The sequence below is a fragment of the Paenibacillus sp. RC334 genome, from assembly GCF_030034735.1.
GTDB lineage: Bacteria > Bacillota > Bacilli > Paenibacillales > Paenibacillaceae > Paenibacillus > Paenibacillus terrae_A.
In genome coordinates, this window is record NZ_CP125370.1 from 689,867 (window position 1) to 805,209 (window position 115,343).

Consider the following 115,343-nt stretch of genomic DNA (forward strand, 5'->3'; position numbering starts at 1 on the left):
TATGTCGGTTGATAGCTGGACCCTTTATCTTGAAGTTGTAAGGGAACAGTTACTATCGCTACTAACATAAAGCTGGTTACTAAAAAGGTTAACAGTATTTTACACTTCATCTTTATCCACCTCATTAATGATATTTTTGTAGGCTTTCTTTGTATCAGATGACGCATAATCATGATAAGACTCAAACAGGCTCATACATTTAATTATATGCGATTTATTATTGATTAATGTAGATTTTTCCAAACAACTAAATAAAAATTTGAAGCCATCAGTAAATTTTCCTTTGGTCAAATAATAGGCTGATAATTCCTTGGAAAAATGTATAAAGCGTTCTGTTATGAATCGTTGAGTATAAAAACTTTCAACTTTTTGTTGCTCCAGATAAGATGAAATATCTGCTTCGAATTGCTTTAGAATATCATCTACATCAAAATGATATCGGTTAGCAGCCTCAAGGATGTTATCAAGCGCGGGAAGAACCTCATCTTTTCTTGAAGAAATATAAGCTACATAATCGGGAAGCACGTTCCTGTCGCCCGAAAGAAGCTTATTTACATACATATTTACTACTGCCCAATCCTCATAATTCTTTTTCCATTTCAAGGTTTCTTCATCCGTATCCGTTACCCAGCTTAAATTAGCATACTTTTTAATATGATAAAATGCCTGTTCGTAATCTCTTCTTTCGCCACAGGCTTGCATTCGAAGTAAATGTGAGAAAGCCCAGTAAGCAAACAAAGGGAAGCTTGGCTCCTTTGAATTTTCTTTTTTTGCTCGATGTTGCTGTTTGCTCAATTTGTATTGAATCTCAGCCTTTTCTCCCAAAGCTTTAGCGAATAATTCTACTTTGTCCCATTTACGCAACGAACGATATGTATTCGCTAAAGCTTTTAGCCCATCTAGCTGATCTAGTTCGTCTAAACGATCAACGTAGGTTCCAAACTGCACGGCTGCTTCATAGTTTTTTTCTTGGTTATCCCCTTGCCTGCTCTGAAACAGACGGTACTGACATAGAGCCAAGCGCTCCGAGTGCTGCTTATTCTCACTTAGAGCCACGTTTTCATAAAGTATAGCCGCTGCCTCATACAAACCGTCTTCAAATAGTTTCTCAGCCAGTTCAAATAATGGAGTAGCATAGCCCAACTTATCCAATAACATATTCACGACTTGCTGAATACAATCCAATTTATTCAATTTTGCACAACTTTCCAAAAAAGGACTCATTCTTCGCCAGTTGGGGTCGGCATCGGCCAAGTACTCAGAAATATAGTGCTCATAATAATAACCAATAGGGTGTCCCATTGTTTCTGTGATTCGATCCAATTGGTAGACTGAGAGCTTGCGATTTCCATTGACGAAGCCGCTAATTGTGCCGGGATTCATATTGCATGCCCTGGCTAAATCGCTAACACCTAATTTTTTTTCTTTCATGTACTTCATCAGTTCTGTGAGTATCGTGGTTGTATTGGACAAAATAAACCACCCCTTTAAATAAATAGGATATCAATCATTTTAAAATAAGAACATCAAAATCAAATGGTAAAATGTCAGTTTCGGAAATGAGTATACCATCTTTTGGGATATTTTTGTATACCTTTCAATGGTTTACTTTATATATACATAATAATTTTTGGGATTTTTCGAATTCAACTAATCTTACGGCGTTTGGTAGTGCATCGGTCCATTTGAATCTGCAACAGCGATCGTAAGATCAAATGGAACGCGGAGCGGCCACAGCCATACAATATTTCATCTGAATGTCAAAGGGGATGATTATGTTGGCTACCTTCTCGGCCGCCCTTCAAGTGAAAAAGCGGATGGCCAAGCGAGTCTTAAAAATGTCCGGTGTCCACGGCATCGGCGTAGGGTATAGGGACCCTGCTCGTCCCAAAAGGGGGGCCGCTGTCATTGTGTACACAGATCGGCTGGCCACGGCCTCTACCGGACTTCTGTCGGCCACAGCACTAGGCAAGCAAACGAGCGTTCCTGTCCGGATTGTAAAGTCTGGAAAGATGAAAGCCCATGCTACGGACTACATGACGCGTATACGCCCGGTCATCGCCGGCTACAGTGTCGGAACGATTGAAGGCTCCGGTACGACCGGGCTGATCGTTGCCCCAACTGGAGCGCCGGCTACACGTTATCTTTTCAGCAATAACCATGTACTCAATCCCTCCAATACTGACAATCGGGGGGCTACGCTTCAGCCAGGCGGAGCCGATGGGGGGACGGATACCCGAGATCGTATAGGGCGGTTGTATCGTTATATACGCCTGAACCCAACAGGAACCAATTTCATTGATGCGGCGCTTTCCTTGCCGACCCGCAACAGCTCGCTTAATCCGCGTTACGCTACGATAGGAGTTGTCCCGGGTCATGTGACCGCTTATCGTGTAGGAGAAAAATTCAAAAAGGTGGGGCGCACGACCGGATTGGTGAATGGTACGGTAGAGTCCGTCTACACGGATCTGCAAATTAATTACGGTGGAAGCTTGGGGCTGCTGACCTTCCAGGATCAGACTGTTATTAGAGGCACTACCCCTGTATCGCTGCCAGGGGATTCCGGCTCTGTCTGGCTCAGACAGTCGGATAATTATGCGGCTGCGGTCAATTTTGCAGGCACGGCAGACGGTCGTCTGTCCATTGCTTTCCCGGTACAGTGGTTCATGCAGGCGTTTAACACACGGGTAGCCCGCCCCGTAGGGGCAGGCAAGGTGCGCAGAGTAGATACAGGATCATCCCCACGCTCTTATACAAGACAGCTCACCAGCGAGGAATTGGCACGTTTGAAGCCAAGAACAACGCGGATTAAACAGAGCTAATACCCCGCAAGTGAAATCATAGTCGCTTGCTTACAAGCCAATCGTAAAGCTGCGTGTGAACGGCTTCGCCAACTCATCATAATCCCGAAGCTCGATCGTAAAGGTGTAGCTGTTTTGCGACTGGCTGGCGGATACAGTACCGCTGATCGTTCCGGTAAAGCGGTCGAGTGTCAGCCCGGTAGGCAGATTGCCGCTTTTCAGTGTCCAGTCGTAGAAGGGGACCCCACCCTTGGCTGTCAGTTGTTGGCTGTAGCTTTGTCCTTTGACGGCTTTGGGCAAGGAGGCTGTGACGATTTCCGGTTCGAGGAAAGGTGTCAGCTTGCGGTTCAGCTTCCAGCCTGCTTTCTCGGCTATGAGCAGCGTCAGCTTGTTCAGCATCCAGCGGCGTACCGGGAATTCTGCCACCCAGCCTGCGCTTTGTCCGCTGAGACGGTCCCAGTATTGCCGATCCGCCGGGATGTGATAGCTTCCATCTAGCGGAACCCGGACGCCTTGGTACGCTTCAACGACGGAGTCGGCACCGCCGCTACTGTGGTAAGTATTCATTCCCACCCATGAATCACTGAAGGCGACGGCATGGCCGAACTCGTGCATAATGAGGCCATATACGTCTGTCACCTGAGTCAGATCGGTTTTGTACCAGTCGTCGTCATTCAGCGAGGTGAATACCTGAGCATCTGGATAAAAATCCAGTGCGGTTCCCAACGAACGATGAATGGGACCAGGAACGCGGACGCCGTTTTTCGTGTGGTAATAACCACTGTTACCAGGCCATCCAGTCGAATAAGGGCCGTCGATACCGCGCAGGAAAATCCATTCTCCATTATAAGGGGCGTTATTCGTGCCAATCGTATGCCCGTTCCAGTCGTTGTTGGGAATATAGTTGCGTTCAGCTCCAGCGGGAACAGTATCGAACGGCTGGACATCGAAGAAGTAGAACCAGTCCTTAATCGCCTGTTCGGCCGCCTTACGAGTACCTGGATCGTCAAAATAGTGATTGACCGTATCGTAGCGATAATCGAACACCAATGGGAATTTGGTATCCTGATTATCGTCCTGATCCCATACCCGGATCGGAATGGTATGGGTCCGTGTGGCCCCCGCGCTGTCTGCAATGGTGAGATACAACGTATAGTGCTCAATCTCGTCCGGGCCACCGTTGCGGTCAGGTGCAACCTCCAGCTTAAAATCCTTTCTCTCGGATGCATTGTTAAAATTTAGCACCTTCGTAGCGCCAGTGGCAGATAACGTACTGGGCAGATTCATCATAAGCCGGGACGTTCCCTGCGCCTTAAGCGTGATGCTGATCGGATACGCCGCACTGGCAGGGGGCTTCACGGTCAGGTTGATGAACGGATTGGCGATATAGCCTTGCCAATCCACCAGTTCAACGCCGTACCAGTTAATAATCCGTCCGAAGCGGTCAATCACCTCGGCATCGCTGCCAATTGCTTGCGGGGATACGGCGGAACCCGAGACTTGTGCGGTTTCTGTTTCAAGGAGAGCCTCATTTATCGAAGCAGAAGCAGTACCGCATGAATCACAGTCAACACTTGCCGACAGGGGTGGTCTTGCATGTTCTTTACACATGGCGGAATCCTCCTCATAAGCCGGACGGCCTCTAAAACGGGCAGCAACAAGGCTTCCACGTGAGCCGCCCGCCTTTTTTACTCAAATGAATAGGGCATAAAACCATTCATAGCTTGAATGATTCACGATACAAATCATTCACGGCACGAATCATTCACAACTTAAAAAGTTAATGGTATAAAATAATTACATCCGCTTAATCTGCTCCTTCAGCATACGAACTGGATACCATTTTAGGGTCTGCAACAGCGTTGCTTACCGAGGCCAAACTGCGAATCTCCTGAGCTGTCAGCGCTCTGTTGTAGATGATCAGCTCATCTACTGCCCCGTTCAGATAAGGATCATCAAACTGGGATTTTCCAATATAGTTCCGGTCCGTCAGCCCAAGGCTGGACGGCTTTAACGTCATGTTCGTATTTCGCGTCGCTTCTATACCGTCTACATACATAATTCCCGTGTTGTCCGACAGTGTCACGGCCACATGTTTCCAGACCCCTGTCGCCAGTTCCGGGGCATTTAACTGCTGTTCCTCCCCGTTACCCGAGACGGTGATGGCAAAGCGCATACCTGTCCCTTCGGCCTTGGGTGCCAAAAACATATACCGATCCGTGCCTGCCCCAAAATCAAACAGGCGGGCCCAGCCGTTATGGGTGTTCACCCGTACCCAGGCCGCAATCGTAAAATCGTTAACGCTGCTGACCAGACCACCTGGCAGGCTGGCATAGGTGGCTGTTCCGTTTAAGAGCAGAGCATTGCCGTTCCGTCCAACGCCCCACGAGCCGCCGTTCACATTAGCTTGCTGCCCATTGCCTGACAAATCGGCTGCGGTAGATCCGCTTGTTTCATTAAAATCATATTGGGCTACAACGTCTCCGGCTGGAGTCGGATTACCTGAGCCTGTCTGAATACGGATATCGTAGGAGGCCGCCGTACCGATATTCAGTCTGACCGTAGCCGATGAGCCGTTAACAGCTGTGACGGAGCCGGTTTTCGTTCCGTCTACGAGCACGTCATACGTACCTGCGGCCAGTCCGGTCAAGGTCAGGATGGTGGAGTGGGCTGTGCCCGTTGTTGTATTTTTCAGCGTCAGACGGACGTTATTTTTGGATTTGGCCACGATAGCCGAGGTGTATTGGTCCCGATTCAGTTCCAGACTCAGCTTTTGGGAGATCAGATGCAGCCGCTGGAATACACCGTCCTTGGGAGTGATCGTATAGTTGTTACCGCTTTCTGTAACGTCACAGCCATAGCCATACAAGCCGAAAATGGGATCGACAGCAATGTCCGAGCTTAGAACTTTAATTGCTCCGAACAGCCCCAAATCCGCTTCCCCGGACATGCCGCGCCAGCCGTTGAAGAGCGGACCGCCGTCCAGACCAAGAGCACCGTAATTGCCCTTTCCCGCCTGATACGTCCACGATACCGCGCCGATATTGGCTGGATCGGAGCTGATCTGTCCCGAGTTAATCGCCCCGATGTTAGCGAGCTTAGCGGCATAGGACAAGCGTTGATCCACTTCGGGCTTGGATGAATAACGGCGTGTCCAGTCATCCATCGCGTAGCCTGCCAGCGAGGTGGTGTACTGGAAGTTCCACCAATTTTCCCCGGTAATCGTGACCGGATCGGCGTAGTAGTACCACACAGGCATATGTCCGCGTGCGGCGCGTGTTTTGGCGTTGATTTTACTCATCATCGTCGTATTGCTGTTCATTTTGGCGAGCGTATATACCGCTTCCTCACCTGTATTGTCATAGTTATACTCGGAGCCGTAGGGATAGGTGGTGTTTTTGAAATTGTTGTACTTGGTAGCCATTTTGGCGATCAGGTCGTTAGCCTCGGTGGTCAAGCCTTCTTCCTGTAGCGCTTTAATGATATCCGGCGTGGTCAGTTCACCCATGAGCCCTGTGTTCCAGTTGTAGGCGACAGGGCCTTCATACAATGCCTTGAAAATACGATAAGCGCGCAGCAAATACGTGTTTTTGCTATTGCGGTAGCTAATCAGGTTCGGATACAGCTTGGCGAGCTTATACATGCTGAAAAACGTGTTGTAAATATGCGGATAGGCATAGCCCCGGTACGTCGGTGTTGTGTTGGGCTGCGGCATCAGGAAATCGGGAACCAGATAATCGGTATGATGGCCTTCCATCAGATTTGTCCAGACGGCAACCTCCAGATAATCATCGACTGCTTTAATCTCGGATGCCACGGGCTTCTGAACGTTTCTCTCAGCCAGGAACTGGCCATGGGTTAATCCCCAATCGTCACCCCAACCCCAGTAGCCTGCAAAGCTGTTGCGCTTGGCCTTATATTGCATCATCCAGTCGTCAAACACCTTGTCCCGCAGGTCGCCCGGCATATTCCATTGGGTGCTGTTGACCATGAAGGTAGAGTGGCGCTGAAGTGCAGCATCGACTGGCTCGATGGCATAGAATTGGAGAACGGTTTTTTCGCCGTTACCGTAGTTCACGGTAATATTGTTGTGCCCCAGTCGTCCCAGTGTAAGTTCATATATTTTATGGTTTGTAGGGGCTGTTTCCAGATAGCTGATGGTCGTTTCGGACGGGTATTGCGCTGTGACAGAGGTAATGGATTTGCTGGTATGCAGATCGAATTTAGCCTTGAGATTCGTCGGGAAAATCATGCCCGGAACCACGGTCACATCCACATGTCCCTCGCTGTACAGCCTGTCCTTCACGGCCTGCTCGTCCGCTACCTTGTAAAATTTAAAGGCATACGTTTTGCTTTCGCCTGGAGCCAGCGACAGACTGGTGTTGGAAAGATAGCCACGGTTGGTGTTCTTGATGACATTGGAGTGGATATAGAACACATTTAGTCCTTCGGACCAGCCGCCTTGCTCCATAGCCCACGTGCTGCCCGGGTGCTCCTCGACTCTCCAATGGTCCTGATATTCGAGACTTGCGCCTGTAGAGGAATCAGGGGCTAGCAGTAGATAAGGCCCGATGCCGCTAGGCCGTCCAGCGGTAATAAAAGAGCTGTTATGCCCTACAAAGGAGTGGGAAAGTACCCTTGTTTCATAGATTTGTTCGTTATTGCCGCCGGACCAATACTCGTTAAACGGCAGCGGAAGCCCCCAATCTCCGATTTCCAGCGTTTGATTGGAAGTGTTCGTTACTTTCATCTGCCAATGCAGGTAATCGTTGACCAGCGAATACGTTTCATTTAATGTAAAATTACGTATTCCCTGATTGTTTGACGAATTTTGATACGATACCTGAACACTACTGCCGGATGAGGTGATCGTCCGTGCATCCGCAGAGTTGCTTGTCCATGCCCGAGTCCACGCCCCGTTACCGAGACGGTAGGTAAACATGAGTTCACCAAGCCACTGATGATCTGCCGTATTTTGTTTGGGTGCGTTGGAGCTGTTCATGACATAGTTCGTATTGAATGTGTCTCCTACCAGACGTAAGGAAGAGATATCCCCGTAATCTCCGACCGAGATGGAGAACATATTATTAGATAGCTGTACTGCCATGCTATCAACCCCCTTAAAAAAAGGTTCGTGAGTATACTCACAACGTTAATATATGTGGCAGAAATGCTTTTGCTACGCTATGTGTGGAGATTGATAGAAAATAGATTCGTATATTAGGGTACAGGAACGATAGATTGTAATAGTGGCTAGGTGGCGGGTTTCATTCGTGAAATTTCGAATCAGACCAATCTGCTCAGTTAGGAGCTAAAGGGGTTTGTTAACAAAATCATTACCTACGAAGAATAAGAGCTACCTGATTGTAGAAAGCTTAGGTGTCGCGCTGGGTAGCGCGGCTTTTTTCATTTTACAGGTACGTGTATAAAGCCATTGTTACTGCGGTGCATCATCATATAAACTAGACATATGTCGGAATAAGCACTCAGAAGGTGGAGATAGCTATGGAAATTAAGATAGAGTTGCCGAAAATTCCTTCAGACTTACCTGTATTAACCGATGAAATGTACTCCTTACGATCCAAGGATGAATTTAACACGGGGTCTGTAGAGGATATGACCATGGATAATGTGGAAGCTACCAGGGTTTCGTTTGAGAAGATGACTTTTAAAAATGTTACGGTTATGGAATCGTCATTGCCGGAAAGTGAATGGACAGATGTTATTTTCGATAAATGCGACCTGTCTAATATTAACTTTTCCGGTTCCTTTATTCACCGGGTAGAGTTTAGAAATTGCAAACTTCTCGGAACAGACTTCTCCAGAAGCAGACTCCAAAATGTTCGTTTTCTGGATTGCTTAGGGGATTATTCAATGTTTCGCTTTGCCAATTTCAAGCAGGTTGGTTTTGAGGATTGTTCATTGATAAGCTCCGACCTTTATCATTTGACGCTACAAAAAACCTTTTTTACCCGTTGCAATATGGATCAGGCCATGCTGTCGGGGTCCAAGCTCAAGGGGATTGATCTGAGCGATTGCGAATTTGATGGGCTACAGGTGGATATCGAAGACCTGGACGGGTGCATGATCTCTCCACATCAAGCTTCGTCTTTTGTGGGGCTGTTAGGGCTAGTGATTAAATAAGGGGGATCATTATGTTTCAGTATCAGGAGCAGCAATATGAGGGCATTGATTATAGCGGGAAAGATTTAAGGGATGGTGAACTTATTCGTTGCACCTTTGAACGTTGTACCTTTACGAACGGTTCGTTGGAGGAAATCATGACCAGCGAATGTCGTTTTATCGAATGTGATTTTCAAGGGGCACTGTTGAACGGTTCTATTCATACTGAATCGGCTTTTATAAATTGTAACTTTATTGAAGCCAATCTGTTCGTCTCCAAATTTAGCAATTGTAAAATGACGGGCTCAGACTTTTCAAAAGCAAAAATAGACGGCATTACGCTCGTTCAGGGCGATTGGTCTTATACCAATTTGCGGCAGGCCCGGCTGGAAAAGCAGGATTTGAGAGGAGTACGCTTTTATGAAGCCGATCTCTCGGATGCCAATCTGCAGAAGGCAGACCTCAGAGATTGCGACCTGACCAGAGCTATTTTAGCTCATGCCAAGCTACAGGGAGCCGATTTACGTGGTGCTACTATGGATGGAGTCGATTTTAAAGCACTTGTTGTCAAAGGTGCACGGATGGATCGGGACCAGGCGTTGGCGTTCTTACGTTCATATGGTGCGAAGGTCGATTGAGGCGAAGATTCCACTCATTTTTTAATACTATCCCAAGCCTGGCGCAGACGGTTAATGCCTTCAATCATTTGGTGTTCCGTTAAATGGGCAAAAATAAAACAGGCGGATGGGGGACCTGGCGTCAGTTGGTAATCGGCTGCATCACGCCATGTGACTCCGAAAGACCGGGCCGCCTGCATCAATTGCTGATACTGAGCAGGCTCATGCTTCCAGACCGCATAGGCATGCAGGCCGCAGTCAGTCTGATGCCAGTGAAACAGTCTACTCAACTGCTGCATTTCGCGCTGGAACACCTCGTAACGTGATCTGTACATCCGGGTCATCCGGCGCAGATGGCGAACAAAGTCGCCGCGTATCATAAAGCGTGCCAGTGCGCGCTGTTCCAGACGGGCAGGCGGCAGAGGGTCATATAGCCGTTTGGCGGCTGTTAGCGCTTGAGTCAGTGCAGCGGGCAGAATAGCGTAGCCCAGTCGAAGACTGCTGAACATGCTTTTGGAAAAGGAACCGACATAGATGACACAATCCGCGCGATCCAGTGCTTTCAGCGGTTCAATCGGTCGTCCTGCCCAACGGAATTCGCTGTCATAATCATCTTCGATAATCCACGCGCCTCTGGACACCGCCCATTGCAAAATATGTTGACGGCGTGCTAATGGCAATACAGCTCCGGTTGGAAACTGTCGTCCCGGTGTAACAAATAGTAATCTGGAATCCCAATCCTGCGGAATAATTCCTTGTTGATCCAGCTCAGCAACTTGCACCTGTCCGCCCGATGCGGTAACCGCACGGTGAATACCGGGATAACAGGGATTTTCCAGCACGATGGGATCTTGCTCATTAATAAGCAACTGGCATAATAAGGTGATCACTTCCATGGAGCCACTGCATAATACGACTTGATCTGGGTGGGCCATAATTCCCCGCGTTCTTCCAACATGCTGACAAATCGCTTCACGCAACCATTCATCGCCATTCACGGGTGCTGTCATCAAGGCAGACGAAGGCTTTTGCAAGTCTTTTCCAGCGGCAGCCGTTGCGCTTTTCCATGCGGTCAGTGAATTGCCTTCCAACACCACTTCTCCTGCCTGAAAAGAAATCAGGGGTTGTTGAGCCGCATCTTCATTTACACCAGAAGCAGAAGACGGCCGTGACTCTCTTTCCATCTGCATAATCCGTTGTCCCCATGTGGACAGAGCTGGGGGTGTTTGTTTAACAGAAGGTGCTTGCCGGGTCTGCTTATCAATCGATGATGTGTTGGGTAGCAACGCGGTTTGTTCAATGACAAAAGTCCCTCTGCCTACCGCGGTTTCCACATACCCTTCTGCCAATAGCATATCGTAGGCTTCTGCAACACTGCCCCGCGAAATTCCATACATCACAGCCAGATCACGACTTGAAGGCAGGCGCGTACCGCTGGCAAGTGATCCGTTCAGAATTCCTTCCCGAAGAGCATGATACAAGGCCAAATATTTATGATGATACAGTTGAATAGCACGCTGATAAGCAATCGTAATATCCATAACCTTCTCCTTCCATTGGACTACTCATTTTCGATCATATTGGATCTATTCATTGATCCATCTTCAACATAATCTGAAATGTATCGCTGGTCAATAGACGAAAGGAGCATGATCCATGAGAAGAAAAGAATTTACGGTGGCAGAAGAAGAGGAAATAGAGCTATTTCTGAGCGAGGTCAGCTTCGGTTTTCTGGGTATGAACAGCGAGGATGGGTTCCCGCGGGTTGTACCCTTGAATTTTGCTTATGGAAATGGTGTTTTTTATATTCATGGCAGCCGTGCCGGAGAGAAGATGGAACGGATGATGGAGGACAACCGGGTTACTTTTTCCGCTGCCAAAGAGTATGCGCTCATCCCGTCTTATTTTACGGATGAACATATGGCATGTCCGGCGACATCATTTTTTAAAAGTATTACCGTGCGAGGTCATGCGGAACAGGTAGTGGAACTGGAAGAAAAGGCATCTGCCTTTTCCATTTTTATGAGTAAGCTGCAACCGGAGGGCGGCTATGAACCTATCGATGCCAGCGATCCCCGGTATGCTTCACGTCTGAAAGGGGTCGCGCTGATCAAGATTGTACCGGATGAGTGGACCGCCAAATTCAAATTCGGGCAGAATGTTAAAGAGCAGGAACGTCAACAGATTATCGACGGTTTGCAAAACCGAGGGCGGGATGATGATCTGACAACCATTGAAATGATGCGCAAATATTGTCCTCACCACTGATCCGGCGTCATCATTCTTGCTTGCTCACGGTCTAATTGGTTAATACTACCTTAAAGGGAGATGCCCTTATATTTTCAAAACCTTCATTTCTTCTGTATTAGGACTTTGGAAGGACAGGCATATATCATCCTCAAGCCCGTTGTTCTTACCGCAAGGGAACCTTATAATACGATAGATTTGTGGAGTAAGGGGGCAAGGACCGTGACGAGAGCAGGAGTCAGAAGTCGGGAAGGTCGACGGTTGTTACTGGAGGCGGGGGCTGAGGAGTTCGCTCAGACCGGTTTTTATCAGACCAAGGTAAGTTCGATCGCGGCGCGTGCGGGATTGACGCAGCCGGATTTTTATATTCATTTTGAGAGTAAGGAACAAATGTATGAGGAGCTTGTTGAGAGCTTCCGAGTGTTGGTGAATGAGACGGTCCAATGCATGAAGGTGGAACCGGATCAAAGCCAAGCTGAAATTTTGAGCCGGGGGCTAGTGTTTCTGGAATCCGTTTTTCGTATGTTATCCAATAATTCGGCGATAACCCGTGTCGGATTTTACCAGGCGTCGGACTCGGTGCGTATCAAGGCAGAAATGGCAGGTCATATTAAAAAGCATCTGCTTGCGGCACAACGATGGGGTTCTTGCCGTGAGGAATTGGACCCGGAGCTGACGGCGGAATGCGTCGTTGGTTTGATTGAACGGTTGACGTTAACCAAATTGCTGACTGGACGCGAAAGTCCATCCGTACTTGCCAAGCAGACGCGAAACCTGCTGTATCACGGCATGCTGGCGCATGGAGGATAACGGAACCAAAGCGAAAGACCTACATTTGGGCGGGAGGCGCGGCATCTGTACCTATCATGGTTGGCAACATACGCATAAGATGCTTTTGTAAACCATGAAGGGAGGAATCAGTATGTCTGGAGTAGGCGCTGGTTATGGAGCTTTCACATCTACAGGAGCGATTCTGGTACTTTTCATTTTGCTCGTTATCATCTCTAAAGCATTCGTTATCTAACTCGTTGTTAACAATCTGAATTGAATTCAGGCGATGTATTTGTAATCAACGGAGGGAGGAGGAATTTGAGATGGGTGAAGTAGACAGAGGTTGTGGCGGTGGTGGCTACGGCATGTGGACTTCCACTGGTGTTATTCTGGTACTCTTCATTTTGCTGGTTATCATCACTCGCACTATTTTTATCTAAATTATATATTTCATGGGCTTGAGCGCCGATGCTTCGCGCCTATGAACATGCAAGTCAAAACAGGAACCGTCTCTAATAGGAGCGGTTTCTTTTTTTCTCCAAAGTTAACGTTGACGTTAACGTTAGATAGGCGTAGTATTTATATATAAACTTTTTCATAAGGTGGGTGTCATGGTTACGTATAAAATTGACGAGGTCGCCAAGCAATGCGGTTTGACCAAGCGAACCATTCGTTATTATGAGGAAATCGGTCTGTTGCCCTCCCCGCAGCGCAGCGAAGGGAATATGCGGCTGTATACGCAGGAGGATGTGGATTTACTGAAAAAAATTGTGAGTGCCAAGGAAGTGCTTGGTTTCTCCCTGCAAGAGCTTCAGCGTTACATGTCCGCTGCGGAAATGCTCAAGGGTCAGCGGGAGGAATATCGTGAACGAACGGATATCCTGCATCCTGTTGAGCGCCGGGCCATGTTGGAGGATATGGAGGTAACACTGAACGAACAACTGGAGCTGATGGAGGGTAAAATCAACAGCATCCGTATGCTCCAGACCGAGCTGGAGGAGCTGCGGGTCAGGGTTCGCGAACGAAAGGTTCTGCTTGATAAGGAGCTTGGCAGCGACCCGTCATAAGCGAATCATTTTACATTTAGATTTGGAGGTTACATCCTACTATGAGTTCACAACACGCATTACCTGATGAGTTAAAGTTACCTGATGAGTTAAAAAAACAGGCAGGCTTGCTGTCTCAGCCCAAGGCGGTATGGGCGGTTGCTTTTGCCTGCGTTATTTCATTTATGGGACTGGGATTAGTCGATCCTATCCTTCCGGCCATCGCCGATCAGCTTCATGCCACCAAGAGTCAGGTGTCACTGCTGTTCACCAGCTATAATCTGGTGACAGGCGTAGCTATGCTGATTACGGGCGTAGTGTCCAGCCGATTGGGTGTCAAATGGACGCTGCTGACCGGGATATTGTTGATTATTGTGTTTGCCGGGTTGGGAGGTACAGCCGATACGGTTGGCGGGATTGTGGGCTACCGGGCAGGCTGGGGTCTGGGGAACGCTCTGTTTATTGCTACGGCGCTATCTGCCATTGTTGGTCTGTCCACTTCGGGAACAGCCAAAGCCATTATTTTGTATGAGGCGGCCCTGGGTCTCGGGATTTCGGTCGGCCCGCTGCTTGGCGGTGAGCTAGGCTCCATTTCTTGGCGCGGTCCGTTCTTCGGTGTAGCTGCGCTGATGGTGGTGGGATTTTTGTTCATTACATTTATGCTGCCTTCGATTCCGAAGCCTAAAAAGCGCGGTTCGATTGCTGATCCGTTCAAAGCGCTCACTTATCCGGCCCTGCTAACGCTGGGCATTGTGGCTTTGTTGTATAACTTCGGATTTTTTACGCTGATGGCGTATTCTCCATATGTGATGCATTTGGACGAGCACGGTTTGGGCTATGTCTTTTTCGGCTGGGGGATTATGCTGGCCTTTACCTCGGTGTTTGTAGCACCGAAGATTCAAGCACGCTTTAGCGTGGTATCTTCCATTAGTGTCATGCTGACGCTGTTTGCCATTGATTTAGGCGTTATGGCGATAGGAACAGTCGCAGGCTCACCGAAGACCGTCATTGTTGCGGTGATCGTGGCTGGTATTTTTCTGGGGATTAACAATACATTGATCACAACGGCTGTGATGCAGGCAGCTCCGGTGGAGCGCTCCACGGCATCTGCGGCTTACAGCTTTATGCGTTTTTTGGGTGGGGCAATCTCGCCGTGGCTTGCAGGGAAGCTGTCCGAGTGGTATACGGCGGAAACTCCATTTTATTTTGGCGCATTGATGGTACTGCTGGGTGTAGTGGTACTGATCGTACGTCGTCGACATATGCAGGATATACAGATTGATGCTCACTAAGAATGAACTTCTGAGGAGGAAAAGAGTATGAGCGAATACAAGCATATTCTGGTTGCGATCGATGGTTCGGAACACGCTATGAAGGCGTTGGAGACAGCCAAAGCGCTGTCCAAACAGCTTCAGGGTGAACCGCGTCTGACCGTATTGCATGTGAATCCGGCTTTATCCATGAATGAGCCCCCGGTTGGGGTGGATGTGGATGAGCGAATGGAGGAGGAAGGGCGTCATATATTGGAGCCAGCATCCGACTTTTTGAAGGACGAGGGTATTTTGTACCGTATGCTGACGGGTCATGGTGATCCGGCGAGCATCATTTGCCAAAGTGCAGAGCAGGAGCAGGCGGATCTGATCATTATGGGAACACGGGGCAAAGGGCTGGTTTCCGAAATGATCCTGGGCAGCGTCAGCCATCATGTGATCCAGCATGCACCTTGCCCTGTGTTGACGGTAAAATAAACGGTAAAAAAGCCTGTCTGAAAAGGGACGGAGATACGCATGATGCGTATACCTCCCCAGATCAGCCGGGCTTTTTTAGTAGTGATATCAGCGAAAAATTTTCCGAACCCACTTGAGTTTATCCCCGTAAGGCGGGAATAGAAGCTTGTTGTTGACCTTGGAGTTTTTCTTCATGATACTTTTGGTGTGAGAGAAGAGATCAAAGCTATATTTTCCATGGTAACCGCCCATACCAGCTGCTCCAACGCCTCCGAAGGGCATATGAGGGTTAGAAATATGAGACACCGTATCGTTCACACATCCACCTCCAAAGGACAGGCGGGTAAGCACTTCATGTTCAACCTGTTTATCTTCTGTAAATAAATACAGTGCCAGTGGCTTCGGATGATCCATTACCGTTTGGATGGCCTCTTCCAACTGTTCAAATTCCAGCATCGGCAGAATCGGCCCGAATATTTCATCCTGCATCGCAGCATCTGACCAGGATTGGGACTCCAGAAGGGTAGGTTCAATATAGAGGTCTTCCCTAAGCGTTGTGCCACCAAAGCGTATATTCTCTCGATCCTGCTCAATCATAGCAGCCAATCGGTCAAACTGTCGCTCATTAACGATACGGCCGTAATCGCTGCTTTGCTGAGCATCCTGACCATAAAAGCTTGTAATTGCAGCTTTCATCTGCTCCATTAGTTCCTGCTGAACCTCTTTATGGACAAGCACATAATCAGGGGCAATGCAGGTCTGACCCGTATTCATCATCTTTCCCCAAATAATACGTTTGGCCGCAATCTCAATATTCGCGGATTGATCCACAATGACCGGGCTTTTTCCTCCCAGCTCCAGAGTGACAGGTGCCAGATTTTTGGACGCCGCCTCCATGACAATTTTGCCAACCCCCACGCTCCCCGTAAAGAAAATATAGTCAAAAGGGGCGTTAATCAACGCGGATGTGACCTCCTTTTCGCCTTCAATCACCCGGATATAAGACTCATCGAAGGTTTCACGTATCAGCTTCTTGATGACGGCGGCAACGGCAGGTGTATTTTCGGATGGCTTCATAACGACCCCATTCCCTCCGGCGATGGCACCAATGAGCGGCTCAATTAACAATTGAAATGGGTAGTTAAACGGCCCGACGATTAGTACCGTTCCGTAAGGCTCCTTGTACATATAGCTTTTGGTTAGAGGATGATAAATAGGTGTTTTCACCTTTTGGGGCTTCATCCATCGCTTGAGGTGCTTTGTCATATAACGAATACTGTCCAGAGTAAAGCCGATTTCCGTAGTGTAGGCTTCAAATTCATTTTTGCGTAAATCCTGATACAAGGCGGTCATAATCGGTTGCTCATAACGTTGGATGGCATGGGTCAACTTCCGTAACTGCTCTAGCCGAAACTCAACACTGCGGGTTTGCCCACTGTGAAAAAATTGGCGATGCTGCTGTAAAATGTGGCTGACCTGCTCTGATGTTAGCTGCTCCATAAAGTACGTACCCTCCTATTCATCCTTTCTATTAAAGGCAGTCCCGCTCCAGCGTTGTAACTAGGTTTTTCAATAACTGTATCGAATCCTCCAAGGCTAAAAAATAATGATGCTCCGTGCCTCGTTGTTCCAGTTGGACGACTCCCGCATTCTTCAGAAGCTTCAAATGGTGGGAAACGGCAGGTCGTGACAAAACCAAATGCTGCGTAATATCGTTGACGGTCATTTTGCCATTCTCTGAAAGTAACAGCAGAATATCCTGACGGTGCGGTTCGCTTAAAGTCTGAAAAGTAGGAATGCACGCTCGAAGCAGCTCGATTGCTTGTTTTCCCATACTATAGTATCTCCTTAAATGTTTAATCATTTAAACCTAATGGAAGGAGTATAGTCTTTTTGATGTGAGTATTCAAGTCGAGCAAAAGAATAACATACAAAATAACACTAGATACAAAGAACCACCGGATACAGGTTCTTTCGCCTGAATAATATCAACCGGCGGTTCTTTATGCCTAGTATGAAATTCTCGCCATGGTCATCCATTGTTTTTTGTCGGTTAGCTATGATGTTTCGTAATACAGTTCAAATGTAATGGTGCATGGGATTGGTGATGTTATACCTATGTAGGATAGCAATCTGTAGTTATAGCATTTTTTTAAGCTGGGATATACGGGCTTGGGAAACCTCAAGTATCTTTGCATATTCGTGCTGTGCTGCATTGGGTTGCTTTTGCATCAATTCTTTTAGGCTTTCGATCATCTGTTGCGTTGATCGACGCAGACGTTTGGATTGCTTCAATGGCCTTTCCCTGTTAGAGAAAGTCGATTTGGACGGCCTGGTGATAGGGCTGAAATTCGTACCATTTTTCAAATCACGAATACATTCCCCACAAATAAAGCTGTCTCTAAAATAAGTCAATTGCTCCGCCGAACCACACATTTTACATGTCACCCCGGTATATTTTCGTAAGGCGAGAATACCCGTTTCCTCATCAGCAAAAATCTCAACAGGATCACCCATCTTGTAATCCATTGAAATTCGCATCTCTTTGGGAATGACGATACGACCTAACGAATCTAAGGGACGTGTCATACCTGTACTTTTCAAATGATAACCTCCTTTTTTATATCCTTATAATACTAAATAAAGAGGAGAAAAAAAATAGGCTTAGAGAAGCAATCGCATATATTAAGTAAACTGTTGAAAAGTATACAAAAAAATTCTATAAAATGGTATACTTTTTTGTGGAAAAATAATAATTTTAGCACAGCTTGCGTCTAATACCAGATTGAAATCGGATTTGTGCCACAGAGCAGTAACGTAACTTTATCCTATGAACGTTAAAGGGGTTGTTTATTGTGAACCATACAATCACGATTCGAGCAGAGCTTGATACATACATGAAGACAAACGGACTGAATATTACCCGACTTGGACGAACAGCAGGACTGTATTCAGCAAATGGCCGATTTGTTAATGGACAATCTGGTGTATTCCTTGTTGTAGTTTAATGTGGCGGAAGACTTCTTCAAAGACGGTAAACATGCGGCGGCAGCCATCCTTTACGAGAGCGTGGCGATCAGTGAGAGAAAGCAATATTCGGAACGACTGGCCCTTTGCCAGTATCGTTTGTTTACGATTAACATCGGAGATGACCAAAATCAAAACTTTGAGGCAGCATGCCATTTTCATCCCTTTGTAGAGCGGCTTGATGAAATAGACCAGCTTGATGCGCTGAAAGGCCTGGCGAATGTGTATCGTTCCTTGCGTCAGTGGGGGAAGGTTGATAAGACAGTCCAAAAAATGCGGGATAAAGCCAAAATCCAATACTCCCTAGACCATCGTCAGAATAAGCGAAAGAAAAGGGAAAATGAAAAGAAAACAAGGGGGCCATTGTTTGGATACATCGCCTATGCTGATTTGCTATGCGCAAGTGTCTGTGAAGCACATGGAGATTATGAGCAGGCATTACAATATACTTACGCTTACGCTGATTTAAGCTGGGTTAAAGAGACGGACGAGGATACGCAGCATTGGATAAAGTTGTTCCAGCATTGGGCACAAGTTAATATCTATGTAAATAAGCTTTTATCTGGAGATGTAAGTGTGCTCTCTGATTATGTGGAGTATATTTGTACGTCTGTGGTTAATCGGAAAAAGAAATGGTTACAGAGCTTTTGAATATTATGACGGCTGCTAACCGCTATTTCTCATTACTTTGCACTCTTTTCTATGAAAACTTATACTTATAGTTAAAGCTAACTTTAAGAACTACAATAAAAACGAGGAGGGGAATGACTATGTACTCCATCAAAGAAGTTCAAATCAAGAGTGGATTGCCTGCATCAACACTTCGTTATTATGAAAAAGAGGGTATATTACCTGATGTCGGTCGGGATGAAGGCGGGAGAAGAGTATATACGGATAAACAAATCGACTGGATCAGGTTTGTCATGGCTATGAAAGATACCGGGATGACGATTGAAGAGATTAAGGCATACCTTGAGCTTAATGCAAAAGGCGAAGCCACCGTGCATGAAAGAAGAGATCTTCTCGTAGCTCATAAGAAAAAGGTAGAAGAACATATGGCCCAAACACAACACAATTTGGAGAAAATCATTCAGAAGATTGCCTACTATGATCAAGTTGTTATGGGAAAAAGCTTCTCTTAACCAAGCATTTGATGCAAAGGTAAAAAAGCCAAAGCCGTTTGCTTAAAAAGCAAACGGCTCTTCGGAGGGAGCAGGGCACTATATATTTCTGGTAACCTCATACGCATCCCAGACAGCGTACATAATATTTTGTACTTGCTTGGCATCACCGATTAAGTAGGCTTCGGAAACGTCATTTTGGATGTCTTCATAAAGCGATTGTTGAGGAGTATATCCTACAGCTAGAATCGCTGAATCGGCCTTTAGAATCGTTTCTTCACCATTTTTGTTTTTAAGAACAAATTCTTGATCGTTGGCATCGACAATTTTGGCGTTGGTCAGGAGATGGATATCCTTAAATGCAACAAGGTCACGCAGCATATCTTCATTTGCATGGCACAGGGGTCCGCTTACGGTTAAAATATCTTCTTGCATTTCCACCAAGGTTACTTTTTTACCTTGATCAGCAAGCCAGAGTGCAGTTTCGCATCCCACAAGCCCGCCCCCGACAATTACAGTGGAAGCACCGGGATCTTTTTTCCCAAGCAGAACCTCTTCTGCGGAATACACCTTGGTAGATGTACCGATGGAGAAGGTTTTTGGAGAGGAGCCGGTAGCAAAAATAACGGCATCTGCTGCATATTCCTTTACGGTAGTCCGGTTAACCTCGGTGTTCAATCGGACGTCAACTTTTAAATCCTTTAGTTCCCCTTCGTACCAGGTCGCAAGTAAATGATCGTCTTCCTTGAAGTCTGGAATTCCGCCCGGGATTAGATTACCTCCCAATCGGTTATTTTTATCAAATAAGGTAACGTGATGTCCCCGAATAGCAGCTACACGGGCAGCTTCACATCCTGCCGGCCCTCCACCAATCACCAAAACTTTTTTGGACTGGTCTGCTTTTCCAAGTGCGTAGTCTTTTTCTCTGCCGCAAGCCGGATTAACGGCACATGAAATCGTTGCAAAAGATGCCAATCGGCCCATACAGCCCTCCTGGCAGGAGAGGCAGGGACGAATCTTTTCTATTTTCCCAGCCTTGATTTTATTGGGGATATCAGCATCAGCTAACAATGGTCGACCAAGTGCAATCATATCGGTTTTTCCTTCGCGTATAGCCTTGCTGGCCAAATCTGGATTATCCAATCTGCCAGCAGTAATCACAGGTACCTTTAGAATGGTTTTTAAAATTTTGTTGTAAGGAAGATAAAGTCCTTTTTCCTGATACATGGGTGGATGTGCCCAGTACCAAGAGTCGTAAGAACCGACATCCCCATTGAAAGCATCATACCCGGCTTCCTCTAATATTTTGGCAGCTTCAATCCCCTCTTCAATATCCCTTCCCTGCTCCTTAAACTCTTCGCCTGGCAATCCGCCCTGACGCCAATCTTTAATAAAGCTTTTGATGCTGTATCGAAGAGATACCGGGAAATCCTGTCCACATTCGGCTTTGATGGCTTGAACGATCTCTATGGCAAATCTTAAGCGGTTTCTCAGACTTCCTCCGTATTCGTCTTTCCGATGGTTAAAGAAAGAAATCGCAAATTGATCCAATAAATAGCCTTCATGAACCGCATGGATTTCAATACCGTCAAAGCCTGCCTTTTTGGCAATAGCTGCGGATTCCGCAAATTTTCTGATATAGGTGTGGATTTCGTCAATGGTCAGTTCACGACAAGTTACATCGGGAAGCCAGCGATGAGGAATGGGAGAAGGGGCGACAGCCGTTTTACCAACAATTGAAGGGATACTTACCCGGCCAAATCCTGCAGATAATTGTAGAAATATTTTTGCGCCGTATGCATGAATCCGCTCCGTCATCATTTTACCCGTTTTAACGAAATTCAAGGGATTTAGAGTAGGACAGGGCATGGACGGCAGGGCACATTTCTCAATTTCATTTTCAACCATCGTTACACCTGTAATGAGTAGACCTGTCCCACCTTTTGCCCGTTCAACATAATATTCGACGCCACGTTCATTAAAGGTACCATCGGCATCACAAAGCCCACCAGGACCCATGGGAGCCATTACAAAGCGGTTTTTAATTTCCAGTTTTCCAATTTTCATAGGCTCGTATAAAATTTGATGTTCTTCTTTCATAAGAATACCTCCTAAGTATGGATCATTCGTTTAACTGAATACATTCACCGAATGGATTCAGTATAGAATAGGAGCAGGTATTATTATGTGATTGTTTTCACAATTAAACAAAATAGCATTTCCTATTATAATTAAGTAATATGAACAGGGCACCTGAGAAAGAGAAATACTTACAATAGAGAGGGAGAGTAAGTGAGTGTCAAAAAAACAATTGAATGGACGCAAGCTGCAAAGTCTGCAGACTAAAAAAAATATATACAACAGTACATTAGAGCTCATGCATGAAAAGAGCCTGGAAAAAATTAAAATTGAGGATATCTGTCGGAAGGCCGGCGTGTCAGTAGGGTCATTTTATAATCATTTCAAGACTAAAAGTGATATTTTGGTAGAGATGTATGCACAGGCGGATGGCTACTTTGAATTGAAATTTAAGAATGAACTACCATCAGAAAGTATTATGCAGGATCTTATTCAATATTTTGAGGTTTATGCGGAATATAATCAGAATGTTGGTTTAGAGACGGTGCAACAGTTATATACAAGTAATAACAAGCTTTTCATTACTAAGGGTCGTGATATGCAAAATATACTTCAACAGATTATAGAGAGAGGGCAAGCCGTGGGAGAGTTGGATCAAAGCATGACATCCGAAGAGATAACAGACTACTTATTTATTGCAGCTCGTGGGGTCATGTACAACTGGTGTCTTCATGATGGCGACTCGGATTTAATTGTAAATATGCGTGAATATATGAGTCGTCTGATCACGATCTTTAAATAAAGGAATTGATTTTATCCTAGTCACAGGGACGGTTCACCACACGCTTAACGGGTAAAAGGTAATACTAGGGCAATAATGCTGGGTTGACTCTCACGCCACGTGAGGCTGTAGACTGCGTAACAAGGGAGGTGAAGCGGAATGGCTTACACGGTGAAGGAAGTATCCGGTCTGTCGGGAATCAGCGTACGAACATTACATTATTATGATGAAATCGGATTGCTGAAACCGCACCATGTCGGGGATAACGGGTATCGCTATTACGAACAGGAGCAACTGTTGAGACTACAGCAGATTATGGTATACAGAGAGCTGGAATTACCATTATCCGACATTGGCGACTTGCTGGAGCAGACGAAGGAAAAAACGGCCGAGGTTTTGTTGGAGCATCGAAGCAAGGTGCAGAACAAAGTCTTCCGCTTGCATACTCTCCTACAGACCATCGACGAAACGGTGGCTCATGTGAAAGGAGAACAGACGATGAAACCGGAGCAATTGTACCAAGGGTTTGACCCGGAAAAGCAGGAAATGTATGAACGTGATCTGACGGAACGTTATGGTCATGAGGCTGATGAAAAAATTCAGGAGAGCAAAACAGCAACGAAGAACTGGTCCAAAGAGGATTATTTGGATTCTCAGGCAGAGGCGGATCAAATTCATCGGCAGTTGGCAGAAGCTATGAATAAGGGATTGAAGCATAACAGTGAAGAAGTACAGGCTTTGATCCGCCGCCATCTCCAATGGGTAAGCAGATTCTATACACCTACAGCAGAGATTTATAGCGGGCTGGGAGACTTGTATGTGGAGCATGAGGACTTCAGAAAAATGTATGAAGGATATGAACCCGGATTGGCTGAGTATTTGCGAGACGGGATGAAGGTGCTGGCCGAACGTGAATTAAGCTAACTCAACAGCTGGTGGGAAAGGCTGCGAGAAGAAGTATAAAAAGGGATGAACAGCAAGCTAATTTAATGGCTTGCTGTTCATCCCTTTTGCGTGTAAAGCAGTTTTACATGCTGCTGTGTGTCGCTCTCATGCCTTGCTGACTGTTGTTACCGTAGTGTTGCATGTTACCGCTGCCTGCATGTTGCTGCCCAGTTGCACCCATGTGTTGCGGAAAGCTTTGATTCATGTGGCTTCCCATACCATAGGAGGACGGTTGCATACTACGGGAGGCGTAGTTATCGCCAAAGCCGGGTTGAGTCATTTGGCTGCTGGAGCGGATGGTGTTTTCCAACTGACTACACAATTGAATGACTTGCTGGCATTGCTGCACAGCTTGTTGATGGTGCTGGATTGCGGTTTGGATCATTTGAGCTGCATTACGTTCACGTTGCACCAGATCCTCTAGATTGGATGCATTTTGTTGCTCCTGTTGCAGTAACTGCTGATACATGGCAGTTCCTTGCTGTGTTTGTTGTACCAATTGCTGCATAATTTGTTCACATTGACGAAGCTGCTGTTGTGGAGCCATGGTGTTGTTGTACATTGTCATCAATCTCCTTCACCGGATGGTTTTGGGTTCCAGACCCTCATATATTGTGGCGAAGGAAGACGATGATTATACGCGGATTTTGATTACAAACTGGCTACCAGAATAGCCGTAAATTCCTCTAGGAATACACGATCTTCGTGGTCAAAGCGGGCTTTTAGCGGGCTGTCAATGTCCAGCACTCCCAGCAGTTCCCCGTTCTTGATGAGGGGGATGACGATTTCGCTGTTGGAAGCCGCGTCACAGGCGATATGGCCCGGGAACGCATGGACATCTTCTACGACAAGGGTCCGTCGCTCTACTGCGGCTGTACCGCATACACCGCGTCCCAGCGGAATTCGTATACACGCAGGCTGGCCCTGAAATGGACCGAGTACAAGCTCGGTTCCATCATAGAGATAGAAGCCGCTCCAGTTAATATCCGGCAGAAAATGACCAAGCAATGCAGAAGCGTTCGCCAGGTTTGCAATAGTATTGGGTTCATCATGAATGAGTGCCCGGAGTTGTCCAAGAACCGATTCAAATTGTTCGTGACGTGTGCCTTCGTAAGGGATAGCCTGAAACATGTAGTCCACGCTCCTATCAGTGAATTTTTTACCATTATCTGTTGTATATGTGGGCAGAAAAAGGTAATTCTGCAAGCTACTTTTACCATTGGTTAATTAATTTAAGATATAACGATTGTATATATTCAGTCAAGAGGAAAATACATCTGTAACCTTTTCAGCGACCTTCGTACTCTAATCTTTGTACAGCGTAATTTCAGGAGAAGAACAAGAGTTGTCAGGTATGAAAAAGGTACATAGTTCAATCAGCTCAGGAGTGGTGGCCAGTCTGATTCTGACGGTAGTCGTACATTTTATGAAAAGTGGATCGCCTTCGCTGCTTGGTTTCTACAATTCAAAAGGGTTGCCACTCATTTGTTTCCGGCTTGTTTCCTATGGGTAAAAACAATATAACGATGTTGGCTTAAGCCGGGAAGGAGCTACAACCATGCATGCAGATGTTCAAAATTTGTTTATCCGTATACAGATGCTTTCCTATGCACATCAAAACGATTTGACAGTGAGAGATATCCAACCTGTACTCGAAGAACGCGGATACCGCGTAGGAGAACGCGAGGTCAAGCAGGAGCTGGAGAACCTGACGCAGGAAAACTTCCTGACCCCGCATGGAGATTTGTTCAGCATTACGGGCGCAGGGATCGAGGAATTGAAGGAAATTCAGTCGATGCTGGGCGTATTGTACAAGGATGTTGTGAAGAAACCGGCCCGTGCCTCCTCCTAAAGTGGCATTGGAATGCAGAGTATAGTCAACATTCATGTCTGCCTAACTACTTGGAAATGAGCGACTCAAAACATACCCTCCTGTCTCATGGATGCCGGATCGGCGCATTTGTGGAGCAGGGGGGGGGGTGTTTGCGTTTGTTGGAGGGGTATGCTTAAATGTAGCGTATATTTATTGTCACTTTGATGCTGGAAGGATGATTGAACATGTGTGCATATGCATGTAAGGGGCATATACCACCTCTGGAAAGCCTGCGTCTTCGGCTGCGAAAGATGGAAACCGGGGATGCGGCCACGATGTTTGCCTGTTGGTCTGACCCGGAGGTTCACCGTTATATGAACCTTACGGGGATGTCCGGGCGTGAGGATGCAGAGGATATGATCGAGCTGTTGAATGAGCTGGCACAGACGGAGGATGCGTTGCGCTGGGGCATAGAGCTGAAGGAGAACGGGAAGCTGATCGGCAGCTGTGGCTTTAATTATTGGCAGACCGAGGGAGCCTATAAAGCCGAAATCGGCTACGAGCTGGCTAAGCCCTATTGGAGAAAGGGCTATATGTCGGAGGCGCTGCGGCTGGTGCTGTCTTTCGGGTATGACACGATTCGGCTGAATCGGATGGAAGCGCTGGTGGACCCGCGAAATACAGGATCGCAAGCCCTGTTGTCCTCTATGGGCTGGACGCAGGAAGGGCTGTTACGGCAAGTGCAGCATACGTCTACAGGCTTTAAGGATATGCTGATGTACTCCTTGCTGCATGAAGAATGGCTCAGACTGGAGGCGAAGCGAAATGCTGTTTCAGTATAACGGAGGGTCGTCGCCGCTGCACAGGCTGGGGCCATTAAGTAAGTTGATCCTGGTGGGATGCTTTAGCCTGCTGTCGATGGCATGGGATTCAACACTGCATGAAGCTGCGCTGCTGGTTGTACTGATCGCTGCGGCTTGGTTTGGGGCAGGCTTAACGTTGGCACGCCAGCTTCGGGCTATGTCATTTCTGATTGGTTTGGGCATTCCGTATTTTATATTGTCTATTCTGGCGATTCGGGAAGGACATATCGTGGCAGCTTTGGGGCCGATCTGGATTACAGCGGAAGGGCTCGATATCGCAGGGGCGTTGACGCTGCGCATTTTTGTGCTGTTTTTGGCCTCGTATATTTATTTATCAACAACAGATCCCCGAGATTTTGTACAGGCTTTGAATCTGCGTTTGCGTGTCCCTTATCGGTTTGCGTTCGGTATTTCGGTGGCGCTGACGTTTCTCCCCTTATTGGAAGAGGAAGGACGTACCATAATGGCGGCACGGCGTGTACGTGGACAGGAACCGCCGCGTGGGCTGCGGAATCGGCTATCCTGGTGGGGCGGGTATGTCGGTGCTATGCTGGTGAATGCCGTGAGGCGAGTTCAGCAGACGGCGCTGGCGATGGAGGGCAAAGGCTTTGGAGCATATGCAGACCGGACTTATCTTCGCATGTTGGATCGTCGTCGTTCCGGCTATGTATGTGCTGTGGTTGCTGTATTAGGTACTGCTGTTTTATGGTGGAGCTTATAGGGAGCAGCCTCTTTTTTTGCCCTTATTGTCAACTCGTATAATAAATTATGGTTGACAATAAGGGCATGTGTGAATACATTTAGAAAGTGGTAATTTATATTTGGAGAGGAGATAGGGAATTACATATGAAGGAATCTCGTATTTTTGCAAGATTTACGACGCTGGATATTGTACTGATGGCGATGCTGGCAACGTTGAATGGAGTCATGACCGTTTATTTGTCGATGATTAACAAAACATTAAACAGTCTGGGAGGGCCTATCGCGACTTCCTCCATTGTCGGGCTGTACATGATATATGGTTTGCTGGCCTATTATATTATTCGTAAGCCGGGTACGGCGGTAATTGCTTATTCATTCGGTGCAGTGGTGCAGTCCTTTATGGGCTCAGTCTACGGAATCGCTTCTATTATCGCGGCTGCGGTCTGCTATATGATTGCCGCTGAACTGGTATTTGCTGTACTGCGCCATCGACGCTGGAATGCCGTTTCGTTGATGCTGGCAGGCGGGGCTATGGTTCCGTTGTGGTTTATCGTGGCAGCCAATATGTTCGGCTATATGCATTGGGGCTGGAAGGTACTGACGATTACACTGGTCGTGCGCATCCTGAGCGGCATTGTATTGTGCGGTCTGCTGACCAAGATGTTGGGCGATGCGTTGAATCGGACAGGACTGTTAAAACGTTTTGAGTTGGGACGAGCTTCACGTGCGTAGCATTTGCCAAGAGCGAGGCCGTATTCTTCAAGAACAGGGATAGAGGGTATTTCGGTTATGAATGAATTTAGCGATTATGGTTCTAGATGTAAAATAGCCGTGTCCATGAAGGATTTTGGCTATCGGTATGATGGTCAGGCGGAACCCGCGATACAGGGCTTGACGCTGGACATTGCGGTGGGTGAGCATGTTGCGATTGTCGGGGCCAGCGGAAGTGGAAAGTCTACGCTGTGCCAGCTTCTCCATGGCGGATTGTCCCGTTCGGGTGAAGGTGAACGGACTGGGGGGCTGACCGTATACGGGATGGACCCGGACACGGCTGATCTGGCGGCTGTCGCCTCTACCGTCGGCGTCGTGCTTCAGGACCCGGATGCCCAGCTGGTGCAGGGAATCGTCGAAGACGAGATTGCCTTCGGGCCGGAGAACCTGCGCGTGCCTCCGGCGGAAATAGCGCAGCGCCTGACGGCTGCGCTGGAGGCCGTCGGCCTTGCCCCCGAGCGCGGCTCCTTCGTGCGCCGCCTCTCGGGAGGCCAGCGCCAACGCACCGCTATCGCTGCGGTGCTGGCGCTGGAAGCGCCGCTCGTCGTGTTCGACGACGCAGCGGCGCAACTGGACCCGTCGGCTGGACGCGACTTCGCCCTGCTATGCCGGCGGCTCCATGCCGCAGGCCGGACGGTGGTCACCGTGTCCGGCCGCATGGACGATGCCGCGCGTGCAGCGCAGCGCGTCATCGTGCTGGAAGGCGGGGCTGTGCAGCTGCAAGGCCCGCCCGACAAGCTGCTGCGCGAGCATGGCGCGCAGTTGGCCGCCTTGGGGCTGCTGCCCTCTCCCGCAGGGAGGGGAGGCGTGCCCCAAGGGCCGGGGGCGAAGCCCGGCCTGCTGTTGTTGGAGGTGAAGGGGTTGGCCTTCACCTATCCCGGCAGTAGCCGGGCAGCGTTGGCAGGCGTGAGCCTTGCCCTTGCACCCGGCGAACGAGCCGTGCTGCTGGGCGAGAACGGCTCCGGCAAAACAACGCTCGGCAAGCTGCTGATGGGCCTCCTGCCTGCACCCAAGGGGTGCATGTGGTGGGAGGGTCAGGATATGGCGAAGCTGCCGATCCACCAACTGGCCGCCGGGATCGGTTATGTGTTCCAGCAGCCGGAGCATCAGTTTGCGGCTGCAACGGTGTGGGACGAATGCTTGTACAACGTCCGCGTCAAGCTTGGATTACGGGCTGGCGAGCCGATTCCTGCTGCGTATGAGGAACGGGCGCAGCGATTGCTGATAGCCGCCCGACTGGATCACAGGCTGGATTCCTCTCCGTACCTGCTGAGTGGCGGTGAAAAAAGGCTCTTAAGCGTAGCTGCGCAGTTCATTCTGCCCAAAAAGCTTTACATTTTGGATGAGCCTACTGCCGGAACGGATTATGAAGGAGCGAACATCCTGCTTCGCATGTGCGCTGAACAAGCGGACCAGGGAGCAGCCTTCCTGATCATCACCCACGATATGCAGTTCGCTGAAAGCTTTGCCAGTCATGTTCTGTGCATGGAAGAGGGTCGACTCTATAAAATGGAAAATAGTGAGATTTATCATACGATTACAGTTGACAAAATTTAAGTATATGTAGACAATAATATATATACATCGTACAAAACAGGCGGCCTATATAGGCCGCCTGTTTACGATTATGCAGTGCGGGTAATACCAATCCTGTGCAGTCGAATTGTACAGGTGCAACACAGTTTATACAAGGAAAGGATTTGTGATTTGCTTGGGAAAAGATAAACCCATGAAGCGCGGGCTCGTGCTGACCGGTGTTCTGTTGGCCACCTTTCTGGCCGCGATTGAGGGAACCGTCATCGGTCCTGCCGGACCGACTATTGTTAGTGAACTGGGCAGCGTGAATTTGCTCAGCTGGATTTTTACGGCCTATTTGCTGACGATGGCTGTAACCACACCTATTTTCGGCAAGCTTAGCGATTTATTTGGCCGCAAACCGATTTTTCTGATCGGCTGTTCATTGTTTGTACTCGGTTCTTTGCTTTGTATGCTGGCTGGTAGTATGGAGCAGCTTATTTTGTACCGGGCTATTCAAGGGATTGGAGCGGGCGGCGTGATTCCCGTTACCTTTACCATTATCGGAGATATATACAAAATGGAGGAACGCGGCAAAGTTCAGGGAATGATCAGCTCGGTATGGGGGATTTCTTCCCTAATCGGGCCTTTGCTGGGCGGTTACGTGGTCACTTATTTTGGCTGGGAATGGATTTTCGGTTTTAACGTCCCTTTTGGACTGCTTGCAATGTTCTTCATCGCTCGTTACCTACGGGAGCAGGTAGCCAAGCGCACCGCGCGCATCGACGTGCCGGGAGCTGTTACCTTTACCATTGGAATGACGGCCCTTTTGCTCGTATTGGCACTGGGTGGACAATATATCGGTTGGGCTTCTCCTGAATTGCTGGCCTTGGCTGCCGTTGCTATTTTATTCCTGATTCTGTTTTTGGTTATCGAAAAACGCGCTCAGGAACCGATGGTGCCACTAAAGCTGTTTCGGATACGGGATATCGCTTTTTCCTGTGCCGCAGCACTGCTGGTCAGTTCTCTGCTGATCGGGCTGACCAGCTACCTGCCGCTTTGGATTCAAGGAGTACACGGCGGAGATGCCGCTTCATCCGGTCTGGCACTGGCTCCAATGTCAGTAGGCTGGCTGTTTGGTTCCATGATCGGGGGACGCATTTTGCTGACTTTAGGTTCGCGTCGAACCTCATTAGTCGGACTGACCCTGATTGTATTGGGTGCCTTCGTGATGACCTTGATGGGCGAAATGGCACCGATCTGGCTGCTGTTCCTGTCCACATTATTGTATGGATTGGGCTTTGGCTTCTCCATGACCGTGTTTACGATTATTGCCCAGTCTTCGGTCGGGTTCCAGTTGCGTGGTGCATCTACAGCATTGAATACGTTCCTGCGCACACTGGGACAAACGATTGGTGTCGCAGCCTTCGGTTCATGGCTGAATTATCGCATTGCTGCCCAGACAGCAGATGGACAGCTTACACAGCAGGGGGTTACGCAGGAAGATATTAACGGCCTGCTTGCACCTCATGCCTCACAAAGTTTGAGTGACAAGACTGCTGGCTTGCTCCGTTCTGTGCTGGAAAACAGTCTGCATTCCCTGTTCATCATCATGGTTGTTATTGCAGTCATTAGCTGGTTTGTCGTTCTTGGACTTCGGAACCGTCCACCGGGTACGGAAGAAGAAGCGAGCAAGCCTGCAAAGGCGGCACAGGGAGGAACTGCATAGGAATAGAGAAATCGCAGATCGTTTCCTTGTTACATGTGGCGCTTGCCAACAGAATGTTTATTGCTTGTATAGCGGTATGGAAATACAGAATATATAGGGAAATAGCAGTAGCTTGGGACAGGGAAATAGCGTCCAGAGCTACTGCTATTTTTTTAATCGTTATTTCCTGATAGTTTAATAGGTTTAGTTTTTTTCTCACATAGATAAAGCAGAAAGTTCAGTTTATATAGTTGGGCTAATGAGCATCAGAGGTGTATTTTTTATGTCAGAAATACTGTATGTGAATAATTACATAAGTAAATTAATGGTAGAATAGTCTTATTACACATGTATCTAATATTTTTCTCGAAAATTAAAGGGGCCCTAAAGTACCATTTTTCTGAATTCGTTTGCAAATGGATTTTTTGATGAATGTTTCTGAATGATTTTGAAGGAAAATGAAGCGACCTACCTAGCAAAATTGAATATGCAAAAAAAGCAAGGAACGAACTTATTTAAATGTAAATGAAATGAAAGAAATGGTATTTTCAGAAATTAAATAGGAAAATATGAGGATAGAGTTCGACGTGTCTCCTTCTTTTAGCCTTGAATAAAAGGGGATATCTAGTCTATATCAATCGTTAAGCATTAAATATAGAATGGCCCTACCAACATAAAAGTTGGGTATCTGATACAGGGAAGAATAATCAGAAAAGGGAGATGGCTTACTTGAAGTTTAATAAATGGTTCAGAAAAGCAACAACCGTAACAGTAGCAACTACCTTGCTGTTAGGAGGCGGCATTCAAGCTTTTGCGGAGGAAAATGACGGTGCTGATCTCAAGGAAGACAGCAGGTTTACTCAAATCACGCGTCATGATATGCTGAACATTTTCAATCAGCAAGGCAAAGAAAAATTCGAAGTTCCATCCTTTGATGCATCTACCATCAAGAATATTCCTTCGGCAAAAGGGCGCGACGCGTCGGGTAAGCTCATTGATCTGGATGTGTGGGATACTTGGCCGTTACAAAATGCCGATGGCACGATAGCTAATTACAAGGGGTACAATATTGTTTTTGGACTGGCAGGCGATCCTAAGAGAGCAGAGGATACGTTTATTTATCTGTTCTATCAAAAAGCAGGCAACACCTCGCTGGAAGGCTGGAAAAATGCCGGAAGAGTATTTAAGGATAACGATAAATTCCTTGCAAACGATCCGATCCTGAAAAATCAGGCGGAGGAATGGTCCGGTTCTGCTACTTTAACGTCGGATGGAGAAGTGCGTTTATTTTATACCAGCAGACAGCCTTATGAGCCGGAAAACAAACTGTACGGCAAGCAAACCTTGGCTACGGCCCAAGTCAATCTCTCTCAACCCGATGACGAAACCCTGAAAGTGAATGGTATAGAGGACCTCAAATCGATTTACGATGCTGGAGATGGGAATATTTACCAAAATGTCCTGCAAAGCGTGGGAGTAAACCTGGATAACCACACATTCAGAGACCCCCATTATATTGAGGATCAAGGGAAGAAATACATCATATTTGAAGCGAACACAGGTACAGAGACGGGCTACCAGGGAGAGGATTCCCTTTATAAATCTGCGTATTATGGCGGGAATAACAAATTTTTCACGGAAGAGCTACATAATCTGCAGCAAAGTCCCAAGAAAAACGGGGCCGAAGTGGCGAACGGTGCTTTGGGAATCGTGGAATTAAATAATGACTATACGTTGAAAAAAGTTATGGACCCGCTAATTGCATCCAATCTGGTAACTGATGAGATTGAGCGGGCGAATGTTTTCAAAATGAATGGTTTGTGGTATTTGTTTACAAGCACCAGAGGTTCCAAAGTTACCGTTGATGCCATTGGAAGCGACGATATTTACATGCTAGGTTACGTATCGACTTCTTTGACAGGGCCTTATAAGCCCCTGAATGGAACCGGTCTCGTTCTTCACCAAAATCTGGATCGTGATGATATTACTTGGACGTATGCCCATTTTGCTATTCCGCAAGGCAAAGGAAATAACGTTGTAGTAACCAGCTATATGACAAACCGGGGGCTTTTCGCGGATCACAAATCCACTTTTGCGCCAAGCTTCCTGCTGAACATTAAAGGCTCCAAAACTTCTGTTGTGAAGAAAAGAATTCTGGAGCAAGGGCAAATCACGATTGACCCAACGGACGACAAGGAAGTTCCACCCTATGACTATGGGAAGAAGTAAGCAGGTATTCGCTTAAGCGAGAGAGTGCAGCAAAAAAAGAAAGTGAAGGAAAACTCGGTGCTCTATCGGCGTTTTTCTTCACTTAGAAAGTCCGGTGGGACGATATCGGGGACTGAGATTTGATTTACCGAGCCGTCCCATACCGGACAATACATATCGTGCAATGAGAGGATGGGATCCGACCATTCCCGCATGCTCGTCAGACTATCCAGACAAAGAGAGTGGGGAGGATCGTCAGGATGAAAAGCATAGCTTCTAAGAGCATTTGGATACGATCCATCATGGTCATCGTGGGCCTGAGTATATTAATAGCCATTGGCTGGAGCCTTTATCACCCGGCTAAAAGTGAAAGTCTAGAAACACAGAAGAGGCCAACCTACCGGGCATCCTATCATTTTACCGTTCCGGATAAGTGGAAGAATGATCCTCAACGACCCATTTATTTCGATGGAAAATATCATTATTACTATTTATATAATCGTGACTATCCCAAAAAGAACGGTACAGAATGGCGACATGCCACATCTACCGACCTGGTTCATTGGAAAGATGAAGGGGTGGCGATTCCCAAATATACTAACCCGAATGGAGATCCTTGGTCCGGTTCAGTCGTGATCGACGATAATAACACCGCAGGTTTTGGAAAAGGCACGCTGGTAGCCATTGTGACACAGCCCTCCGCAGATGGAGGAAAGCAGGAACAATTTTTGTGGTACAGTAAGGACAAAGGCAAGACGTTTACTTCTTACCGCAACAAGCCTGTGATGCCCAACCCCGGTACAAAGGACTTCAGAGATCCTAAAATCATCCGAGATATTCAACGTAATCAATGGGTGATGGTCATGGCGGAAGGAACAAAGATTGGCTTTTATGAGTCTGATAATTTAAAGGATTGGCGTTATACGAGCGGCTTTCAAACGGAAAATATCGGGCTTGTGGAATGTCCTGACCTTTACCAGATGCGGGCGGATGATGGAAGCTATCAATGGATTCTGGGCGTGAGCGCAAATAGCAAATCGACAGGTGGACCCAACACATATGCCTACTGGACGGGAGATTTTAATGGAGAAGCATTTCTCCTTGATCGCAGTGAGCCTGAGTGGCTGGATTATGGCTTTGACTGGTATGGTGCAGTTACGTTTGAGGATGGGAAAGACAAAGATAAATACAGTCACCGTTATGCGCTGGCCTGGATGAACAATTGGGATTATGCCCATAACACGCCTACCCTGAAGGAAGGCTTTAATGGAATGGATTCGATTGTTCGTCAAATTCGGCTGAAGCATACAGCAGATGCCGGATATCGCTTGGTTTCACAGCCGATAAAAGCTTTGGAGCAATTCCAAACTTCAAAGAAATCATTTGGACAGATCAAGGTAGAGGGTGCTCACCCGCTTCCGGCAGCAGGCGATGCTTATCAGTTAGAGGCGGATGTATCTTGGTCAATGATCAAAAATGCGGGATTCAGGCTTCGAGAGTCAGCGGACGGCAAGCGTCATGTGGATGTGGGTGTTTCGGTGGATGGGCAATACTCTTACGTAAATAGAGCCAACACCGGGCAGCCGGATCAGAGTGGAAAATATATAGAGAGCAGGGCACCTTTTGATGCCACTAAGAAAAACGTTCACCTGAAAATTCTCGTCGATAAAACCAGCATTGAAGTCTTTGTAGATGACGGAGAAGTAGCGTATTCCAGTTTAATATTCCCGCGATTAGAGGATCAGGGAATTACTCTTTTTACCGATGGCTGCCCGGCTATTTTTAACAATGTAGTGATCAAGCATTTTAATCGTTAGCGGGTACTTATGCTGCTCGTAAGATTGGGCATATTTCGCTCTATTCAGGTATATAGAAAGTCCACCCATGAATATAAGGGTGGACTTTTCTGGTGTAAATCTAATTTTCGTTTAGCACAGCAATAAGATTGTTCGTTTATTCACAAACGATCATTTGCTAAAACTACTATTCATTCTATTTGTGATAGGGTGACAGGTTGTCAGCGCTACGGCCCAGCTTTTTGAGCAAACCGATAAGCTGATCTCTTTCGGTTTCGCTGATTCCGCTAAAAGCACGTTCAATCTGACGTGTATAGTCAGGGTAAATTTCGTCCATGACGCGTTGTCCTTCGTCCGTCAATTCCGCATATATAATCCGGCGATCCTGGTCGCACGGGTGACGGTGCAAATAACCGCGGCTTTCCAGCTTGTCGATAACATAGGTGACATTTCCGCTTTGCAGTAACAGCTTTGCTCCAATTTGCTGGATTGGCTGCGCTCCCTTGTGATACAAAACTTCCATTACGGCGAAGGCCGTTGGGTTGAAGCCCACCGTTTTGATGCCAGCAACCGCATGCTCATTTACACTTTTGAATGACTTGCCAAACACGCTATACAAATGCATGGATTGCTGTGTCACCAGTGTCCGGTAATCTATCATCTTCATTCCGCCTTTATGTATGGATTTGGGCATCCTTTGACCGCTCGGCTTGGATGACCGGGCAACCATACCCTTGTTACTAGCATAAAGGGATTTACGTAATGAGAACATGCGATTTGTCACAGTAGCTGCTTTTTTAACTATTTAATTTCAAAGCTTTAAAGTAAATTTTTGAAAAATAAAGGTTTTGAATGTAAAAATTCCGTCCCAGATGGTTATATTAAAAAATAACATATATTTTGGACCCAAAATAAGATACAACAGAGGAGATGAGGCACATGGAGACGGGCTCTTTCCGTTTTCAATTTCGTGATCCGCAGCAGGCCGTCCGAGCCTGTGAAACATTAAAAGAAATCGGGTACACCGCCAGCACAAACGGTGACACAGGTCTGAGTGTTCATATTGAGAATCAGGATGTACTATCTGCACTGGAGATTTGCCAAGCCTATGAGGGCAGCATGCTTGAGGCTGGGAACCACACTTCCGAATCGGGTGCCATTCCTGGCTTGCAAGGAAGTGTGTGGGTGCCAAATCCGGGCTATCGTTCGGAGGATTGGATTATTCCCGCGCACATCATCAACGAAGATTGGAGCGAAGCGTATAAGAACGGTTCCTCCCAAACGAACAGCAAGAAGACAAGGGAGCACAACGTCAGCTCCGATCATCAACCCGAAGACGATGTAGACGGCTTTTCTGGCAGCGTTCACATCTGACTTTACATGAATGAGCGAAATGACCGACCAAGTGGTTGCTTCTGATTTGTTAATTGTGGCTAAAAGTTGAATCCAAAACTATGCCCTTGCGTGTGAGTACCATGAATTAAATCTAAAAAGGAGCTCTAATTCCGTGCACAAAAGGATTAGAGCTTTTTTTAATGACAGGTTATAAAAATAATTTTTTTCACAGAATAATTGGGCTTGACACTTTTTATGAAAGCGCTTATATTTATCTCGTAAACAATACGTTATATAACGTTATATAAAAAGGAGAGATGAAAATGAATGTACATCAGACAGTTCAGACGATTTTTGAACAAATGAGTGGAGAGATTTCCGAGGTTTATTTGGTAGCCTGCGGGGGGTCATTAGTCGATATGTATCCTTCAAAATATTTTCTTGATAGTGAAGCAAAGAAGCTGGTAGCCGGGATGTATACGGCGAATGAATTTGTGCATGCGCTGCCAAAACGGCTAGGTCAAAACTCAGTAGTCATCGTTTGCTCTCACGGAGGAAATACACCAGAATCGGTAGCGGCTGCTAAATCAGCTAAAGAGAAAGGTGCTTACACGATCGGCTTAACCCACAACAGTGAAGCGACACTGCTCAACTACTCTGATTATGTTTTCCTCTATGAATGGGGAGAAGAGAGTGATGTAAAAAATAACCCTATGGCCATTATTATGGAGCTTACTGTTGAATTGCTTCATATCACTGAAGGCTACGCACATTACCAATCTTTCCAGAACGGACTGGGGGCAATCAACGGGATTATAAACCGGGCCAAAAAGCAAGTTGAACCACGTGCTAGTGTATTTGCCGACAAGTATCGCAATGAGGAACTCTTCTATATCCTGACCAGCGGAGCTTCTTATGGACATGCCTACGGATTTGCGATCTGCTCTCTGATGGAAATGCAATGGCTTCATGCGGCCTCAATCCACTCCGGTGAGTTTTTCCACGGCCCGTTTGAAGTTACAGATAAGGAAACTCCATTTATTCTGATGATCAATGAAGGACGCACACGGGCATTGGATGAGCGGGCGCGGACTTTCCTGAACCAATATGCCGAGAAAGTGGAAGTGATCGATGCGAAGGAGCTTGGAATCGGAACAATTCCTGACGAGGTCGTAGAGTTTTTTAATCCGGTTTTATTTTACAGCATTGTATGTGTGTATCGTGAAGCACTCGCTAATGTACGCAATCATCCACTGGAAACTCGCCGTTATATGGGCAAGGTAGCTTACTAAGCGCACTTACCAACAGGAGGAAACCATCATGAAAGTTCTAGGCATTGGCGATAATGTGGTAGATAAATATGTTCATTTGCGCATGATGTACCCTGGCGGCAATGCGCTTAATTTCAGTGTGTTTGCCAAAAGGGCGGGAGTAGATGCTGCCTTTATAGGAGTATTTGGGGACGATAACGAAGGACGACATGTAGAACACATCCTCCGTGAGCTAGACATTGACATCTCACGGTGCAGGTATCACAGCGGGGAGAACGGCTGTGCACGTGTAACATTGGAAGAGGGAGACAGAGTCTTTCTGGATAGCAATGAGGGAGGGGTTACCCGCCTCCATCCACTGGAACTGAGCGAAGAGGATAAGGCTTATCTTCGCGGGTTCGATCTTATTCACACCGGCTTGTACAGTCATACGGGACATTTGCTGCCTGAATTGGAGGCGTTGGAAATTCCTCTTTCCTTTGACTTCTCGGATGATTTTACAGATACACAGGTGGAACAATATATTACGCATGCTAATTTTGCTTTTTTCTCTTGTAGCCATATGACAGACGAAGAGACACAAAATTATATCCGCTCTAAACGAAAAAAAGAAGGACAAATACTGGTTGCTACACGCGGTGGAGACAGATCTGTTGCATATGATGGAACAAGGTTTTATTTCCAAATGCCTGAATCCGTTGACGCAGTGGATACAATGGGGGCAGGGGACTCGTATATTACTGCCTTTTTACTGAGCTTTTTGAAAAACGGCGCCATTCAGGACGCTATGGCCGAAGGCTCAAGGGTTGCCGCTCAGAGCTGTCTGGTAGAAGGCTCTTTCGGATACGGCGTTCGTTATTAATCATTTTCAAATATCTTCACTTGTAAAAATATGTAACATTTGATACTCTTAGTGGGAGTGATATAACGTTATATGACAAGTGAGGGTATCGTATGCTGAATTCAGAACAGGCAGAGCCATTATATATTCAATTACAAAAAGCGGTCAAAACCGCTATTCATAATGGAACATTCACACAGGGAGGTCGTATACCGACCGAAACGGAGCTAAGCGAGACCTATAATGTAAGTCGAATTACCGTAAGAAAGGCAATTGCCGAATTGGTTCGTGAAGGTTATCTGACCAAACGTCAAGGGAAAGGCACCTTTGTTAATGTACCCAAGATCGGTCGGAAGATTGAACATGTAATCAGCTTTACGGCTGCCTGCAAATCCAATGGGCTCTCTTCACACAGTGTGGTCACAGAACGTGAAATCCTGGAAGCAGATGAGGAAATTGCACCTCAGCTGCAGCTGCAGCAAGGAGAAAAAGTGCTATATATTCAGCGCAAAAGATACGCCGGTGATCAACCGCTCATGCTGGAGAATAATTTTTATCCTTATGACCGATTTGCTTTTCTAATGGACGAGCAGCTGGAGGGGTCTGTGTACGAACTGCTGCGTGATAAATACAGCATCGATCCTAATCAACCGGGAGAGACGATATTACAAATCTCTTTGGCGGATGAATACCAGGCAAAGCTGCTGGAGACGGCCATCGGGCAAGCATTGTTCTACATGCATACGATTATTTATGATCAGCATGGAAGCCCCGTTCATGTAGGTAAGCAGTACATCATCGGAGACCGTTATCAATTCTCAATATAAATCCGTCGCCTGTAATGCAAGGCTGTTCAGGTACGGCGCAGCTTCTGCTTCCATCCAGTGGGGAGAAGCAGAACCAATATTATAACGTTATATTACGTTATAATATTGGTGAATAAATAATGAAGGTGGTGAAAATATGCAACGGAAGAATGATGCACTGGCGGACAAGGTCCTGCTGTCAAATGCTATTTTTAATGGCTTGGAAGATGAAGCTTCACCTGGGTTTATTGCACTGCGAGGAGACCGTATTGCAGCAGTGGGACGTCCCGAAGAAGCACAAGCTTGGATAGGAGTGGAAACGGTTGTCTATGATTTGGGTGATGCCTTTGTTATGCCAGGAGTTCATGACAACCATGTATTTTTTACCGGATATATGTCGATGCATCGGGGCGTGGATCTGACTCATACAGCCTCGATAGAAGAAGCAGTAAAGTTAATGCTACAGGAGGCAAGTAACCTTCCGTCAGGAAAAGATGTAAACGCTTACGGATGGAGCGAGGAAAATTGGGGCAGCCTGCCTGAGCAAAGCTTGTTGGACGAGTTGTTTCCCGAGCGGGCGGTCATCGCTATTAATCTAAATAAAAGCTACTGCTGGATGAACCGATTGGCTCAGGATAAATATCAATTTTCGCCGGATCAATGCAGTGCTGAAGCACGCGTTTTGCTTAACCAGGCTATGATGCAGGACCACAGCCTTGTTAAGCAAGAGTTTATGGAGTTTAGCCGGATGCTGGCCGCACGGGGAGTTACTTCTATAAAAGATATTGGCTTTGACAGACATAGCGAGTTGCTACCTATTGTCAAAGAACTGCAAGATGAGGATGAACTGCTGCTCAGATTTCATTTTGCGCTTGAACCAGTCGTTGAACCGCTGGATATTTCCACGGGCACCCAATATAAAGCCCTTTATAATGGAGACCTTATTCGTTTCCAAGGATACAAGCTGATGCTTGACGGTGTCGTAGCAGATCATACGGGAGACATGCTGGAACCCTACGCAGATATGCCCGGAGTAACGACGCTGAGGCCCGTTGATTACAACAAGATTGAAGAATCTGTGCTGGAAGCCGACAGTCAAGGGATCAAATGCTGCTTGACCGCGGAAGGCGATGCAGCAATTCGTCAAGCGGTATCCATGATTATTAAATGCCGTGACCGACAAGGTAATAACCATATCAGGCATTCTATTAGTGATATTGAATACCCTCATCCAGATGATCTGATCAGAATGGGTGAAAACGAAATTTTTGCCGAAGTCTACGCCCAAATCCTGCTACTGAATCCTACCTATGAAGAGGCTTATATGTCTGTTGTAGCAGGCAAAGGGAATGAACACCGCTTTTATAATTATAAATCCATGCTGGAAGCTAATGTGCCGATAACGATTGGGACTGATCTGCCCTTATTTATAACCAGTGTTCCCGATTCACTGTACTCAGCTTCTCACCGGTTATTTCCGGACGGTTCGCCTGCTGGAGGCTGGTATTCTGATCGGGGGATGCCGCCATCTGAAGTTTTAAAGGCATGGACCATCAATGGAGCCAGACATTGTTATATGGAAGAGGATACAGGTACGCTGGAGGCCGGGAAATATGCGGACATTGCTGTTTTTGACCGTAACCTCCTGAATGCATCTGCTGGTGATATCAGGGATGCCCAAGTGATACTGACCATCATGGGAGGGAAGGTTACTTATAACCATTCTTGGAATGAGGGATAAACATGAACATCGAGAAGAAGAAATGGAAATTATCCTTGCCCCATAGCTATACATTAATATTTTTGATTATTATCACAGTCGCCGCATTGACATGGATTGTGCCGAGCGGACAATTTGAGCGTCATGAAGTGACAGTGAACGGTGTGACCAAAACGGCGATTGTTTCGGGAACTTATCATACTGTACCCAAAACTGGTGAAAAGGGTGATTTAAGGCAGGGACTCCCCCAAATTCTCGCTGCTCCAATCGAGGGGATTATCAATGCCGCTGATGTCGTCTCCTTTGTGCTTATTGTGGGTGGTGCCTTCGGAATTATTTTGCAGACAGGAGCCATCGATCGTGCCTTGACAGTTCTTGCTGGACGGCTGAAACATAAGGGGATACTGCTTATTCCCATTGCCATGGTCATTTTCAGTCTCGGAGGCTCCACCTTTGGGATGAGTGAAGAAATTATTCCGCTGTATGCAATTTTTATTCCATTGATGTTTGCCCTCGGCTTCGATTCTATGACGGCTATCCTTATTCTATTTTTGGGAACGCAGATAGGATATGTGGGTTCGACTGTAAACCCATTTTCAGTTCTGATTGCTCAGGGGATAGCAGGAGTGGATGGTAATCCTCAGCTCTGGCTGAGATTTATTGAATGGCTTGTATTTACTGCGATTTCTATTGCCTTTACGATGTGGTATGCGCACCGGGTTAAGCGAAATCCGGAAAAATCCATAGTGTTTCAGAGTGATATTATAAACCGCGAGCAATTTATAAAAGAAAACACAGGTGAGAACGTCGTCTTCACGTTTCGGGACAAATTAATTATAGGCGGATTTATTGTAACGCTTGGAGCGATTGTCTGGGGAATTTTGGCCAAAGGCTGGTATATGACTGAAATCGGCGCCCTTTTCTTCGCACTCGGTATTTTTGTCGGGATAGTTACCAAAATGAGCCAGAAGGAAATAGCTGAGAATTTTGTAAAAGGGTGTGGAGAATTTATCTACGCTGCAGTGATCATAGGTCTCGCCCGCGGAATTCTGATTATCGCCGAGCAGGGTATGATCATCGATACCGTATTGAATTCACTCGCAAGCAGCCTGGAAGGATTGCCAAGTTACTTGTTCACTACCATTATGTTGGTTGCACATAATATTATTACTTTCCTGGTCCCATCTTCTTCGGGGGAAGCTGCACTAACCATGCCTGTACTTGCACCGCTTGGCGATCTTGTAGGCATTAATCGTGAAGCAGTAGTCACAGCGTACCAATTCGGTAACGGGTTAACCAATCTCATTTCACCGACGGGTGGCGTACTGCTGGCAGGATTGGCCATTGCCCGGATCAGCTTTGGACAGTGGCTAAAGGTAATCTTCAAGCTATTCCCGATTCTGTGGCTAGTTGCTGTTATTTTTGCTGCTATTTCGGCAGCGGTGGGTATTTAATAAATCAAGTGAGAGCCCCTGTCTTTTAGAGACAAGGGTTTCTTTTTGTGCATAAGTTTACGTGGAAAATGAATAATATGGATAGCATTTTCCTAAGGAGGAAATAAAATTGATGCATGCTGATAATAGATTACTCATTGCTGCTCTAGGCGGTGTTAATGAAATCGGGAAAAACATGTATTTCATCCAATACGATCAGGATATTGTCGTTATCGATTGTGGCTCCAAGTTTCCTGATGAGAACTTGCCTGGTATTGACCTCATTGTGCCAGATTTCACCTATTTACTGGAAAATAAAGATAAAGTCAAAGCGCTCATCGTGACTCATGGGCATGAGGATCACATCGGAGGTATTCCTTATTTACTGAAACAGATCAACATTCCCGTTTATGGGACAAAGCTCACCATCGAATTGATTAAGATAAAGCTAAAGGAGCATAACCTTTTACGTGATGCCGAGCTTCATCTTATAGATGCGAATTCAATCGTTCAAGCTGGCACGATCCAGGCCTCCTTTTTTACCACCGTCCACAGCATCCCTGATTGCTTGGGAGTCTTTTTTCAGACACCGGAAGGAAATGTGGTTCATACCGGGGATTTCAAATTCGATATGTCTCCCGTGAGCGGACCCTTTCCGGATCTTCATCGAATGGCCGAAATTGGAAAACAGGGAGTTAAAGTGCTTCTTTCCGAAAGTACCAATGCTGAAAGACCGGGATTTACTCCTTCAGAACGTTTGGTTGGCGGGCATATTCTGGATGCGTTTGCTAGGGCAAAACAACAAGTATTTATTTCCACGTTCGCTTCCAATGTTAACCGTGTCCAGCAAGTCATTGACGCGGCTGTGGAAACGGGTCGCAAACTGGTTTTGCTCGGCCGGAGCATGATAAATGTTGTGTCTGTGGCTAAGGAGCTAGGCTTTTTGAGCATGCCCGAAGATCTGTTGATTGAGGCGGAGGAAACAGAGAAGTTTCCTGCAGAAAAAATCGCAGTTTTATGTACCGGGAGTCAGGGAGAGCCGATGGCTGCACTGTCCCGGCTAGCCAATTCGATGCATCGAAAAATTGAAATTTTGCCCGGGGATACCGTAATCATTGCCGCAGGAGCTATACCGGGGAATGAGCGGAATCTTGCCCAAGTGATTGACAACCTATACGTGCTGGGCGCCCAAGTCATTTATGGATCAGGTAGCTCAACAGGGATGCATGTATCCGGTCATGGCAGCCAGGAAGAGCTGAAATTAATGTTGACCCTGATGAAACCTCAGTATTTGATTCCCGTGCATGGTGAATTCCGAATGCTGTATCAGCATCGTCTGTTAGCGGAATCTGTAGGGATTCCGAATGAAAATGTGTTTATTGTTCATAACGGTGACACCATTCAGATTGAAGAAGGAAGGGCATCCCTGGGGCCCAAAGTACCATCTGGCAACAGTCTAGTAGATGGGCTGATGACAGGTGATGTGGGTAATATTGTGCTACGAGACCGGAAAAAACTTTCTTCAGACGGAATGCTGATTATTGTTACGACTTTGAGCAAAAATGAGAAGCATATGCTCGCAATGCCAGAGGTCATTTCAAGGGGCTTTGTGTTTGTTAAGGATTCTGAAGTCCTCATGAACCAAATCCGCGAGACAATCATGTCAACAGTGAACGAGTTAACAGAAATCGAAATGAGTCAGTGGGGTCTGATTAAGCAGATGTTAAAGGACAATGTTGGCCGATTTATTTACAGTCAGACCAAGAGAAGACCCATGATTTTACCTATCATTATTGAGATTTAGGAAACTGGCATGGATTTTGTTCATTACGCCATTAACCAAAAAAAGACTTGAATCAGTAACACCACTGATTTAAGTCTTTTTTCATCTCCTTTTCCTACCTCCCCCAAAAAACGAGGATGCGGTGGCGGTATGCAGCGAAGCGGAGGATTTGAATCTGAAGAAGCAACAGCGATCGTAAGATCAAAGCCTACGCGCAGCGTCTCCACACTCCTACAGCATTTCGTTTAAAGCCGCCTGTGTTCCCGCCGTATGCCCCGTGGTAAACGCCGCCGTAATATTATAGCCGCCCGTGTACCCGTGAATATCCAAAATCTCACCGCAGAAAAACAATCCCGGCATCAGCTTGGACTCCATCGTTTTCGGATTGATTTCCTTCAAATTCACACCGCCTCCGGTAACGAACGCCTCCTTCAGAGAGAGCGTACCGTTCACGCGGATCGGAAATGCCTTGATTCGATGGGCTAGCTCCTGCCATTGCTGCTTCGGAATATGATCGTACGTCAAATCCTCACGCAGCTCGGTTTGCTGGAGCAGCAGCGGAATCAGGCGCTCCGGCAAATAAGGCTTGAGCACATTTTTAATTGCTTTTTTGGCATCGGCTGCCGCCAGCTCCAGTGTTTCGCGGTAGACTTCATCAGCATGCTTGTGAGGCTGCAAATCCAGAGTCAGCAGTACCGTGCTGGTCTTGTCCTTTTTCATTCCTTTTACGACAAACTGACTGCATCGCAAGGCGGAGGGGCCCGACAGGCCAAAGTGTGTAAAAATCATGTCTCCCTCGTGGACGACGACCTTTTTTTGCTTCGCATTCCACACGGTCAGGCTGATGTTGCGCAAGGATAGCCCCTGTAGCTCCTTCGTCTGGATAAACGTCTCACCTGACGTTAATGGAACCTCTGTTGGATACAGCTCGGTGATCGTATGTCCTGCTTGCTCGGCCCATGCGTAGCCGTCACCTTCCGAGCCTGTATGCGGAACAGATTTGCCACCGACCGCAACAATAACGTTGCAGCTGCGAAGGGTTTCCCCGGAACGCAGTCTTACCCCCGCAGTATGGCCTTCTTTGTAAAGAACCTCCTGTACGGGGCAACCCGTCCGAATGTCCACTCCTTGAGAACGAACCTTGTTGACCAAGGCATCGACAACTGTTTTGGCCTTATCCGTCACCGGAAACATACGCCCGTTGTCTTCTTCCTTTAAGGCTATGCCCAGTTGTTCAAAAAAGGCGATAATATCCCGGTTGCCAAAAGCCGCCAGCGCACTGTGCAGAAAACGTCCATTGCCGGGGATGTGCCGGATCAACTCGTCCAGCTCTTTTGCATTCGTGACGTTGCAGCGCCCTCCACCGGAAATACCCAGCTTTCGTCCGAGCTTATTTCCTTTTTCGAGTAAAAGCACCTTGGCGCCCTCACCGCTGGCTGCCGCAGCGGCCATTAATCCGGCTGAGCCGCCTCCAATTACAATAACGTCGTATGTCATGAACCTCTTCCTTTTTGTTGAAAAATTTTTCGAAAACTCAAAATGGGGTAACAGGATTTTCATCATATCGTAATACCGTTACCTCAGATACACATTATCGCTGTATTTCTGTATAAAGATATACCCTATCACAAGCTTGAGTATTCAATTGTATTTGCTCTAGAGTGCAATATATAGATGAACCAAAATATCTCTGTCCATATATGGATAGTAGCAGTCATCATCTCTATTTTTCACGAAAATACGTAAAGACGTCAACTTCCTATCAATCTGTGTTTCGCAGATTTTGTCGTTCTATACCGGGATTTTAACACATATATTGTAATATATTGTAGCCTGTGCTTTAATTCAACTAACGGCGTCAAGGAAAGATGATGAGGGGGAGAAGTCCTTGTTAATTGCGTTGAAGGAAAGTGTGCTTCAAGTTCTCCTTGCCGTGATGTCGGCGGGTTTTTTCTCTATATTAACGGATTATGGGGATAAGAAAAAGGTTTGGGGTGGCAATCTGCTTTCCGGATCTAATCAAAGGATCCTTTTTTGGTGTTGCTTGCCAGCCATATTGCTATGTTCGCTCTTTCAATATCAGTCTCCTTATGGCCTACCTTCCAATTTGGGGATTATCCCTCTCGCTGTTGGCATCATGTACGGCAGACGGCGCACCGCATTTATTCTTGCCGCTTCTGCGCTGGTCAGTGTTCTGATTATAGCCCAGTCTACGGCAATGTCGCCAATGTATGTGGGTACGGGTTTTATTCTTTTTCCTTTTATGCTGCTGTACGTCAAGTTCTTTCAAAGAGGAACATTGTTGGACAAAAAACTTCTTATTTCTGCCTATGTTGCGGCTGATATGCTGTTAAAGGCGTTATTCCCGCTATTGTGGGGCAAACAGGATGTTTGGGTATATGTTCCTGATCTCCTTACGACACTTTGGAACATTGCAGCAGGTGTGCTGGCAAGCTTTTTGGTCGTCAGTCTGATGCAAAATGCCTTCGAGAAGCTGGCGTTGCGGCGGGATGTGACCGAGTTTACGAGCAAATATTTAATTGAAGCCGATAAGCTGCGTCAAGTTATGGATCTGATGCCGTTAGCTCTAGTCACTCTGGACAGCGAAGAACGGGTTATACATATGAACAAAACGATGCTGGAACTCTATCGGGACGTCGATCCGTTTATTACGCTCCCTGAGGTGGTGGGGCGTCCTTTGACATCGCTGTTGGGTTTTAACACTGTACCAGTGGTCAATGAGCGGGTTGCGAGGGCCCTTGAAGGAGAGGCGGGTGCTGATTTTATAAATGTGCCTCCCAAAGTGTTTTTCTCAAGCTTCCTTCCCATTCGTGATAAACATGTAAGCAAAACGACAGGTGTCATTATCGCCTTGCAGGACATTACAGAGCTGGAGACACTGCGCAGCGAGTTGGGCAATTTCGAGAGGCTTAGTCTGGTCGGACAGATGGCGGCGGGCATTACTCATGAAATACGCAATCCGATGGCGGTTGTGCGAGGATTTTTACAGCTCATGCGCGAAAAGAGTCCCGACTCCCTCGGTCACTACTACCGTATTGTGATGGAGGAGCTGGACCGGGCGAATGGAATTATTAACGATTTTCTGTCACTTGCCCAGAACCGAATTGTCGAGAAGGAACAATGCCATCTGCATGATATTATCCGTGAACTCACTCCTCTGCTGTGGGCAGATGCCAATCTGAGAGGACAGACGATCGAGCTGAAGCTGGAGGATCATGTCGCAATGCTGCATTTGAACTCTAAGGAAATGAAGCAATTGCTGCTCAATCTGTCGCGTAATGCGATGGAGGCTATGGGGGATAAAGGTGTGCTGACGATTTCAACGCATGAAGAGGGCGATTTTGTGGAGCTGGAAGTGAAGGACACGGGTCCCGGTATTCCGCAAAATCAGCTTGAAAAGCTGTTCCAGCCTTTTTACACGACCAAAACGAAAGGTACAGGTCTGGGCCTGGCATTATGCCAAAGTATTGTAGAGCGTCATCACGGTACGATTGCCGTAGATTCGGTGGAGGGAATGGGAACGCAGTTTAAAGTTCGATTGCGCAGAACCATTCCAACTCACAGGGATCATTCTGAATCACCTTCCATGAATTCCATACAGAAATAATTGTACAAATATATGTCTGGATTTTTTGCAAATTGCGTGAAAAAGATTGTATAATAAAGATTAGACGTCCATGTCTTTAACACGGCAGAGGCTGAAATTAAGCAACGTAATATACATGATTTTTCGAAAAGGAGTGAACGAATATGTCGATGTCTTTTGATCAATATATGAGAGATTCTGTTCAGCCGATGCGCGAAGAACTGACAAGTCTCGGAATTCAGGAGCTGCGTACTCCGGAAGATGTGGAGGCCAAGCTGCCTGATGCCAAAGGTACAGTGCTGGTCGTTGTGAACTCGGTATGCGGTTGTGCCGCAGGTCAATGCCGTCCGGGTGTAGCCGAAGCGCTGAAGCATGATATTACACCGGATCATCTGTACACGGTTTTTGCTGGTCAGGATAAGGAAGCAACGGCGAAGGCACGCGAATTTTTCGCACCGTATCCGCCATCTTCTCCTTCGATCGCGCTGTTGAAGGACGGCGAACTGGTTCACTTCATCGAGCGTCATCAGGTGGAGGATCGTTCGTCAGATCAAATCGCTGCTGATTTGACCAGTGCATTTGACCGTTTTTGCCGGTAAAACAGCTCAAGCTAGGCCCCGCATTTTTCGCTTGCGAAACTTGCCGGGGCTTTTGCATGTTGGCTTATGAAGGAAATTCCTAAAAAAGAGGTGCTTATCTGATGAGTTTGCAGGAACAGATTATTGCTGAATTGGGAGTACAACCTACCATTAACGTAGAGGCTGAGGTCCGCAAGCGTGTGGATTTCCTCAAGACGTATGTCACGAAAACGGGAAGCAAGGGTCTGCTGATCGCCATCAGTGGCGGGATCGACAGTGCCGTAGCGGCTGCCTTGTGCAAACAGGCTACGGATGAGCTGACGCAGGAGCAAGGCGAAGAGTACAAAACGCTTGGAGTATTTCAGCCGTATGGCAAGCAGGAAGATATCGAGCACAGCTACGCAGTAGCCAAAGCGTTTGACCTGAAATATGCTGGGGAAACGAACATTCAGGAAGCGGTGGACAAGGTTGCCGTGGAAGTAGAGCATTCGTTGAAGGATATCGGTCTTGAGCGTTCCATTACTCCGCAAGTGAGAGGGAATGTGAAGGCGAGAACACGTATGGTGGTTCAGTACGCGCTTGCGAATGAGCTGAATCTGCTCGTTGTGGGTACGGATCATGCCTCGGAAGCCATCACAGGCTTTTATACCAAATGGGGCGATGGTGCCGTTGATATTACGCCGCTCAGCACGCTGAACAAACGTCAGGTGCGTTTGCTGGCCAGTTATCTGGGAGTTCCGCAGGCCATTCTGGACAAAGCCCCTACAGCGGGATTGTGGGAAGGCCAGACGGATGAAAAAGAACTGGGTATCTCTTACGAAGCGAACAGCGACTATCTGGAAGGCAAGGAAATTGATCCGGCGGCACGTGAAAAGCTGGAAAGCTTCTTCACACGCACAGCGCATAAGCGGACAAGCATCCCAGGCATTTAAGCAGCGAACAATTATGGAATTGTAAAATAATAATGCGGCGATCCGCCCGGCGGATCGCCGTTTGTATTAACGGCAGGGTATAGCTTAATTGGTAATCCATTCAATGAAGCGGCGGGTTTCGGTAATCGCCTGATCCAGCGGAAGGCTGCTTCCCTGGAAAGGGTGAACGGTATTGAAGGTATGATTGCCCCCTTGAATTTGTACCCATTCAATATCAGGACGAACTGAGGTAAGCAGGGCAGAGCCTTCACGCAGGCGTTTGGAATCATCGGTACCTTGAATGAGTACGGCAGGCAGATGGCTGTCTTTAAGCCTGTCCACGATGGCAAAGCGTTGGCGATTTTGCTCCAGATCTTCCAAAATAACAAGATCCAGCGGAAGCTGCTGTCCTGTTCTGGCGTTTGGTACGTAGCTGCGGCCCTTGGTCCGCATTTCTTCTTTTTGCGGCAAGGTGAACAGGTCCAGGTCAGTCACGCCATTCCATGAAATGACGCCTGAAACCTCGTCCGGATGATCCAGCGCATATATAAAACAGCTTCCCGCACCTCGGCTGTGTCCTAACAGAAACAACGGCAGTTCTCTGAACTCGTGGCGTGCTCTCAGATTTGTCAGCAATACGTCCAAATCCTCTTGTTCCCGGCTGTAGGTGTTCTGTGCGAACTTTTCCAGCTCGGTAAAATTCGTTAGATCCTCACCTATGCCGTTATGTGAAAAGTTGAAGGTTACGACATGGTTGTCTGTGCTCAAGGCTTCTGCTATATAGGGGAACATGCCCCAATCCTTGAAGCCCTTATAGCCGTGAGCGATGACGAGCAAGCTTTTGGCTGTATTTTTGGCGGGAAACCAGGAAGCCCGGATTACCGCTTCTGTTCCTGCTTCCGTACCTGCTTCAATAACGAGTGATTCTGACATTCTATCCTTCCTTTCTACGGGAATTTTAAATGGGCATATAAGCTAAATCAACATTCGCAAATAGCCTCTCTTATTTTAACATATTTTGGTGCTGCTTTTACGGCTTTGTGACTCGCCATGATGTGGACACGCTGTTACAATAGGGGCAGTAAAGTATAAAAGGACGGGGAATACCCAAATGATCTACGGAATCGGACATGATGTGCTGGAAATAAGCCGGATGGCTGACATATTGGCAGGTAAATATGCAGACGCGTTTTTGAATCGGGTGTTGACACCGGCTGAACGCGACCTTGCTGTGGAGCGAAGGGGCAGGCTGGCGGAGTTTGTAGCAGGGCGCTTTGCCGCGAAGGAAGCGATAACGAAAGCCTTTGGCTGCGGAATCGGGCAGATCATCGGGTTCGGCGATATGGATATTTTACCGGAGCTTGGGGGCAAGCCAGCGGTTTATTTGTCTGCCCCTGCGTGGGACAGACTGGGGCTGCCGGGTGCGGGCGGCTCGGATTACAGCATTCACCTGAGTATTACACATCAACCCAACATTGCCTCTGCTTTTGTGATTGTTGAATATAAGGAGACGTGATGTGATGACTACCCATACATTGGAACAAAAACGTTATTTCAGCTTCGAACTGCTGAATTGGTATACACGAAGCAAGCGGGATTTGCCGTGGCGCCGCCACCGGAATCCTTTTTACATCTGGATCTCGGAAATTATGCTTCAGCAGACGCGTGTCGATACGGTGATTCCGTATTTTAACCGCTTTATTGCACGCTTTCCGACGATTGAGGCGCTGGCGGAAGCACCTGAGGAGGATGTACTTAAGTTGTGGGAAGGGCTAGGATATTATTCACGGGCCCGGAATTTGCAAACGGCGGCGAAACAAGTGGTTGAGCTTCACGGCGGAGAGGTGCCGGATGATACGCAAGCTGTCGCCGCTCTGAAAGGCGTAGGTCCATATACGACGGGAGCGATTATGAGCATCGCCTTCAATCGGCCGGAGCCTGCTGTGGACGGTAATGTGATGCGGGTGCTGTCGCGCTATTTCCTGATTGAAGAGGATATTATGAAGGGCAGCACGCGAGCGCATATGGAAAGTCTGGTAAGGGAGCTGATCCCCGAAGGGAGAGCCTCCGACTTCAATCAGGCGTTGATGGAGCTGGGTGCCCTGGTCTGCACGCCGAAGTCGCCCCATTGCCTGACCTGCCCGGTCATGGAGCATTGCTCGGGCCGATTGGCAGGACGTGAGGAGACGCTGCCGGTCAAGACGAAGGCGAAGCCGCCGCGGCTGGAGCCGCGTTCCGTCGCCCTCATCGAGGGCAGCGGCGGCGCGAATGCAGGCCGCCTGCTCGTGCGTCAGCGCCCGGCCAAGGGCCTGCTGGCCCGCATGTGGGAGCTGCCGCACGAGCTTGTCGGGCCGGAGGGCTATAACGGCCCGGTGCCGGATGAGCCGGCCATGGATCACCTGGCGGCTCATTTGCTGGCGGAGGGCGTGCTTGCCCGTCCGGTGCGGTTCGTACGTGAGGCGGAGCACACGTTCAGTCACATTCACTGGAACCTGCGTGTGTTCCAGTGTGAAGAGGTCGCCAGCCCTGCCGGGGAGGCGGGCGGACAGTCGCTGGCTGCTGAGCAGCGGGCAGGCTACAGCACCGACGGTGCGAAGCCGGGTGCGCTGATTGCGCTGGCGGAGCAGGAGGAGCGCTCAGCGCCACCTGCGGGGTACCGCTGGATCAGCGAGGCCGATATGGACACCTTGGCGTTTCCCAAGGTGTTCCTCGATCTGATCACCGAATATTTTGCAAAGCAAAAAGGGACCTTGGTGTAGGTCCCCAAGCTGTCGGGAGAAGTCCTGGCAGCTTTTTTTTGTTCTTTTTTCATTCAGTCCGACATCTCATTTAAATAACGATACATTTAGGCAGTGCCTATCCATGGTGTAGCTGAGTGTGCAGCGAAGGATTTATCTACATCGCCTGTTCAAAAATGTCGATTACTTCCTGCTGTGTAGGCTGAATCGGATTGGTTACACCGCAGGCATCTTTGAGTGCGTTGGCGGCGAGAACAGCGAAGTCTTCACGCTTGACGCCGAGTTCTTCCAGCCCGGAAGGGATGTTGACCCGTTTAGCCAGCTTTTCAATGGCGCGCAAGGCGAGGTTGGCACCTTGTTCTGGTGTAACACCGTCCGTTTTTTCGCCAAGTGTACGGGCAATGTCGGTGAGCCGTTCGGCGGAAGCCTTGGCGTTGTAGCGCTCTACATGCGGCAGTAAAATGGCGTTACAGACCCCGTGCGGCAGATTATAGAAGCCACCCAGTTGATGTGCCATGGCGTGAACAAAGCCCAATCCGGCGTTATTGAATGCCATCCCTGCGAGGAATTCGGCGTAGGCCATTTGGCTACGGGCTTCCACATCGTTTCCATCATCGACGGCTTTGACTAGATGATCCCGAATCAGCTCGATTGCTTTAAGCGCGCAAGCATCTGTGATCGGTGTGGCATTCGTGGAAACATAAGCTTCAATAGAGTGAGTGAGCGCATCCATCCCTGTTGCGGCAGTTAATGACTGGGGCATAGCCATCATCAGATCAGGATCATTGACGGCAATGAGTGGTGTCGTGTGCTTGTCGACAATCGCCATTTTGATATGACGCTCTTCATCCGTAATAATACAAAACATGGTCATTTCACTAGCTGTTCCTGCCGTGGTGTTAATGGCAATCAGAGGGAAGGAAGGCTTCGCGGATTTATCCACGCCTTCGTAGTCGCCGATCTGTCCGCCGTTGGAGGCCAAAAGTGCGATGCCCTTGGCACAGTCATGCGGTGACCCGCCTCCGAGCGAAATAATAAAATCACACCCGGATTGTTTCAGCAGCGCCAAGCCCTCGTTGACATTGGAAACCGTGGGATTCGGCTGCGTGCCGCTGTATACGACGGATTTTACGTTTAGACTGTCCAACATGTTTGTTACTTTTTTCACAATCCCGATATCAACTAAAGGCTTATCGGTTACGATCAATGCATTTTTAAAGCCCAATTTTCCGATTTCTGTACCTGCATCCGCCAGTGCGCCTGAGCCCATAAGACTCATACCCGGCATCATGAATTTGGAAGTTCCCGTCATAAATATGCATCCACCTTTGTTATTATTTTGAGGTAAATCAAGGTATAATGATGGAATTAAAGGATCTTGCAACCATCCTTATATCCTTATCATACTGTCCTATATTGGCGGGAACTAACGCATTTTATTATAAAATATCGTGATTTTTAAAAGGGAGCATTTTGCATAAATCCGGGGAGCGGCCTTCAATCAGATTATGCAAAATGCTGAAGGGTGAAACGGATGGACAATTCCAAGACTTTAGGCGACTTTAATCGTTATAGCGAACTGCAATATGGATATGAAACCGATCTGATCCGAATTTTGTATTATGATCTTCCAGAAAATTATTACGAGAAATATGCTTCATATGAATGCCCGAAGCTGTGTACGATTTTGGAGGGGAGAAAAGAAGTCAAAATTAATGAAACGGAGCATTTTGAATACGATTCTCAGGAGATTATCCTGCTTCCTCCCCAGTCAAGCGTTGAAATGAAAATCAAAGAACACACCAAGGCACTGGTCTTTGAATTAAGCGATCAGTTGATGGAACGTTTAAGAAACGTGGTAGAGGAGGAATTTCAGGTCCCGGAGAGTTGCCCGACTCATGCGGTGGTTCGCTGCGAGCTGAACGAAAAGGCGGATTCACTTACCGCATCGATGGAGCGGATCAAGCAATATATGGCACATCCCGCCGAAAGAAAAAATTTCCTGATTGATCTGAGTGCTCAGGAAATGGCCTATCATCTGCTACAGATGCAGGTGCTTGAGCAGAATCTGCTTACGAACCATCGGCATCCTGTGTTTCGAGCGATCCGGGATATTCAGGAGCAGTTGCCTGGGATCAGGCATGTGAAGGATTTAGCGGATAACTATAATATGTCACATGCCAATTTCACGAATCAGTTTAAAAAGATAACAGGATTAACTCCGCTCGACTATATTACGAATCAAAAAATGCAGCTTGCCAAGCAATGGCTCCAGTGCCGAAACGTCACGGAGGTTGCTTTTGATTTAAATTATGAGAGCGTTTCCTATTTTATCGGTCTTTTTAAAAAGAAGTATGGCATTACGCCCAAGCAGTATCAGATGAATGTGCAGCGCCAAGTTGTGGTTACGTAATGTGAAATATATAAAGGCAGGGCTATCCTTCAGTGCTAAAACTACTAAGGGTCACCCTGCCTTTCTTCATATGGATATACATTTACGCCGTTAAAGCTAATCGACACCACGATCACTCTCAATCAGCCCTTTGCCGATTACATTGGCCGAAACTGGAGGCTTGCCGAGCTCCCGGGACCATATGGACAACTGCCCAATATGGTGGATTTGGTGGGCAATGATATGGCGCATCACCTCGCCCCAGGCATCAATCACAATCCTGCCATCCGGGAGGTGATCTTCAAACCTTTTTCGTTCCAGACCTTCATGCCAGGAGAGCACGAACGGCTCGACATCGATTCGAAACTTCGCATCCAGCTCGCGAATCTTGTCCAGCGTATCATATCGCGAGAAATCCTCCTGAAAGTCGGGTTTCCCCTGAATCGTTTGAACCCAGCTCCACTCTACATCGACGACATGAAACAACGTCTTCAGAATGCCGCCAACCCCGCCAACGCGTTCTTTCAGAAGTTCCTCCTGCGGTACCTCTTCACACCAGCGGTACCATTGTTCCCGAATCATCCAGTTGTAACGAAAAAAAGTCTGCATCCATGAACCTCCAGAGATTGTATTTAAGAAACGTCTTCACCAGTTTACCATGGAATGCCAAACCTTTTTCAGCTTCACTTGGCGGCTCCAGTAGGGCTCAAATGGACAGAATCTTTTGTGCACCAATTTAAATTGAAAAGGGCTGTCTCACTCGTAGAAAATCTACTTTTGAGACAGCCCTTTATTATAGGATAGAGATGTTGTTACTGGCTTATTTCTTCGCAGCCGCGTAACGTTTGTTCACTTCATCCCAGTTGATAACATTGTAGAATGCTGCAATGTAATCCGGGCGTTTGTTTTGATATTTCAGGTAGTAAGCATGCTCCCAAACGTCCAGTCCAAGTACCGGAGTCAGACCTTCGGAGAGTGGGCTGTCTTGGTTAGGAGTGCTGGTGATTGCCAGTTTGCCGTCTTTGCCGACAACCAGCCAAGCCCAACCGCTACCAAAGCGTGTTGTAGCTGCTTTCGTGAAATCTTCTTTGAATTTGTCATAGCCGCCCAGCTCGTTGCTGATTGCTTCAGCAATAGCGCCAGTTGGTTGTCCGCCGCCGTTAGGGCCAATAACTTCCCAGAACAGGCTGTGGTTGTGGTGTCCGCCACCGTTATTGCGAACCGCAGTGCGGATGCTTTCAGGAACGCTGTCCAGATTGGAGATCAGATCCTCCAGGCTTTTGCTTTGCAGTTCAGGAGCGCTTTCCAGAGCTGCGTTCAGGTTTGTTACATATGTGTTATGGTGACGATCATGGTGAATTTCTACTGTCAGCGCATCAATGTGCGGCTCCAGTGCGTCTTTCGCGTAAGGAAGTTCTGGTAATTGAAATGCCATTGTAAAATCCCTCCTGATTATATGGTTTGGGTAAGGTATTCCTATGTAATAATACCCTCGTCAGTTATATTAAACCGCATTCAGCCTATTTTATCAACATTTTTGTTTGTAAAATAGCAAACTGGGCATTACGACCTGGTAGCTATCATGTCCAAAAACCCGCTTGGAATACATGGTGTATAGGTAATAAGAGGCAAATTATACAGCCCTAAAATGTAAACGCTTCATATACAGCGCTTACATGAGAAAAAGGGATGTATTCCATCTAAAAGTGTGGTTTAATGTTCAAGGAAGCAGAAATTTCGGCTTTTTTGTCGTCTGCTATATCTTGTCATGTCTGCGGATATGACGAACTTGAGGGCATATACCCTTTTCCTGTTCTTCAATTCATATATAGCAGATCGTATTTTTATCATAATGCCTTGTGATTAACACCATGCTAAGAAATTTAAGGATTTATGTAAAAATGACGGTGCTGTCTCAATTTGTCTTATTAAGCTTACGAAAAGGGAGATATTACTTATGCACGTTCGTTCCTTTCAATTGAGTGATGTGAATCCAGTAATGGAACTCATGCAGATTGCCTTGTCTGAGGAGTGCTACAAAGAGACGGTGGGCGCTTTTGCCCGTCAGCTTTCGTGGGATTCCGGTTTGATCGTCGTTGCGGAAGAAGATGAAGAGCTGGTTGGCGCTCTAATCGGCACGATTGATCAGAATCATGGTTGTTATTATCGTATTGCTATTCATCCGGATCATCGTCGGATGGGAATTGGCAAATCGCTTGTCGAGTCTATGGAGCAGCGTTTTCAGCAACGTAAGGTTAGCCGCATCTGGGTAGCCGGAGACAAGCATAACAGCGCAGCCATGCCTTTGTATGAAGCGATGGGCTATGGGGCAAGCCAGATTTTACAGACTTTTCAGCAGCTCAGCATTTTGGCTCCTCATTAATCGGCAATGGATATAAAGAGAATCGAATATTTTCAAAGCTAATATTTCCATTTAGAGCATATCTGAGTAACCGTTGCAATCGGGTACGGGATATGCTTTTCTATTTATAACAGGGTTGAGGAGGTTTATTATGGACACACTGGCTCCTTCGTCAGGCCCGCTTCCTTCGCCGGAAACGTCCAAACATGCAGGTCGTTGGAGTTACATACGCGATTGGTTGGTGACTCTTCTGATCGCGATGACTGTCTTGCTGCTGCTGAACCTGTTCGTGTTTAATTTGTCTACGGTCAGGGGACATTCAATGCAGCCGACGCTGATGGAAAGCCAGCATTTGTTTGTTAACAAGCTGGTTTACAATTTTCATGATCCGGGCAGGGGTGATATCGTGATATTACAAGATCCCGACTCCAATCCGTCCAGTCCGAGATTTTTAGTGAAAAGAGTCATAGGCACTCCGGGGGATGTAATCCGGGTTGAGCATAATCATCTATATGTGAACGGTAAGCTGCAAAACGAGCCTTACACCGACTCTGAGATTGAGGACGGTGATTACGGTCCTTTTACAGTGGAGCCGGGGCACTTTTTTGTCATGGGCGATAACCGACACGCCGCGGGCAGCAAGGATAGCCGATATTTTGGCAGCATTAAATCTCAGGATTTGCTGGGGCGTGCGGAGGTTGTATTTTGGCCGTTATCCGAGTGGAAGTGGCTGTAGAGCAGCCATAGTCTGTATGCTGAAAATTAATGGGGAACGTGTGCAAATCGTCAGGACCATGACGGGCAGGCGGTTACCGATCAGGAAGGGAAGAGAAATATGAAAGAAGTGATGGTATATACCGACGGCGCTTGTTCGGGAAATCCCGGTCCTGGGGGCTGGGGCGTCGTTTTACTATATGGAGAGCATCGCAAGGAGTTGTCCGGGGCCGAAAAAATGACGACAAACAATCGCATGGAGATCAAGGCCGTGATCGAAGCGCTCAAGCTGCTCAAGGAGCCTTGCCATGTAAAGGTACACAGTGACTCCGCCTATGTCGTAAACTGCTTCAAACAGGGCTGGATTAAGAATTGGCTTCGTAACGGCTGGCGTAACAGTAAAAATCAGCCAGTTGAAAACAAGGAGTTATGGGAAGAACTGTGGGAACTGATGAGCAAGCATGAGGTTGAGTATGTGAAAGTCAAGGGTCACAGTGACAACGAGCTGAACAATCATTGTGATTTCTTGGCGACCAGCGCTGTTAAAAATTTACGGTAGCATCTGTGGCTATATTCTGTTGAAATTTGAGATATGGGGATTTTACAGAAATCCTCATATAAGTGATATGAAAGAGAGGTGAGTATCGGATGCAACGTGGACAGACACCAACGGCTGCTGGAACCGCTTTGACTTGGGCATCGCTCAAGCAGGAGATTATCGAAGCGGCTCCGGGGCTGGGCATCGACTCCATCGGGTTCGCATCCGCCGATCCCTTTCTGTCTCTGAAAGCAATATTGGAAGAGCATCGCGCCAAAGGCTATGAATCCGGTTTTGAGGAGCCGGACATTGATAAACGGATCTACCCGGAGCTGTATGGTTCGCAGCCTGCATCCCTGATTGCCATTGCGGTGGCTTATCCTTCCAAAATGAAGGACCCGCCGAAGTCGGACAAAGGCAAGTACCGTGGCATTTTGGCGCGTTCCGCCTGGGGTAAGGACTACCACTTGGTGCTGCGCGAGGCGATGGAAAAGCTGGAGGCTTTTATAGGTGAACGGGTTCCTGACGCGATTATGAAAAACATGGTGGATACCGGGGAGCTGTCGGACCGGGCCGTAGCGGAACGGGCGGGTATTGGGTTTAGCGGAAAAAACACGATGATGATTTCACCGACACTGGGATCATGGATTTATCTCGGTGAGCTGCTGACGAATATCCCTTTTCAGCCGGATGAGCCGGTTACGGACGGTTGTGGGGAGTGTACCAAATGCCTGGATGCGTGCCCTACGGGCGCGCTTGTCGGGCCGGGGCAGCTCAATGCCCAGCGGTGTGTGTCCTTTTTGACGCAAACGAAAGGCTTTCTGGATGAGGAATTTATGCTGAAAATCGGGAACCGGTTGTACGGATGTGATACCTGCCAAATCGTATGCCCGAAAAATCGGGGCCTCAACTGGGATCATCATCCTGAGCTTACACCTGATCCCGAAATTGTGAAGCCATTGCTGCTGCCGTTACTGGATTTGAGCAATCGTGAATTTAAAGAGAGATTTGGTCAAAGTGCGGCAGCCTGGCGGGGAAAGAAGCCGATTCAGCGCAATGCGGTTATTGCGCTCGGCAATTTCAAGGATATTAGCGCCGTGCCCAAGCTGACGGAGGTTCTGCTGGATGATCCGCGTCCTGAGCTTCGGGGCACGGCGGCATGGGCTTTGGGCCGAATAGGAGGGGAAAACGCAATGACAGCGATCAAGCAAGCATCTGAGAAGGAACAACATGAGCAAGTACGCGAAATGGTCGCGCAGGCGCATTCCAAACTTGAGGAACGAGAACAGGCTGAACAGCAAAAGGTCTTAGAAGGGCCGACTACGATCTATTATGATGAAATGGAGACACCTATAGGCATTTTAACGCTGTGTGCAACGGACCGGGGGCTATGCCGGATTGATTTTGGCGTTTTTCATGCGAAGGAGGCACTGCTTCAGCAATGGGCCCGTACATGGATCGGGGAGTATGTCTATGTGCAGGAACCGGAAAAGCTGCGCGAGGCTGCGGACCAACTGCGTGAATATTTTGCCGGGAAACGACGTGATTTCACTGTGGCCTATGATTTGAGGGGCACCCCTTTTCAGGAGCAGGTATGGCGTGAGCTGCAAAATATTCCGTATGGTCAAAGCGTGTCCTACAAGGATATCGCGGAGTCAATTGGCAGAGCCAAGGCGGTACGTGCGGTCGGAGGAGCGAACAACAAAAATCCGTTGCCCATTCTGATACCATGTCACCGGGTATCGGGTGCAAACGGGAGTCTGGTTGGATATGCCGGAGGCCTGCCGATCAAGATAAAGCTGCTGGATTTGGAGAAGGAATGAGGACAAACGTTTGCAAATTGTGATTTGCTAGCTGTCCCATGTTTTGCTATGATAGGTTCGTGTATAATTCAAGAGGTTTCATATAAATATACAGAGGTGACGACTTCGTGGTGTGGAATATTGTCATTCCGATCATTACCCTGATTGTTGGTTTGGTCGGGGGATTTTTCATCGGTGCTTATTATCTTCGCAAACAGCTTGAAAAGATGCAAAACGATCCTGAGACGCTGCAAAAAATGGCCAAGCAGATGGGTTATAACCTGAATGGGAAGCAAATGCAGAAAGCCCAGCAGATGATGAAGAACCAGCAGTTCTCCAAAAATCAGCCAGGTCAGCGTAAAAATCAGGGCCATCGTAAATAATGAGCAACATAAGCACGAATGCCGCATGAGGTTGCACAGAGGAGGATTACTGTGGCTGGCGTAAAAGATTATATTAACCGCAAAGCTGCGGATAACCGGGATAAAATCGAGTACCATGTGGAGCAAATTCTACAACTGATCGGTGAGGACCCCAAGCGTGAAGGCTTGCTGGAAACACCGGCACGCGTAGCGCGCATGTATGAGGAGATATTTGCAGGTTATGAGGTTGATCCCCGGGATGCGCTGGGTGTAACATTCGACGAAAATCACGAGGAGCTTGTGATTGTGAAGGACATCGTCTATTACAGCCAGTGTGAGCACCATATGGCTCCTTTCTTCGGAAAAGTGCATATCGGCTATGTACCCAGCGGCAAAATTGTAGGACTAAGCAAGCTTGCCCGTCTGGTTGAGGCTGTGACGCGCCGTTTGCAGGTTCAGGAGCGCATTACGGCACAGATCGCAGATATTTTGAATGAAGCGGTCTCCGCTCACGGGGTTATGGTGGTCGTGGAAGGCGAGCACTTGTGTATGTGCGCAAGAGGCGTCAAAAAGCCTGGCAGCAAAACGGTAACATCTGCGGTACGCGGAACGTTTCGTGATGATGCTGCGCAGCGTGCAGAGTTCCTCTCGCTGCTCAAGGATTGACCGAACAGGCGTGACGGTGATGTGATGAATAAAAAAGAGTGGTTTACGCATAGGCGTAGCCACTCTTTTTTGCTAACATGAGAAAAGGTGGACGTTAACTGCTTTGAAGGAGGATAGCGTATGGAGAATGTACATATGTCAGCAGACAAAACAACGGTTTTGCCTGATCTGCAATGGTTTGAAGCGCCACTCGTGACCACTCAGACGGATGTTTTGTCTCCACTGGCGTGGGAGGAACTGGCCTGCCGGCAAGTAGGGCAAGGAGCTGCGCCTGTTTTGCATCTATGGCGGCACCCGGCTGCGCTGGTGATCGGCCACCGGGACCGCAGGCTTCCGTACGCGCCGCAGGCGATGGAGCGTGTGCGGAACGCCGGAACCTCGGTATGCGTGCGTCCCTCGGGCGGAGCGGCTGTCATGCTGGACAGGGGGGTACTGAACCTGTCCCTGATCCTGCCGAATCCGCAGCGGGCGATCAGCCTGCATGAAGATTTTCGGCTTATGGCGGGGCTGATCAGCGATGCGCTGGCCCCGTGGTCCGCCGAGGCGCAGACCGGGGAAATCGCCGGGTCCTTCTGTCCTGGCGATTACGATGTCAGCGTCCGAGGCCGCAAGTTTTGCGGCATTGCGCAGCGGCGGCAGGCCAAGGCCTATATCATCACGGCCTTTGTGATGATTGAGGGCAGTGGCGCGGAGCGCGCACAGGTGGTGCAGCGGTTCTATGCGGAGGCAGCCGGAGCTGCGTCGCCAGGCGTGGCGCAACCGGATTATCCGCAGGTGAATCCGGCAACGATGCGCAGCCTGGCGGAGCTGGCCGGGGTGCCGTCGGTTGAGGCGTATACGGCATCGCTGCGCCGTGTAGTCGAAAGTCGGGCGGCAATTTTGCCTGCTGATGACTCATTGGTGCAGCCGCAAGGACTGATGGAGCAAATGAGAGCGCTCAGAGAGCGATACGATTCGCAGGTGTAGTGGGAAGTATGTTCCTGGCTACAGAGGAGTCTTAGCTTAGAACGGTTGCCATCTCAGCTTCGAGGCTTGGGTGTAGCGCTTTTCGACCTCAGGCCAGTTCACGACATGCCACCAGTCCTCAATGTATTTGTTGCGCTCGTTCTGATGCTTTAAGTAATAGGCATGCTCCCATACATCTATCGCCAGCAACGGAATGGACTCCCATTGAGTCAGGTTCTGGTGCTTTTCGGCCTGCAAAATTTCAAGCCGTCCTGCACGTGGACTCCACGTCAGGATAGCCCAGCCGCCGCCCTCGACCTTCTCGGCTGCTGAGCTGAATTGCTTCTTGAATGCCTCATAGCTGCCAAAGTCCTTTTTGATCTGCTCCGCCAGCGGCCCGCTTGGTGTTCCACCGCCTTGAGGACTCATAATCGTCCAGAAAAGAGTGTGCAGATAATGGCCTGCACCGTTAAACGCCAGCTCGCGTTCCCAATGCTTCACAAGGTCAAAATCGCCCGTTTTCCGGGCTTCCTCCAGCTTTTTCTCCGCTTTGTTTAAATCATTCACATAGCTTAGATGATGCTTGTCATGGTGGATACGCATCGTTTTCTCATCAATGTACGGTTCAAGCGCATTATAGGGGTATGGGAGCGGCGGCAAACGATGTCCTCCGATAGGAACAGGCCTGCCGGGGGAAGTTTTTTCCGTAGCCGAAGGCTCTGTCTGGCTTGACTGGACGCCTTTGTCTTTGTTCGCCCACGGTCCTTCCCACCTCGTGCCGCCTGTCTGCCCTGTCTGCCGCTCTCGCAGCGCATCCTCGGGGTAATCCTCACCCTCTGCCGCCACATGAAACAACGCAGTGGCCCGCGCAATGGAGCCGGGCTCCTGAAAGGGGTTGGTCGAGATCAGGAAATACTGGCTCTCATATGCCGCATGCAGTACAATTCCGGTGGATTTCGGCTGTTGTCGTAACGCATGGCTGTGCTCGGTCAGCAGACTGAGCTGCCGTACATACTCTTGTGACTGGCGGTTTGCGGTTTGCAGCAATTCGTCCAGACGACGATTCAGCTCTTGTGAGACAGGCTGTGAATCTGATGTCACTCCTGCCGTTGCCTCAATCGATTGTAGCTCTACTTGTGCCGATCCTGACCCCGATTCTCTCGATTGCCCCGGATGCCCGGCTTGTGCTTGTGCAGCCGCCGCCGACCGCTCCCATTGACGATGCCACGCCTGATCTGCCGGATCAAGGGCGCTTCGCTGCTCTTCAAGCAGCTCTATAGCGGTGCGTTCCGTCTGTTCGAATACCGTCCTCCAGTCATCCAGCAGCCGCACGTAGGCAGGCTCCAGGCCCTCTGTAGCGGACTTAATCACTTCCACATGCCAGCTTTCCTGCTGTTTCCAATGCCGGATTTCCTCCAGCACACGTAAGGGCAGGAAAGACCCGTAAGTACTCAGCATCGTTTTTACCTCCCGTATCCCACTATGGCTATCCGGGCTGGTCCCAAGAACCTGACCCGGATGCATACGTACCCAGTATATTCGCCGTCTCATCGGGAATATGTCTATAAACTCCCCGATCCGGCGCGGACATGTAATGTGGGGCAATGAATACATAGTTGGACGCAAAAAAAGAAGCCTCGCTGCGGCACGGGTTAAGTGTCCACAGACGGGCTTCTCTATGTTGAAAGGAATATGGCTTCTAAAATAGACCCCTTACTTCGTAGTCGTTTGTTTACTGGCATTAGCGATAGTTTTCTTGTCCTCCAGCTCTTGTACACCGCTTAAAAACGTCGATACCCGCCGCAAATACTCACGTGGATGCTCCCTGAAAATAAGCTCATGCAGCCCGTTTTTGACAATCCATACACTGGAAAGCGAGTTGGTTTGATTGGCAGCGAGCTTTTCCGCAATCGGGTAAGGAGCCTTTTCATCCTGCGTCCCATGTACAAACATGATCGGGAACGGATAGTTTTCCGCTTTGACCTCTTGGTATGGAATCTGATGCAGGCTGGTACCGTTCAAGACTGGAAACAGCAGCTCCAGAATTTCCAGAGATGGATGGCGCGGCAGATCAATTTGATTATGAATGTTATGGTACAGCGTATCCGGCTCCAGGAGGAAGGTGCTGTCCAAAATCATGGCGTCCACATCTTTGGTTTGCAAGCCCGCCTGAAGAGCAGTTCCTGCCCCCATCGAGAAGCCCCATACGATAATCTCCGAGGAACCGCGTTGCTTCGCAAGCTGGATCGCCCCGAGAAGCTGCTGGGATTCCGCTTTGCCTCCGGTTGCGACGGCTTTGCTATTTTGTGATGCGAATCCGTAATCGAACATGACAACGTTAAAATTCAAACGGTGGGCATAATGCGCCAGATCATACATCGGAATCCAGCTTTCTTCGCGGTTGGCCCCATAACCGTGGCTGAAAATAATCGTTTTCTTCGATTGATCCGCCGGGATATACCAGCCCTGCACCATCCGGCTGCCGTCCTTGGCGGGGAAGCTGACATCCTCGTAGGGCATTCCTTTGGCCTGCATCGGGTTCGAGTACAGTGGCGCGACGGTTGGATTCGTCAGTACCCATGCGATATAGGCGTGCAGGGTAATAAAGCAAAACAATAGAAAAAATACGACCGACAGCAGCAAGGCAATAACGACATGCTTGATTCGCAGCAGCCGGGGGTTGATCAGTGGGGTGGACGGCTCATGGACAGCATGCTGTAGCTGAGAGCTGCGCTGGGATGTCGAAATCATGTAAGAGCCTCCTTATATAAAAATGAACTCCGTTTCATAGAATTCTAGGTACAATTCCACTTGAAAATGATAGTTTATGTCCGTATAGATACCTATTATCGTATGATGCGTGTTATCCAAAGTCAACGGCTGAACCGGAAAAGTAAAAATGATGCAAAGATTTGTCGATGTTTGTTCTCGTTCTGTAATATGGCTGTCACAAAAACATTGGTTTACAGTAGCCGCGACTATTCTATATAATTTATGTAACCATGTTTCATGGTGTGAAACGAATATGGAACAAAGAGGAGCGGTTCACAATGGAAGACCGTAAATTAACGGTTCGCGCCGTGGAGCGTGCGCTTGATATACTGATGTGTTTTACTGGAGATTCCGATCTGGGTCTAACAGAGATTGCTTCCAAAATTGGTTTACATAAAAGTACCGTTCATCGGCTGCTGACCACGCTGGAGGATCGGGGCTTTGTCGTTCGGAATCCCGCAACGGAAAAATACCGGCTCGGCATCCGGATATGGGAGCTATCCACCCATCTGTCGCAAAGCGACGAGCCGGCGATCCTATTACAGCCAGCGATGGAAGGATTGCGTGACCGTCTGGGCGAAACGGTCAGCCTATACCTGCGCGATGGCAGTATGCGTATCCGCATTCAGGCCGTGCAGAGCAATCAGGCGATCCGCCGCGTTGCGCCAGTGGGTGCAAGCATGCCGCTGGCTGTAGGAGCCTCCAGCAAGGTGCTGGCGGCCTTTATGCCGCCGCAGGAGCTGGAAGCCCTGCTAAGCGGGGATGAATGGCCGCCCTCGGTAGACCCGGAGGTCTATAAGGCTCAATTGCAGGATATTCGTGAGAAGGGCTATGCGACCAGCTATGAGGAGCGGGAGCCGGGCGCTGCTGCTGTGGCTGCGCCTATCGTGAATCGGAAGGGACAGGTCGCTGCGGCCTTGTCTGTATCCGGTCCGGTCAGCCGACTAGCGCCCGAGACGTTGCATGATTTTGCACCGATTTTGATCGAGGCGGCAAAGGAAATGGGGCTTATGCTTCCATAATCTTTGGAAAAAGGGACCAGAGAAGGGTTGCCAAAGCCGTAAATTTGAAGTAATCTGATGGGGATGGCGGGTTGTCAGTTATAGCCGCCTCATGCGAATAGAATTATCACAGTTACTGGGGGAGCCTGTAATGCCGGGCTGAGATGGAATCGCACTAGATTCCGGACCCTTTGCACCTGATCTGGATCATACCAGCGTAGGGAAGTAATCGGCCATTGAAATGTATACGTAGCCGCTGTCTATGGCAATGCATCGGAGTATGATTCCGCGTGCGTAGCCGTCTGCATAGCTGTTTCGTTAGATTAGCCGGTTCCCTGGGGAACCGGCTTTTTTGCATAGATCAGCCAGCCTGGGGATGGTTCCGGATCGGTGTGTCATTTCATCGAAACGGGAGGAATGGACAATGAAACCGACAGAAACAGAAGGAACAGCAGGGAACGCAGTGGATGAACAGACAGGAGGGGTGAAGCCCTTTCCGGGGAGCCGCAAGGTATATATTCAAGGCTCGCGGCCGGACATTGCCGTACCGGAGCGTGAAATCGCCCTGCATCCCACACATACGCCACAGGGCACGGAGCATCATGAGCCGTTACGTGTGTACGATACGAGCGGTCCCATGACCGACGAAGCCTATCAGGTCGATATCCGTCAGGGCTTGCCTCAATTACGGCGGGCTTGGGCACTGGAACGGGGCGATGTGGAGGCTTACGAGGGGCGTGCCGTCAAGCCAGAGGATAACGGGTTGAAGCCCGGCTCCAAACGGGAGACGGCTGAATTTCCCGGCGTTACCAACCGTCCGCTCCGTGCGCGGCAAGGGCGTAGTGTAACGCAAATGCATTATGCGCGGCAAGGGATCATTACGCCCGAAATGGAATTTTCATCCATCCGCGAAGGGGTGGAACCTGAGTTTGTTCGACAGGAGTTGGCGGCTGGACGAGCCATTTTGCCTTCAAATATCAACCATCCGGAAAGTGAGCCGATGGTGATTGGGCGTCATTTTCACGTGAAGATTAATGCGAACATTGGTAATTCTGCGGTTACGTCCTCCATCGAGGAGGAAGTGGAGAAAATGACCTGGGCTGTACGCTGGGGCTCGGATACGGTCATGGACCTGTCCACAGGCCGTAACATCCATACGACACGTGAATGGATCATCCGTAACTCCCCTGTGCCGATTGGGACTGTACCACTGTATCAGGCGCTTGAAAAGGTGAACGGCGAAGCCGAGGCGCTAACGTGGGAGCTGTATCGTGACACGCTGATTGAGCAGGCGGAGCAGGGCGTGGACTATTTCACCATTCATGCGGGCGTGCTGCTGCGGTATATTCCGATGACGGCAAGTAGAATGACAGGAATTGTGTCCCGTGGAGGGTCGATTATGGCGGCATGGTGCCTTGCGCACCATCAGGAGAACTTTTTGTACACGCATTTTGAGGAAATATGCGAAATCATGAAAGCCTACGATGTGGCCTTTTCCCTCGGGGATGGTCTGCGTCCGGGTAGTATCTATGATGCGAATGATGAGGCACAGTTTGCTGAGCTGGATACGTTGGGTGAGTTAACGCAAATTGCCTGGAGGCACGACGTTCAGGTCATGATTGAAGGACCGGGACATGTCCCGATGCACAAAATCAAGGAGAATGTGGAACTGCAAATGGAAATTTGCAAGGAAGCTCCCTTTTATACACTGGGACCGCTCACGACGGATATTGCACCCGGATATGATCATATTACCTCGGCTATCGGGGCGGCAATGATCGGTTGGTTCGGGACGTCCATGCTATGCTATGTTACGCCGAAGGAGCATTTGGGCCTGCCGAACAAGGATGATGTCCGCGAGGGTGTCATTACCTACAAAATTGCGGCACATGCTGCCGATCTGGCAAAAGGCCATCCACGGGCGCAGCAGCGGGACGATGCTTTGTCCAAGGCACGCTTTGAATTCCGCTGGCGCGATCAGTTCAATCTTTCGCTCGACCCTGAGCGGGCTCTGTCCTACCATGATGAGACGCTGCCAGCAGAGGGAGCCAAGGAAGCACACTTTTGCTCGATGTGCGGTCCCAAGTTTTGCAGTATGCGTATCACGCAGGACATTCGCGCCTATGCGGCGGATAAGGGGCTGAACACCGAAGAAGCGGTAGCCGCCGGGATGCGTGAGAAGGCAGAGCAGTATCGGGATGACGGGCAGTAAATCCTTAAACTTATGAACGCATGAATAACAAAAGCCGTGGTTCTCTACAGATTGTAGGGGCCACGGCTTTTTAGCTTATGTAAAGCGAGATCATGCAACCGGATAAAGGGCGGCTTTATTTTTTACCCATTTTCTCATTCAAAATGTCCTGAAAGCTGAGCTTCTTCTCCGAGCTGTCTTCTTTCTTCTGCATACTCACCGCGTTGGCACGTTGGTATTGTTGATGGAAAGGCATCAAGGTGTGTACAGTTAAATTCATTGTATTCATGCAGGTAGTTCCTCCAATTCCATTTTGTCAAATTCAGATTGAGTTGCTTAGGACGTCTGTATAGGACTATTCGTATGTACTTGATGTCGTAATACCGGGTAGACTGCTTGGTAATGTTTCAATCATTATAAACGCATTTTTTCAAATTAAAACGCTTTTGACATAAAACAGGAAGATGGTCATATGTGTCCAAAATGAGGATTAGGTGTATGGTCATTCTGAGGGAAAATGTGCCTAGGTCCAGAACAAGGGCCAGAGGCCCGTTTTCTTAGTTTAGTAGTCGGGACCGTGTTTTTTTGTCGAATATCCTTATATAAGTGAGGATTTTGCAAAGTCCTGAAGTCAATATGAAGTCAGTCTGGTGGCGAATTAAAGTGTCAAAGTTGTATTGACTTTATGTTTGGGAGTGGATACCATGAACTGGTTGTAAGCGTGTTTTAGCTACTAGAGTCAGCCAATCCATCTGGCGATTCATCCGTTGAAATGTTTGAGAAAGGACCAGGACATATATGAAAAAAAGAATTGCAGACATCGCATTTATTATTCTGGGTGCGTTTTTTTTCGCGCTGGCTGTTAATCTGTTTGTTATCCCGAATGAGTTTGGCGAGGGGGGTGTTACAGGGGTCACGATTATTTTGTACTACCTGTTTCAGTGGTCCCCTTCGATCGTCAATCTGGTGATCAATGGCTTGCTGCTGATTGTCGGGTATAAATTTTTGGACAAGAGAACGACCCTGTACACCGTGATTGCAGTCGCTTTTAACTCGTTGTTTTTACATTTAACGGCCAACTGGCGGATTGATTCGCATGAGCCGACGATTAACGCCGTATTTGCCGGGGTTTTGGTGGGGATCGGGATTGGTTTGATCGTGCGGGTGGGCGGTACAACAGCAGGAACGGTCATTTTGGCCCGGATCGCCAACAAGTATCTGGATTGGAATATCAGCTATGGTTTGCTGTTTTTTGATCTGATTGTTGCATTTTCATCCTATTTTATTATTGGCCCGGAAAAGCTCATGCTGACCATCGTTATTTTGTACGTCGGTACGAAGGTTATGGATTTCATGATCGAAGGTCTGAATCCGAAGAAAGCGGTCATGATCATTTCGGAGCATCAAAATAAAATTGCAGAAATGGTCATTACCCAAATGGATCGGGGAGTTACAGTCCTGTCAGGCCACGGGTACTACACGAAAAATCCGAAAGAAGTTCTGTATATTGTCATCAGCAAGCAAGAGGTGTCGGCGCTTAAAAAGATTGTGAAGGCTATCGACACAGCAGCGTTTATCACCATTCATGACGTGCGGGACGTGTTCGGAGAGGGTTTTTTGGATATTTCGAAGTAATTGGCGAGTACGAAGGTTATAGGGTAACATGGTTGGAAGTCGGTCCTGAGGGATCGGCTTTTTTGTTTTATATAGATAAAAAATACCCCCGATTCGCAGATAGAGCTGCAATCGGGGGGTTCTTCACATTTGACGTTCAAAAACTTAGTCTGCGATCATTTGACGTAATACGGTTTGCAGAATACCGCCGTTGTGGTAGTAGTCGATATCGACGGTGCTGTCCAGACGGGCAGTTACCGGGAACTCGAACTTCGTGCCATCCTCACGTTTGGCAACAACCGTAAGCTCTTGACCCGGCTTCACGTCATTGTCGATGCCGAGAATATCAAACGTTTCACGGCCGTTCAGACCCAGGCTGGACCAGCCGTTGCCTTCCTGGAATTGCAGTGGAAGCACACCCATACCGACCAGGTTACTGCGGTGAATCCGCTCGAAGCTTTCTGCAATGACGGCTTTGACGCCCAGCAGAAGCGTACCCTTCGCTGCCCAGTCACGTGAGCTGCCTGTGCCGTATTCCTTGCCGGCAATAACGATCAGGTTTTGATCGGCTGCCTGATATTTCATAGATGCATCGTAGATGGACATTTCCTCATCTGTCAGCAAGTATTTGGTCACGCCGCCCTCGGTGCCGGGAGCTACGTTGTTGCGGATACGGATGTTAGCGAACGTACCACGCATCATGACCTCATGGTTGCCCCGACGGGAGCCGTAGGAGTTGAAGTCCTTGCGTTCCACGCCATGCTCCTTCAAGTACAGTCCTGCCGGGCTGGAAGGGGCGATGTTGCCTGCTGGTGAGATATGGTCCGTCGTGACCGAATCATTCAACAGGGCAAGCACACGGGCATTACGGATTTCCTTGATATCCTGTACGCCATCCTGAAGTTTTTCAAAGAATGGTGGATTTTGAATATAAGTTGATTTTTCATCCCATTCATACAGTTCGCCTTCAGGAACCGGAATGGAGTTCCATTTTTCGTTGGCAGTAAATACATTCTCATATTTACGACGGAACATATCCGGGCTGAGAGACAGGCTGATCGCTTCCTTGATCTCCTCGGAGGTTGGCCAGATGTCTTTCAGGTAGACAGGCTGATTGTCCTGATCGTAACCGAGCGGATCATTCACCAAATCAATGTTCACCGTACCTGCCAACGCATAAGCAACAACCAGTGGCGGTGAGCCGAGATAGTTGGCTTTGACCTGCGCATGCACGCGGCCCTCAAAGTTCCGGTTGCCGGAAATGACTGCACCAACCGTCAGATCGTTGTCTGTGATGGCCTGACTCACTTCGTCAGGAAGCGGACCGGAGTTACCGATGCAGGTCGCGCAGCCATAGCCAGCTACATGGAAGCCGAGTGCTTCCAGCGGACCGATCAGCCCTGCTTTTTGCAGGTATTCCGTCACGACAAGGGAGCCCGGCGTCAAGCTGGTTTTCACATAGCCCGGCTTTTTGAGCCCGCGTTGTACTGCCTTTTTGGCGAGCAAGCCTGCGCCCAGCATAACGCTTGGGTTGGAGGTGTTCGTGCAGCTTGTGATAGCCGCAATCACGACTGCGCCAGTACCCAGCTCGCTGGTGGAGCCGTCCGGATGGGTCAGCGGAATTTTCTGCGCGATCTTTTCATCACTCAGTCCGTAGCCGCCTTTGTCCACAGGGGTACGGATAATGCCTTCAAAGGTTTCCTTCATGTGGCTAAGCTCAACACGGTCTTGTGGACGTTTGGGACCAGCGAGACTTGGTACAACCGAAGCAAGATCCAGTTCAATCGTATCGCTGAACACAGGGTCCGGCGTATCGGATGTGCGGAACATGCCTTGCGCTTTGTAATATTCCTCTACAAGACTCACTTGCTCATCAGAACGTCCGGTGCTGCGCAGGTAGGCCAGCGTTTCCGCATCAACCGGGAAGAAGCCAACCGTTGCGCCGTATTCCGGTGCCATATTGGCAACCGTTGCACGGTCAGCCAAGCTGATGTTAGCCAGGCCAGGTCCGTAAAATTCTACGAATTTGCCGACTACGCCTTTTTTACGCAGCATTTGGGTTACAGTGAGTGCCAGATCGGTGGCGGTAGAGCCTTCCGTCAGACTGCCTGTCAGCTTGAAGCCGATAACATCCGGTGTGACAAAATACAGCGGCTGCCCCAGCATACCCGCCTCTGCCTCAATCCCGCCGACGCCCCAGCCTACAACACCCAGACCGTTAATCATCGTCGTATGGGAATCCGTTCCGACGAGGGAATCCGGGAAGACGACGGTTTCGCCGTCAATGGTTTTGGTGGCGGCCACGGATGCCAGATACTCCAGATTGACCTGATGGACGATACCAGTGGACGGCGGCACGGCACGGAAGTTGTTGAACGCCGTTTGCGCCCAGCGCAGAAAACGGTACCGTTCCTCGTTACGCTCAAATTCTACATTAATATTATAGTCCAGCGCTTCACTGGTACCGAAAGCATCGACCATAACCGAGTGGTCGATAACAAGATCGACGGGTACGAGCGGATTGATTTGTTTCGGGTCGCCGCCCGCTTTTTTCACAGTATCGCGCATGGCTGCCAAATCGACAACCACCGGAACGCCAGTAAAATCCTGAAGCACGATGCGTGCAGGGATGAATGGAATTTCCTTGTTGGTGTCACGATCCTCAGCCCAGCCTGTAAGCTGCTGCACATGCTCCTCAGTAATTGCGCGTCCATCGAATTGGCGCACAGCGGCTTCCAGCAACACTTTAATGGAGAAAGGCAGCTTGGCGATACCGTTTTTTCCTTGTTCCTCCAGTGCCTTGAGACTGTAATAACGGTAAGGCTTGCCGTTAACTTCGAGACTGCGGGCAATGGAGAATTGATCTTTTCCTGACATAAGTATTACCTCCTTGAAGTGGATGCTTGGGGAAAATAGGGATGTCGTTTTTTCGACGTCTTGCACAGTTGGTTTAATTTGGTTACGCTCTCATGAAAGCAGCATGGCTGATTTGAAGAATAACCGATTAACCTAAGGATAACCGTTATTTTCATAATAGAGGAGAAGAAGATTTCTAATGGTTTCATTAGGTGAAACCTAATTTCAAAATAATGTTTCTGAATTAAGTATACCGTTTTCAATCGATTCCGTAAAGTTTTTTTGGCCTAATTTATGTGCCGAAGCCTGGAAAATAAAACGTTCCTCTTTCTCGTGTTTCCGTGTTCATACCAAGCTTTAGAGATTCATACTTATAGATAGAGAGCCATATCAGGCTATAGAGGGAAGTAAGAAAGTTATTCAGTATTCCGGCTATTCCCAAACAGGGATGGCGGGACGGAAATGGAGGGACAGGGATGGGGGAGCGGGAATGGAAGCAAGCCCTTTTTGCTTATGTGAACCAATATAACCGGAGTGAGGTGAACGGCGCTCCGCAGCCGGATGAATATCTGGAGGTAGGCCAGCGGATGGAGCGCGCGGCCCGTACGGCCAGATTGGAACAGTGGTATAACGAGCGGAACGCCGCTCCCTTACGTAGTGAAACACGCGCCAAGCCGCTGCGAATTGTACAGGATACGCCAGAGGAGGCTGTGGTGGATGTACAACTGCATGTCCGGCTCTTTTACGAAAAAGGCGGGATGACTCACCGGGAGGATCGGATTGAACGGGAACGTCTGACGTTCACGCGTGAGGGGGAAGCCTGGCAGGTAGCAAGAATCGAGCGTGATCCGGCAGAAAGGAAGCCAGCGGGGGGAGAGGTTCCTTTTGAACAGGCTTCGTTTAATCAGGGAGGGAATCTGCCGCTGCTGAATCAAGGTGTACTGGGCTTTGGCTCATCAGCACGCCCCAGCCGATATCGCCGGGAAGAGGCGGCAGCCTATGCGGATCAGTGGTGGGATAGCTTCAACCCGGAGTTTGAAGGTTTTGATGTGGATTGCACCAATTATATCTCGCAATGCCTCTTTGCAGGGGGAGCACCGATCCACTATACTGGTAAAAGAGAATCGGGCTGGTGGTACAAAGGACGGGTCGCCGGACGTGAGTTGTGGAGCTACAGTTGGGCAGTTTCCAACAGTCTGGAGCGGTATTTGGGCTCCAGCTCGTGGGGGTTGACCGCCGAGCAGGTGAGCCGTCCGGAGCAGCTTATGCTGGGAGATGTCATTTTTTATGATTGGGATGGTGACGGCATCTTTCAGCACAGCACGGTGGTAACGGCCTTTGATGCGGGTGGCATGCCGCTTGTCAATGCGCATACGGTAAGCTCCAGACATCGTTATTGGGACTACAAAAATTCGTATGCGTGGACGGACAACACGGTGTATCGCTTTTATCACATCGCCGACTATTTTTAAATGAAATGTTTATAACAGGTACAGTGACGCAAATCAGGCACAATGACGAAAGCAGGAAAGCGGAGGATAGGCATGGCAAAACAAAAATTGACCGTAGGGCTGGTGTACGGCGGCAAATCAGGCGAACATGAGGTTTCGCTGCAAACGGCGTATGCGGTACTGAACGCTTTTGATTATGAGAAATATGAGATTATTCCTTTTTATATTACAAAGGCTGGCGATTGGAGCAGAGGGTCGCTGCTTGACGCACCTTTGGCTTCCGTAGAGCAATTGAAGCTGGAGCGTGCAGAGGGCAGTACGAAGGCGGCATTAGATACGTTGTTCGGCAAGCTGTACGGAGAGCAGACGCTGGATGTGCTGTTCCCGCTGCTGCATGGCACCTTTGGTGAAGACGGAACAATTCAGGGCTTGTTCGAAATGGCGGATATGCCATATGTCGGTGCGGGAGTGCTGGCTTCTGCCGCAGGGATGGACAAAGGCGTCATGAAGAAGCTGTTTGAGCATGCGGGACTGCCCCAAGTGAAATACTGTTATTTTAATAGTACACAATGGGAGCAAACCAGCCATGACCTCGTGCGCAAGATGGAAACCGAGTTAGGGTACCCGTGCTTCGTCAAGCCGGCGAATCTGGGATCAAGTGTCGGCATTTCCAAAGCCACTAACCGGGAAGAGCTGGAAAAGGCAGTCGAGCTGGCTTTGCAATTTGATCTGAAGGTCATTGTGGAGGAGTATGTTGATGCCCGCGAGATCGAGGTCAGCGTACTCGGCAACGACGAGCCTATTGCTTCGGTACCGGGCGAAATTGTATCGTCCAGCGACTATTACGATTATGCTGCCAAATACACGGACGGCCAATCGGAAATGCTCATTCCGGCACCGTTGGACGAGGAAGTGGCGGATCGTATCCGTGAAGCCGCATTGCAAGCATTCCGCGCTCTGGAGGGCTGCGGGATTTCCCGTGCCGATTTCTTCGTCAGACGTTCGGACGGACATATTTTTATTAATGAAGTAAACACGATGCCAGGCTTTACGCCGTTCAGTATGTATCCATTGCTGTGGAGAGAAACGGGCGTATCCTATCAAAGCCTGCTGGACCGCATGATTGCGCTGGCACTGGAGCGTTATGAACGCAGGTCTGCGCTGCACTACGAGAACTCATAAAACGAACCAGGGGGAGCTGATCACTCCCTTTTTTGTTCATATACATGGTATACAATTAGGATTTGCAAGAATCCTTAATCACGAAAGGTGGCGGCTAAACATGGGCTTTCAAACCGAATTTAACTCTGTGTGCAAATTCAAGAGCGAACAGGAATTGTACGAACTGCTGGAATACGGACGCGGCAAAATGGTTAAATCCGGCCTGCGTGTGTTCCCCACAGGTCAGAAGGTCATCGCTTACAGCGTGGACAATGTGGCAGTAGCCATCGTGCAGATTGTCGGCTGTATTGCCGAAATCAATTTTCAGGGCGACGAAGTGACCGAGGTTGAAATGATCCTCATTCGCAAGCTGAATGAAGAGGAAGCAAGAGTTCAGACCGCATTGGCGGATGAAATGTTTTTTGGAGCGCAATAGACAGGTGAAGGACAGATTAACGCCGAATCAGAGGGGGCTTTTCCGGGTATGATTCAGTAGAAAAGGGATTGAGGTTACAGAACGAAAGCGGCCTCGCCATCTACTGCGATCTGTTGAAAGGAAGGACACCCTATGATAGTAAGGTTCGGCTATGTAGCCATGTCAGTCACCGTACAAAATGCATCGCCCTCCAAAACGATGACGATGGCCAGCTTTAACAAAATTGGAGATCGAGAGGCCGCGATCCGCAAGCTGGAACGAATTGCAACCGAAAACCTGCATAATACATTGCGGTTGCTGCGTCATAATCGGGCGAGCGATATCAAGGTTTACCGTTTTTCATCCAAGCTGATTCCGCTGGCGACTCATCAGGATTTGCGTGGCTGGGACCCCATTCAGGCACTTGCCGCTGATTTTGCAGAGGTCGGGAATGTTGTCAAAGCGAACGGGATGAGAGTCTCGTTTCACCCGGATCATTTTACAGTGCTGAGCACTCCCCGCCCGGAAGTACTGCAAAGCTCCATTAACGATCTCAAGCATCATAAAGCGATGCTGGAGGCGATGGGACTCGGTGCGGATGCCAAGAACAACATTCATATCGGCGGCGCGTATGGAGACAAGGTGACGTCGAGTCAGCGTTTTGTAGAGCAAGTAGGTGCGCTGGAGCTTTCGTTAAGGGAACGAATGACGCTGGAAAATGATGATAAAACGTTTAATGCGATGGAAACGCTGGAAGCGTGCAAGCGGACGGGGCTGCCGATGGTTCTCGACATTCATCATCAATGGGTAAATAACGAGGGCGAGAAGCCGTGGGAGCTGTGGCCTGGCATTTTGGATACATGGAAAGGGGAATTGGCTCAAACGGGTTCTTCTCCCGATAATCCACTACCACCCAAAATCCATGCGTCCAGTCCCAAAAGTGAAAAAGACCCCCGCGGTCATGCGGACGGTGTTCAGGTGGAGCCGCTGCTTACTTTTTTGCGTAACATTGCCGGATATACGGGTCGGATTGACGTCATGCTGGAAGCCAAACGCAAGGATGAAGCGTTGTTCGGGCTGATGAAGGAACTGCGTGTACGAGAAGGTGACGGAGTAAAGGTGCTAGATGGGGCTTCGGTAGAAATTACGCCTTAAAGAATAGGGTTCTGCGGATAATGTTCCCAAATAGAGAAACTTTATGGAATATATTGTGTATACTAGATTGTGTAAACTAGTAAATTGTACTTTAACAGAGATGGTTAAGAGGACTGTGCTGTAATGCAGCTTCGTAAACCACGTAACAATGATATAGAAAGTAGAGTGAACACGTTGAATGAACATGAAAACGAAAAGGTTCCCTATATTGTATCAGGAAAAAGCTATACCGCCGTGGCCATTAACGCGGCATCCAAAGCAGGGGAATGGATCAAAAGCAGACTGGGGACCGTCGAGCAGTTAAGCACCAAGCAGTCCCCGACGGACCTTGTGACCGAAGTGGATAAAGGTGCGGAGCAGATGATCCGCAGACTGATTCTCACGCATTTTCCCGACCATGCCATTTTGGGCGAAGAGGGGGTAGAGCCGGGTGCCGAGGCTTCGGCCCGTGCATTGGAGGCTGCTCGTGAAGAGGAATATTTGTGGATTATTGATCCAGTAGACGGTACAACCAATTTTGTACACAGCCTGCCGTACTACAGTGTATCTATCGCTTTGGCCCACTGTGGAGAGGTGATTGTTGGTGTCATTTATGATCCGTCCCGCGACGAAATGTTTGTGGCTGAAAAAGGTAAAGGCGCGTATGTACATGGCAATCTGATGAGGGCATCCAGAGAAGAAACACTGGGAGACAGTCTGGTGTGCATCGGCTTCCCGCCGGACCGCACTTTTGCACAGCCGCTGAATATGAAGATTGCACAGGCACTTACACCGCAGGTACGAGGCATTCGGGCACTCGGCTCGGCAGCCCTGCATCTGGCTTATGTGGCATCGGGACGGCTGTCAGCCTATTGTGAAATCGGTTTGAATGCCTGGGATGTAGCAGCGGGCGCTTTGCTGGTACAGGAATCGGGAGGAACGATCACAGATACGCTGGGCAGGCCTTATGACCTTAGTGTGCGACATATTGCAGCGACTAATACGGCTATTCATTCTCAACTCATTCAAGTACTGAAAGAAGCAGACGCAACCGGGTTATAATACACCTATATCGCTTATACCTGAAGGAGGAAGGATGATGGGCCAATCCGAGGATTTGGAGCGCGAGCTCAGTGAATTGCTGACGGAAGGCGAAATTCGTGAGAATGAGGCCAAAAAACGCGAACGGCTCACTCCTAAATATGAGGTGCGGATTCAAACCCATATCGACCCTATTGTCGAAGAGACGCGTAAATACCGCAGCATGGCACGGGAACTGGATGACCGTTACGATGAATATATGAGCAAGGCGGACAAATCGGAACCAACCGACAAACGCTGAGCGAACACAAATACCTCTTGCCGAATGACCAAGGCATGGGGTATTTTGTATGATGTACAGCTTTATCGTGCAATCTCCATTCCATGCTGGAACGCGCAGGACGAGCGAAGGAGGCGACATCCACTGATCACTTATTTTAAAAGCGCTTTCAAAAATGCCGGAATCCATCATAAAATGGTACTGCTGATTACGGTGCTCATGCTGGTTAATTTTGCGGTTGTTGCAGTCATACTTAAATACGTATTTCATATTTATGATAATCAAATGTATAAAAAGACATCCGAAGTACTCAACATTTCTTCAATCGGCATTGAAAATGAGCTGAAGGATGTTGAAAAAGTTACTTTCAAGGTGACAACAGACGAACAGCTTCAGCGTTATTTGCTACAATTGGAAAGAGAAACCTCGCCGTATACCAAAATGGTGCTGCGTAAAAAAATAACGAATAGGCTTGTCGCCTTCGCAGGCTCTGAAACCTATATCTATTCTATGATGGTGATCGACAAAGAGGGGCAGGTCATGAGTGCGGGCAACCGTGAGGGTATTCCCTCAGAGCTTCGATCCACCCTGTCGGAGCTGGCAGCCGAATATGACGGTTCCAACGCATGGTACGCGGCAGGTCACTCCTCCTTACTGGCAGCGCGGCAATTCAAATCCTTTACAGATACCAATTTTACGTTAAATGGGCTCGGAACGCTCGCGATTCGTGTGCGGATTGACCGAATTGTAGCGGATCGTGTGCAGACCTCCGGTCGTGACGGACAACTGATGATTACAGATGGCAAGCAGATGATTTATCCCGAAACACCGCCTTTGAGTGAGAGTGATATGCAGGCCGAGCTTGCGCGGAAGCAGCCTTACGGAATTGCGACCTACACAGGCGGGACCTTTTTCGCAGCCCAGATCAAATCCTCTTATACGGGCTGGACATATTTGCATATGACCCCCTTTGATGATATGTTTCGCAGTATTACTATAATCAAGGAAATTGTAAGCGCTATTTTTGTCATTATGCTTCTGATCGCATTGGCACTGGGAGCCCGATTATCTGGCAGTATTACAAAGCCGATCGTTCAACTAATCCAGAACATGCGTAAAATTGAAAAAGGAGATCTCGACCGTCTGGAGGAGGAAGCACTCGGCGCAGTTCCGCTTTCCACACAGGATGAGGTGGGCTTGCTGCACCGGACTTATAAGAAGATGATCCGCCGTATCCGTGAGCTGATTAATGAGAATGTTGCGAAGCAGCTATTGCTACGGGAGACGGAATTAAAGGCGCTTCAGGCTCAAATTAATCCACATTTTTTGTATAACACGCTGGAGTCTGTGAACTGGCTCGCCAAGGCGAATAAGCAGGACCGTATCTCAGAAATGGTAGAGGCGCTTGCATTTCTGTTGCGCAGTGCGGTCAGTTTTGAGGAACAGCTCATTCCACTTCGGAAAGAGTTGGACATTGTGCGAAGTTATGTAACGATCCAAAAAACACGCTTCGATGAACGTCTTGTTTTCCATCTGGATGTGCCAGAGGAGCTGATGGATGCGCAGATTCCGAAGCTGACGCTTCAGCCCTTGGTGGAGAATGCAATTCATTATGCGCTGGAGCTGCAAATTGAGCCATGTCGGATTTCTATTGTTGTCAGGGTGAGGGAAGGTGCGCTTTTCCTGCGGGTGGAGGATGACGGGCCGGGCATGACGCAGGATTTTCTGGAAAAACTGCGAAGCGGGCAGGTCACGACCCGTGGACAGGGCATCGGCCTTACCAATATTCAGGAACGGATTAGCCTGACATTTGGTACTCCATGGGGGATAGAACTGCACAGTGAGTCAGGAACAGGAACGTCGATTCATGTCTGTATTCCATATGTGAAAGGGGAACAGGGTCATGTACAAGGTGCTGCTGGTTGATGATGAGCGTATGATTTTGGAAGGAATATCACAGGTGGTAGATTGGAGCAAAGCAGGGACAAAGCTGGTGGGTACAGCACGCAATGGGATTGAGGCCTACGATCAGATTCAGGCCAGTCCGCCTGATTTTGTGATCAGCGACATCTCTATGCCTGGATTGGATGGCATCGGCCTGGTTGCCAAAACGACGGAGCATTTTCCGGATGTTCGTTTCATTCTGTTGTCCGGCTATAAAGATTTCGACTATGCTTGTCGGGCCATGCAATACGGGGTGAAGCACTATTTATTAAAGCCCTGCAATGAGCGACAAATCCATGAGGCGTTGACCGAGTTGGGGCAGGAGCGGGAGGAACAGGAGGAACGCAAGCAGTTTGTGAACCGGATGAAGCTTGATTTTCAGCGTATGCTGCCGCATGTGAAGGAGCATTTTTTGAAGGAGTTTATTTCCTATAAAACTTACGGCAGTCGGGATATCGCTTTTTATGAGCGGTTATTCGGTCTGGAGCTGCAAGATAAGCAGGTTCGAATGCTACTGCTGCGAGTCGAGGAATCCCATGAGCCGGAGCATCTGTTTGCGCTGCAAAATATTGCAGCGGATTTAATGGATGATGTCCTGCTTGGAACGACCATGCAAGGCCAACTGCTCATCGTGCTGGAAAGCGGGGGCGATACGTCCAGGCTGATGGAGCAGCTTGACGCGGTACGTGCAACGTTTCGCCGTTTTTACAAGCTGGAGGTAACGGTTGCGGTTAGCGAGTCTGACAGTATGGAGCACTCGAGGGGGATGTACCGGGAGACACTGCATTGTATGAATCACCGTTTCTATACCGGGGAGGGCAGTCTGATTACGAAGGAAGATTTGGCGACCGAGGACCCACGGGAGATGGCCGATTTGGAGCTGGACGAGGAAAAGTTTGGTCTGCTGATCAAGGCTGGAAATACGGAGGAGGTTGTACAGGAAGTGGATCGACTGTTTGGCATTCTGTCCCGTATGAAGCTGGAAATTTCGGTGACCCGTTCCTATGTGCTTCAGCTGTATGCCGCCATGATCCGTATATGCCCTGAAGAGGAGCGCTCCGAGTTTACGAGCCGAATGGCCGTGCTGGCAGAGCAAAAAACGCTTGCTTGTCTCAAATCCTTTGTGCAGGAGGCCGCCGGACGAATGACGGCAATCTACTATAAGAGCAATGTGAGCCGTCAATCCTCCACGGTTGATAAAATGATCACCATTATTGAGCAAAACTATCGAAAATCCGATTTGTCCCTGAACGCAGTGGCCGGGCAAATGCTGTACATGAATTCCGACTACCTGGGGAAAATTTTCAAAAAGGTAACGGGTGAAAACTTTTCACATTACGTTAATCGCTATCGGATCGAACGTGCGGCTGAGCATATTCGGGAGACGGGAGATGTAAAGGTGTTTGAGCTGGCGGAATGGTTCGGCTTCGGAGGGAACGCCCAATATTTTAGCCAGGTGTTCAAAAAATGGGCGGGTATGACGCCATCAGAGTACATCAAGTCACACGAACGGGGATGAGCGCTGGAGCCCCTCTGTTTTTTAAACCCAGGAAATCTGATTTGTGTATTCCAATGCTTCTCTGCTTTTGGGAAAATAACAACAGGAGCAAATGTAAACGCTATCAATTTTGCGTAAATACGTTGTCACTTGTAACACGGCTCCTTTCTAGAACAGCGAAAAGGGGAGAGATAAGTGGGCAAAAAGGGATGGTTTCTGGTCATGGCTATGCTGCTCGTGCTGACGACGGCATGCAGCGGAGCGAACAGCGGTGGCAATTCGGGCACAAGTGCAGACGGGAAGGTAAAGTTGCGGATCGCTTGGTGGGGATCGGATACGCGTCATGAATATACGCAGAAGGTCGTTGACCTGTATAAGCAGAAAAATCCAAATGTGACGATTGATGTGGAGTATGCCTCTTTTGATGACTATTGGAAGAAGCTCGCCCCGCAGGCTGCGGCAAACCAGCTGCCGGATATCGTACAAATGGACATTTCGTACATTAGCCAATATGCGAAAAACGGTCAACTGGAGGATCTAGCGCCTTACTTGAATCAAAAAATTCAGGTTGCTGATGTGACCGAAAATGTACTCAAAACCGGCGTAATTGCCGGAAAGCAATATGGTATTCCAACAGGTGTCAATGTGCTGGGCTTCCAGTATGATCCGGCGTTGCTCAAAAAGGCGGGTATAGACAAAATTCCTGACAACTGGACATGGGATCAATACAAAGAACTGGCTTTGAAGGCAGCATCCAATAAAGTACACTTTGACAGCTCCATGGTTGCCGATATTTTCTTCCACTACTATTTGCGTACACATGGAAAGTCTCTCTACAATGCGGAAGGAACAGGATTGGGGTATGACGACGATAAGCTGTTTGTCGATTTCTTCAGCAGTATGGCTGATCTGATTAAGAAGGAGGCAACCCCGTCTCCTGAAGTCATGAACCAGACCAAGGGGATTATTGAAGAATCCGATATTGTAAAAGAAAAGGGCATCGGCGTTTGGCAATGGTCCAATCAGTATGTAGGCTTACAGCAGGTTGTTAACCGCCCGATGGCGTTGGCTCCAATGTTTGGACCGAATATGGAAAAAGGTATATACATGCAGCCTACGATGTACTGGGCGGTCGCTTCCCATTCACAGGTGAAGGATGAAGCCGCTAAGTTTATTGATTTCTGGATGAATGATGTAGAAGCGAATAAATTGATTAAAGGTGAGCGGGGCGTACCGATTTCCGCCAAAATCAAGGAAGCTGTAGCGGCAGAGCTGAGCGAGCCAACGAAGCAGGTGTTTGATTTTGTGGCTTCCATGGAGCCGAAGGCTTCTCCAATGAGTCCACCGCCGCCCGTTGGATCACCGGAAGTGATTGCGACCCTGACCGATTATATTGAGCAGGTCAATTTCGGGCAGATGACGGCAGAGGATGCAGCGGTTAAATTCCGGGCTGATGCGAATACCATCCTTGCGAATAACAAGCAGTAATTAGCGTAATGGATTCCTTAGGCGTCTGACACCGTTTTGACATAGGGGCGAAGGTCGGTTTCGTTAAGTTAACCGTGCGTAGTGATAGCATGATTGCGCACGGTTAATACGACGAACAAACCGCAGAAGCTGCTTCTATATATCATGATGAAATACATGTAACAACGAATTATGAATATAAAAAGTTTGGCTAATCAACAAAATGCAACAGAAGGGAGGCTTGATGAGCTTGCGAAATCATCAGAGCTTGAGAGCCAATATGACCGGATATGCGTTTATCAGCCCGTTTATTGTGGGCTTTCTGGCATTTACATTAATTCCGATGTTTATTTCGTTGTATCTGTCCTTTACATCCTACAACCTGTTCACCCCGCCCAAATGGATTGGTCTGGGGAACTTTGAAAAAATGTTCACAGCCGACCCGAAATATTGGAATTCGATTAGGGTTACGTTTACGTATGTATTGGTCGGTGTTCCGCTACGACTGATTTTCGCACTGTTTGTGGCTATGATTTTGAATACCAAATCGCGTATGGTCGGGACCTATCGGACAATGTACTATCTGCCGTCCATTATCGGGGGCAGCGTTGCGGTGTCCATCATGTGGCGCAACATTTTCAGCAATGAAGGCATTGTAAACAGCTTGCTTTTGGCCTTGGGGGCAACTCCGGTGAAATGGTTTGGTGATCCGAATGCTTCGCTTGCGATGCTGATCACCTTGTCCGTATGGCAATTCGGCTCCTCCATGCTTATTTTTCTGGCCGGCTTGAAGAATATCTCGGTTGAAATGTACGAGGCGTCCAGCGTGGACGGCGCTTCGCCAGTGCGAAAATTCTTCAGTATTACGCTGCCTCTGCTCAGTCCGATTATTTTATTTAACCTGATTATGCAGACGATCAGCGCCTTTATGACCTTTGTTCCGGCCTACGTTATTTCCAAGGGCGAGGGCGGTCCGATGGATGGAACGATGTTGCATTCGCTGTATTTGTTCCGACAGGCGTTTATGTTTAGCAACATGGGATATGCGGCGGCTATGGCTTGGGTCATGCTCATTATGATCGCGATACTGACAGCAATTTTATTTATAACCTCCAAATACTGGGTATTCTATGAAACGGAAAAGGGGCGCTGATACCGATGGCATGGAAAACGTTCAAATGGCCAATCTATCACATTCTGGTCGCTGCGCTGGCGCTCTTGATGCTGTATCCCGTATTCTGGATGCTGTTCAGCTCGTTCAAGGAGAGTCGGACGATATTCGTCACGGCAGGTTCCTTGTTCCCTACAGAATGGATTTGGCAAAACTATGTGACAGGCTGGAAGGGCACAAGTGGATACAACTTCGGTACGTACATCTTGAATTCGTTCACGATTGTCTTGATTGCAACGATAGGAGCGGTGCTCTCCTCCTCATTAATCGCATTTGGCTTCGCACGTATGAAATTCAAGGGGCGTAACTTTTGGTTTGCCCTGATGATGATGACGCTTATGCTGCCAGGGGATGTGGTACTGGTACCGCAATACATTATTTTCACCAAGCTCGGCTGGGTCAATACGATTTTGCCACTGGTCGTGCCATCGTTTTTCGGGATGCCGTTCTTCATCTTCCTGATGGTCCAGTTTATCCGAACGATTCCGATAGAGCTGGATGAAGCAGCGACGATTGACGGATGCGGTAAATTCCGGCTGTATTTCCGAATTATTTTGCCATTGCTCAAATCCTCGCTGGCTACGGCGGCCATCTTCTCTTTCTACTGGAAGTGGGAGGATCTTCTGGGTCCGGTACTGTATCTGAATTCGCCGGAGAAATATACCGTATCTATGGCACTTAAAATGTTCCTTGATAGCGAATCGGCTTCCAACTGGGGTGGGATGTTCGCGATGTCCATTTTGAGCCTGGTTCCGGTTATCGCTGTATTCTTCGCCTTCCAGAAGCAAATTGTCCAAGGAATGAGCTCAAGCGGCTTGAAGGGATAAAGTGGGGTTAAGGGTTATAGCGGAGAGGTGAGTGGAATGTGGAAGTTTGATTTTGGTCCGGGCGAGCCTGCGGATGGCTACACAGGAGTACCCCCGGATTGCTCGTATACTGCTGAGCAGGGCTACGGGTTTGAGGACGTGGATCATGTGTATGGTCGGGAAAGGCGATTATCCGGCGTAACCGCACCCAAGGATACGCTCGCACGGCTGCGAAGCCGCTTTTGCATCCCGCTGGGGACTGCGTTTGTCGCTGATGTATCGGAGGACGGGATGTATCTCGTCACCGTGCTGCTCGGCGATCCGCTCGCGGAGACGCTCACGCGGCTCAAAGCCGGCGAGGGCAAGCATGTGCTGCCCCCATTACACACGCTGCCGGGCCAGTTCACAGAGGCCCGGTTTGCGGTGCTCGTCAGGGGCGGCAAGCTGCGCCTCGCCGTATCTGGCACCGCGCCGCGGCTCAATGCGCTGGAGATTGCGCCAGCGCCACAGACCCTCCGGCTGTTCCTTGCCGGAGATTCCACGGTTACGGATCAGGACGCGTCCGGCTATCCGTATACAGGCTGGGGCCAGGCTTTGCCAGCCCTGTTCAAGCATGATGTCTGCGTGGATAATCACGCCGTATCGGGAAGAAGCTCCAAAAGCTTCGTGGACGAAGGACGGCTGGACGTTATTTTGACTGAAATGAAAGCAGGAGACTTCCTGTTCATCCAGTTCGGCCATAATGATCAGAAGTCGGACCCGGAACGGGCTACTGATCCTTTTACGACCTACAAGGAGCACCTGCGCCTCTATATCGACGGAGCCAGAAGCCGTGGGGCTACTCCAGTGCTGGTTACGCCTGTGCATCGTTGCTATTTTAACGGGGATGGTACGTTATCCGACACGCATGGAGACTATGTGACAGCGGTTCGCGAGCTGGCGGAAGAAGCAGATGTGTCGCTGATTGACTTGGCTGCCTGCACGCAGGAGTTATATGAGCGGTTGGGTCCTGAGGAAAGCAAAGAGCTTTTTATGTGGCTGCTGCCTGGTGAATACATGAACTTTTCCAGTGGCTTGGAGGATAATACACATTTTCATGAGAACGGCGCGGTCTGTATTGCAGATATGGTGGCGGATGCTGTGAAGGGGCTGGATTTACAGCCCTTACGCATGTATTTACGTTAGACGGACGGGTTTTTCTCGAACAGGTGTCAAGGAGGAAGTTAACGTGAAAATTACCAAAGGGGGAGACGAGGAAATGCCTGCATTGATTTTTGATGAGGAACAAATTAAACAGGTGATCGACCGGGTGGTAGAACGCACATTTCAAATGGACTATAGCTGGGATTGGCCGGGTGGTGTGGCTTTTTACGGTGTGTGTGAAGCCTATGAAGCAACAGGGAACGAGGAGTATTTGACCAAATTAAAGGAATGGGTCGATGAAAATATTGCAGATGGACTTCCACCGCTCTCGGTGAACGGTGTGTCTGTGGGACACTGCTTGCTGACGCTGTATCAGGCTACAGGAGAGCAAAAGTACCTTGATATCGCCACCGAAATGGCGGAATTTCTGGCGAAGAAAGCCGAGCGGTTCGCCGACGGCATTTTCCAGCATACGGTGAATTCACTTCATGACGTATTTCCGCAGCAAGCGTGGGTGGATACGATGTTTATGGCAGGCTATTATTTGCTGCGCATCGGTCATCTGCTGGGTAACAAAGAATATTGGGAGGATGGTATCCGGCAATATCACGGGCATGAGGAATTTTTGCAGGACCCGGATACGAATTTGTATTATCACGGCTGGGATCATGCGAACCAAAGCCGGATGTCAGGTATTTACTGGGCGCGGGGAAATTCGTGGGCTGCACTCACAATGGCAAAAGCGCTGAAATTCGTGGAGGTGCAGCATCCATCCTACATGATCATCGACGGTTCGCTGCGTGACCAGCTCAGTGCGCTGGTGCGGCTGCAATCCTCGGAAGGGCTGTGGCATACGGTGTTGAATGATGAAACCTCCTATCTGGAAACCTCAGGCTCTGCAGGCATTGCGACGGCTTTGCTTATGCAGGGGCGACTGTTCAACAAATACACGCAAAAGGCAATCGACGGTATCCTTTCCCGAATCAAGGAGGATGGCACTGTGACGGGTGTATCCGCTGGAACCGCCGTAATGAACGATATTGATGGCTACCGCAACGTACCATACAAACGTATTCAGGGCTGGGGACAGGGACTGGCGCTCGCCTTTCTGGCTCAACTGCTGCGTACCAAGGAGAATCCATTCGCGTAGAAAGATAGGTTGCTTGCGGCTGACTCGTCAGGATCAAACACTGTGACAGATTCACTGCCAGCGATTTATTTTTGAGGACAGCATAGGGATGCGCAAGTATTTTATGTGAAAGGAGTCGGATAGCATGGGAAATACTGAGCTTCCTCAGGAAAAAGTAAACCAGCCGCGGGGCAGCTTATTCTGGGTGATTCCCGATGGATATATTCCACCCAAAAGCCGGGGAGAGCTGCTTAGTCATGAGAGTATATGTGTGCTGAACTGTGGAACTCTAGCGGCCAAGCTGAGTATAGATATCTATTTTGAAGACCGTGAGCCGCTGGAAGGATTGGTCGAGGTGATAGAAGGCAGACGAACCCGCCATATCCGCACGGCCTCGCTGGAGAGGGATGGCGAACGGATTCCGGCAGGCATTCCCTATGCGATTACGGTCACCAGCGACGTACCGGTGATTGTACAATATAGCAGACTAGACACGACACAGCCGGAACTGGCGCTAATGAGTGTCATGGCGTACCCGGTTGAAGGCTGAAATATGGGTTTGAATCATTCTAATGAAATAGATAAACTAAAAAAGATATCCCCGAGCCGGAGTAAACGACAGCCTGGGGATATCTTTTTTGCGAGGACAAAATCGTTCAAGAGAAGCGTCAACGATCAAAATTATACAGATTCCACAAGTGAAATATACATCCATTTTCAGTCCACTTTTAGTGGTTTTGTAGCAGACGCTTTTCGCGGCTCGAAGCTTCTCCGACCTCCAAAATTGGTGCCCAATACCCCGATAATGATAATAACTGCCCCGACAATATGATAGTATGCGAGCTGCTCCTTCAAAATATAAGCACCTGCTATCATGGAAATGAGAGTAGATAAATTACCGATAACACTCATTTTCGAGGCTTCGATCCACTTCAAGGCAAAGCTTGATAACAGCGAGGTGACGAGGGTAGACAGAATGCTCAGATAAGCCAGTGCCAGCCAGTAATCAGGCTTTACTAGGGGAGCGATATAAGTGCTCATAGAGCCGTCTATGGCATGATATCCCAGGGCCACCAAGTTAAAAACGAAACATCCCAAAATGGAAGTAACATAGGTCAACTCCATCGGACTGTATTTTTGTGTTAATGGACGAGCCAGCACGTTATAGCCGGATAGGCAAACAGCAGAGAGCACGAGCAAAAGAATGCCACCAAAGCTATTGGAGGCCATGGGCGCTCCGCTTTTCATCACGAATATAAAAATAACGCCTGCTACAGAGAGCAGCAAGGAAAGCTTTTGGACAACCGTAGTCCGCTCTTTAATAAAATAGGACGCCAGCAGCAGCGTGAAGATGGGAACGGTTGCCTGAATAATGCCGCCTTCCGATGAAGAGGTGCTCATCAGTCCGAAGGCTTGCAGTGGAAAATACACTAAAGGCGAGAGCAGCGCCAGCGGTAAAATACGCAGGATATCGCGCCGCGTGATATTAATCTTGATCCAGCCCAACACTACCGGAACCGTCAAAGCGATAAAAGACAAAGCAAAGCGGTGGGCGATTACATCCAGCGGGCTGGCTTCCGTGACCGTCAGCTTCACAAACAAAAATGAAAAACCGAGTATAGCGGCATAGCTGAGAGCAGCCAAATAGGCGGCTCCAGTTTTGGAACGACTGTGCATGATAAACCTCCGTAATGAATGGCTCAGGCATTTTTTTTAATTAGCCTGCGCTGAATGATTTCAACATGTTGCTCCTCCCAATATACCCGGATGGTGTCATTTAATACAATCCATAAAACGTACAACTGTACGGGTACAGTTGGCAAATTAAAAAAGCCGGAAGGCAGTCTCAAAGGTGGGATATCCCAGTCCTTAAAGCTGCTTCCGGCCCTTATCCTATCAAGATTCCATCATGTCGTACCGATCTGCTTACTTGCCCTGCGCCATCGCACGGAAAGAATCGTCCGCCGCTTCCAGCGTAGCATCCACGTCTTCATCTGTGTGTGCCGTTGTGAGGAACCATGCTTCATACTTCGATGGGGCCAGATGAATACCGCGATCCAGCATATGACGGAAGAAGGAAGCGAACGCTTCGCCGTCTGTATCCTGCGCCTCATCGTAGTTCGTGATCGGATGATCACAGAAATGCGTCGAGAATGCTCCACGGATGCGGTTAATCGTCAACGGCACGTCATGGCGTGCGGCTGAGGAAGCGATACCATCCGTCAGTCTCACAGCGAGACGTTCCATCTCTTCATACACGCCTTCGCCTTGAAGGACTTCAAGGCATGCAATGCCTGACGAGATGGAAGCCGGGTTGCCCGCCATGGTGCCCGCCTGATAAGCCGGGCCGAGTGGAGCAACCTGCTCCATCACATGCTTGCTGCCACCGTAGGCACCGATCGGCAGGCCCCCGCCCATGATTTTACCCAGCGCGGTCAAATCCGGCTGAATCGCATCATGATTGTCCAACCCGGCGTACGTTTGGGTGGAGCCGTAGTGGAAGCGGAACGCAGTAATGACCTCGTCATAGATAACGAGTGAACCGTTCGCCCGTGCCATTGAGCATAGCCCTTCCAGAAAACCGGGCTGCGGCATTACCATGCCGAAATTGCCGACAATCGGCTCGACCATGACTGCTGCCACATCGTCGCTCCAACGCTCCAAGGCTTGGCGCAACGCGTCCAGATCATTGAAAGGCACGGTAATCACCTCGCTCGCAATGTTGGTCGTAATTCCTGCGCTGTCCGGTATGCCCAGCGTGGACGGGCCAGAGCCTGCGGCTACGAGTACCAGATCCGAGTGACCGTGGTAGCAGCCTGCAAATTTGATGATCTTGTTTCGCTTCGTATAGGCCCGTGCAACACGGATCGTCGTCATGACCGCTTCTGTGCCGGAATTCACAAACCGGACCTTGTCCATGGAAGGAATGGCTTCCTTTAGCATCTTGGCGAGCTTGATTTCCAATACCGTTGAGGTTCCGTACAATACCCCGTTCGCCGCCGCCTCACTAATGGCCTTGGTAATATGAGGGTGGGCATGTCCAGTAATAATAGGGCCGTAAGCCGCTAAATAATCAATGTACCGATTATCATCCTCGTCCCAGAAATGAGCACCTTTGGCGCGTTTCATAAATACCGGAGCACCGCCGCCCACAGCCTTGAAAGAGCGTGAAGGACTGTTTACTCCCCCAACAATATGCTCCAGTGCTTCTTTATATAATGCTTCGGAGGTTTCCCGTTTCATCATCCAAAACTTCCTTTCCGTTCATTAAAATAGGATATACACACGCCAAAGGGCAGCGTTCATGGCTGCCCCCTGCATACATCATTATAGCTCTTTTTGTCCTGTCTTTGTTGACGATTGTGTGGCAGCAGCATCACTGCTGGTTTTGCTGCCACCCGTGAAAGAAGCCTTATCTGTCTTGGACGATGATGCACTGTCCGGTTGCTTTGTTTTGTTTTTATCCTTATTTTGTTCCTGTGTCTGTACAGGAGGATTGTTGAATATATCCTGCACGTACTTTTTCAATTCTTCCGGATCGCGGACGGTAAGAACCTGCGCGCCGCCTACATTTTCTTCCCCGAGCAGCTTCATCGGCGGAACCTGCTCGCTGCCAGCAAAGTTGCTTTGGTAGCCGACGTTTGCCAGCCTCCACATATCGTTGACACTAAGATTCGTATCAATAAACGGGTTTACCTGCTGCAAAATGCTCGGCAAATTGGCAATGGAGGTCGTGCTCTGCATTTTCTGTGCTATAGCCTCCAAAAATGCACGCTGACGTCCCGACCGGGAGAAGTCCGACATGGCGTCGTGGCGAAACCGCACGTATTGAAGCGCCTCTTTGCCGCCCAGATGCTGCATGCCCTTTTTCAAGTCAATATCGTATTCATGCTTATCCGCATTGCTTGTATAGTGCATATCCTTCTCCACTTCAAGATCAATGCCGCCCACGGCGTCCACCAGCTTTATAAATCCTTGAAAATCGGTATACACATAGTATTGCACCGGAATGCCCAGCAGGTCACCAGCCGCCTTCATGGCCGTGTTGGGGCCGTGAGTAATGGCGGTGTTAATCCGATTTTTATTGTAGCCGGGAATATCCACGTACGTATCACGCAAAATAGAGAAGAGGTGAATCTTTTTCTTGACGGGGTCCAGCGATACGACCATCATGCTGTCCGAACGGGGGACTTCCCCTTTTTGGATACCACGACCATCGACACCCATCAGCAAAATGTTGACCGGATCCGTACCTTCCCACTTGGGCGGGTCTGGTGTGCGCACCTGATCGACCTGCTTTACATTTTTGAATGGGGAGTTTGCACCCTCTTTATGCAGATTGTCCAGTTGATTATAAATGGATGAAAAATAATACACGGCAAAGCCGACAATCGCGACGATAATCACGGCTAGAACCGACCATATCGTCCTTTTGGTTCTGCTTGTCATGAATGCTCTCCCTTTCGCTTTTCAATTCATTACATTATAATTTCTTTTTGGAGCACAATCAATTTAACTATGGATTTTTCAAAATCCTGAATGTGAGGTATGACATGCTGGCAATTGATGTGCAGGATCTGCGCAAAACATTTAAAGTGCAAAAAAACCGCGAAGGCCTGAAAGGAGCCTTCCTTGATTTATTCGCCCGCGAATACAACGAGGTGGCCGCGGTCAAAGATATTTCCTTTGGTATTCCTCAGGGAGAAATATGTGGCTATATTGGTGAAAACGGAGCTGGAAAGTCTACCACGATCAAGATGCTGACTGGCATTCTCGTGCCGACCTCGGGACATCTCAAAGTGGGCGGCTATGTTCCTTACGAGGAACGCGAGAAATTCGTAAGTAATATCGGCGTTGTTTTTGGACAGCGCAGCCAGCTATGGTGGGATATCGGCGTGATTGAGTCCTTTCAGCTGCTGCGCAAAGTATATCAGGTTCCGGCTATAGACTTCAAACGCAGGCTGGATGAGCTGGTAGAGCGGCTCCAATTACAGGACCTGCTAAGCCGTCCGGTGCGCAAACTTAGTCTTGGTCAGCGGATGCGCTGTGAATTGGTGGCCGCGTTGCTGCACAATCCGTCCATCGTTTTTCTGGATGAACCGACCATTGGACTCGATATTATGGTGAAGTCTGAAATCCGTGAGTTCCTGAAGGACATGAACCGGGATTACGGGACGACGATTTTGCTGACGACCCATGATTTGCAGGATATTGAAGCGCTGTGCTCGCGCGTCATAATGCTGGATGACGGGAACATCATCTATGACGGTGGTCTGGAGGATTTGAAAGCACGTTGGGGTACAGGACGGGAAGTACAGTTTCAGTTCGGCGTGCCCACCCGGCTTGAGCAATTACAAGCGTGGACAGCGGACATGCCGCTGGCTTGGACGGCGGATAATGATTTGGCTGCCAAGGTGTGGATTCCGCTTCATATTAACGTATCGGATGTCTTGGCCAGCGTAGTCGGGCGTACGGACATTACGGATATCAAAATCATTGAAACGAACACCGATGATATTGTGCGTAGCATCTATCAATCCGGCTCGGCGGAACGCAAGGGCAATCCCGTGCTTCCGGCAGTGGAGGCCAAAGTCCATGCTTAGCGTATATACCGATTTTATTCGTATCCGGTTTCTCACCATGCTCGCTTATCGTGTGAACTATTATACGGGCATATTAATTTATTCCATGAATATTGGTGTATATTATTTCACGTATAAAGCGATTTATGGAGATGCGGGCAGCATCGGTGGCTTTACCGCAGCCCAAATGACGACCTATGTAGCGGTATCGTGGATGGCGAGGGCCTTTTATTTCAACAATCTGGACCGTGAAATTTCGACGGAGATTCGTGATGGCAGCATTGCCATCCAGATGATCCGGCCGTATAACTATGTGCTAGTCAAAGTCATGCAGGGGCTTGGCGAGGGGATGTTCCGTTTCCTGCTGTTTATGATCCCGGGCATGGCGATTGCGATGCTGCTGTTTCCAGTGACGTTGCCGACGGACCCTGTAGCATGGATCAGTTTCCTTGTGATGCTGTTTTTCAGCTTTCTAATCAATACCCAAATCAATATTATTACGGGGCTGACGGCCTTTTTTGTTGAAAATAACGAGGGTATGATGCGAATGAAGCGGGTGGTAGTGGACCTGTTCTCGGGCCTGATTCTGCCCATCAGCCTGTTTCCGGGCTGGCTGGCGACCTTCGCCCAGTGGCTGCCATTTCAGGCGATTACGTATTTGCCCGGCTCCGTATTTACCGGACGAGTAAAAGGCGTTGGTATTTGGAATGTGCTGGGGATCCAAATCATTTGGCTGGTCGTTCTGCTCGTGCCGATGATCATCATTTGGCGACTGGCGCGCAGACGTCTGTTCGTGCAAGGAGGGTAGGCCGATGATGTACTATTTGGGACTCATTAGCGAATATTTGAAGAATTACATGAAATCGCGGCTAACCTACCGCGCTGATTTTTGGGTGGAGGTCGTTTCGGACCTGCTATTTCAGGCCTCCAATCTTATTTTTATTTTGGTCATTTTTATGCACACCGACAGTTTGGGCGGCTGGAGCGAAAGTGAAGTCGTATTCGTCTATGGCTTTTTCATGGTGCCTTATGGACTATTCAGCTGCTTCGTCAATTTGTGGAACTTTAGCGAGCGCTATATTGTAAAAGGAGAGCTGGATCGGGTTATGACCCGTCCTGCGCATAATCTGTTCCAGATTTTCCTTGAAAACGTGGACCCGCCCGCGTTGGTCGGATCGGCGATTGGTCTGGTTATTATGGGAATCAGCGGGGCGCAAATGGACTTGTATATGGCGTGGTGGTTCATCCCGGCTCTAATCATCATGAGCCTAAGTGCCGTAGCGATTTATACGGGAATCTATACCATATTGACTTCTATTTCGTTCTTTTCGGACGCGCCAACAGGAATTATTCCACTCATGTACAATATGCAGAGCTATGGACGCTATCCGGTGACGATTTATAACCGTGCGATTCAAGTCGTGCTGACCTGGATTCTGCCGTTTGCTTTTGTTGGCGTATATCCGGCATCCCTGTTCCTTCATCGGGAGGATATGCAGCATATGGCGCTTTTGACTCCGGTCATGGGAGCTGTATTTCTAACCTTGGGCTTACTGGCATGGAATTTTGGCATTCGGCGTTACAGAGGTGCAGGTTCTTAGGTCGGATCACATGAGAACCCCACAAGATAGGAGATGATGAGATGTCCACGACTTCTACCGCTATTGGACAACCCGCGCCGGACTTTGAATTGTCGGGAAGTGAAGGGAAAAACGTCAAGTTGTCTGATTTTAGAGGCAAAAGGGTTTTACTATATTTCTATCCGAAGGATTTGACTTCCAGTTGCTCGACACAGGCGTGTGATTTTCGGGATAAACACGGGGAGTTCGAGGGTTTGAACACCGTTATTCTGGGAGTAAGCCCAGATCCACTCAAGCGACACGACAAGTTTATTGCAAAGTATGGGCTGCCTTTTCAGCTTTTGGCGGATGAGGAGCATGAAGTGGCGGAAGCTTACGGCGTGTGGCAGCAAAAGCAGATGTACGGCAAGCAGTACATGGGCATCGTTCGCTCCACATTCCTTATCGATGAGAACGGTATTTTAATTCATGAATGGCGTGGTTTGAGAGTCAAAGGGCATATCGATGCTGCGCTGGAGTACATTCGGGAGCAGGCGTAAATCATAAACATTCTTACACCCTTGGGGACGCTGGTTGTATTTCAGTCCCAGAGGGTGTTTTTGCTATGTAATCTCCAACTTTTTTACCTCAGGATGTTGTATAACCCTCATTGTGATTGTTTTCTTTTCTGCCTGATTGTGTAAATGCCCCACAAGCTCAAGGGAATGATGACCGAGTTGGTCAAATCCCAATCTACCCAGAAGGGGACAAGGGTATCAAAATAGTAGATGATATTGGGTGCAACCATCATGCTCAAGCCGTAAATGAGCATTGCCGCAGGCATGCTGAGAGGGCGGTAATCTTTTAGACGAAATGTCTGTGCTGTCCCCAATATGAACGCGTAAAAATAAAGGAAGCTCTTAAAAAAGAGCGATAATCCCCATATAGCTGCTATAAAGGCCTCCATACGTTGGAAAAAATTGAACACGTTTATTTTGGCAGTGAGTATATACGAAGGATACACGCTAGATTCAGTTAGAAAAGGGCCGAGAACAAACAGAGACATGATTACAAACAGACTGAGCAGAATTCCGCCTATAAGGCTTCCTAAAAGGATGCTTCTTTTAAAATGTGCTGAATGCTTCACATAGGGAAAAAGCATGAGAAATACGACTAATTCTCCAAATGGATAACTAACCCCAAGAAGCGTACCATGAATAGTAGGAAGAACCCCCTTTTCCATAATTGGCTTTACTTTAGAAAAATCAATCTCGGGAATAAGGCAAGCCACTACAGTAATAGTCACGATTACAAAGAAAGGCAAGCATAGCTCGCTGGCACGGGCAAGGGCTTCAATTCCGGTAAAAAAAGCGAAGACCAGCATGAGTATTGCCAGCAGCATTAATATCCTTAACGGGGTTAGCACATAAGTCTGTGTAGTATAAAAGTCACCAAATTCCCTAATATATATGGCATCGGACATCAAAAAATAGAAAAGATACCATATCGAGACGACAGGAGCCAACCATTTCCCTATAATTTTCCTTATAGCTTCAATCAAAGTAAGGCTGGGATACAGCTCATGTACACGCAGCAAAAGCCATACAAGCGCCATACCTGCCGGTATACTCAGCAGGGTACTGATCCATGCATCCTGTTTAGCGATATGGGTGCAGATGCTGGGGATGATCAGTATCATATCACCCATTGTGCAAAAAATAATGAGAACCGTTACTTGCCCAACACTAATACGGCCTTTTTCCAACGCTGGCGGCCCCCTTTATTTACAAATTGAATAGATGTGAAAACAGGTTATTTACCGGCTTATATATAATCTCAATCAAGATTAGTGGGCTCGATGTTTCCTTTGCCTGAGCAGCGATCGTGCTGAACCACGCCCCGAATGCGAGCATCACGATGTATACAACCATGTCCTTAAAGCGATGCTTGCGGTATAAGCCGGGCAAGTCCTTGATTGCAATCAGTAGAGCAATGCACAAAACCGCAATGAGGGCCTTCATAGGGATACTCCTTCCGTAATCGTACTCGTTTTGGGATGCTATGAAGCCTCGAACCGTTATTTGGCTTACTCCTTCATTTTCTTTTGAAAGGACTGGAAAATAGCTCCCATTTTCTTAATTTCCGTATTCGCCTTATATTCAATCTGTAAATTCATAAATGTGTGGTCCCAATCTTTTTTCAGTACTTTCCAGGCCTTGGGGTCGGTTTGATGAATTAATTGCCCAAACCCAAAAATGTCTACTTTGAAGTTACGACGTACAGTTTCTACGGAATGCTTCATAATCTCGATCAATTTGGCATTACTCTCCATCTCGATTTCTTTAATATCCTCCAGACTTTTAATCTCCATTTTTTTACAGCTATTCTCTCTAATCGTACTTTTGTTCTCTACGGATATCTGGATTATAGGCTCACCATTGTGCATTAACACTTTAGTCTTCGTGTGACTGCTCAAAGCCAGCAGAGCGATTTTACCGCCTTCCGGGCAGTCCGTATGTCCTGTTGTTGTATCCACGCTATCCCGGATATAGTTGTATCCTTTGCTATCGTCTTCATCAAGCCAGCCGATCAACCGGTCTTTTTTAAATACGCCTAAGCTGGAAAAAGCCAGATCTGCTATGGGTTCAATCGTTCTGACATTGTCCATACCTTCCTCCACACTCTTGGGTAAATCTCCTTTAGCTTCGAGGGCAGGTAGAGCAGCATGTATTTCGGAACTGACGAGATCCTCCATCAGCTGATCTATAGTCACTTTGCTGACAGGAGCCCAGGTTTTAGTTAATACATCCATGGAAGCAAACATTTTGTTCGCCGGAATTTTCTCCAATGTCGTAGTTACCTGAAGCATTTTGGAGGCAGACGTACCTTTCGCAATACAGATATAAAAGTCAGTTCTGGCAAAAGGCTCTCTCATCAGGGATTCCACAACATCGGCGATGCCCTGTCTGGCGAATTCCTCGCCAAATACCAGCATACGGATATGAGATAAGTAGATGATTCGCGGACTGATTTCCGTCATTTTTTGGATAGCCTCATACAGAGTAGGCGCTGTTGCAACATAGGTAGTTACCGCAGGAGATCCTTTACTGGATCTTGATTTGGAGGCCACCTCCGAAGGTACAACCACCTGTGCCGACACACGAATTTGATCGCCGTCCTTATCCACACCCAGTCCTACGGTAATTCCGATCTCGTTAAGCTCTTTGCGATCCCAGCAGCCGGTCAGAAGGGAAGCAAGTAGACTGAGTATGAGAATCATGCTGGTTACACCTTTCATGTATGGTCACTTCCCAATTATTTTTTCTTACCCACCCGCTTTTTCTGGTGTATTTGCCGGGTCGTATTCTGAACTTGATTCGTATTCGGACGTGTAGTCATCCATGGCCAAGGCAAGCGAAAGATCGTATCCTTCATATCACTTTGCACATAAGGGCCGAACGGGCTCATGTAAGACACTCCAAAAGATCTTAGACTGGTCAGATGAAGCAGCAGGGCCATCAAGCCCATTAATATACCCAGAAATCCGAAGGCGGCGGCCAGCATCATGAGGGCAAACCGGATAATCCGTACCGCAATGGACAGCCCATTTTCAGGGATGACATAGCTGGAGATCGCGGTGATGGATACGATAATAACCATGGCGGCCGACACGACGCCTGCATCCACAGCAGCTTGCCCAATGACCAGCGTACCTACAATGGATACCGCTTGTCCGACCGTCTTTGGAATACGCACCCCGGCCTCACGCAAAATTTCATAGGTAATTTCCATCAGCATCGCTTCCACAAAGGCTGGAAACGGAACACCCTCCCGTTGCGCTGCCAAACTGATCAGCAGATTTGTAGGAAGCATTTCTTGGTGAAAGGTAGATATCGCTATATAGAAGGCTGGTGCCAGCAGAGCGATGAAAAAAGCCAAAAATCGCAGCATTCTCAACAAAGTACTGATATCCGCGCGTTGATAATAATCCTCGGCCGACTGGAAAAATTGGATAAACAACGCAGGAATAAGAAGTACAAACGGAGTCCCGTCCACTAGTATGGCCACTTTTCCCTCCAGCAAACTGGCTGCTACCGCATCCGGGCGTTCACTGTTGTATATCGTAGGGAAGGGGGTAAAGGTGGCGTCTTGAATTTCCTCCTCGATGTAGCCACCTTCCATAATCCCGTCAATATCAATTCGGTCCAGGCGTTCTCTCAACTCCTGAATGACGCCTTCGTCCGCGACTCCTTTGATAAACATCACGGCCACGTTGGTATGCGTGACTTTTCCGATCTGCCTTGTTTCCATCCAAAGACGCGGGTCGCGGATTCGCTTGCGAACCAGAGCTGTATTGGTACGCAGATTCTCAGTGAAACCCTCCATCGGTCCGCGTACAACCGTCTGGGATTGGGGCTCGCTGACGTTGCGATCCTCCCAACCAACGGCATCAATCCAAATGCTTTTCGCGTAACCCTCCAGCAAAATGATAATTCCGCCGGATAGCATCCGGTTGAATAACGCATCCATTTCATCCAAAGTGCCTGAATGCCCTGCGATCAACACCTGATCCTTTAAATAATCGAACGGTTCAGCACCTTCCGGAACATGATGAATTTCCATCCGCATAAATGAGCGCAGTACAGAATCATGCAGCAATTGAGTGTTAATCAGACCATCAATATAAAACACGGCTGCTGGCCATTTCTGCATCCACAGTAGCTCTTTGACAATCAAATCCCCGCTGTTTCCAATCGAGCTTTGGATATGATTCACATTATCCCGCAGGCAAGAGGATACGTGAGTGAGTGGACAGCTTTTATTCTCATTTTTCATACGTAAAATCCTCCGATATTGGAGTTAGTTGGTTTAGTGTGCTCTGAATATATGAATTTATGCTTGACGGTTGTATATTCATCCCTATAAATTAGTTATATAGCTAATTAGATTAATATATAATTAGTGGATCATATCGACTTGGAGCTGAAGCACATGGTAAACAAGCAATACAAAAAGTTATTCGTGGCTGGCATCATTAACGGAATTGGAGACCGCTTCTGCCAAATCGCTTTGTTGGCCCTGATTTATCAGCTTACTGGCTCGGGACTCAGCGTGGGGATTATGCTGGGATTAAGGGTGATTCCTTTTTTAATTCTGTCGCCTGTGTCAGGTGTGCTTATCAGCAGCATATCCAGACGCACATTTATGATGACCACGGATCTGCTCAGAGGTGGAGCAGCCCTTGCCTTTTTAAGTGTTCACAGCAATGAGGATATGTGGATCGTTTATGGAGTCAGTACCCTGTTAGCCTGTGGGGAAGCGCTGTACGCTCCAGCCCGTAAGTCGTCCATCCCGCTGCTGGTCCGACCGTCGGATTTGTTGCGGGTGAACAGTCTGGAGCAGGTGATGAGCGGACTGGTATTGGTGATTGGCGCCGCTGCTGGAGGCATCGTATCCGCGTTTTTTGGACCACAGGCCGCATTTATGCTCAACTCCGCCAGTTTTTTCGCTGCAGGTCTGATCGTCTGCAATATTGCATTCCCGCCCGTCACCAAGGAGGAAGTAACTAGGGCGGATGCTCATACTGAATCACGTGGAAGTCAGACGTCTTTCGATGATCGAATCCTCGGTAGGTCACAAATACTGCAATGCATCCGCATTTCGCTTCCGCTCCAAGTCGTAATTGCATTCGAGCTACTGGTTCCGTTCATCAATGGAATTGATAATGTGCTGATCAGTGTATATGCCGTGCAGGAGTTTAAGCTGGGGGATGCCGGGATTGGACTGTTTTACGCCGCTTTGGGTGCGGGTCTGGTTGCCAGCTATGCACTGGGGCGTCTATTCAGCCGTTCTTTATTAAGCGGAGGACTGGTATGTCTGCTATTGGAGGGAATTTTGCTCATGGGGTTAAGTGGAATTGATCATGCATGGGCGGCGGTCGCCATTTACTTTTTCATTTCGTTGGCTGGCGGGGTGGGGGCAATCTGTTTGGATACACTATTAATGCGGGAGACCCCGCTGTATTTACAGGGGCCATTGCTGGGCATGCTGACAGCGTGGAGTCAAGGGATTATAGGCATATCCATGTTTGGAGCCGGGGTTGCAGTGGAAATCATAGAGCCGCGTATGTTAGGTTTGATTGGCGGAGCAGGATTTGTCATGATATCTATCGTCATAACGATTTACTATACAAGGGCTCGCAGCCGTAAGGCGGCAAATGTCTAATTATTCCGGATCGTTTTTGCCACTAGTTTTCACCGATTTGTCGGACTTGCGGAAAGAACTAAACAGGAAGGATCTCCAGCGATAAACGATATATAGCAGAAGGATAATGCCGATGATGACGACGATTCGCAGCGCATACAGCTCTACCAAATGGAACATGGCATCCCATTGCGGACCGAACACCTTACCGATGCCAAGAAACAGGATGACCCAGAACAGAGCGCCGCTGTACGCATACAAGGCAAATTTACGCAGGGGAAGAGCGATAATTCCCGCAAAATAACCCGTAAAATGTCGGACACCAGGAATGAAATATCCGAGAAAAATAAGCCAGTACCCGTAACGTTGAAACCATTTTTGCGTTTTTTGAAGCTTGTCCGGCGATAGCAAAACCCATTTACCGTATTTCTGGATAAAGGGGAGTCCGGCCCATTTTCCGATAAAGTAGGTAATGGTCATTCCGATGGTTGTGCCTAAAAAGGCCAGCATCACCAGCTTTCCAAAATCCAGCGTACCCGAATAGGAGAGATATCCCGCATAAGCCATTGTGGTTTCCCCGGGAAAAGGTAAAGCAATAAATTCCAGCAGCAAGCCGAAAAAAAGGACGCTGTATCCGTATTCTTCGAACAATTGCGCGATCCATTTCAGCACATCCATCGTTTACACTCCTACGAACAGATTCATAATTTAGAATTAATTCATTTTAACAATCTTTTCATGTCCGCTCAACTCCGGTTGATTTCTTGACGTCTTGTTTTATCGTTGCGTATAATGAAACGAACAATTGAGGGAGGCACGGTAATGAATAAGCCTAATGAAATCGTTGTAGTTCTCGACTTTGGAGGACAATACAACCAGTTAATCGCAAGAAGAATACGGGACCTCGGCGTGTACAGCGAGCTCCTTCCATACAATACGCCTGCGGAGAAGCTGAGAGAACTGGCACCGAAAGGGATTGTTTTCTCAGGTGGACCTTCCAGCGTATATGCAGAAAATGCCCCTCAAGTCGACCGGGCAATCTATGATCTGGGAATTCCTATTTTCGGTATTTGCTATGGTATGCAGCTGATGGCTCACCAACTGGACGGTAAGGTAGAACGTGCAGGCAAGCGTGAGTACGGCAAAGCAGATGTGCAATTCAATGAGGATACGAGATTGGCCAAAGGGCTGGAATCTCGTCAGACCGTATGGATGAGCCACGGAGACCATGTTACGGATCTGCCATCCGGCTTTAAACTGGATGCAGGAACGGAAAGTGCGCCGATTGCAGCGATGAGTCATCCGGAGCGGAATCTGTACGCGGTACAATTCCACCCAGAGGTGCGTCATTCCATTCATGGTAATGAGATGATTAGCAACTTCCTGTATGAAGTGTGCGGTTGTGATGGTAAATGGACGATGGAGTCGTTCATCGAGGACCAGATCCGTGAAATCCGCCAGCAGGTAGGCGACAAAAAAGTATTGTGCGCTTTAAGTGGCGGTGTAGATTCTTCCGTTGTAGCGATGCTCATTCATAAAGCGATTGGCGATCAACTGACATGTATGTTCATCGACCATGGACTGCTGCGTAAGGGCGAAGCCGAAAGTGTAATGGAGACGTTTGTTGGTAAATTTGATATGAAGGTTGTCAAAATTGACGCGCGTGAGCGCTTCTTATCCAAGCTGGCAGGAGTCGATGATCCGGAACAAAAACGTAAAATCATCGGTAACGAGTTCATCTACGTTTTTGAGGAAGAATCCAAGCAATTCGACGATTTTACATTCCTGGCACAAGGTACACTGTATACGGATATTGTAGAGAGTGGAACAGCCACGGCACAGACGATCAAATCGCACCATAACGTAGGTGGCTTGCCGGAAGACATGAAGTTCAAGTTGATCGAGCCGCTGAATGCACTGTTCAAAGATGAAGTGCGTAAAGTTGGGGAAGAATGCGGACTGCCACCTGAGATTGTATGGCGTCAGCCATTCCCGGGTCCGGGTCTTGCCATTCGCGTGCTGGGTGAAGTCACAGAGGACAAGCTTACGATTGTTCGTGAATCAGATTATATTTTGCGCGAGGAGATTGCCAAAGCCGGACTGGACCGGGAAATCTGGCAATACTTCACCGCTTTGCCGAATATGAAGAGTGTTGGCGTTATGGGCGACGCTCGTACGTATTCTTACACTGTGGGCATTCGTGCAGTAACCTCTATCGACGGTATGACTGCCGATTGGGCGCGTATCCCTTGGGATGTGCTGGAGAAAATTTCGGTACGTATCGTTAACGAAGTGGATAACGTCAACCGAATTGTCTACGATATCACCTCCAAACCACCAGCTACGATTGAGTGGGAATAGGGCGGGATGATGGATGGTGTTAATCGCTCGTAAATCCTTGATACATAAGGATTTATGGCGTTGACAGCATTGATGTTCTACGTACACCTGCAACAATAGAGTACAAAAAAATTACTCTCTTTTATCTGCGTTATTTAGCAAATAGAAGGGAGTATTTTTTATGATCAAAATCAATGAGATAATCGAGGATTTCAGGCTTACTCAAAAATTCTAGGTCGGGAAGGGTGTCTGAAACTGAGGATTTGACACCCCTTCATATCAAAAAATATATTCAGGAGTTTTATTAGATATTCATATAATCAGCTATGCAGTGTACTTAGTCCGTTACCTTTGTCTACTCTTCAATATTTGATGCTTTTTAAGCATAATAAGGTGAACTACTAATTTAAAATGCCTAATAAACAGAAATTATTCTCCAAAAATAATTATTTCCGTCTCCAAATAAATATTAAATTTATCGTGTACTCTATTTTTGGCTCTACACAAAACATAGTGCTTGAAAAAACATAGAAATTATGCTGGAAAAATAGAAAAACATCTGAACATTCCGTAAGATGGTTGTGCGACCAATCCAACTTCGAGGAATGACAGATGCACAATCAGTATACCGATCTTTTGCTTGACTTGCCAGAGGTGAAAACAGAAAAAGTCTTGGAAGTGGGTGAGCAAACGCTTCATGTGGAGGTCTCTCCAGTTGCTCATAAGCAAGCTTGTCCACAATGCCGATCACTTGATTTTGTGATTCGGAAAGGGAGCAATCCAGCGCGTACCATTCGCCATGGTGAGGCTTTTGGTAAATCCATTTATGTACGGGTTCCTGCGATCCGACTGTTTTGTAAGCAGTGTCAGTGTGGATTCGTCTGGCAATACACCTTCGTCGATTCGGGGAAACGTTACAGCCACGCCTTTGAAAAGCAAGCGATTCGTACGGCAACCGCAGCTACGGTTAAGCACAGTGCCGATCTGCATGCCATGCCCGCCAGTACGCTCCAAACGAAGTACCAACACTGGTTAGCGTTGGCAAGCGAACGCCTTCAGGAACGCGTGTGGCAAGACGCTGCTTGTACTTCCAAGCTTGTGCTGGGTGTAGACGATTTTGCCATCCGAAAAGGCCATACCTACAACACGGGCATTCATAACTTGAGGGGCGAAGCGTTACTAGATATTCTTCCTGGCCGAAAATTGGAGGAACTTCGAGCCTATGCGAAGCAGCATTCATTCTTTTTGGAGCTTCGTCCCATTGCGGTGGTGATGGATCTGGCTCCGTATTACCATACCTGGATTCAGGAATGCTTTCCGAAGGCGATTCGTATTGCGGATCGCTTTCATGTTCATCGGTATGTGATCGAGGCGCTTCAAGCCGTCCGAAAAACGACCCAAACGACGCTTTCTTCTCGAGCGAAAGCGAATTTGAAAGCCAAGCATCGGTTGCTAAACCCCAAAGAGGAGTCCTTGTCCGTTGAAAGGCATAAAGAACTGAAAGAGATTTTAGATTACTCGTCCTTGCTTGGGCAAGCCCATGCCTGGAAAGAATCGTTCAATGAATGGTACGACTGTTCGCCGGATGTCAACACCGCGAATCGTTGGCTTGAGACCTGGTTTGTTCAAGGGGAGCAAATGCAGCATCCGGCTATTGACGCCTGCGTAAAGACCATTCGAAACTGGCGGACAGAGGTCGTCAACTACCACCGTTGCCGATGGACGAATGCAGCGGTTGATGGCAGAAACAACCGAATGAAGGCTTTTCAACGGCGGCATTATTTCACTCGCAACAGAAAACGTTACGTACAAGGACTTCTTGTTGAATGTAACCAATCTCGCTATGGTTAGTGTAAGTCAAGCACTAACTTTAGTGTAGAGCCCTATTTTTTATTAATTTTATTAATTCTAAATAATCCTCGGCGGTGGCATTATTTGCATTAATGATAAAACCTGCATGCTTAGTAGAGATTTCAGCTCCCCCAATGCGAGTTCCTTGTAAGTTACATTCTTGAATGAGTTTTCCTACATAATGTCCCTCTGGACGTTTAAATACACTTCCGCAAGAGGGATACTGGAGAGGTTGTTTAGCTTCTCTTTTCAAAGTTAATTTCTTCATCTTACTGGAAATTACATCCTTGTTCCCTTTTTCGAGTTTAAACTCGACCTCAAGTATTATATATTTATCCGTTTTGAAGATACTATTTCTATAACCAAGTTTCATTTCTTCTCGGGTTATATTCATAATTTCTCCATCTTTAGTAATAACACTCGCACTTTGGACAACATCCGCAATCTGACCGCCATAAGCACCCGCATTCATATATAAGGCGCCTCCTGTACTACCTGGTATTCCACATGCAAACTCTAGACCAGTTAAGGTGTTATCCAAAGCGATCCTTGAGACATCTATAATATTTGCACCGCTTTGTGCAATAATCTTGTGCTCGCTGACTTTAATTTGATGGAAATGGCTCAGAGAAAGAGTTACTCCTCTTATTCCACTATCTTTAATAATTATATTTGATCCTTTTCCAATGACAGTCAGAGGTATTTGATGTATTTTGGCAATTTCCAAGATTTTTATAATTTCTTCTTTCACTGTTGGATGGATAAGCATGTCTGCTTTACCACCTATCCTTACATAAGTGTAGTTTTTTAATGGCTCATTTAATTTTAACTTTTCCAAAGGTATTTGATTCTCAAAAATCTTCATGAAATTCTCTCCTTAAGTTACTCACATGTAAGATTTAAAAGAAAAGCTAGAAAAGTTCGTCCTATATAGTCTCAACATGAGATTTTATTTAAAAATATACCTTCTTCATTACTATCAATTTTAAGAAATTCGTCCTTCAAAATCCAAGAATCAGTTTTTTCAATAAAGAAATAAAATCCACCAATAGATTTAACTAAAGCTGGATCAATTGGTATAGCACTTGAATTTATACCAATAGAGAATGCTTCTGAGCCTCCACCTGCATATTTCGCATAAATTCTTATATATTGGCCCTCTTCTAAATCCCAGTCATTTTTAAAAGAATGGATAGCTTTTTCAGATACTATAAATGACATAAATAACCTATTCCCCTTTCCAATTTTTTTCAATCACATTTTTTAACTTCGCCACGATAATTTTCCATTCTGAAACTAGCTCCACATCCACATGAAGCTCTTGCATTAGGGTTATTCAAGGTGAAACCGCCTAACATACCGCTTTCTTCATAGTCAATTTGAAGACCTTCAATATATTTAATACTATTAGTGTGAACCAAGATACTAAATTCACCTTTATTTAATAAGATATCACCTTCTGTTTTCTGCTCATCCACGATAAGAGAATAGGATAGACCACTGCATCCCCCCTCATCAACGCCTATTCTAAGGAAAGAATTTAGGGCATTAGCACTTGATAAGATTTCGACGATTTTTTCGAATGCTGCTTCACTGACCTGTATCATCGTAGTAATTCCTCCTTGGAACGTCATTTTTTTTAGCTGCATTGTTAACCCAGTCTATTAAACAGGGTATGAATGTAGCAAGAGCAGATCCTTTTGGTGTTAATTCATAAATAGTTTGTATGGGGCGTGTCAAACTTACAGTTCTTTTAACCAAATTATCCTTTTGAAGCTCTTTTAAACGCTTAGAGAGGATACTTTCCGAAATGGAAGGAACATTTTCGGAAATTTCGCTAAATTGCTTTGGACCTTGAGAAAGGGAAAATAGTATATGAATAATCCATTTAGTCCCGATTATACGATAAGCTGTAAAAAGTTTCTCAGTATCTGTAGTCAACATATTATTGATATACCCTCCTTCTCATGATCAGCTTAGATAGACAGGAGACTGATCCCTTTTGTTCTAACTTACGTAGCCGTTCCATGTCTTAAAGGACAAGGAACGGTTCCGTCAATACTCGCTTTTAAAGTGGTAAACATTGTGGATTCCTCATCTGTTTATTAGTTCAGTTTGTGGTGTAATCCGAGTGCTAGCGAATAAACTCATTACGATTAACAAGAGATGAAAACCCATCGTTACAATTAATCCTGATTGCAGTGACATCCCAGCAGATTGACAAACAACAAGGATGGAACCGCCTATTCCGATAACCACGCCCGGTGTAAAAGAATCTGCAAATTGCAAATTTGCCGAAGTTTTTCCAACACCTTCTTCCCCTGTTTGGGAAAATGCCACAACGCCGCTAATAGGATGTGCCAAGCCGATTCCGATTCCAGCTATGATTTGTCCAATAACCGCAACGGCAACAGTTACAACAGGTACCCAAAATACGAAGGCAATCCCAAATGCAAGCAGTAGCACACCCAGTATAATTCTTGTATGACGTCCACGACCTTGGTCTGCCGAATCCCAACGTCCTTGCAGATAAGCAATGACGCACCAACTCAGTGCAGCACTCGCTACAATTAATCCGGCCTGAGAAGGAGTAATACCTTTCACATCTATTAAAGCCAATACCAAGAAATTCTGTGTGCTGGTATAGGCAGCGAAGAACAGCCCACGTGTTGCTAGAATAGCTGGCATGCCTTTTCGGAAAGCAAGAGTTCCCTTGGGTAGCAGTTTGCGCAGCGGATATACCATTAGCACTAAGCCGATAATGACTAAAACAAACCCTGTAATTATCGGCAGCATGCTAAGACCAATTAAGAAAATCCCCGTACCTATCGTTAATAGTAACGCCAACCATGTAGCTGTAGCTCCGTTGTCCCCTTGTGTTCTCTCTGTTTTTAATTTCCTAAAAGCAGGTAAACTTAGCAATGCTGAAACAACCAGAATCGGTAATATTCCCCAGAAAACAAACCGCCAGGACCACTGATCTGCGATAAGACCGGCAACGTATGGACCAAGCATGGACGGAAGAACGTAGGCAGTACCGAATGCTCCGAGTATTTTGGCACGTAATTCATCGGGATAACTTAAGGATATTGCAGTGTACACGCAAGTCATCATAGCGCCGGCACCTAAACCCTGCATGGCTCGTGACCCTATCATGGTATACATATCGCCTGCTGTTGCGGCAGCGATCAGCCCGACGATAAACAAAAGAAGTGCGAAAGTGAACGGTGCTGCAGGTCCTCTTCTATCAATGATCCGACCGACGACCAGGGTCCCGATAATCTGCGCAAGCAGATATGTGCTGAATATCCAGCCAAATAGTTCAAGGCCGTTCAAGTCGCCAGCAATGGAAGGGGCAATTGTGGTTACCGATAAGCCCTCGAATCCAACTGCCATCACCGACAGGATAATTCCTATGGACAGTGCAAAATAACGCGGGCTGAAAATACTTTGAGGATTAGACGACATGAAATGTGACCTCCAAGAAATTTTTTATGTATACTTCATATCCGGATACTTAGTAAACATTTTTGTTTATAAAGTTTAAACTACAGTTTAACTTTGACTTTGTCAACATTTTTATTTAAAATGTAGAGAGTGTTGTAGATCTAGTCGCTTTCAAAAGGAGGTTCACCATGAGCCGCAATCAAACGAATAAGGATTCATCAACTGGTACCCGGAGAGGGATCATTGATCTGCTAAAGCAGCAAGGTGGAATGGATGTTGCGACACTATCCTCCAAATTTTTGTTATCTGGTATGGCTATTCGTCAACATTTAAATGCTCTCAAAGAAGAAGGATTGGTTACTTACGAAGAAGAGGCCCGTCCCATGGGACGACCCACAAAGCTCTGGAGATTAACGCCTGAGGCTGATCGTTTTTTTCCAAACGGATATTCTGAGTTGTCAGTCAGTCTGATCAATTCGATGAGAGAGGCTTTCGGAAACGAGGGGCTAGAAAAGCTGCTGTCTGTGAGGAATAAGAATATGCAAGAGCAATATCTTCAGCATCTTGGTAACGCATCGGGCGTAAGAGAGAAGCTGGAGAAACTAGCCGATATTCGAACAAGCGAAGGCTATATGGCCGAGGTCAAGGAGCAAGGCGATGGGAGTCTTTTGTTTATCGAAAAGCATTGTCCGATCTGTGAAGCTGCTGCTGCTTGTACCGGGTTATGTAAGAATGAGTTACATTTATTTGAAACCATTCTTGGAGATAATGTTCATATCGAACGGGTAGAGTATATTTTGGCGGGGGGAAGAAACTGTGTTTACAGGGTTAGGGAAGGCGAACAAGCACATTGATGCTTGCATGAATGACATCGGGAACAAGACAACAAAACCTTCAACTCCACATCTATCGTGGTTTTGAAGGTTCTTTTGTTTTAAGGTTTTGTTGTTCTAATGATGTCTTTTTTACCACACGATCTTTCTTCCGGTTGCAGCCGATTCCTCAATGCGGTCCAGTAGCTGATGTAGCTTTAAGGCATGGTTGAAATCGGGAGCGAGATGAGTGTCCGTCAAAATATCCCCGGCAAATACATCATGAGCCTTGGCTACATTCAGGGTTACCCCTTCTTTGGCGAAATCCGGGCCACTATCAGGCTCACGAGCTATATTGATTGGTTCAAAATCGCCATTAGGCGTATGATTTTGATTATTGCTTGGATCATACACAAGTTTTTCGAGCGTCAAATTCCCAAATTGAACATGCCCAAGCGAAGGATTCTGAGTCAGGCGCAAAACGCCCTTTTTTCCCTGAATCTCCAGCTCGAATTTTGGATTCACTCCCCCCTGAATGTGGACGGATACCGTTGCCCCCTTCTCCAATGAACCCTGAATCAGAATCTGATCTGCAGTATCCTTGGGAATGACTTCACCCGTTTCCTGAATAGTGGCTTCGTTATAGCGAGATGATGTGATGGCCGATAGCTCACGGAATTCGCCAACGATGTATTGCAGCGCGTCCAGAGAATGTCCCCCGTTAATCGTCAGCAGATTGGCGCCATTGGCTCTATTCAGCAGATAAGCCGTATCCTGATCTGTTCGTCCTCCTTTACCTCGAGTAGATACTTGCATATGACAGGACACAATTTCACCAATCGTTCCGTTTTCCACCAGCTTTTTCATCGTTTGCACTTCAAGATCCTGCCGTGCCTGCAAGCCGACAGTATGATGAATGCCCGCCTGTTCCGCCGCCTTAGCCATTTCGGTAGCTTCCGCAGTATTTGCCCCCAAGGGCCATTCACAGAAAATATGCTTTCTCTCTTGAATCGCGGCCATGACTGGCCGGTAATGATGGGGAACCTTGACGCTCACCACCACCATGTCCACGTCTTCGGAAGCTGCAAGTTTTTGAGCATCTTCAAAGGCCAATACCGCACCTATTTCATCCGCACTTTTTCGTGCACTCTCCATACGAGAAGTACCAATGGCTGTGATAACAAGGTTCGGATGCTTTAGCAAAGCCGGAATGTGCGTTTGACTGGCCCATTTGTTATTCATTGATCCCCCGACCACTCCTGCACGTATCTTCTTTTTCATCATGCTGCGGAACCCTCCTAAATTTTAAATGAGGCTGGAAAATAGTGCCCAAGGCCAATATAATACACTTAACACATAAATAATAATGCTTGTTTGTGATATAGCTATCATTTTATTTGATGGGAGGTGGAGACGTGGATATTGAGAACATGCAGGCATTCGTTTCAGTAGCAGAATTGAGGAGCCTTACGGAAGCAGCCCAAAAGCTGAATCACCTGCAATCGAACATGACGGCCAAAATAAAAAAACTGGAGGCCCATTACGGCACAGCATTATTTTATCGAAAGCCCCGTGGCATGGAGCTGACACCCGCAGGAGAAACCTTGTACGCTCAGTTCAAGCAAATTTTGTTGCTATGGCAAGACACAGAGATGAAAATGAGACCGCAGGAGGAAAAGCTGCGCATTGGCACGATGCAGTCCATCGTGGCGGGGGAAACAACAAGAGCGCTTACGAAGGTATATGAGCTGTACCCACAGGCTTCTGTGACATTAAAAACGGGCACTACCACGGAAATAGAGCAGTTGATCCTCGAAGGTGAACTCGATATTGCCTTCGTCACAGGTTATTCCACCAGCCCGTATATTCATTATCAAAAATGTTGTCGTGAAGATCTGGTACTGGTGGGGAAGGGCATCCATGAAGGCTCAGAGCTCAGACAGGTGCTGCAAGGAGCCACTATTATCGTGCTATCGGATGGCTGCCTGTATCTTACGCAATTGGAGAAGATGTATCAGGACATGCAATTGACTCATGGCGAGGTTGTGGAGGTAGGGGTGTTTGATACGATGGTGCAGTTTGTTTTGATGGGAATGGGAATCACCTTGATGTCCAAAAAACTGGCACGGCAATTTAATGTAAAATCCTATTTGTCCACTCCCCCAACCTTCGGCTACATAGATACATATTTAATAACCCGTCCCAACCACAAGATGACATCAATTGAACATAAATTTATCGAAATCAATAATACGATCTAAGGGATAGGAGAGGATCAAATGACTACTGATCATAATAAGCACCAGGGAAGCCATGCAGTATTTTTGGGGGATAGCATTACTTTTGGTTATGAATTAAAGGATGGGGAAAAGCCTTACCCACACATCGTCAGCGACGTCTTGGGCTTTCAAGGCTTTGAGAATCACGGCATATCCGGCAGCAGTGTAGCCAGCGGGGGCTTTGAGCCGATGTGTGAGCGATATGAGAAAATGAATCCTCATGCGGATGTGATCTTTTTTATGGGTGGAAGAAATGACTTTTCCATGGGAGAAACGCCGTTCGGTCATTTAGGCACAACATCGACGGAAACGCGAACATTTTATGGTGCGCTCAAGCATATTGCCGAGGGATTAATTAACCGTTACCCGGACAAGCTGATCATCTTTTTGACACCGCCCCACGGATCAAGTGATGCGGTTCCCGAACATTTGCCCAATGCAGTCACGGGACAAGTGTATAGCGCGTATGCGCAGGCTGTGAGAGATGTGGCTTCGCTGTATTCTTTTCCGTGCTGCGACCTGTGGAACATCGCCGGAATTCAACCGCTGCTGCCTGTTCACAAACAGATGTATTTTACCGGGGAAAACGGTATTCCTGACGGTCTGCATCCAAATCAGGTAGGTCATGAGCGGCTGGCAGCTCATATTATTGGATTTATGAACACGCTATAACCTATAGAGATCATTGCCAGCTGTGAACAGATACACCACGACACTTTTTTCAATTGCATTACTCCGAACTATAGCAGGACACCGAAGTGAAAATACTCAGGCGGGTCATTTAGCTTGAGTATTTTCTATTATTGTCTGGGTGTTTCTATAAACCACCTGTCACAGAAAACCACCCATCACAAAGCTTGAATATTTTCAATAGAGGTGTATAATAATTGACATATCAATTGATATGTCAATTAATTGCGAGGAGGAGCTACCATCGAACATTGCTCTGAAAAAAGCCAATTGTTTTACCGCATGCATCTTTTGTGTAAAGAAATGAATACTGCTTTTGAAGCACAATTAAAAACAAGCTTTACCAAGGTCGAAATTTTGTATCACATTGATCAACGGCAGGAATTGAGTCAGCTGGAGCTTCAGCATTTGCTGGTTCTGGACGGAGCGGCGGTAACCCGGCATCTGAAAAGGCTGGAGGAGGAAGGTCTGATTATCCGCAGCAAAAAAGAACAGGATAAGCGTGTGACCTATATTCGTCTAACAGAATCAGGGGTTCGAGAGCTGCAAGTTTTGTCAGAGGAAAGACAAGCCTTTCAGGACAAGTTGCTACGTGAGTTTGCGGATGAGGAAATTGTTTCTTTGACAAATGTATTACAGCGCATGTCTACCAATGTGAAGAATATGTAAAATACGCGAGGAGGAACTGAATATGAAAGCTATCGTCATTATGACCATTTGCTGGCGCGTAAACCTGCCTCGATCTCATGGGAGGAAGCCGCATCTGTTCCGTTAGCGGGACTGACAGCCTGGCAGGCACTCTTTACACATGGTCAACTGGCTAAAGGTGAAAAGCTATTGATCCACGCAGGCGCAGGAGGTGTCGGCATGTTCGCTATCCAGTTTGCCAAACAAGCTGGTGCCTATGTCATTACGACAGCCAGCGAGCGCAATCATGAGATGCTTGCTTCATTAGGAGCCGATCAAATTATTGACTACCGTACGACCCGTTTCGAGGATGTACTGTCCGATGTGGACGTTGTATTCGATACGATGGGTGGAGATGTTCAGAAAAACAGCTTTAAAGTTCTGAAAAAACACACCGGACGGATCATATCCATCGTTAGCAATTTTGACGAAGTGCTGGTCAAGGAGCACGGCGTAACGGCCAAAAATATATGGGTGGAGCCCAACGGACAGCAGCTACAGGAATTTGCCGACCTGTTGGAGCAGAAAAAAGTAAGGTCGGTGGTAGGAGCTACGTTTCCATTTTCGCAAAAAGGTCTGTATGACGCTCATGCTCTAAGCGAAACCCATCATGCTGTTGGTAAAATTGCCATTACCTTTTCATAAGAACACATATAACGAGGCGCAACACGAAAGGAATTATACAACACGATGAAGATCCTGGAAGATTATTTTCACTATTATGATTTGGCAAGAGATGATGAGAAAAGCAAAGCGCAATTAATCACCCTTTTCTCCAACGAAATTGAGTTCGTGCTGAACGGTGACCGGAAACAAGGTATGGATAGCTGGAAAAGCTTCTTGGACATGTTCTTTGAAGGAACACTCGACATCAAGCATATGTATGAGGGCTGGAAGCCGGTTCCCGGAGAATCGGGTGCCTATGAAACCAAATGGGCGGTATGTGGCAAAAGAGCAACAGGCGAAGTGTATACACTAACAGGAGTGGACAAAGCTCGGCTGGATGCAGAAGGGAAGATCGTTTATCTGGAAAATATACCGGACACCGCGAATGCCTTTGATAAGTACAAAAATATCTGATTCGCCTAATTGATAACCCGTCAGCTATATAACAGCTTGGCGGGCTTTCTATTTTCCGAACAATACATATGTGATTAAATTACAACATTCGCTTTTTGTGTTGACAAGCAGTAGGGGACGGCCTAAAATAACGGATGTAATATAGCGCTTATGAATGCGAATATTACAGCAAATGAACGATAACAATACGAGTATGCTTTACGTAGGAGGAATTACGACTCATGGAGCGTTTCTTTAAATTAAAGGAACATGGAACGAACGTCCGCACAGAAATTATTGCGGGGATTACTACTTTTATGACCATGGCTTACATTTTGGTGGTCAACAATACCTTTTTGGGGCCGACTGGAGCAGGGATGCCCAGCGAAGCCGTCTTTTTTGCCACTGCGGTAGGTGCAGGACTAATCACTATTCTGATGGGATTGTTCGTTAATGTGCCCATCGGCATGGCTCCGGGTATGGGCTTGAATGCTTATTTTATGACCGTAGTCTTGAGTTCCAACGGTATGATTACTTGGCAAGCGGCACTTGGCGCTGTATTTATATCCGGTATCGTCTTTCTGATTTTAACCGTGACACGAGTGAGACAGATGTTGCTTGTTGCGGTTCCTGAGAATCTAAAGACAGCTATTACAGTAGGTATCGGCTTGTTTATTACCATTGTCGGTTTTAAGCTGTGTAATCTGGTTATGGTAAGTATTGTTCCAGGGACGGATGTAGGTCAGCCGGTTCCGGGTCATGCTTTTAATCTGATTTTGGGTAGTTTGGTTCATCAAAAGGATGCGTTGCTGGCGCTGATCGGTTTGCTCATTATCGCAGCGCTGATGGTTGTTCGGGTCAAAGGTGCTTTGCTGATTGGTATCGTAGCTACCACATTGATTGGTATTCCGATGGGTGTAACGAATCTGAGCAGTTTGACAACAGGTCACTGGATTCCTGATTTTAGTAATCTGGCAGTGGGTCAGTTGGATTTGAAGGCTGCTTTGCACATTGGGCTGTTTGATATCATTTTCATTTTCACATTTGTAGAGCTGTTTGATACGTTTGGTACACTGGTGGGTACGGCTACCCGCGCAGGTATAATGAAGGATAAGAAAAAAGGCGAGAAAATCATCGGTAAAGCTATGCTGGTGGATGCTGTTGGTGTAAGTACCGGTGCAGTATTGGGTACAAGTACTATTACAGCATTCGTGGAAAGCTCCGCAGGGGTAGAAGAAGGTGGGCGTACGGGTCTGACTGCTGTAACGACAGGCATTTTATTCCTGCTGGCTCTCTTTATCGCACCGTTGGCATTGGTTGTGCCTTCCGCGGCTACTGCTCCAGCGTTGATTATCGTTGGCGTGCTGATGATGAGTCAGGTTCGCAACATTGACTGGGATAACTTCCTGCTGGCGTTCCCGGCGTTCCTAACCATCGTTCTGATGCCTTTTACTGGCGGAATCGCCAATGGTATTTCTGCCGGTATTTTGTCTTACGTTGTTCTGGCTGTATTCAGTAACCTGTTTACCAGCAACAAAGTTAAAGTTCACTGGCTTATGTGGGTACTTGCTATTATTGTAGTGATCCGGTTTGCCTTTATGGGTTCGGAATAACAACTTGATATAACTTGAAAAAGCTCTTTGTATATAGAACCTCCTTCCCTGTTGTTTCAGGGTGTGGGGTTCTTTTTTTGTTCTGGTTATTCATGATGCGAAAGAGGGCGGGGAGTATATATAGAAGAAGAACGAATAACAAATAGAGATTTTCGAGAATTAATAAAATAAATGCTTGCAAACTTATTTCGTCTATGATATATTCTAATTCCGGCCAAGAAATACAATATTGCGAGCGAATGTTACAAAAAAAAGATTTTAAAAAAATGCTTGCAAAGTTGGTTCGGACATGATATGATATAAGAGTTGGTAAGGCGGAAAGCCGAGTCGACAAAAAAAGAAATGTTTGATCTTTGAAAACTGAACAACGAGTGAGTATGGATTTTGCTTGCAAAATCCAACGCTGAGATTTTGGTACATGCCGTCAGGCTGTATAAAATGGAAGCGAACAATGAGATATTTTATCTCGTCAGTTTCAAAATGAGCATATCGCTCTTTCTATAAACCAACTTTGGTTGGTCTTTAATGGAGAGTTTGATCCTGGCTCAGGACGAACGCTGGCGGCGTGCCTAATACATGCAAGTCGAGCGGGGTTGTTTTAAAAGCTTGCTTTTAAAACAACCTAGCGGCGGACGGGTGAGTAACACGTAGGCAACCTGCCCATGAGACTGGGATAACTAC

At 47.8% G+C, this 115,343-nt stretch carries 106 protein-coding genes, 1 rRNA gene, 2 pseudogenes and 1 riboswitch (1 of these 110 cut by a window edge); of the genes and pseudogenes, 75 read left to right on the top strand and 34 right to left on the bottom strand.

The features are described 5' to 3' along the window. Positions 1–99 precede the first annotated feature (99 nt). On the bottom strand, positions 100–1,473 hold the full coding sequence (locus QMK20_RS03360) for a helix-turn-helix domain-containing protein (RefSeq protein ID WP_283654593.1): 1,374 nt from the start codon (positions 1,471–1,473) through the stop codon (positions 100–102). Between the two features lie 302 nt (positions 1,474–1,775). Between QMK20_RS03360 and QMK20_RS03365 the strand changes: the two genes are divergently transcribed. After that, entirely contained in the window at positions 1,776–2,822 is a 1,047-nt protein-coding gene (locus tag QMK20_RS03365; RefSeq protein WP_283654594.1) for a hypothetical protein, read from the top strand. Positions 2,823–2,852: 30 nt separating this feature from the next. Here the strand turns inward: QMK20_RS03365 and QMK20_RS03370 are convergent, their stop codons facing one another. Both QMK20_RS03370 and QMK20_RS03375 read right to left on the bottom strand, forming a co-directional pair. Beyond that, the gene (locus QMK20_RS03370) at positions 2,853–4,412 is read right to left on the bottom strand and encodes an Ig domain-containing protein (protein ID WP_283654595.1); all 1,560 of its coding nucleotides are present in this window, start codon (positions 4,410–4,412) and stop codon (positions 2,853–2,855) included. Positions 4,413–4,608: 196 nt separating this feature from the next. Next, positions 4,609–7,908, bottom strand: coding sequence for a DUF5695 domain-containing protein (locus QMK20_RS03375; RefSeq protein ID WP_283654596.1), 3,300 nt, complete (start codon positions 7,906–7,908; stop codon positions 4,609–4,611). 398 nt (positions 7,909–8,306) lie between these two features. On the opposite strand from QMK20_RS03375, the gene QMK20_RS03380 reads away from it, so the two are divergent. Both QMK20_RS03380 and QMK20_RS03385 read left to right on the top strand, forming a co-directional pair. Beyond that, a complete protein-coding gene (locus QMK20_RS03380; RefSeq protein ID WP_283654597.1) occupies positions 8,307–8,945 on the top strand; it encodes a pentapeptide repeat-containing protein in 639 nt (212 codons plus the stop codon). A gap of 11 nt (positions 8,946–8,956) precedes the next feature. Continuing rightward, a complete protein-coding gene (locus tag QMK20_RS03385; protein ID WP_283654598.1) occupies positions 8,957–9,562 on the top strand; it encodes a pentapeptide repeat-containing protein in 606 nt (201 codons plus the stop codon). A gap of 14 nt (positions 9,563–9,576) precedes the next feature. Here QMK20_RS03385 and pdxR read toward each other — a convergent pair whose 3' ends face one another. Further along, complete coding sequence (gene pdxR, locus QMK20_RS03390) at positions 9,577–11,082, bottom strand: MocR-like pyridoxine biosynthesis transcription factor PdxR (protein WP_283654599.1); 1,506 nt, start codon at positions 11,080–11,082, stop codon at positions 9,577–9,579. 115 nt (positions 11,083–11,197) lie between these two features. Between pdxR and QMK20_RS03395 the strand changes: the two genes are divergently transcribed. The 6 genes from QMK20_RS03395 (at position 11,198) to QMK20_RS03420 (ending at position 15,353) form a co-directional block, all read left to right on the top strand. Further along, positions 11,198–11,809 carry a pyridoxamine 5'-phosphate oxidase family protein gene (locus QMK20_RS03395; RefSeq protein ID WP_283654600.1) on the top strand — a complete coding sequence of 204 codons (612 nt, stop codon included), beginning with the start codon at positions 11,198–11,200 and terminating at the stop codon, positions 11,807–11,809. Between the two features lie 201 nt (positions 11,810–12,010). Further along, entirely contained in the window at positions 12,011–12,598 is a 588-nt protein-coding gene (locus tag QMK20_RS03400; protein ID WP_283654601.1) for a TetR/AcrR family transcriptional regulator, read from the top strand. 112 nt (positions 12,599–12,710) lie between these two features. Further along, positions 12,711–12,812, top strand: a complete 102-nt coding sequence (locus QMK20_RS03405; RefSeq protein WP_014599460.1) for a hypothetical protein — start codon at positions 12,711–12,713, stop codon at positions 12,810–12,812. 358 nt (positions 12,813–13,170) lie between these two features. Beyond that, positions 13,171–13,626 (top strand): MerR family transcriptional regulator, encoded by a 456-nt coding sequence (locus QMK20_RS03410; RefSeq protein WP_283654602.1) that lies wholly within the window; start codon positions 13,171–13,173, stop codon positions 13,624–13,626. Positions 13,627–13,667: 41 nt separating this feature from the next. Then, on the top strand, positions 13,668–14,897 hold the full coding sequence (locus QMK20_RS03415) for an MFS transporter (protein WP_283654603.1): 1,230 nt from the start codon (positions 13,668–13,670) through the stop codon (positions 14,895–14,897). Positions 14,898–14,924: 27 nt separating this feature from the next. After that, positions 14,925–15,353, top strand: a complete 429-nt coding sequence (locus QMK20_RS03420) for a universal stress protein (RefSeq protein ID WP_283654604.1) — start codon at positions 14,925–14,927, stop codon at positions 15,351–15,353. A gap of 87 nt (positions 15,354–15,440) precedes the next feature. Here the strand turns inward: QMK20_RS03420 and QMK20_RS03425 are convergent, their stop codons facing one another. The 3 genes from QMK20_RS03425 to QMK20_RS03435 form a co-directional block, all read right to left on the bottom strand. Then, on the bottom strand, positions 15,441–16,832 hold the full coding sequence (locus QMK20_RS03425) for an aldehyde dehydrogenase (protein ID WP_283654605.1): 1,392 nt from the start codon (positions 16,830–16,832) through the stop codon (positions 15,441–15,443). A 31-nt stretch (positions 16,833–16,863) separates the two neighbouring features. Further along, positions 16,864–17,166, bottom strand: coding sequence for an ArsR/SmtB family transcription factor (locus QMK20_RS03430; RefSeq protein ID WP_283654606.1), 303 nt, complete (start codon positions 17,164–17,166; stop codon positions 16,864–16,866). A gap of 305 nt (positions 17,167–17,471) precedes the next feature. Beyond that, positions 17,472–17,936: an AbrB/MazE/SpoVT family DNA-binding domain-containing protein gene (locus QMK20_RS03435; protein ID WP_283654607.1), complete on the bottom strand. Its 465-nt coding sequence runs from the start codon at positions 17,934–17,936 to the stop codon at positions 17,472–17,474. A gap of 251 nt (positions 17,937–18,187) precedes the next feature. Here QMK20_RS03435 and QMK20_RS03440 point away from each other — a divergent pair, with 251 nt between their 5' ends. The 3 genes and pseudogenes from QMK20_RS03440 to QMK20_RS03450 all read left to right on the top strand — a co-directional run bounded on the left by QMK20_RS03440 (position 18,188) and on the right by QMK20_RS03450 (position 19,501). Then, positions 18,188–18,340, top strand: a complete 153-nt coding sequence (locus QMK20_RS03440) for a hypothetical protein (RefSeq protein ID WP_283654608.1) — start codon at positions 18,188–18,190, stop codon at positions 18,338–18,340. Beyond that, positions 18,267–19,036 (top strand): annotated as a pseudogene (locus QMK20_RS03445) (transcriptional regulator); the annotation flags it as partial. The gene QMK20_RS03440 and the pseudogene QMK20_RS03445, both read left to right, overlap by 74 nt. Positions 19,037–19,129: 93 nt before the next feature. Then, the gene (locus QMK20_RS03450) at positions 19,130–19,501 is read left to right on the top strand and encodes a MerR family transcriptional regulator (RefSeq protein WP_283654610.1); all 372 of its coding nucleotides are present in this window, start codon (positions 19,130–19,132) and stop codon (positions 19,499–19,501) included. Positions 19,502–19,579: 78 nt separating this feature from the next. Here QMK20_RS03450 and QMK20_RS03455 read toward each other — a convergent pair whose 3' ends face one another. Further along, on the bottom strand, positions 19,580–21,580 hold the full coding sequence (locus tag QMK20_RS03455; RefSeq protein ID WP_283654611.1) for an oxidoreductase: 2,001 nt from the start codon (positions 21,578–21,580) through the stop codon (positions 19,580–19,582). 196 nt (positions 21,581–21,776) lie between these two features. Here QMK20_RS03455 and QMK20_RS03460 point away from each other — a divergent pair, with 196 nt between their 5' ends. Continuing rightward, positions 21,777–22,361 (top strand): TetR/AcrR family transcriptional regulator, encoded by a 585-nt coding sequence (locus tag QMK20_RS03460; RefSeq protein ID WP_283654612.1) that lies wholly within the window; start codon positions 21,777–21,779, stop codon positions 22,359–22,361. 138 nt (positions 22,362–22,499) lie between these two features. Next, on the top strand, positions 22,500–23,264 hold the full coding sequence (locus tag QMK20_RS03465; protein ID WP_283654613.1) for a MerR family transcriptional regulator: 765 nt from the start codon (positions 22,500–22,502) through the stop codon (positions 23,262–23,264). A 103-nt stretch (positions 23,265–23,367) separates the two neighbouring features. Here QMK20_RS03465 and QMK20_RS03470 read toward each other — a convergent pair whose 3' ends face one another. Continuing rightward, complete coding sequence (locus QMK20_RS03470; protein WP_283654614.1) at positions 23,368–23,847, bottom strand: hypothetical protein; 480 nt, start codon at positions 23,845–23,847, stop codon at positions 23,368–23,370. Positions 23,848–23,936: 89 nt separating this feature from the next. After that, positions 23,937–24,416 carry a GAF domain-containing protein gene (locus QMK20_RS03475; RefSeq protein WP_134911241.1) on the bottom strand — a complete coding sequence of 160 codons (480 nt, stop codon included), beginning with the start codon at positions 24,414–24,416 and terminating at the stop codon, positions 23,937–23,939. A gap of 214 nt (positions 24,417–24,630) precedes the next feature. Here QMK20_RS03475 and QMK20_RS03480 point away from each other — a divergent pair, with 214 nt between their 5' ends. From QMK20_RS03480 to QMK20_RS03525, 9 genes are all read left to right on the top strand, one after another. Continuing rightward, the gene (locus QMK20_RS03480) at positions 24,631–24,798 is read left to right on the top strand and encodes a hypothetical protein (protein WP_283654615.1); all 168 of its coding nucleotides are present in this window, start codon (positions 24,631–24,633) and stop codon (positions 24,796–24,798) included. A gap of 45 nt (positions 24,799–24,843) precedes the next feature. After that, positions 24,844–25,137: a hypothetical protein gene (locus tag QMK20_RS03485; RefSeq protein ID WP_283654616.1), complete on the top strand. Its 294-nt coding sequence runs from the start codon at positions 24,844–24,846 to the stop codon at positions 25,135–25,137. 206 nt (positions 25,138–25,343) lie between these two features. Continuing rightward, positions 25,344–25,940, top strand: coding sequence for a GNAT family N-acetyltransferase (locus QMK20_RS03490; protein ID WP_283654617.1), 597 nt, complete (start codon positions 25,344–25,346; stop codon positions 25,938–25,940). After that, a complete protein-coding gene (locus QMK20_RS03495) occupies positions 25,924–26,682 on the top strand; it encodes an energy-coupling factor transporter transmembrane component T family protein (RefSeq protein ID WP_283654618.1) in 759 nt (252 codons plus the stop codon). Before QMK20_RS03490 ends, QMK20_RS03495 begins: the two co-directional genes overlap by 17 nt. Before the next feature lie 125 nt (positions 26,683–26,807). Further along, positions 26,808–27,395: an ECF transporter S component gene (locus QMK20_RS03500; RefSeq protein WP_283654619.1), complete on the top strand. Its 588-nt coding sequence runs from the start codon at positions 26,808–26,810 to the stop codon at positions 27,393–27,395. A 57-nt stretch (positions 27,396–27,452) separates the two neighbouring features. After that, positions 27,453–28,991: an ABC transporter ATP-binding protein gene (locus QMK20_RS27530; protein WP_404580094.1), complete on the top strand. Its 1,539-nt coding sequence runs from the start codon at positions 27,453–27,455 to the stop codon at positions 28,989–28,991. 172 nt (positions 28,992–29,163) lie between these two features. Beyond that, the gene (locus tag QMK20_RS03515) at positions 29,164–30,678 is read left to right on the top strand and encodes an MDR family MFS transporter (protein WP_283654620.1); all 1,515 of its coding nucleotides are present in this window, start codon (positions 29,164–29,166) and stop codon (positions 30,676–30,678) included. 708 nt (positions 30,679–31,386) lie between these two features. After that, entirely contained in the window at positions 31,387–32,886 is a 1,500-nt protein-coding gene (locus tag QMK20_RS03520) for a glycoside hydrolase family 68 protein (RefSeq protein WP_283654621.1), read from the top strand. Between the two features lie 239 nt (positions 32,887–33,125). Then, complete coding sequence (locus tag QMK20_RS03525) at positions 33,126–34,682, top strand: glycoside hydrolase family 32 protein (protein ID WP_283654622.1); 1,557 nt, start codon at positions 33,126–33,128, stop codon at positions 34,680–34,682. Positions 34,683–34,857: 175 nt separating this feature from the next. Here the strand turns inward: QMK20_RS03525 and QMK20_RS03530 are convergent, their stop codons facing one another. Next, a complete protein-coding gene (locus QMK20_RS03530; RefSeq protein WP_014279758.1) occupies positions 34,858–35,322 on the bottom strand; it encodes a MarR family winged helix-turn-helix transcriptional regulator in 465 nt (154 codons plus the stop codon). Positions 35,323–35,600: 278 nt separating this feature from the next. Here QMK20_RS03530 and QMK20_RS03535 point away from each other — a divergent pair, with 278 nt between their 5' ends. The 7 genes from QMK20_RS03535 (at position 35,601) to QMK20_RS03565 (ending at position 43,871) form a co-directional block, all read left to right on the top strand. Beyond that, positions 35,601–36,035 (top strand): hypothetical protein, encoded by a 435-nt coding sequence (locus tag QMK20_RS03535; protein WP_283654623.1) that lies wholly within the window; start codon positions 35,601–35,603, stop codon positions 36,033–36,035. Between the two features lie 284 nt (positions 36,036–36,319). Then, positions 36,320–37,288, top strand: coding sequence for an SIS domain-containing protein (locus tag QMK20_RS03540; protein ID WP_283654624.1), 969 nt, complete (start codon positions 36,320–36,322; stop codon positions 37,286–37,288). Positions 37,289–37,316: 28 nt separating this feature from the next. Continuing rightward, complete coding sequence (locus QMK20_RS03545) at positions 37,317–38,129, top strand: fructoselysine 6-kinase (protein WP_283654625.1); 813 nt, start codon at positions 37,317–37,319, stop codon at positions 38,127–38,129. Positions 38,130–38,221: 92 nt separating this feature from the next. Continuing rightward, positions 38,222–38,935, top strand: a complete 714-nt coding sequence (locus QMK20_RS03550; protein WP_283654626.1) for a GntR family transcriptional regulator — start codon at positions 38,222–38,224, stop codon at positions 38,933–38,935. Positions 38,936–39,071: 136 nt separating this feature from the next. Further along, positions 39,072–40,655 (top strand): amidohydrolase, encoded by a 1,584-nt coding sequence (locus QMK20_RS03555; protein ID WP_283654627.1) that lies wholly within the window; start codon positions 39,072–39,074, stop codon positions 40,653–40,655. 2 nt (positions 40,656–40,657) lie between these two features. Further along, complete coding sequence (locus tag QMK20_RS03560; protein WP_283654628.1) at positions 40,658–42,088, top strand: YfcC family protein; 1,431 nt, start codon at positions 40,658–40,660, stop codon at positions 42,086–42,088. A 112-nt stretch (positions 42,089–42,200) separates the two neighbouring features. Continuing rightward, positions 42,201–43,871, top strand: coding sequence for a ribonuclease J (locus tag QMK20_RS03565; protein ID WP_283656187.1), 1,671 nt, complete (start codon positions 42,201–42,203; stop codon positions 43,869–43,871). Positions 43,872–44,081: 210 nt separating this feature from the next. Here QMK20_RS03565 and QMK20_RS03570 read toward each other — a convergent pair whose 3' ends face one another. Then, positions 44,082–45,347 carry a BaiN/RdsA family NAD(P)/FAD-dependent oxidoreductase gene (locus tag QMK20_RS03570; RefSeq protein WP_283654629.1) on the bottom strand — a complete coding sequence of 422 codons (1,266 nt, stop codon included), beginning with the start codon at positions 45,345–45,347 and terminating at the stop codon, positions 44,082–44,084. Positions 45,348–45,738: 391 nt separating this feature from the next. Between QMK20_RS03570 and QMK20_RS03575 the strand changes: the two genes are divergently transcribed. From QMK20_RS03575 to nadE, 3 genes are all read left to right on the top strand, one after another. Further along, positions 45,739–47,478 (top strand): two-component system sensor histidine kinase NtrB, encoded by a 1,740-nt coding sequence (locus QMK20_RS03575; RefSeq protein ID WP_283654630.1) that lies wholly within the window; start codon positions 45,739–45,741, stop codon positions 47,476–47,478. Positions 47,479–47,621: 143 nt separating this feature from the next. Then, positions 47,622–48,056 carry a BrxA/BrxB family bacilliredoxin gene (locus tag QMK20_RS03580; protein ID WP_283654631.1) on the top strand — a complete coding sequence of 145 codons (435 nt, stop codon included), beginning with the start codon at positions 47,622–47,624 and terminating at the stop codon, positions 48,054–48,056. Positions 48,057–48,157: 101 nt separating this feature from the next. After that, positions 48,158–48,967 (top strand): NAD(+) synthase, encoded by an 810-nt coding sequence (gene nadE / locus QMK20_RS03585; protein WP_044646127.1) that lies wholly within the window; start codon positions 48,158–48,160, stop codon positions 48,965–48,967. Positions 48,968–49,051: 84 nt separating this feature from the next. Here the strand turns inward: nadE and QMK20_RS03590 are convergent, their stop codons facing one another. Then, positions 49,052–49,879, bottom strand: coding sequence for an alpha/beta hydrolase family protein (locus tag QMK20_RS03590; protein ID WP_283654632.1), 828 nt, complete (start codon positions 49,877–49,879; stop codon positions 49,052–49,054). A gap of 178 nt (positions 49,880–50,057) precedes the next feature. Here QMK20_RS03590 and acpS point away from each other — a divergent pair, with 178 nt between their 5' ends. Further along, positions 50,058–50,462, top strand: a complete 405-nt coding sequence (gene acpS / locus QMK20_RS03595; RefSeq protein WP_283654633.1) for a holo-ACP synthase — start codon at positions 50,058–50,060, stop codon at positions 50,460–50,462. Between the two features lie 4 nt (positions 50,463–50,466). Next, positions 50,467–51,705: an A/G-specific adenine glycosylase gene (mutY, locus tag QMK20_RS03600; protein ID WP_283654634.1), complete on the top strand. Its 1,239-nt coding sequence runs from the start codon at positions 50,467–50,469 to the stop codon at positions 51,703–51,705. 136 nt (positions 51,706–51,841) lie between these two features. Here the strand turns inward: mutY and yiaY are convergent, their stop codons facing one another. Continuing rightward, complete coding sequence (yiaY, locus tag QMK20_RS03605) at positions 51,842–52,996, bottom strand: L-threonine dehydrogenase (RefSeq protein ID WP_283654635.1); 1,155 nt, start codon at positions 52,994–52,996, stop codon at positions 51,842–51,844. Positions 52,997–53,218: 222 nt separating this feature from the next. Here yiaY and QMK20_RS03610 point away from each other — a divergent pair, with 222 nt between their 5' ends. After that, positions 53,219–54,097, top strand: a complete 879-nt coding sequence (locus QMK20_RS03610; RefSeq protein ID WP_283654636.1) for an AraC family transcriptional regulator — start codon at positions 53,219–53,221, stop codon at positions 54,095–54,097. Positions 54,098–54,193: 96 nt separating this feature from the next. Here the strand turns inward: QMK20_RS03610 and QMK20_RS03615 are convergent, their stop codons facing one another. Beyond that, a complete protein-coding gene (locus tag QMK20_RS03615; protein WP_283654637.1) occupies positions 54,194–54,685 on the bottom strand; it encodes a DinB family protein in 492 nt (163 codons plus the stop codon). A gap of 211 nt (positions 54,686–54,896) precedes the next feature. After that, positions 54,897–55,511 (bottom strand): superoxide dismutase, encoded by a 615-nt coding sequence (locus QMK20_RS03620; RefSeq protein ID WP_023986992.1) that lies wholly within the window; start codon positions 55,509–55,511, stop codon positions 54,897–54,899. Positions 55,512–56,033: 522 nt separating this feature from the next. On the opposite strand from QMK20_RS03620, the gene QMK20_RS03625 reads away from it, so the two are divergent. The 7 genes from QMK20_RS03625 to QMK20_RS03655 all read left to right on the top strand — a co-directional run bounded on the left by QMK20_RS03625 (position 56,034) and on the right by QMK20_RS03655 (position 61,486). Further along, entirely contained in the window at positions 56,034–56,459 is a 426-nt protein-coding gene (locus QMK20_RS03625; RefSeq protein ID WP_283654638.1) for a GNAT family N-acetyltransferase, read from the top strand. A gap of 130 nt (positions 56,460–56,589) precedes the next feature. Then, a complete protein-coding gene (lepB, locus tag QMK20_RS03630; protein ID WP_283654639.1) occupies positions 56,590–57,174 on the top strand; it encodes a signal peptidase I in 585 nt (194 codons plus the stop codon). A gap of 99 nt (positions 57,175–57,273) precedes the next feature. Then, the gene (gene rnhA / locus QMK20_RS03635; RefSeq protein ID WP_025681918.1) at positions 57,274–57,711 is read left to right on the top strand and encodes a ribonuclease HI; all 438 of its coding nucleotides are present in this window, start codon (positions 57,274–57,276) and stop codon (positions 57,709–57,711) included. An 89-nt stretch (positions 57,712–57,800) separates the two neighbouring features. Next, the gene (queG, locus tag QMK20_RS03640; protein WP_283654640.1) at positions 57,801–59,513 is read left to right on the top strand and encodes a tRNA epoxyqueuosine(34) reductase QueG; all 1,713 of its coding nucleotides are present in this window, start codon (positions 57,801–57,803) and stop codon (positions 59,511–59,513) included. A 107-nt stretch (positions 59,514–59,620) separates the two neighbouring features. Continuing rightward, positions 59,621–59,875, top strand: a complete 255-nt coding sequence (locus QMK20_RS03645; RefSeq protein WP_137061545.1) for a YneF family protein — start codon at positions 59,621–59,623, stop codon at positions 59,873–59,875. Between the two features lie 51 nt (positions 59,876–59,926). After that, positions 59,927–60,520 (top strand): GTP cyclohydrolase I FolE, encoded by a 594-nt coding sequence (gene folE, locus QMK20_RS03650; protein ID WP_137061546.1) that lies wholly within the window; start codon positions 59,927–59,929, stop codon positions 60,518–60,520. 120 nt (positions 60,521–60,640) lie between these two features. Continuing rightward, the gene (locus QMK20_RS03655) at positions 60,641–61,486 is read left to right on the top strand and encodes a lipoate--protein ligase family protein (protein WP_283654641.1); all 846 of its coding nucleotides are present in this window, start codon (positions 60,641–60,643) and stop codon (positions 61,484–61,486) included. A gap of 36 nt (positions 61,487–61,522) precedes the next feature. On the opposite strand, the gene QMK20_RS03660 is transcribed toward QMK20_RS03655, so the two are convergent. Together QMK20_RS03660 and QMK20_RS03665 are read right to left on the bottom strand one after the other, a co-directional pair. Beyond that, positions 61,523–62,923 carry a Fe-Mn family superoxide dismutase gene (locus QMK20_RS03660; protein WP_283654642.1) on the bottom strand — a complete coding sequence of 467 codons (1,401 nt, stop codon included), beginning with the start codon at positions 62,921–62,923 and terminating at the stop codon, positions 61,523–61,525. Positions 62,924–63,178: 255 nt separating this feature from the next. Then, positions 63,179–64,216, bottom strand: a complete 1,038-nt coding sequence (locus tag QMK20_RS03665; RefSeq protein WP_283654643.1) for an alpha/beta hydrolase — start codon at positions 64,214–64,216, stop codon at positions 63,179–63,181. Between the two features lie 299 nt (positions 64,217–64,515). Between QMK20_RS03665 and QMK20_RS03670 the strand changes: the two genes are divergently transcribed. Together QMK20_RS03670 and thiC are read left to right on the top strand one after the other, a co-directional pair. After that, positions 64,516–65,259, top strand: coding sequence for an IclR family transcriptional regulator (locus QMK20_RS03670; RefSeq protein ID WP_044646113.1), 744 nt, complete (start codon positions 64,516–64,518; stop codon positions 65,257–65,259). Between the two features lie 107 nt (positions 65,260–65,366). After that, a riboswitch (TPP riboswitch) is annotated at positions 65,367–65,479 on the top strand. A gap of 183 nt (positions 65,480–65,662) precedes the next feature. Next, positions 65,663–67,450, top strand: coding sequence for a phosphomethylpyrimidine synthase ThiC (gene thiC, locus QMK20_RS03675; protein ID WP_283654644.1), 1,788 nt, complete (start codon positions 65,663–65,665; stop codon positions 67,448–67,450). A gap of 115 nt (positions 67,451–67,565) precedes the next feature. Here the strand turns inward: thiC and QMK20_RS03680 are convergent, their stop codons facing one another. Beyond that, complete coding sequence (locus tag QMK20_RS03680; RefSeq protein WP_283654645.1) at positions 67,566–67,718, bottom strand: hypothetical protein; 153 nt, start codon at positions 67,716–67,718, stop codon at positions 67,566–67,568. Positions 67,719–68,227: 509 nt separating this feature from the next. On the opposite strand from QMK20_RS03680, the gene QMK20_RS03685 reads away from it, so the two are divergent. After that, on the top strand, positions 68,228–69,064 hold the full coding sequence (locus QMK20_RS03685) for a YitT family protein (RefSeq protein ID WP_044646111.1): 837 nt from the start codon (positions 68,228–68,230) through the stop codon (positions 69,062–69,064). Between the two features lie 144 nt (positions 69,065–69,208). Here QMK20_RS03685 and acnA read toward each other — a convergent pair whose 3' ends face one another. Then, positions 69,209–71,920 carry an aconitate hydratase AcnA gene (gene acnA / locus QMK20_RS03690; RefSeq protein ID WP_283654646.1) on the bottom strand — a complete coding sequence of 904 codons (2,712 nt, stop codon included), beginning with the start codon at positions 71,918–71,920 and terminating at the stop codon, positions 69,209–69,211. Between the two features lie 455 nt (positions 71,921–72,375). Between acnA and QMK20_RS03695 the strand changes: the two genes are divergently transcribed. The 14 genes from QMK20_RS03695 (at position 72,376) to QMK20_RS03760 (ending at position 87,089) form a co-directional block, all read left to right on the top strand. Then, positions 72,376–73,371, top strand: a complete 996-nt coding sequence (locus tag QMK20_RS03695) for an amidase domain-containing protein (RefSeq protein ID WP_283654647.1) — start codon at positions 72,376–72,378, stop codon at positions 73,369–73,371. Between the two features lie 72 nt (positions 73,372–73,443). Further along, positions 73,444–74,532, top strand: coding sequence for a D-alanine--D-alanine ligase (locus QMK20_RS03700; RefSeq protein ID WP_283654648.1), 1,089 nt, complete (start codon positions 73,444–73,446; stop codon positions 74,530–74,532). A 100-nt stretch (positions 74,533–74,632) separates the two neighbouring features. Beyond that, complete coding sequence (locus QMK20_RS03705) at positions 74,633–74,947, top strand: hypothetical protein (RefSeq protein WP_044646107.1); 315 nt, start codon at positions 74,633–74,635, stop codon at positions 74,945–74,947. A 132-nt stretch (positions 74,948–75,079) separates the two neighbouring features. After that, complete coding sequence (gene uvsE, locus QMK20_RS03710) at positions 75,080–76,081, top strand: UV DNA damage repair endonuclease UvsE (protein WP_283654649.1); 1,002 nt, start codon at positions 75,080–75,082, stop codon at positions 76,079–76,081. A 123-nt stretch (positions 76,082–76,204) separates the two neighbouring features. Beyond that, positions 76,205–77,122: an inositol monophosphatase family protein gene (locus QMK20_RS03715; RefSeq protein ID WP_283654650.1), complete on the top strand. Its 918-nt coding sequence runs from the start codon at positions 76,205–76,207 to the stop codon at positions 77,120–77,122. A 37-nt stretch (positions 77,123–77,159) separates the two neighbouring features. Further along, positions 77,160–77,402, top strand: a complete 243-nt coding sequence (locus tag QMK20_RS03720) for a hypothetical protein (RefSeq protein WP_044646105.1) — start codon at positions 77,160–77,162, stop codon at positions 77,400–77,402. Positions 77,403–77,576: 174 nt separating this feature from the next. Then, on the top strand, positions 77,577–79,307 hold the full coding sequence (locus QMK20_RS03725; protein WP_283656188.1) for a sensor histidine kinase: 1,731 nt from the start codon (positions 77,577–77,579) through the stop codon (positions 79,305–79,307). Further along, a complete protein-coding gene (locus QMK20_RS03730; protein WP_283654651.1) occupies positions 79,285–80,844 on the top strand; it encodes a response regulator transcription factor in 1,560 nt (519 codons plus the stop codon). Before QMK20_RS03725 ends, QMK20_RS03730 begins: the two co-directional genes overlap by 23 nt. Before the next feature lie 174 nt (positions 80,845–81,018). Then, the gene (locus QMK20_RS03735; protein WP_283654652.1) at positions 81,019–82,311 is read left to right on the top strand and encodes an ABC transporter substrate-binding protein; all 1,293 of its coding nucleotides are present in this window, start codon (positions 81,019–81,021) and stop codon (positions 82,309–82,311) included. A 223-nt stretch (positions 82,312–82,534) separates the two neighbouring features. Beyond that, positions 82,535–83,443: a carbohydrate ABC transporter permease gene (locus QMK20_RS03740; RefSeq protein ID WP_283654653.1), complete on the top strand. Its 909-nt coding sequence runs from the start codon at positions 82,535–82,537 to the stop codon at positions 83,441–83,443. A gap of 5 nt (positions 83,444–83,448) precedes the next feature. After that, entirely contained in the window at positions 83,449–84,288 is an 840-nt protein-coding gene (locus tag QMK20_RS03745; RefSeq protein WP_044646097.1) for a carbohydrate ABC transporter permease, read from the top strand. 36 nt (positions 84,289–84,324) lie between these two features. After that, the gene (locus tag QMK20_RS03750; protein ID WP_283654654.1) at positions 84,325–85,452 is read left to right on the top strand and encodes a rhamnogalacturonan acetylesterase; all 1,128 of its coding nucleotides are present in this window, start codon (positions 84,325–84,327) and stop codon (positions 85,450–85,452) included. 73 nt (positions 85,453–85,525) lie between these two features. After that, positions 85,526–86,560, top strand: coding sequence for a glycoside hydrolase family 88/105 protein (locus tag QMK20_RS03755; RefSeq protein ID WP_283656189.1), 1,035 nt, complete (start codon positions 85,526–85,528; stop codon positions 86,558–86,560). Between the two features lie 124 nt (positions 86,561–86,684). Next, positions 86,685–87,089 (top strand): sensory rhodopsin transducer, encoded by a 405-nt coding sequence (locus QMK20_RS03760; RefSeq protein WP_283654655.1) that lies wholly within the window; start codon positions 86,685–86,687, stop codon positions 87,087–87,089. Between the two features lie 167 nt (positions 87,090–87,256). Here QMK20_RS03760 and QMK20_RS03765 read toward each other — a convergent pair whose 3' ends face one another. The 3 genes from QMK20_RS03765 to QMK20_RS03775 form a co-directional block, all read right to left on the bottom strand. Further along, positions 87,257–88,216, bottom strand: coding sequence for a DMT family transporter (locus QMK20_RS03765; protein WP_283654656.1), 960 nt, complete (start codon positions 88,214–88,216; stop codon positions 87,257–87,259). Positions 88,217–88,465: 249 nt separating this feature from the next. Continuing rightward, positions 88,466–89,782: a glutamate-1-semialdehyde 2,1-aminomutase gene (locus tag QMK20_RS03770; protein ID WP_283656190.1), complete on the bottom strand. Its 1,317-nt coding sequence runs from the start codon at positions 89,780–89,782 to the stop codon at positions 88,466–88,468. A gap of 84 nt (positions 89,783–89,866) precedes the next feature. After that, on the bottom strand, positions 89,867–90,988 hold the full coding sequence (locus tag QMK20_RS03775; RefSeq protein ID WP_283654657.1) for an LCP family protein: 1,122 nt from the start codon (positions 90,986–90,988) through the stop codon (positions 89,867–89,869). Between the two features lie 104 nt (positions 90,989–91,092). Here QMK20_RS03775 and QMK20_RS03780 point away from each other — a divergent pair, with 104 nt between their 5' ends. Genes QMK20_RS03780 through bcp form a run of 4 tightly spaced genes read left to right on the top strand, consistent with a single transcriptional unit; the run spans position 91,093 to position 94,240 of the window. Then, a complete protein-coding gene (locus QMK20_RS03780; protein WP_283654658.1) occupies positions 91,093–92,142 on the top strand; it encodes an ABC transporter ATP-binding protein in 1,050 nt (349 codons plus the stop codon). Next, on the top strand, positions 92,135–92,929 hold the full coding sequence (locus QMK20_RS03785) for an ABC transporter permease (RefSeq protein ID WP_283654659.1): 795 nt from the start codon (positions 92,135–92,137) through the stop codon (positions 92,927–92,929). Before QMK20_RS03780 ends, QMK20_RS03785 begins: the two co-directional genes overlap by 8 nt. A gap of 4 nt (positions 92,930–92,933) precedes the next feature. Further along, the gene (locus tag QMK20_RS03790; protein ID WP_283654660.1) at positions 92,934–93,722 is read left to right on the top strand and encodes an ABC transporter permease; all 789 of its coding nucleotides are present in this window, start codon (positions 92,934–92,936) and stop codon (positions 93,720–93,722) included. A 41-nt stretch (positions 93,723–93,763) separates the two neighbouring features. After that, positions 93,764–94,240: a thioredoxin-dependent thiol peroxidase gene (gene bcp / locus QMK20_RS03795; protein ID WP_283654661.1), complete on the top strand. Its 477-nt coding sequence runs from the start codon at positions 93,764–93,766 to the stop codon at positions 94,238–94,240. Positions 94,241–94,347: 107 nt separating this feature from the next. Here bcp and QMK20_RS03800 read toward each other — a convergent pair whose 3' ends face one another. The 4 genes from QMK20_RS03800 to QMK20_RS03815 form a co-directional block, all read right to left on the bottom strand. Beyond that, entirely contained in the window at positions 94,348–95,445 is a 1,098-nt protein-coding gene (locus tag QMK20_RS03800; protein WP_283654662.1) for a GerAB/ArcD/ProY family transporter, read from the bottom strand. Positions 95,446–95,464: 19 nt separating this feature from the next. Continuing rightward, complete coding sequence (locus QMK20_RS03805; protein WP_283654663.1) at positions 95,465–95,701, bottom strand: hypothetical protein; 237 nt, start codon at positions 95,699–95,701, stop codon at positions 95,465–95,467. A 65-nt stretch (positions 95,702–95,766) separates the two neighbouring features. Continuing rightward, positions 95,767–96,978 (bottom strand): Ger(x)C family spore germination protein, encoded by a 1,212-nt coding sequence (locus QMK20_RS03810; RefSeq protein WP_137061572.1) that lies wholly within the window; start codon positions 96,976–96,978, stop codon positions 95,767–95,769. Between the two features lie 17 nt (positions 96,979–96,995). Further along, positions 96,996–98,516: a spore germination protein gene (locus QMK20_RS03815; protein WP_283654664.1), complete on the bottom strand. Its 1,521-nt coding sequence runs from the start codon at positions 98,514–98,516 to the stop codon at positions 96,996–96,998. Positions 98,517–98,672: 156 nt separating this feature from the next. Here QMK20_RS03815 and QMK20_RS03820 point away from each other — a divergent pair, with 156 nt between their 5' ends. Next, on the top strand, positions 98,673–99,905 hold the full coding sequence (locus QMK20_RS03820) for an MFS transporter (protein ID WP_283654665.1): 1,233 nt from the start codon (positions 98,673–98,675) through the stop codon (positions 99,903–99,905). Here the strand turns inward: QMK20_RS03820 and QMK20_RS03825 are convergent, their stop codons facing one another. After that, complete coding sequence (locus tag QMK20_RS03825; RefSeq protein WP_283654666.1) at positions 99,906–100,562, bottom strand: DedA family protein; 657 nt, start codon at positions 100,560–100,562, stop codon at positions 99,906–99,908. It abuts the gene before it with no gap. Between the two features lie 144 nt (positions 100,563–100,706). Here QMK20_RS03825 and guaA point away from each other — a divergent pair, with 144 nt between their 5' ends. Together guaA and QMK20_RS03835 are read left to right on the top strand one after the other, a co-directional pair. Next, on the top strand, positions 100,707–102,245 hold the full coding sequence (gene guaA, locus QMK20_RS03830; protein WP_283654667.1) for a glutamine-hydrolyzing GMP synthase: 1,539 nt from the start codon (positions 100,707–100,709) through the stop codon (positions 102,243–102,245). A gap of 591 nt (positions 102,246–102,836) precedes the next feature. Next, positions 102,837–104,075 carry an ISL3 family transposase gene (locus QMK20_RS03835; RefSeq protein WP_283652230.1) on the top strand — a complete coding sequence of 413 codons (1,239 nt, stop codon included), beginning with the start codon at positions 102,837–102,839 and terminating at the stop codon, positions 104,073–104,075. A gap of 19 nt (positions 104,076–104,094) precedes the next feature. Here the strand turns inward: QMK20_RS03835 and murB are convergent, their stop codons facing one another. From murB to QMK20_RS03860, 5 genes are all read right to left on the bottom strand, one after another. Beyond that, on the bottom strand, positions 104,095–104,940 hold the full coding sequence (gene murB, locus QMK20_RS03840; protein WP_283654668.1) for a UDP-N-acetylmuramate dehydrogenase: 846 nt from the start codon (positions 104,938–104,940) through the stop codon (positions 104,095–104,097). Between the two features lie 71 nt (positions 104,941–105,011). After that, positions 105,012–105,296 carry a hypothetical protein gene (locus tag QMK20_RS03845; protein ID WP_283654669.1) on the bottom strand — a complete coding sequence of 95 codons (285 nt, stop codon included), beginning with the start codon at positions 105,294–105,296 and terminating at the stop codon, positions 105,012–105,014. 29 nt (positions 105,297–105,325) lie between these two features. Then, complete coding sequence (locus QMK20_RS03850) at positions 105,326–105,682, bottom strand: HesB/IscA family protein (RefSeq protein ID WP_283654670.1); 357 nt, start codon at positions 105,680–105,682, stop codon at positions 105,326–105,328. Further along, on the bottom strand, positions 105,666–106,019 hold the full coding sequence (locus tag QMK20_RS03855) for a winged helix-turn-helix transcriptional regulator (protein ID WP_283654671.1): 354 nt from the start codon (positions 106,017–106,019) through the stop codon (positions 105,666–105,668). Before QMK20_RS03855 ends, QMK20_RS03850 begins: the two co-directional genes overlap by 17 nt. A 150-nt stretch (positions 106,020–106,169) precedes the next feature. Further along, positions 106,170–107,543, bottom strand: coding sequence for an MFS transporter (locus QMK20_RS03860; protein ID WP_283654672.1), 1,374 nt, complete (start codon positions 107,541–107,543; stop codon positions 106,170–106,172). Positions 107,544–107,710: 167 nt separating this feature from the next. On the opposite strand from QMK20_RS03860, the gene QMK20_RS03865 reads away from it, so the two are divergent. Beyond that, on the top strand, positions 107,711–108,376 hold the full coding sequence (locus QMK20_RS03865; RefSeq protein WP_283654673.1) for a helix-turn-helix transcriptional regulator: 666 nt from the start codon (positions 107,711–107,713) through the stop codon (positions 108,374–108,376). 111 nt (positions 108,377–108,487) lie between these two features. Here the strand turns inward: QMK20_RS03865 and QMK20_RS03870 are convergent, their stop codons facing one another. Further along, positions 108,488–109,618, bottom strand: a complete 1,131-nt coding sequence (locus tag QMK20_RS03870; RefSeq protein WP_283654674.1) for a Gfo/Idh/MocA family protein — start codon at positions 109,616–109,618, stop codon at positions 108,488–108,490. A gap of 131 nt (positions 109,619–109,749) precedes the next feature. Here QMK20_RS03870 and QMK20_RS03875 point away from each other — a divergent pair, with 131 nt between their 5' ends. The 7 genes and pseudogenes from QMK20_RS03875 to QMK20_RS03905 all read left to right on the top strand — a co-directional run. Continuing rightward, on the top strand, positions 109,750–110,595 hold the full coding sequence (locus QMK20_RS03875; RefSeq protein ID WP_283654675.1) for a LysR family transcriptional regulator: 846 nt from the start codon (positions 109,750–109,752) through the stop codon (positions 110,593–110,595). Positions 110,596–110,613: 18 nt separating this feature from the next. After that, entirely contained in the window at positions 110,614–111,285 is a 672-nt protein-coding gene (locus tag QMK20_RS03880; RefSeq protein WP_283654676.1) for an SGNH/GDSL hydrolase family protein, read from the top strand. Positions 111,286–111,585: 300 nt separating this feature from the next. Next, a complete protein-coding gene (locus QMK20_RS03885; RefSeq protein ID WP_404519841.1) occupies positions 111,586–111,972 on the top strand; it encodes a MarR family winged helix-turn-helix transcriptional regulator in 387 nt (128 codons plus the stop codon). 3 nt (positions 111,973–111,975) lie between these two features. Beyond that, positions 111,976–112,635 (top strand): annotated as a pseudogene (locus QMK20_RS03890) (NADP-dependent oxidoreductase); the annotation flags it as partial. Between the two features lie 45 nt (positions 112,636–112,680). Next, positions 112,681–113,070 (top strand): hypothetical protein, encoded by a 390-nt coding sequence (locus QMK20_RS03895; RefSeq protein WP_283654678.1) that lies wholly within the window; start codon positions 112,681–112,683, stop codon positions 113,068–113,070. A gap of 221 nt (positions 113,071–113,291) precedes the next feature. Next, on the top strand, positions 113,292–114,662 hold the full coding sequence (locus QMK20_RS03900; protein WP_283654679.1) for an NCS2 family permease: 1,371 nt from the start codon (positions 113,292–113,294) through the stop codon (positions 114,660–114,662). A gap of 522 nt (positions 114,663–115,184) precedes the next feature. Beyond that, positions 115,185–115,343 (top strand): 16S ribosomal RNA (locus QMK20_RS03905); it runs 1,399 nt beyond the window's last position.

Excerpts from the sequence above, each read along its gene's own strand:
- QMK20_RS03365 (WP_283654594.1), top strand. The coding sequence starts at position 1,776 with ATGTTGGCTACCTTCTCGGCCGCCCTTCAAGTGAAAAAGCGGATGGCC.
- QMK20_RS03370 (WP_283654595.1), bottom strand. The coding sequence starts at position 4,412 with ATGTGTAAAGAACATGCAAGACCACCCCTGTCGGCAAGTGTTGACTGT.
- QMK20_RS03375 (WP_283654596.1), bottom strand. The coding sequence starts at position 7,908 with ATGGCAGTACAGCTATCTAATAATATGTTCTCCATCTCGGTCGGAGAT.
- QMK20_RS03380 (WP_283654597.1), top strand. The coding sequence starts at position 8,307 with ATGGAAATTAAGATAGAGTTGCCGAAAATTCCTTCAGACTTACCTGTA.
- QMK20_RS03385 (WP_283654598.1), top strand. The coding sequence starts at position 8,957 with ATGTTTCAGTATCAGGAGCAGCAATATGAGGGCATTGATTATAGCGGG.
- pdxR (WP_283654599.1), bottom strand. The coding sequence starts at position 11,082 with ATGGATATTACGATTGCTTATCAGCGTGCTATTCAACTGTATCATCAT.
- QMK20_RS03395 (WP_283654600.1), top strand. The coding sequence starts at position 11,198 with ATGAGAAGAAAAGAATTTACGGTGGCAGAAGAAGAGGAAATAGAGCTA.
- QMK20_RS03405 (WP_014599460.1), top strand. The coding sequence starts at position 12,711 with ATGTCTGGAGTAGGCGCTGGTTATGGAGCTTTCACATCTACAGGAGCG.
- QMK20_RS03410 (WP_283654602.1), top strand. The coding sequence starts at position 13,171 with ATGGTTACGTATAAAATTGACGAGGTCGCCAAGCAATGCGGTTTGACC.
- QMK20_RS03415 (WP_283654603.1), top strand. The coding sequence starts at position 13,668 with ATGAGTTCACAACACGCATTACCTGATGAGTTAAAGTTACCTGATGAG.
- QMK20_RS03420 (WP_283654604.1), top strand. The coding sequence starts at position 14,925 with ATGAGCGAATACAAGCATATTCTGGTTGCGATCGATGGTTCGGAACAC.
- QMK20_RS03425 (WP_283654605.1), bottom strand. The coding sequence starts at position 16,832 with ATGGAGCAGCTAACATCAGAGCAGGTCAGCCACATTTTACAGCAGCAT.
- QMK20_RS03430 (WP_283654606.1), bottom strand. The coding sequence starts at position 17,166 with ATGGGAAAACAAGCAATCGAGCTGCTTCGAGCGTGCATTCCTACTTTT.
- QMK20_RS03450 (WP_283654610.1), top strand. The coding sequence starts at position 19,130 with ATGTACTCCATCAAAGAAGTTCAAATCAAGAGTGGATTGCCTGCATCA.
- QMK20_RS03455 (WP_283654611.1), bottom strand. The coding sequence starts at position 21,580 with ATGAAAGAAGAACATCAAATTTTATACGAGCCTATGAAAATTGGAAAA.
- QMK20_RS03465 (WP_283654613.1), top strand. The coding sequence starts at position 22,500 with ATGGCTTACACGGTGAAGGAAGTATCCGGTCTGTCGGGAATCAGCGTA.
- QMK20_RS03470 (WP_283654614.1), bottom strand. The coding sequence starts at position 23,847 with ATGTACAACAACACCATGGCTCCACAACAGCAGCTTCGTCAATGTGAA.
- QMK20_RS03475 (WP_134911241.1), bottom strand. The coding sequence starts at position 24,416 with ATGTTTCAGGCTATCCCTTACGAAGGCACACGTCACGAACAATTTGAA.
- QMK20_RS03485 (WP_283654616.1), top strand. The coding sequence starts at position 24,844 with ATGCATGCAGATGTTCAAAATTTGTTTATCCGTATACAGATGCTTTCC.
- QMK20_RS03490 (WP_283654617.1), top strand. The coding sequence starts at position 25,344 with ATGTGTGCATATGCATGTAAGGGGCATATACCACCTCTGGAAAGCCTG.
- QMK20_RS03495 (WP_283654618.1), top strand. The coding sequence starts at position 25,924 with ATGCTGTTTCAGTATAACGGAGGGTCGTCGCCGCTGCACAGGCTGGGG.
- QMK20_RS03500 (WP_283654619.1), top strand. The coding sequence starts at position 26,808 with ATGAAGGAATCTCGTATTTTTGCAAGATTTACGACGCTGGATATTGTA.
- QMK20_RS27530 (WP_404580094.1), top strand. The coding sequence starts at position 27,453 with ATGAATGAATTTAGCGATTATGGTTCTAGATGTAAAATAGCCGTGTCC.
- QMK20_RS03515 (WP_283654620.1), top strand. The coding sequence starts at position 29,164 with ATGAAGCGCGGGCTCGTGCTGACCGGTGTTCTGTTGGCCACCTTTCTG.
- QMK20_RS03525 (WP_283654622.1), top strand. The coding sequence starts at position 33,126 with ATGAAAAGCATAGCTTCTAAGAGCATTTGGATACGATCCATCATGGTC.
- QMK20_RS03530 (WP_014279758.1), bottom strand. The coding sequence starts at position 35,322 with ATGATAGATTACCGGACACTGGTGACACAGCAATCCATGCATTTGTAT.
- QMK20_RS03535 (WP_283654623.1), top strand. The coding sequence starts at position 35,601 with ATGGAGACGGGCTCTTTCCGTTTTCAATTTCGTGATCCGCAGCAGGCC.
- QMK20_RS03540 (WP_283654624.1), top strand. The coding sequence starts at position 36,320 with ATGAATGTACATCAGACAGTTCAGACGATTTTTGAACAAATGAGTGGA.
- QMK20_RS03545 (WP_283654625.1), top strand. The coding sequence starts at position 37,317 with ATGAAAGTTCTAGGCATTGGCGATAATGTGGTAGATAAATATGTTCAT.
- QMK20_RS03550 (WP_283654626.1), top strand. The coding sequence starts at position 38,222 with ATGCTGAATTCAGAACAGGCAGAGCCATTATATATTCAATTACAAAAA.
- QMK20_RS03555 (WP_283654627.1), top strand. The coding sequence starts at position 39,072 with ATGCAACGGAAGAATGATGCACTGGCGGACAAGGTCCTGCTGTCAAAT.
- QMK20_RS03560 (WP_283654628.1), top strand. The coding sequence starts at position 40,658 with ATGAACATCGAGAAGAAGAAATGGAAATTATCCTTGCCCCATAGCTAT.
- QMK20_RS03565 (WP_283656187.1), top strand. The coding sequence starts at position 42,201 with ATGCATGCTGATAATAGATTACTCATTGCTGCTCTAGGCGGTGTTAAT.
- QMK20_RS03570 (WP_283654629.1), bottom strand. The coding sequence starts at position 45,347 with ATGACATACGACGTTATTGTAATTGGAGGCGGCTCAGCCGGATTAATG.
- QMK20_RS03580 (WP_283654631.1), top strand. The coding sequence starts at position 47,622 with ATGTCGATGTCTTTTGATCAATATATGAGAGATTCTGTTCAGCCGATG.
- nadE (WP_044646127.1), top strand. The coding sequence starts at position 48,158 with ATGAGTTTGCAGGAACAGATTATTGCTGAATTGGGAGTACAACCTACC.
- QMK20_RS03590 (WP_283654632.1), bottom strand. The coding sequence starts at position 49,879 with ATGTCAGAATCACTCGTTATTGAAGCAGGTACGGAAGCAGGAACAGAA.
- acpS (WP_283654633.1), top strand. The coding sequence starts at position 50,058 with ATGATCTACGGAATCGGACATGATGTGCTGGAAATAAGCCGGATGGCT.
- mutY (WP_283654634.1), top strand. The coding sequence starts at position 50,467 with ATGACTACCCATACATTGGAACAAAAACGTTATTTCAGCTTCGAACTG.
- yiaY (WP_283654635.1), bottom strand. The coding sequence starts at position 52,996 with ATGACGGGAACTTCCAAATTCATGATGCCGGGTATGAGTCTTATGGGC.
- QMK20_RS03610 (WP_283654636.1), top strand. The coding sequence starts at position 53,219 with ATGGACAATTCCAAGACTTTAGGCGACTTTAATCGTTATAGCGAACTG.
- QMK20_RS03615 (WP_283654637.1), bottom strand. The coding sequence starts at position 54,685 with ATGCAGACTTTTTTTCGTTACAACTGGATGATTCGGGAACAATGGTAC.
- QMK20_RS03620 (WP_023986992.1), bottom strand. The coding sequence starts at position 55,511 with ATGGCATTTCAATTACCAGAACTTCCTTACGCGAAAGACGCACTGGAG.
- QMK20_RS03625 (WP_283654638.1), top strand. The coding sequence starts at position 56,034 with ATGCACGTTCGTTCCTTTCAATTGAGTGATGTGAATCCAGTAATGGAA.
- lepB (WP_283654639.1), top strand. The coding sequence starts at position 56,590 with ATGGACACACTGGCTCCTTCGTCAGGCCCGCTTCCTTCGCCGGAAACG.
- rnhA (WP_025681918.1), top strand. The coding sequence starts at position 57,274 with ATGAAAGAAGTGATGGTATATACCGACGGCGCTTGTTCGGGAAATCCC.
- queG (WP_283654640.1), top strand. The coding sequence starts at position 57,801 with ATGCAACGTGGACAGACACCAACGGCTGCTGGAACCGCTTTGACTTGG.
- QMK20_RS03655 (WP_283654641.1), top strand. The coding sequence starts at position 60,641 with ATGGAGAATGTACATATGTCAGCAGACAAAACAACGGTTTTGCCTGAT.
- QMK20_RS03660 (WP_283654642.1), bottom strand. The coding sequence starts at position 62,923 with ATGCTGAGTACTTACGGGTCTTTCCTGCCCTTACGTGTGCTGGAGGAA.
- QMK20_RS03665 (WP_283654643.1), bottom strand. The coding sequence starts at position 64,216 with ATGATTTCGACATCCCAGCGCAGCTCTCAGCTACAGCATGCTGTCCAT.
- QMK20_RS03670 (WP_044646113.1), top strand. The coding sequence starts at position 64,516 with ATGGAAGACCGTAAATTAACGGTTCGCGCCGTGGAGCGTGCGCTTGAT.
- thiC (WP_283654644.1), top strand. The coding sequence starts at position 65,663 with ATGAAACCGACAGAAACAGAAGGAACAGCAGGGAACGCAGTGGATGAA.
- QMK20_RS03680 (WP_283654645.1), bottom strand. The coding sequence starts at position 67,718 with ATGAATACAATGAATTTAACTGTACACACCTTGATGCCTTTCCATCAA.
- QMK20_RS03685 (WP_044646111.1), top strand. The coding sequence starts at position 68,228 with ATGAAAAAAAGAATTGCAGACATCGCATTTATTATTCTGGGTGCGTTT.
- acnA (WP_283654646.1), bottom strand. The coding sequence starts at position 71,920 with ATGTCAGGAAAAGATCAATTCTCCATTGCCCGCAGTCTCGAAGTTAAC.
- QMK20_RS03695 (WP_283654647.1), top strand. The coding sequence starts at position 72,376 with ATGGGGGAGCGGGAATGGAAGCAAGCCCTTTTTGCTTATGTGAACCAA.
- QMK20_RS03700 (WP_283654648.1), top strand. The coding sequence starts at position 73,444 with ATGGCAAAACAAAAATTGACCGTAGGGCTGGTGTACGGCGGCAAATCA.
- QMK20_RS03705 (WP_044646107.1), top strand. The coding sequence starts at position 74,633 with ATGGGCTTTCAAACCGAATTTAACTCTGTGTGCAAATTCAAGAGCGAA.
- uvsE (WP_283654649.1), top strand. The coding sequence starts at position 75,080 with ATGATAGTAAGGTTCGGCTATGTAGCCATGTCAGTCACCGTACAAAAT.
- QMK20_RS03715 (WP_283654650.1), top strand. The coding sequence starts at position 76,205 with ATGCAGCTTCGTAAACCACGTAACAATGATATAGAAAGTAGAGTGAAC.
- QMK20_RS03720 (WP_044646105.1), top strand. The coding sequence starts at position 77,160 with ATGGGCCAATCCGAGGATTTGGAGCGCGAGCTCAGTGAATTGCTGACG.
- QMK20_RS03725 (WP_283656188.1), top strand. The coding sequence starts at position 77,577 with ATGGTACTGCTGATTACGGTGCTCATGCTGGTTAATTTTGCGGTTGTT.
- QMK20_RS03730 (WP_283654651.1), top strand. The coding sequence starts at position 79,285 with ATGTACAAGGTGCTGCTGGTTGATGATGAGCGTATGATTTTGGAAGGA.
- QMK20_RS03740 (WP_283654653.1), top strand. The coding sequence starts at position 82,535 with ATGAGCTTGCGAAATCATCAGAGCTTGAGAGCCAATATGACCGGATAT.
- QMK20_RS03745 (WP_044646097.1), top strand. The coding sequence starts at position 83,449 with ATGGCATGGAAAACGTTCAAATGGCCAATCTATCACATTCTGGTCGCT.
- QMK20_RS03750 (WP_283654654.1), top strand. The coding sequence starts at position 84,325 with ATGTGGAAGTTTGATTTTGGTCCGGGCGAGCCTGCGGATGGCTACACA.
- QMK20_RS03755 (WP_283656189.1), top strand. The coding sequence starts at position 85,526 with ATGCCTGCATTGATTTTTGATGAGGAACAAATTAAACAGGTGATCGAC.
- QMK20_RS03760 (WP_283654655.1), top strand. The coding sequence starts at position 86,685 with ATGGGAAATACTGAGCTTCCTCAGGAAAAAGTAAACCAGCCGCGGGGC.
- QMK20_RS03765 (WP_283654656.1), bottom strand. The coding sequence starts at position 88,216 with ATGCACAGTCGTTCCAAAACTGGAGCCGCCTATTTGGCTGCTCTCAGC.
- QMK20_RS03770 (WP_283656190.1), bottom strand. The coding sequence starts at position 89,782 with ATGAAACGGGAAACCTCCGAAGCATTATATAAAGAAGCACTGGAGCAT.
- QMK20_RS03775 (WP_283654657.1), bottom strand. The coding sequence starts at position 90,988 with ATGACAAGCAGAACCAAAAGGACGATATGGTCGGTTCTAGCCGTGATT.
- QMK20_RS03780 (WP_283654658.1), top strand. The coding sequence starts at position 91,093 with ATGCTGGCAATTGATGTGCAGGATCTGCGCAAAACATTTAAAGTGCAA.
- QMK20_RS03785 (WP_283654659.1), top strand. The coding sequence starts at position 92,135 with ATGCTTAGCGTATATACCGATTTTATTCGTATCCGGTTTCTCACCATG.
- QMK20_RS03790 (WP_283654660.1), top strand. The coding sequence starts at position 92,934 with ATGATGTACTATTTGGGACTCATTAGCGAATATTTGAAGAATTACATG.
- bcp (WP_283654661.1), top strand. The coding sequence starts at position 93,764 with ATGTCCACGACTTCTACCGCTATTGGACAACCCGCGCCGGACTTTGAA.
- QMK20_RS03805 (WP_283654663.1), bottom strand. The coding sequence starts at position 95,701 with ATGAAGGCCCTCATTGCGGTTTTGTGCATTGCTCTACTGATTGCAATC.
- QMK20_RS03810 (WP_137061572.1), bottom strand. The coding sequence starts at position 96,978 with ATGAAAGGTGTAACCAGCATGATTCTCATACTCAGTCTACTTGCTTCC.
- QMK20_RS03815 (WP_283654664.1), bottom strand. The coding sequence starts at position 98,516 with ATGAAAAATGAGAATAAAAGCTGTCCACTCACTCACGTATCCTCTTGC.
- QMK20_RS03820 (WP_283654665.1), top strand. The coding sequence starts at position 98,673 with ATGGTAAACAAGCAATACAAAAAGTTATTCGTGGCTGGCATCATTAAC.
- QMK20_RS03825 (WP_283654666.1), bottom strand. The coding sequence starts at position 100,562 with ATGGATGTGCTGAAATGGATCGCGCAATTGTTCGAAGAATACGGATAC.
- guaA (WP_283654667.1), top strand. The coding sequence starts at position 100,707 with ATGAATAAGCCTAATGAAATCGTTGTAGTTCTCGACTTTGGAGGACAA.
- QMK20_RS03835 (WP_283652230.1), top strand. The coding sequence starts at position 102,837 with ATGCACAATCAGTATACCGATCTTTTGCTTGACTTGCCAGAGGTGAAA.
- murB (WP_283654668.1), bottom strand. The coding sequence starts at position 104,940 with ATGAAGATTTTTGAGAATCAAATACCTTTGGAAAAGTTAAAATTAAAT.
- QMK20_RS03845 (WP_283654669.1), bottom strand. The coding sequence starts at position 105,296 with ATGTCATTTATAGTATCTGAAAAAGCTATCCATTCTTTTAAAAATGAC.
- QMK20_RS03850 (WP_283654670.1), bottom strand. The coding sequence starts at position 105,682 with ATGATACAGGTCAGTGAAGCAGCATTCGAAAAAATCGTCGAAATCTTA.
- QMK20_RS03855 (WP_283654671.1), bottom strand. The coding sequence starts at position 106,019 with ATGTTGACTACAGATACTGAGAAACTTTTTACAGCTTATCGTATAATC.
- QMK20_RS03860 (WP_283654672.1), bottom strand. The coding sequence starts at position 107,543 with ATGTCGTCTAATCCTCAAAGTATTTTCAGCCCGCGTTATTTTGCACTG.
- QMK20_RS03865 (WP_283654673.1), top strand. The coding sequence starts at position 107,711 with ATGAGCCGCAATCAAACGAATAAGGATTCATCAACTGGTACCCGGAGA.
- QMK20_RS03870 (WP_283654674.1), bottom strand. The coding sequence starts at position 109,618 with ATGATGAAAAAGAAGATACGTGCAGGAGTGGTCGGGGGATCAATGAAT.
- QMK20_RS03880 (WP_283654676.1), top strand. The coding sequence starts at position 110,614 with ATGACTACTGATCATAATAAGCACCAGGGAAGCCATGCAGTATTTTTG.
- QMK20_RS03885 (WP_404519841.1), top strand. The coding sequence starts at position 111,586 with ATGCATCTTTTGTGTAAAGAAATGAATACTGCTTTTGAAGCACAATTA.
- QMK20_RS03895 (WP_283654678.1), top strand. The coding sequence starts at position 112,681 with ATGAAGATCCTGGAAGATTATTTTCACTATTATGATTTGGCAAGAGAT.
- QMK20_RS03900 (WP_283654679.1), top strand. The coding sequence starts at position 113,292 with ATGGAGCGTTTCTTTAAATTAAAGGAACATGGAACGAACGTCCGCACA.